Raw genomic sequence first — 115,343 nt, forward strand, 5'->3', positions numbered from 1 at the left:
CATAGGGGTTATCCGGCTCGCGCGCCAGCCACTCCGGAAGGACATCGCGCAGCGCAACGCGCAGCAGCGGCGCATCGGCCCGGTTCGCCCAGCTCGGACACCCCGGCACATCCTGCTCGCGCAGAAACACCCCGACACCCACCACCTCGCGCTCGGGATGCTGCTCGCCGTACAGGCCGATCTTGGACAGGAGATTGTACCAAGCCTTCCCGAGGGCCTGACCCTGGAATTCGACCACATAGACCGGCCCGGCGTGCCCCTCGGGCTCGAAAATTCCGTCCAGACGCCGTTCCAGACCCTTGATGGTCAGCGAGCAGAAACGGTAGTCGCCTTCCAAGCGATGCCCACCGGTGAGCACCCGGAACGCCTCGGGGCCGGCGGATAGAAACAGGTAAACGGGATGGTCGGTTTTCACTGGATCATATTCCTCGATGCATCGATGACGGCCAGCGAAGCAGAGCGTCATCGCCTGGATCACGCAGCCGGAGCGGCGTGACCACAACAGGGGGAATAACCGGGACAGGTCACAATTCACCTGTCGACCAATCCGACTGGCTCACAGCAACCAGGCTATCCCAATCATCCGGCGGATGCCCTCGCTCAAGCATCTTCTCGAATGTGGCGTAAGGATCGGACGTGCTACCTGCCGCCCGCAGTGTCTGCTCATCGTTGACCCAGGCAAATACAATGGTCTTTGCTCTAGAATCGTAGCGGAAGAACAGGCGGAACCGCCGTCCGACCTTCGCGCGTCGCCAATGCCGATAGGCTGGACCAAGGGTGTTGCCTTGGCGGTATTCGTCCCGCGCGGGATCGCTCGGCACGGTCTCCAGCATCAACTGGCTCAACGCACGAAACAGCTTGACATTGGCATTGCGCTCAAAGTCCATCGGATCGTTGCGCTCGGCACGTGCGGCGGCGGCTTGCAGCTTTTGAAGCTGCGCTACGATGCAACCATGGAATAGGAGCACCCATCCGTGGCGCTGGATCAAAGTGCCACGTCTCCCTCAATGTCTTCATCGAAGTCCACGGCGTGACCGGCGCTTGCGAGCATGGCTTGGGCAAGCTCCACGGGTAATGCTCCGACCTGCTTACCGGTGCGGATGTCCGCTTCCAGGAGACTCAGAAACGCTCCGATCGCCGGATCTTGATGCTCGGACTCAGCGCGGGTGACGATGACCTCGCCGCCACGCAGCTCGAAGGCCACCTTGCTACCAGTGGTCACACCCAGCGTCTGCCGGATGGACTTGGGCAGGGTGATCTGGCCCTTGGAGGTCAGGGTGGCAATTTCGTGGATGCCAGTCATGACATTTACCTCTCATCATCATAACAGCAGAAATGTAAGGAAAGCGCCTTACACTGTCAACCGAGACGAAAAGGAGCCCGAAAAGGCGACAAGGCGCCGGGTCGAATGGCACTGACTGAAGGCTCTTCGGCTTCCCGCCCTGTCGATAAGATGCCGAGGATACGTGACGGTTCATCGCTGCTTGGGACGGTGTCCGTGTTCTCGGATCCGCTCTCTGGCCTGTTTGACTCTTGCCATAGGCCAGAGGAAGAAACCGCGACAGACAGCGCTTCAAGGCTCGGGGACTGCTCAGCCGCACGCACCAGCGCCTCGACCTGGGCGAGCGTGCCCGACAGACGCGCCGCCAGACAAGATACCGTCCCTGGTGCCTGTCCTGACTGGGGTGACGACGCTCCGGCTTCGTCACCCGCGAGCAGAAGCTCCGCTTCACGCATCAGCCGCCCGTGCCAACGCCTCAAGAAGCAGAGCTTCATCGCTTGGGTCACGCAGCCGGAGCTGCGTGACCAGAAAACAGAGGTTGCCTGCGGCGCTTAGGAGCCCGCTTGCGGGCGATTCCCCCACTGGCGCCGTCGGCGAGCAGGAGCGCGGCGGTCCCGCCACAGCGTCGTCCCACATCGGTCAGCGACCACGCCGGTCCGCTCACAGAGGCCGCTACCGCGGCAAACCATGTCGCCAGACGTGTGCGGTGAATGGACATCCCTTATTTCATCGTAGGGCTACCTCAGGGGTAGACCACCTTTTCCGACGCGACCACTGGCACATCGGTGACGCTGAATCCACGTCGCGATGAAGCGCTCCGGGACCGGGGAGCTAACGCGCATGGGGCCCGCCCATATCCTCCACGTACCAATCCATCGCCTCCGCGAGCCCATCGCTCAGTCGGTGGCTGGGTGCATACCCGAGTCGCGTGCGCGCCTTCTCGATATTGGCCAGCGAGTGACGCACATCCCCAGGTCGAAAGTCGCGATAGCTAGGCTGGACGTCACGCAGGTGCGGAAAGCGCGGCGCGAGTGCATCGCGGATGGCCTCGAAGAGTGCATTAAGGGTGGTGCGCTCGCCAACGGCGACATTGTAGACCTGATTGATGGCCGTTGGATCAGCGACGGTCGCGGCCAGGAGGTTGGCCTGCACGCTGTTGTCGATGTAGCAGAAGTCACGGCTGGTCTCGCCGTCGCCGTTGATGAACACCTCCGCGCCAGTGAGGAGGGCGGCGGTCCATTTGGGGATGACGGCGGCATAGGCGCCATTGGGATCTTGGCGCGGGCCGAAGACGTTGAAGTAGCGTAGACCGATGCTGCTCAGACCGTAGGTGCGCGCGAAGACGTCGGCGTAGAGCTCGTTGACGTATTTGGTGACGGCATAGGGCGAGAGCGGCTTGCCGATGATGTCTTCCTGCTTGGGCAGGCCGGGGTGATCACCGTAGGTGGAGCTGCTGGCGGCGTAGACGAAGCGCCCGACGCCCTGATCACGCGCCGCGACGAGCATGTTCAGAAAGCCGTCGATATTGACGGCGTTGGTGGTCCGCGGGTCTTCGATGGAGCGCGGCACGGAACCGAGCGCGGCCTGATGCAGCACGATGTCGACGCCGGCGCAGGCGCGTTGGCAGTCACCGGGGGCGCGGATGTCGCCCTCGATGAAGCGAAAGCGCGCCCATTGGGCTGGCGTGACCAGGGCGTTGACCTGGTCGAGGTTGTGTCGGTGACCGGTGGCGAAGTTGTCGAGCCCGACGACGGTTTGGTCGAGTTTCAGCAGGGTTTCAAGCAGGTTGGAGCCGATGAAGCCGGCCACCCCAGTGACGAGCCAGGTTTGGGGCTGCGCGGGGAGGCGGGCGAGGAGGTCATCGTAGGAGGTCGACATGCGTCCATTCTCTTCGGTAAGGGGGGATACCATGGGATTGCGTGCCTGACACAACGGCGGATTACCTCTCGGCTTGGCCGATGTGCAATCAACACTCACGCACACTACCGCCCTACCTTGTCATGCCGGTATCAGCTGCGGAGGGGGCGAATGGTCTGGTCGTCGTTGGTTCATGGATTGAAACTGAGCGGCGGCATCTCACCATGTGTGCGTGGTTGGGTCAACGACGGCAGGGTGGGGTGGTCGGAGGTCGGTGGGTTGTTCCGTGGCCTTGAGCCATGGAAGCGGGTTCGCCACGGATTTTGGACGCTGGTGACGACGCTCCGGCTTCGTCAACAGCGAGAAGAACCCCTGGAATCCCGCGCATGGAAAAACCACTTGACCTGAACACAGTTGCTCTCTCGCGAGTGCAGAGGGGGCTAACCTCTGGTGACGAAGCTCCGGCTTCGTCACCCGCGAGAAGAAGCTCCGCTTCGCGAATCAGCCGTGCGTGCTAACGCCTCATGAAGCAGAGCGTCATCGCTTGGGTCACGCAGCCGGAGCTGCGCGACCAGAAAACAGAGGTTGCCTGCGGCCCGTAGGAGCCCGCTTGCTGGCGATTCCCTTAAAGCAGATCACCGGCGAGACCGACGCACTCTTTGGATTCTGGTGACGAAGCTCCGGCTTCGTCACCCGCGAGAAGAAGCTCCGCTTCGCGAATCAGCCGTGCGTGCTAACGCCTCATGAAGCAGAGCGTCATCGCCTGGGTCACTCAGCCGGAGCAGCGTGACCAGAGCAGCGCGGGACATCCTGCTCGCGCAGTCCATCCCGGCACCTGGCTGGACTCCGCTATGCCGCATGGCGAGCTTTTGCCGTCGGTGCCGGGATCGAATCACCGCTTGATTGGCATGCTTCGATCCAGGCGGATTGGGCATCTTCCAGCTCGCGGACTGCCTTAGCCGCCGTCTCTCCAAATGCCGAGCATCCAGGTAGGTCTGGCGCGATGGCGATAAAACCTTGATCTTCGTCGCTCCAGAACACCTCAATGAGATATTTGGTCATGCGTCTTCCCCATACTTGCGAATCATTGCGGCCAATTGATGCGCTTGATAGGCAGGAATCAGGCCGTTACGACTCTGAAAGTTCAACTGTGCCGGCTCCCCTTTGCGCTTAAAAACCCGATGCGAGCCTTGGCCACCTTCATGGATAAATCCGAGCACGCGGGCCACTCGGCAGGCTTCCTCAAAGCGTACTCCACGCGGATTGGCAAGAATACTTGCAATCAGCTTCTCCAGTTTGCTCATGCAGACGTCACCATTGGTACCACGCTAGTCCTAGACTTAGGGAGAAAAGCAAAGGCCGGGTTCAGGTCTTGATCCGTGACTTTTTTCGCTCCCGGGTTTGTTTCCGGCGTGCGCGGATTTCGGCGAAGAAACAGTCAATCCATCGGCACCGGCGGCCCCTTTAGCCGGACGCGGGACCGATCAGGTCTTCCAAGTTCACGGCATCGAAGATCCCGTCGAGCCAAAGGCGCTCGAAACCTCGGTGAGCGTCCAGTCGCTCACGGTGGTCGCCCCTAACGCTTGCCGGTCGAGCCAGGACCAAGCATCCGCCGTTTTGGGCTCGTTGAGGAACAGCGCGAGCAACATGCTGGTATCGACATATGCCATCAATCCCGAGCCTCGTCACGCAGGCGACAGATGAAGTCGGACGCATTCTCGGGTTGTTCAGGTTGGGAGGTGACCCAGGCTCGGAGCTCGGCCCGAAGCTTTCGAGCCTCCTCGCTTGGCATGGAGGATGTGGGCGACGTCGGATGTTTCGCCTTCAGATACTCGGCGAAGTCGAGCACTTCAGTGGCCTGTCTTTCGGGCAGGTCTTTGACGGTTTCGTAAATTTGTTCAACGATGTTCATGGGGTAGTCCTTCATCGAAAAGGCGAAAAGGGCCAGGGTCAATTCATTGGTCGTGGCAACACTCGGTGCAGGTCTTGACTCTTGCCACACGCCAGGGGAAGAAACCGAGACAGACAGCGCTTCCAGGCTCGGGGACTGCTCAGCCGCGCGCACCACCGCCTCGACCTGGGCGAGCGTGCCCGACAGATGCGCCGCCAGATAAGATACCGTCCTTGGTGCCTGTCCTGACTCTGGTGACGACGCTCCGGCTTCGTTACCCCCGAGCAGACGCTTCGCTTCGCGCATCGGCCGTACGTGCCGACGCCTCATGAAGCAGAGCTTCATCGCCTGGGTCAATGCGCGTCGCCAGCACAGGGGCGACATTGGGTCGGCCGGAATCAGTCGTGACGAATCTGAAAGCCGGTCGGGTCGGGTCGCCCGCAAGCGGGGCTCCTACAGCGCGGGTGCCCGCAGCGCGGAGGAGCCCGCTTGCGGGCGATCCCCCACGCCTGGGCGGGTATCCGCGGCCCGTAGGAGCCCGCTTGCGGGCGATTCCCCCACGCCTGGGCGGGTATCCGCGGCCTGTAGAGCCCGCTTGCGGGCGATTCCCCCACGCCTGGGCGGGTATCCGCGGCCCGTAGGAGCCCGCTTGCGGGCGATCCCCCAGCCGCTCGGGGCCGATTGGGATCCTAACGCCGCCGTCATCCGGCTGCACAGGTGTGGTGAGACCTCGGGATCTGTCCCCGGATGCGCTCTCTCGGGCAGGTTAGAGCAGCTTGACCAAGGCGGCGATGGCGGCGACCTGGGCGAACATCAGCGGCACGAGCCATTTCAGCAGGTCGATCTTGGTTTGGGCGATGTCGCCGCGCAATTGTTCGATTTTCAACGTCAAGTCGGCGCGGACGTGCTCGATATCGGCTTTGAGCTCGGCGCGGATCTGCTCGATCTCTTGTTGTAACCGCAATTCAGTCGCGCGTAACTCGGCGCGAATCTGCTCGATTTCTTGTTGTAACCGCAACTCAGTCGCGCGCAAGTCGGCGCGGATCTGCTCGATTTCTTGTTGTAACCGCAGCTCAGTCGCGCGCAAGTCGGCGCGAATCTGCTCGATCTCTTTCTGCAACCGCAGTTCAGCCTCGCGCACATGGGCTTGCGTGGCCAGATCGGGCAGGTGTGGATAGCGATCTTCCAGACGTTCGAAAGCTTCGGCGATCACGCGTGCGCGACTGCGCTCGTCGGGCGCCGTGCTGAGGGCCTCGTAGAGTGCGACAGCGGATGTCATGGCGATATGTGACCTCTCACGAATGATGGTCTCGACCGCTGCGGACCGAGTGCGTGGTCTGGCCTGGCGTCATCCGGTCGTCGGGCCAAGCGTCGTCTGGTTGCCCGGTCTTCGGGATCGATTGACCCACCGCGGCAGTCTAGCACTGGAGTCGTTGCGGTGCCTGAGCCTCGACCAGCCCGACGCAACGCCCGAACGCCGTGAACGAGGGCATTGTCGGAGCGGGCGTGCCCGCGCTGCCGGTGACTCGGGGGCTGGCATCCTAGCCGAGGCACGCTCCGCCGGTTGGCGGGGCGCGGCGGTCGGTTTGCGATGAGGCAGGTGTTTAGTGTATTAACCGTCAGTTTAATGAGTCGATTCATGTGTTCCGGAACGAGCGTGTCGTTCTGTTGACCGGGCTGACTCTCGGGGCCGAATGGGATGCGCAGGAGGATGAATGGTGAAACAGATTTTGGGCGTACTGGTGTGTCTGATCGCGATCGGCGGTTGTGCGTCGAATCCGAACGTGACGGGGACCTTGCCGGCGACGCCGATGGCGTCGCCGGCCGCGTCGATGGCAACAGGACCGGGTGCGCCCGGTCCCAGTGCCCTGGGGTCCAGCGCCCTGGGGTCCACGGCGGCGGGGTCCATGGCGCCGGGTGCGGTGAGCGCGACGGCGGGCGCGGGGATTCCCGCCGAGATCGGGGTCCCGCCAACCCCCGCGATGGGCGTTGGCAGCTATCGCCTCGGTGCGGGTGATCTCCTGCAGATCGATGTCTTTCGGGTCCCGGATCTCGCGACGAAAGAGCGCATCAACGAGTACGGCTTGGTGGTGATCCCCCTGATCGGCCCGGTGTCGGTGGCGGGATTGACCACCGAGCAGGCCGGCCGCAAGATCGCCGCGGAGCTGGAGAAGGATCATTTGCAGAATCCGCAAGTGAGTGTCCTGGTCCTGGAATATGCCAACCAGAACATCACGGTTGGTGGGGCGGTCAACAAACCAGGCGTGTTCCCGATGGCGGGCCAGATCTCCCTGATCCAGGCGGTTGCGATGGCGGGTGGGCCCAGTGACATTGCGAAGATCAATGAGGTGGTGGTCTTTCGCACGCTGCCCGGACAACCGATGACGGCCTATGTGGTCGACCTGAACCGAGTTCAGCGGGGGCAACTGGACGACCCCCTGCTGGCGGTCAATGATAAGGTCGTGGTGCCTGAGTCCGGGACCAAGGTGGTCTTGAGGAACGTCACAGGTACGATGCGCGGCTTGGTGACCTTGAATCCATTGCTCTATTGATCGATGCCCGTGTGAGCGTTCGCGTGCGATCCACACCGGTGCTGGCGTCATGCCCAACGTGGGCCGCGGGTGCGTTCACGCACGCGAACCTGATTCATTGAATAGCGGTCGCGGAACCCGAGACGACAAGCGTCCGTGAACTGTGATCGGCATGAGTGTCTCAGGAGTCGTGAGGCCTGAGTCACGCTGGGTGGCGGTGGAATCCGTGATGGCTCGGGTATCGGTTCTGGAACCGGGCGAGGGGCTTGCGCCTCATCTGATCCGTGCCCAAACTCCAATGTCATGACAAAAACGATCAGTTGCCACACAACTGGAGGACAACAACCATGAAAGTCAAAGATGTGATGAGCCGGTCGGTCCGTTCGGTGACGCCCGAGACCCAGGTCGTCGAGGTGGCTTCCTTGATGTGTCTCTATCGCTACCACGGACTGCCGGTGGTTGATGCGGACGAGCGCTTGGTCGGGATCATTGCCGAGCGCGATCTGCTGCACACCCTCTTTCCCAAACTGGAGAAACTGGTGGCGGAGGGGCTGCACTCGGTCGATTTGGACCAGGAAATGGCGCGTTACTCCGAAACCCTGCGCATGAAAACGTCCGAATTGATGACACCGAATCCGGTCACGGTCGACCCGGAGATGCACGTGCTGCGGGCCGCGACGGTGATGGTCCGACACAACTTCAGGCGGATCCCGGTTGCCTCGGATGGCCGGCTGCTCGGCATGCTGAGTATCGGAGACGTGCATAAGGCCATTTTCCAGGCGAATGTCACGAGTGGCCTGAAAGGAAGCTGATCGGCCGTACCCCGAATGTCCCTGGACGACCCCGCTCGGTCCCGTTGGTGAGCATGCCGGTTGCGGCCGGGTGGGTCGTCCTAGGGCGGGTGGTCTAAGGTCCATTCCCCGTAACTTGGCCGCTCGCGCCCAGTGTGTCTTGCGCGCGCACCCTGTGGGCCCGCTCACGGGTTTGAATCCGCTGCGATCAGGTGTGCCGCCTGATCCCTTTGCCTGGAGGTCGAGATGTCACCCCGAGTCCTTACCGCTTGCCTCTCGGTCGCCTGCGCGGGCGTCCTCGTCGCGGCCGTGCCGCATGCGGTCGCCGATGAGGAAGCGGCCGAGACGGCCCGGCTCGAATACGAGCAGGTCATGGCGCTGACCCCGAATATCGAGAATGGCCGACAGGTGTATCTCACCTGCGCGGTCTGTCATCACCCGGAGGGTTGGGGCACGCCCGATGGCGCCTACCCGCAGATCGCGGGTCAATGGCGCACGGTGGTCATCAAGCAACTGGCCGATATTCGGGCGCGCAATCGCGACAATCCACTCATGTATCCCTTCTCGGTGCCGCGCATCCTGGGCGGACCGCAGAACATCGCGGATGTCGCGGCCTATGTCGCCTCACTGCCGATGAATCCACAGAACGGGCGCGGTCCTGGTGTCGATCTCGAACTTGGCGGTCAGGTCTATCGCGAGCACTGCGCCCGCTGTCACGGGGACGCGGCGGAGGGCAATGACGAGAAGGCGATGCCGATGATCGCGGGACAGCATTACCATTATCTGATGCGCCAATTCGATGCGATCCGCTCGGGGACGCGACATAACTCGGACCCGAAGATGGTGAAGCAGATTGATGGTTTCACCCCGCGTCATCAAGCGGCCGTGCTCGACTATGTGTCGCGGTTGCGCCCCCCGGCCGAGAAGATCGCGCAGCCGAATTGGATGAACCCGGATTTCCCGGCCTTTGTGCGCGATCCCATGAGCATCCCGCCGATGCCCGCGATGCCACCCTTACCCCCCATCCCGCCGCTCCGGTTCGAGGGCGTGCCCGAGCCGGAGCGCCAGCGTGCCCGGCCCGCGCCGTCCGCGGCAGCGCCGGCGATCGTCGTCTCTCCCGAGCTGGTTCCGGATCCTGAACCGAGTCCAGCCCCCGAACCGCTCCAAGCGGAGTAGGGTTCGGGGTGGGGATGAACCGGGTGACGCGCACGGATGCGCGAGCGCAGTGATTGCGAGAACGCCGGTTGCGGGTGTGCCATCGCACCTGGCCTGATCAGGAGTGCGTTGGCGTCACGGCCTCGGGCTCGGCGGCCCCGCGTTCGCTCAGCTGTCCAACCATCTGATACACCAGGGGCACCAGCAGGAGCGAGACCAGGGTCGAGAAGGACAGCCCGGAGACGATGGTCACGGCCAGCGGTTGCAGCATCTGGGAACCCTCGCCGATCGCGAGTGCCAGCGGCAGCATCCCCACCACGGTGGTGAGGGTGGTCATGAGGATGGGCCGCAGCCGCAGCCGCGCGGCCTCGAGGATGGCCGCATCGAGTGGGTGCCCGGCACGGCGTTCGAGCTCGATGAATTCGACCAGCACGATCGCATTGTTCACCACGATCCCCGCCAGCATGATGAGCCCGAGCCACACCGGCATCGAGACGGGCAGCTCGGTCCACTGCAAGCCGAGCACCACTCCGATCACGGCAAAGGGAACCGAGAAGAGAATGATCAAGGGGTTGCGCACCGATTCGTATTGCACGGCCATGACGACCAGCACCAGGAACAGGGCGAGCCCGAGGAGAATGCGGCTTAGGTCCTGCCCCTGCTTGAGATTCTCCAGACTGCCGGCTTCGTAGAGCCGATAGTCGCCCGGGAGGGGCAGGGTACTGGCCTCGGCCAAGGCCAGTTCGATCGCCTGTGGCAGCGTCAGTCCGTCGCCGACCGAGGCGGTGATCTCGACGATGCGTTGCTGGCGGTCGCGCAGGATGGTCGTGGCCTTGGGCAAAATCTCGATGGTCGCCACATCGCTCAGACGCAAGGGGCGGCGGGGCTCGGTCTTGCTGAAGAGCACGATGGATTCGAGATCACCAGGCGAGGCGATGTCGAGCCGGTCGAGCCGGAGGAGCAGATCGATGGAGCGGTCGCCATCGATCAATTCGGTGACCACGCGCCCCTCCATCGCGAAACGCAGCAGGGCGCCGACGTCCTCGACACTCAGGCCGAAACTCGCGGCCCGCTTCGCGTCGAGGCGGATCGAAATCTCGCGCGTGACATCCTCGCCGGAGTGGCGGACGTTGTTCAGCCCCGTGACGGTTTTCAGACGCTCGGTCACCAGGTCGGCTAAGCGCGCGAGTTCATCGAGATCGGGACCGGCGATGCGCAGCGACACATCGTCGTCACCCCGATTGAAGCGGATGCCGCGGATGCCGCGGGTGAAGAGATTGACGCGCAGCCCCGGGATCTCGAGTGCGCGGATCTCCTCGCGCATGCGCGCGATCCAGGCCTCGCTGCTGAGGCCGCGTTCCGCACGCGGGGTGAGCAAGACCTGCAGACTGCCTCGGTTGGCGCTCTCGAAGCTGGAGCGCCCGAAGACGAACCCTCCGACCGTGGTGAAGATCGCCTGCACCTCCGGTTGGGCCGCGACCAGGGCCTCGATACGGCGGGTCAGGGCGTCCATGTCGTCGAGGGCGATACCCTCATCAGCGGTGAGGTTGATGCGCACATCGCCCTCGTCGAACGCGGGCAGGAATTCCTGCTTGGCGTTGATCAACCAGGGTCCAGCCCAGAGGAGACCGCCGATGAAGGCGGCCAGCACCAGCCAGCGGATGCGCAGCAGCCGCGCGAGGGCCCAGGTGTAGCCCTCTTGCAGCGCCGTCATGGCTCGATCGACCCCGCGCCGCACGCTGCCCTCCTGGGTCGCGGTCACGCGCCCCGCCAACGCCGGAACCAGGGTCAGGGCGACCAGCATCGAGGCGAGGATCGCCGCCGAGATGGTGAAGATGAGTTCCTGGAAGAGCAGCCCCACCAGACCACCGACGAAGAGAAACGGCAGCACGGCGGCGAGGTTGGTCGAGGTCGAGGCGACGATGGCGCCAGTGACCTCGCGGCTGGCCGTATCCGCCGCGACCAGCGCGGATTGGCCGAGGCGCTGGTGGCGGTAGACGTTCTCCAGCATCACGATGGTGCTGTCGACCAGCATGCCGATGCCGAGCGCGAGTCCACCGAGCGTCATGATGTTGAAGGTGAGGCCGTTGGCGGCCATGAGGATGAAGGTGACTAGGACGGCGATCGGGATCGCCGCGCCGATGATCAGGGTGCGCCTGAGACTGCCGAGGAAGAGATAGACCACGGCCATCGCCAACAGGGCGCCACTGACGGCGGCGGTGATGGCATTGGACAGGGAGTGGCGGATATAGCGGGCTTGATCATCGACGCGTTCGAGACGAATGTCGGGCGGGATCTGTCCCGCGTCCTCCAGGCGGCTCAGCTCGTCGGCCACGGCATCGACCACGGCGACCGTGTTGGAGAGCGGCTGCTTTTGGATCGCCAGCTTGATGCCGGGGGTGTCATCGAGACGGATGCGAATGCGGTCCTCGCTGGCGCCGTCGATGACCTGAGCGATCTCGCCGATCCGGAGCAGGGCCATGGGATTGGTGCCGGTATTGGCTTGCAGGGGGAGGTCGATAATCTCCTGGACGTTGCGAAAGCGCCCTTCGGTGCGGCCACTGATCTCGCCATCGGGCATGCGTAGACGTCCGGCCGCGACATCCTGATTGGCGCCGCGCAGGCGGGTCTGCAGATCGAGGATATCGAGCCCCAGTCCGGCGAGACGAAATTGATTGGCGACCACCTGGATCTCGCGTTCGAGTCCGCCGCCGACCTCGACCGCGCCCACGCCCGGGAGGGTGACGAGCAGGCGCCCGAGCCGTTCGTCGACCCAGGTGCGCAGTTCGATGGGGTCGCGCATCGTGGAACTCACCACATACTCCGCGACCGGCAATTGGAAGGGGTCGCGTTTGAAGATGATGGGTGGATCATCGGTCGCGGGCAGGAACCGCTTGGCGCGGTCGAGACGGGAACTGGCATCGCGCAGGGCGAGATCGATGTCCTCGCCATAGCGGAAGGAGAGATCGACCGCGCTGCGTCCCTCGGTGGTGCGGGACTGAATGGCGATCACGCCCTCGGTGATCGCGAGTTGCTCCTCGAGTTCGCGCGTGACCTCGTTCTCCATCACCTCCGCCGGGACGCCGGGGTCGAGCACCCGGACCTGGATGTCCGGATACACGATGTTGGGCAGCAGATCGATGTTGAGACGGCTGAGCGAGACGGCGCCGAGGACCATCACGGCCAGGGTCAGGGCGACCACTCCGATGGGATGGCGCACCGACCAGGTGGAGATGCTCGCGGCCATGGGGATGCGACCCGCGCGACGCTAGTCGGTGACCAGCTCGCGGATCGCCGACTCCACGACCCGGGGCTCGGTCAGTGGATAGGGTGGGATCCGCAGGCGCTGCAAGCGTCCTTGATAGGCGGTGCAGTAGTCGTGATGGAAGGTCAGGAACAGCGGGTGACCCGAGAGCGCGCGGATCCCCTCGATGAAGTCGACGTAATGACGGGTCTGGCCCATGTGATAGGGCGTGGGTTCTTCATTCAGACGGAAGGTCTCGATCTCCTCGTCCCACATCGGATAGAGCCCGGGATTGGCCAAATGCAACACCCGCGAGGCCCCGGCGACCGAGCTGAGACAGGCGGCGATGGCGTCGATCCCCTCGTGCGCAATCGCCGCCGCGGTGTCCGTGCTGAGCGCGAGGGCGGTCTCGAAGGCTTCCACGGCCGCGCTCAGATGGCCCGGTTCGAGGCGCAGACGCTGGGGCACCCAGGTGTAGGCCAGGCTCGCGGCGCGCAGGAAGGCCGCGGTGGCGTCCGGTGCCGGCGCGCGCGCGGTGGCGAGCAGCACTGGATAGGTGCGCATGAAGGTGGCGTGTCGATGGCGATCGCGCGTGCAGTCGGCACGCACGAGTTCGACGGCAGTGTAGAGGTGCTCAAGATTCATTCGGGAACGACCCTGACCGTTTTGCCTTCGCTGAGGCCGAGAAAGCCGCGCGTGACGATGCGTTCGCCCGCCGTGAGTCCGTCAAGGATCTCGATGCGATCGTCCATCTGTAGACCGCTGCGCACGCTGCGCCGAGCGACCGCTCCAGACTCTTCGATCACCCAGACCAGTTCCCCATCACGATCGCGGCGGAGGGCTCGAAACGGGATCATCAGGCGCTCGACGGCGGCGGTCTCGAGCGTCACCCGCACGAATTGTCCGGCGGCGGCCCCCGGTGGCGCCTCTTCCAGTGCCAGCTCGATGAGACCTTGCCGGCTGGTCGCCTCGAGTTGCGGATGAATCCGCAGGACCTGGGCCGGGAAGGTCGCGGTGCCCAAGGCATCGATCCGCACCTGTGCCGGATCGGCACGGCGCACGCCGGGCAGGATGAACTCGGAGACGAAGACCTCGGCGACCAGTGAGTCGGGATCGGCGATGGTGAGGAGATGGGTATTCTTGCCAACGAAATCACCCGGTTCAACCAACCGCTCGGTGACCACGCCGGCGAAGGGGGCGCTGATCCGGGTGAAGGCGAGGCGGGTCTCTAGCAGTCGCACGTCCGCCTCGGCGACCGCGAGCGCGGTGCGTGCCTGCGACAGTTCGGCGTCCGAGGCGGCGCGACGGGCGACCAGATCACTCAGCCGTTGGACATCGAGTTCGGCCTGTGCCCGGGTCGCGCGGGCACGGTCTAGCTCGGCGAGCAGGAGGTCGTCGTCGAGGACGACGAGCAAGGCGTCGGCCGCGACCCGATCGCCCTCGAAGAGATCGAACTGGGTGACCCGTCCTTCCTCCTGGCTGAAGAGCCGCACCAACCGCCGGAACCGCAAGGAGCCGGGGCGTTCATGCCGGGTGATGGTCGAGGCCGGCTCGACCTGGATCGCGGCGACCAGATGCTCGCTCGGCGCGCGTGCGGAACCGGGCGTGCTCGCCTCCTCGCGCGAACAACCACCGAGCAGGCTCAGCACGAGGGCGATGCTGCCCAGCAGGGGCGCGAGCAAGCGCGCGCGGCGCCTTCGGGGCGATCGCGGCTCAACGGGAACAAGCGTGCTGAGGATCACGTGCCGGTGAGATCCTTCAGTGCGCTGAGCGAGGTGGGGGTGGGCACGGGTTCGTGTGCGTCATCATAGTGCTTGATCTGGCGGCGGATGTTGCGCTGGATGATGACCCCGAGCACGCGCCAATCGAGCCCCCGCAGTTCGATCTCGGGATAGATGGCGTTCAGGGCGACGAGACGCTCATCGCCGTTCGCTTCGCGAATGTACTGACGGAACCAGCGCACGCCCTCGACCTCGGCGAAGACGAAACGGCCAGGTTTGCGCTCGTCCGTGGGTTCGATGATGACGATGCATCCATCGGGGAATTCAGGCTCCATCTGATCGCCGAGCACCTGCAAGGCGTAAGGCTCGTGCATGCTGCAGCCCGTGCTGCCGAGAGTGGGATCTGCCATGATGTGTCCTCATGTCTGGCTCAGGTCCGGCGGCGTGCCCCTTGCAAATCCGCGGGCATACTGACGTTAGGTGCGATCCATTCAGTCGCGAAGCATTCAGGTAGGAGCCGAACGAGATGAATAAAAGACTCGCATGAATCGAATCATCGCCACCGAGCCCGTGCATGCCGACCGCCGTGATCGGCTCAATCTGCGTGGGATGCTGCCCTACCTGTGGGAGTTCCGTGGGCGAGCGCTGTTGGCGTTGCTCTGTCTGATCGCCGCGAAGGTCGCGAATGTTGGCGTGCCCGTGGTGCTGAAGGAGATCGTCGATGCCTTCGAGGCCTCGCCGCATCAGGTCCTGGTGCTGCCGCTGTCGCTCTTGTTCGCCTACGGCGTGCTCAAGCTCAGCTCCGCGCTCTTTAACGAATTGCGTGATGTGATCTTCGCGCGGGTGCGCTATCGCGCGATGCGGCGGCTCTCGACCAAGGTGCTCGCGCATCTACACGCCCTGTCGCTGCGCTACCATCTCGGGCGCCAGAGTGGCGCGGTCAGTCGCGATCTCGAGCGTGGCACGCGGTCGGTCTCGACCATTTTGAACTATCTCGCCTTCAGTGTCTTGCCGGTGCTGGTGGAGTTCACCCTGGTCGCGGTGATCCTGCTGCGTGGTTACGCGCCAGCCTTCGCACTCGTGGTGTTCGGCACGGTCGCGGTGTACTTCGCCTTCACCTTCGCGATCACCGAGTGGCGGATGGAATACCGCCACCGCATGAACCGGCTCGACTCGGAGGCCAACAGTCAGGCGTTCGACAGTCTCATCAACTATGAGACGGTGAAATATTTCGGCAACGAGCCGATCGAACTGCAGCGCTATGACGGCACCCTCGCCGAGTGGGAGGAGATGGCGGTGAAGAGTCAGACCTCAATGTCGCTGCTGAATTTCGGTCAGGGCGCGATCATTGCCGTTGGGGTGACGCTGGTGATGGCCTTCGCGGCCAATGGCGTGGTCCAGGGTGAGTTGAGTGTCGGGGATCTGGTGCTGGTCAATGCCTTGATGTTACAGCTCTTCATTCCCTTGGGATTTCTCGGGATCGTGTACCGCCAGATCAAATATGCGCTCGCCGATATGGATCTGGTGTTCAAGTTACTCGAGCGCCAGCCCGAGATTCAGGATGCGCCCACCGCCAAGCCCTTGGTGCTGCGCGCGGGAGCGGTCCGCTTCGAGCATGTGGATTTTCACTACGATAGCGAACGCGCGATTCTGCGTGATGTGGACTTTCAGATCGCCCCGGGTCAGAAGATCGCGGTGGTCGGGCACAGTGGGGCGGGCAAGTCGACCCTGGCGCGGCTGCTGTTTCGCTTCTATGACGTCCGTGCCGGGCGAATTCTGATCGATGGGCAGGATCTGCGCGCGGTCACGCAAACCAGTCTGCGGGCCGCGGTTGGCATCGTGCCGCAGGATACGGTCCTCTTCAATGACACCATCTATTACAACCTCGCCTATGGCCGCCCGGAGGCCACGCGCGCCGAGGTGGAGCGGGCCGCCGAGATGGCGCACATCCGTGAGTTCATCGAGGGCTTGCCGGATGCGTGGGAGACCCGGGTCGGTGAGCGCGGGCTGAAGCTCTCGGGCGGGGAGAAACAGCGGGTGGCGATCGGGCGGGCCATCCTCAAGCGCCCACGCATCCTGGTGTTCGACGAGGCGACCTCGTCGCTCGACAGTCACACCGAACAGGCGATTCAGCAGACCCTCGCCGAGGTGGCCGAGAATCACACCACCCTGGTGATCGCCCATCGGCTCTCGACCGTGGTGGATGCGGATCGCATTCTGGTGATGGAGCAGGGTCGGATCCGCGAGCAGGGCACGCATCGCGAACTGCTCGCGGCGGGTGGGCACTATGCGTCCATGTGGGAGCTGCAACAGCGCGAGGCGCGGACGATGTCCGAGCAGGAAGACACCGCGCCGGCCTTGACGGACGCGGTGTCCTCCGACCCGCTGGCCCCCGGCGCGGCTGGCCGCGAACCGCGGGGTGTGGAGACGGCGTCGAGTGACGGCGGGACGGCGGGAGCACCGCGGTCATGATGGCGACATCCAATACCCTGATGGTGGCGCGGCGCGACCGCACGGCGCGGGGGGATCCGGCGCGTCTGGACGCCATTCTGCGCGCCGCCGGGCTGTCTGGACCCATGCGTGGGGTGGTCTTGAGTCTGGGTCTGGCGATCTATGCGTTGGTGCTCGATGTGCTGACGCCCGAGCAGGATTGGCTGTTGCCGCTCGGGCTGCTGGCCTTGCTTGGGGTGGCGGTGTCGCTCGCCATCACCTGGTCGCGGCTACGTCAGCAATTGTTGCTGCCGTTGGTGCGTCTGGAACATTCACTCTCGCGGGTCTGCCAGGGCGAACCTGGGGCCAGTGATGCGCTGCGCGATGCTGGGGTCCTGGAGGCGATCGCGCGGGATATTCGAAGTCTGAACGAGGAGCTGACCGATCTTTACGAAGAGATGGACAACCGCGTGGCCCGCCAGACCATGCGGCTGGCACAGAAGACCGCCTCCTTGAAGATTCTCTATGACGTGGCGGCGGGAATCCATCAGGCTGAGAGCCTGGAGGAATTGCTGTTGCGTTTCCTCAGAGTCATCAAGGAGATGGTCAACGGTCGGGCGGCGACCGTGCGGTTGGTGATGGCGGATGGCTCACGCCGTCTGGTGGGGGCGATCGGGCTGGATGATGATTTGGTGCGCGAGCAGGACATCGGCCCGGTCGATCTCTGTTTGTGCGGGAGTCTGCTGACCCCGGGTGACATCGTCTGCGGCAATGATGCCAGGTACTGCTCGCGGATCTACGGGCGGCGCATGTTTGCCAGCAGTGAGATGGAGATCGTGACCGTGCCCCTGGAGTATCGCGGGGAGCTGCTGGGGGTCTACACGGTTTTCGTCGAGCGCCCGGGCGTGGGGGCGCGCGAAGACATCCTGGATTTGCTCGCGACCGTGGGACATCATCTGGGGGTGGCGATCGCGAAGCAGCGCTCGGATGCCGAGGCGCGGCGCCTGTCGATCATCGAGGAGCGCAACTCACTGGCGCACGAGCTGCATGATTCGCTCGCGCAGACCCTGGCGAGCCTGCGGTTTCAATCGCGGATGCTGACGGATTCGCTGCGGGGCAGCGCCATCTCGCTGGAGGCGCGCAATGATCTGAGTCGGATCCGCAATGGTCTTGACGAGGCACACACCGAGTTGCGTGAACTCTTGGTGAGTTTTCGCGCCCCGCTCGATCGGCGTGGGCTGGTTCCGGCGCTGGAGAAGCTGACGCATCGCTTTGGTCAGGAGACCGGTGCGCACGTGCTGTTTCAGAACGACTGTCGTCCCTTCGAACTCTCCGCGACCGACGAGTTGCAGATTCTGCGGATCGTGCAGGAGGCGCTGGCCAACATTCGCAAACATTCGCACGCCCATACGGTGCGGGTGCTCCTAACGCGGGATGCCAGCGCCCAGCAGGTGTTGTTGATCGAGGACGATGGCGTCGGGTTTGCCACCCCGGCTCCGGGTGTCAATCCGGGCGAGCACATCGGTCTCAGCATCATGGAGGAGCGGGCGCGGCGGATTGGCGCCGAGTTGCGGATCGAGAGTGACGTGGGGGAAGGGACGCGGGTCGAGATCGTCTTCGATGCCGCGCGACGCGGAACACGGACGCCCCGGGTGACGAGCTGATGCGTGTGCTGCTGATCGACGACCATGCGCTCTTTCGCTTTGGGCTCCAAGAGCTGCTCGAACGGCGTGGGATCAAGGTCGTTGCCGCGCTCGGTGATGCCGAGGCCGGCTTGCAGCGGGTCGCCGAAACCACGCCGGATGTGGTGCTGCTCGACATGCGCATGCCCGGACTGACCGGCTTGGAGACCCTGCGGCGGTTGCGTGCCGCGCATCCCCACATGCCCGTGGCGATGCTGACGACGAGCGCCGAGGAGCGTGATGTGATCGAATCCTTGCAGGGCGGCGCCCAGGGCTATCTGCTCAAGGACATGGAACCCGATGCCCTGATCGCGGCGCTTGAGGAGATCGTGCAGGGTCGCACCGTGGTCGCCCCGGAGCTGGCCATTGTCCTAGCCCGCGCGGTGCAGGGCGAGGTGGCGGGCGCGGCGGCATCCACCCGGATCGCGGACCTCACTCCACGCGAGCACGAGATCCTCTGTCATCTCGCCGAGGGACAGAGCAACAAGGCGATCGCGCGCTGTCTGAACATCTCGGACGGAACCGTGAAGCTGCACGTGAAGGCGATCCTGCGCAAGCTTGAGGTCCATTCACGGGTCGAGGCCGCGGTGATCGCGGTCGAGCGCGGCTGGTGTGAGCGGGGAGGGAGTGGGTAGTGGGTAGTGGGTAGTGATTAGTGATTAGTGATGAGTGGATAGTGGTGAGTGGTGAGTGGATAGTGGTGAGTGGTGAGTGGTGAGAGGCTTGAGTAGATGAAAAACTTTCTTGAACTCATCAAATCCTGTCTGACGGACGTGAGGGAGATCATGCCGTGGGACCTTGAGGAGCGCCGTGAATCGAACCCTGATCTGCTGATTCTCGATGTCCGTGAACCGAACGAGTTCGCGGCCATGCATATCGAGGGGTCGCTGAATGTCCCGCGCGGGATCCTGGAATCGGCCTGTGAGTGGGACTACGAAGAGACCATCCCCGAGTTGGTCCAGGCGCGTGACCGTGAGGTGGTGGTGGTCTGTCGCTCGGGTTATCGCAGCGTGCTGGCGGCTCACGCCATGACGGTCCTCGGCTATCGGAAGGTGGCGTCACTGCAGACCGGACTGCGTGGCTGGAAGGACTACGAACAACCCCTAGTGGATGAGGCGGGCCACGACGTCGACCTCGACGACGCCGATGTCTACTTCACCCCCAGGCTCCGACCCGACCAACGCCGACCGGATTGATGACCACCCAGTTGAGTCCAGAGAATCGCGCTCACCACTAATCCCTATTCACTCACCACTATTCACTAACCACTATTCACTAATCCCTCATCCCTCACCACCGCCAAGCTCTCCATCGGCCAGCGTGCCCGTGGTTTGAAACCAAGCGGCTCACACTGTCCGGCGTTCAGACGATGCCAGCCGGCGTAGGCGATCATGGCGCCGTTGTCGGTGCAGAGTGCGAGACGCGGATAGTAGGTCTCGCCACCGTCGGCGGCGATCGCCTCGTTCATGCGCGCGCGCAGTCGGCGGTTGGCGCTGACGCCGCCGGCGAGGATGAGACGCTGGAAACCAGTCTCTTTCAGTGCGCGTCGGCACTTGATGACGAGGGTGTCGACGACCGCGTCTTCGAAGGCGCGCGCGATGTCGGCACGGGTTTGGTCGCGATCAGCGGGCTGAGCGAGTTGCTCGCGCACGGTATTGAGGGCGAAGGTTTTGAGACCGCTGAAGCTGAAGTCGAGCCCGGGTCGGTCCGTCATGGGGCGTGGAAAATGAAACCGGGTCGGGTCTCCGCGCTCGGCGAGCTGGGCTAAGGCCGGTCCGCCGGGGTAGGGGAGATCGAGGATCTTGGCGGTCTTGTCGAAGGCCTCGCCCGCGGCGTCGTCGAGCGATTCACCCAGGATGCGATAGCGCCCGATGCCGCGGACCTCGACCAGTTGCGTGTGTCCACCCGAGACCAGCAGCGCGACGAAGGGGAAGGCGGGCGCGGGCTCCTCGAGCAGCGGCGCGAGCAGATGTCCCTCCATGTGGTGGACCCCGATGGAGGGAACCCCCCAGGCCCAGGCGAGGCTGCGCCCAAGGGCCGTCCCCACGAGCAGCGCGCCCATGAGTCCGGGACCGGCGGTGAAGGCGACACCATCGATCGCCCCGGGCTCGATGCCGGCCTCTTCCATCACCTGACGGATCAGCGGTAGGGTCTTGCGCACATGATCGCGCGAGGCCAGCTCCGGGACCACGCCACCGTATTGGGCATGAATCGGCACCTGGCTGTAGACCGCCTGGGCCACCAGACCCTGGGTGCAATCGTAGATGGCGATGCCGGTTTCGTCGCACGAGGTCTCGATACCCAGCACCCTGCGGATGGGCCGCGATGGTGGTGGGGCGGGGGTGGTTTGCTCGTTTGGGGGTTCGGGCGTGTTCACCGTTGGGCCTGCAGGGCGTAGGGGGTGGGATCGAGAATCGGCGGGCGTTGCAGCAACAGATCGGCGGCGAGTCGGGCCGAGGCCGGACCCGTCACCAGGCCATTGCGGAAATGTCCGGCATTGATAAAGAGCCCCGTGGCCTCGGGATGGGCGCCGATGTAGGGGATCCCGCTCGGCGAACTCGGGCGCAGCCCGGACCAATGCTCTTCGATCGGGGTCTGCTTCAGCACCGGGAACATCGCGAAGGCGGCACGATAGAGGGCCTCGCGAACCTCCGCGGTGGTGGCCTTGACGAAGCCGCTGTGCTCGATCGTGCTGCCGAAGAGGAGCCGTCCGTCGCGACGCGGGATCAGATAGCGATCCTGATACAGCGTGATGTGGGTGATCTGCCCCGGCTTGCCATGAAAGAGGATCATCTGCCCGCGCACCGGCGTGATCTCGGGTGGCTGACCGAGTTGCGCGAGCAGCCGTGCGGTCCAGGCCCCGGCGCAGATGACCACCGCGCTGGCCGCGACGGTGCCGGAGCGGGTTCGCACCCCGGTGACCCGTCCGCTGGTGATCTCGAGATCCATGACCTCTTCGTGCTCACGCAGCCTGATGCGTGGCTCGACCGAGCGGCGAACCGCCTTGGCGAGGCGCGGGGTGCGGATCTGCGCGATCTCGGGCAACCGCAGGGCGTCGGTCAGTTCGCTGCCGAGTTGCGGTTCGAGTTCATGGAGACGCGCGGCGGCGAGTGTCTCGATCGGTTCGCCGTGGCGCGCGGCCCAGGCGTGCGCGGCGGGCTGCTCCTCGCGATCCAGCACCAGCATGCCGCTCGCGGTGTATTCCGGGTCGAGGCCGGTCTCGTCGATGAGTGCCTCGGCGAGCCGGGGGTAGGCGGTGCGACTCCAGCGCGCGAGCGCGGTGATGGGTTCCGGATCACGCCAGGGGTAGAGTGGCGAGACGATCCCGCCGCCGGCCCAGGATGATTCCTGCCCCGTCGCGCCCATCTCGATCAGAGTGACGGCGGCACCGCTGATGGCCAGCTCGCGAGCGGTCAGGAGACCAATGATGCCGCCGCCGACGACAATGACGTCGCTCGCGCGCCCCGTGTTCGCCATCGTCTCCGTCATGTCGGGGACTCCGTCGCCAGCTCACGCGGCACCGGAAACACCACCTGTTCGCGGATGCCATCCTGTTCGGTGACCTGGGTGACCCCGAGGTGTTTCAGGTGTGCGATCACCTGCTCGACCAGGACCTCGGGCGCGGAGGCTCCGGCGGTGAGACCGATGCGGGGCGAGCCCGCGAGCCAATCATCGCGAATGTCCGCTGGACCATCGATCAGATAGGCGGCGCAGCCCTCTCGTTCGGCCAACTCACGCAGTCGGTTCGAATTCGAGCTGTTCGCCGAGCCGACGACAAGCAGCAGGTCGCAGCGCTCGGCCAGTGCGCGCACGGCATCCTGGCGATTTTGGGTGGCGTAGCAGATGTCGCTCTTTTTGGGTCCCTGGATCGCGGGGAAGCGTGCCTGCAAGGCCGCGACGATGTCGCGGGTTTCGTCCACCGAGAGGGTGGTCTGGGTGACATAGGCAAGGCGGGTGGGATCGGCGATCGCGAGGCTGGCGACATCCGCGACCGTCTCGATCAGATGAATGGCGCCACCCTCTTGCAAACACTGACCCATGGTGCCTTCCACTTCGGGGTGCCCGGCGTGTCCGATCAGGACGACCGTGATGCCGTTCTTGCAATGCCGGGCGACCTCGAGATGGACCTTGGTGACCAATGGGCAGGTGGCATCGAACACCCGCAGGTCGCGCCCCGCGGCCGCGTTGCGGACCGCCTGGGAGACCCCATGCGCGCTAAAGATTAGGTTGGCCCCATCCGGGACCTCGGCGATGTCCTCGATGAAAATGGCCCCCCGGGCCTTGAGTCCATCGACGACAAAGCGGTTGTGCACCACCTCGTGGCGCACATAGACGGGCGCGCCATGGAGTTCGAGCACGCGCTCGACGATTTCGATGGCGCGGTCGACGCCCGCGCAGAAACCACGTGGGTTGGCAAGTTCGATGTTCATGGCAAGAGCTTAGGGGATGAGGTTGATTCGATCCAGTCTCTAGGAACGCGGTGATGACGTATCCAAGCCTGGGATGTGGGGATCGCCGACACCCCTGTCATGGGGTTCCTTTCGCCACTCAGGTGACCGACAGCACCTGCACGCGGATGGTCAAGGAGTGCCCGGCAAAGGGGTGATTGAAGTCGACCTCGACCTGTTCGCCCTCGACCCTCTTGATCACGCCCCCAGTCTCGTATCCGCCGGGGGTCTCGAAGGCAACGACGAGGCCGGGCCTGGGTTCGATTGGTGACGGAAAATCGTCGCGTGCGAGCCAGTGGACATTGCTCTCGTCGTAGGGTGAGAAGAGTTCCGAGCCATGGCCGATGATGTGGGTCTCACTGCCCGGCTCGAGCCCAAGCAGGGTCGCCTCGAAGGCGGGCGTCAGGGTGCCATCGCCGATCCGACAGACCAGTGGTTCCTCACCGAGGGTACTGAGCGCGACGAAGCCGTCCTCGAAGCGCACCTCCAAATGCAGGCTCACCGAGCAACCCGGGGCGATGCCCGCGCCACACTGATCCGCGGGTTGGTGCTCCTCGGGCCGCGCAGCTGGCGCGCGCGCATCCGGTGGCGCACGGGTGGGCGTCGTGCTCATGGGGCGTTGCCGCCCTGTTCGGCGGCGATCCGGCGCAACAGGGGCAGGGCCAGTCCCAGGGCGTCGCCGTGCTGGATGGCGCGGGCGAGACGTGCTGGAGCGCTGCGGCCCATGCAGGCATGCTCGGGGTCACCGGCGAAGGCGACGGCGAGTCCAGCGAAGAGGGCGTCGCGATCGAACCGCGCCTCGGTCAGGGCCTCCTGCAGGTCGATGACCTCGTGGCCCACCTGTTCGGCCAGCGCGCGATGCGTCGACCAGAGTTGCCCCACGGTCCCGCCCGTGCGCAGTCCCGCGATGTTGGTGGTGAGGATGTAGAGGTTCTTTAACACCAACTCGAACAGGAGCGCGGTCTCATCGGGAAGACGGCGTGCCGGGATTGCCAGCGTGGTGAGGGCCGCGATGAGCAGGTCGGCTTGGGGGCCATAGGTCGGTGAGGGAATGATGACTTGATGATCACGTCCGGGTTTTTTTTCAAACCAGACCGAGATGACGGTCGGATCGGGGCAGCCGTCCCAGTCGCGCGGAAGTAATTCGTTCTGCAGCAGACCGAGCCGGCCGCGCCAGGTCGCGGGGATGGCGGCGAGGGTGGTGGCGAGATCCGCCTCGCCCACCGCAATCAGGGCCAACTGTGGCTCGGGCAGTTGCTCCGCGGCGGCGCTCAGCGACGCACCACGCACCACGGGAAAGACCGGGTGTCCCAGTCTGAGCAGGCCGCGGGCGAAAACGCCGCCCATCTCGCCGACACCGACGAGGACAACGGGTGATTTCATCGGTCTATCTCTCCGAAGCAGATTGCAATCCTATTCCTCAAACGTTCCCTCGGGGGGCGGGAATCCCTGTGCTCAGCGGGTCGGAAGCAACAGGAGACGGCCATCCGTCCACGCCCACGAACGCCACCTGGCGGGTCATCTCCTGGCGCGCAACCCGCGTTCAAAGGAGTTCTTGGGTGATGAACAAAAAAATGAGCACCCCGACCACGACCGCGATCGTGGCATAGATCATCAGGATGCAGATCCCCGGCAGGTCGTTGCACACTGAGCTATAACGGCAGAGTTTACATCCCCTCATGTCAATCAGCCTAAGTGTCTGGATGCGTGGCTGGTCGGACGTTCAGTCCAACTCCCTGAATCGTGGGGCGGACGTCAGTCCGACTCGGTGCCGCCGCTGTTGACCACCCTCATTCAATTCAATACTGAGTATCGCACGACCGGCAAACGCGTGACGCATCATGATTTTCGGGTCTTTTGGGGCGTTGAATGGCCCAGTTCCACCCCCTCGACTGCCTAGAACCGGCGGCTCGGTGAGGCTAACTCCACCGCGTCGGGTGCGGTGTGGCCTAGGTCGGGGCGCGGCGCGTGAAGCGGGCCATTTGACTGGCTCCGCCATGGAGGGGGTGCAGCCCGGCGATGTCCGTGCAGGCGACCTCATAGCCATGACGGTGCGCAATGCCCTGGCTCCATTGGCGGAACTTGGCACGCCCCCACTCGAAGCGATGTCCGGGGTGCCGGAAGCGTTCCGGTGGGACACCGAGAATGCCGTTGTAGTCGGCATTGGGGGTGGTGATGATGATATGGGTCGGGCGCAGGTGGTCGAACAGGACCTGTTCGACGCGGGACAATTGGTTGGGCGCGATGTGCTCGATGGTTTCAATCAAGAGGGCACAGTCGACGCCGCGCGGACCGACATCGCGTTCGGTCATGGAGGCGAGGACGAGTTCGATGCGGGTGCCCGTCGCCTCGTCCTGGTGGGCCTGCAGCCGCAGTCGCGCTTGCTCGAGCGCGGCGGGCGCATGGTCGATGCCAATGATCCGCTCCAGTCCCGGTTGGTCGAGCAGGTGTGTCAGCAGATCGCCCTCGCCGCAGCCGAGGTCGATCAGCGTGCGGGGGCGGCAGTCACGCACCGCGCGCAGGACGGCGTCGAGTCGTTGGTCGTGGAGGTGGGAGGGCATGAGTGGCCGATCCGGGGGATTCACCGTATAGAATGACACGGATGCCTGCCATGTCCACCCCTTGCCGCGACGAGACCTGAACCATGCACGAGATCCCCAAGATCGGTTTTATCAGCCTCGGCTGCCCGAAGGCGACCGTGGACTCGGAGCGGATCCTGACCCAACTGCGAGCGGAGGGGTACGCCATCGAGGAGCGCGATGCGGATCTGGTCATCATCAACACCTGCGGCTTCATCGAGGAGGCGGTCGAGGAGTCGCTCGAGGTCATCGGCGAGGCCCTGCGGGAGCACGGCCAGGTGATCGTGACGGGTTGTCTGGGCGCACGGGCCGAGTTGGTCCGCGAGGTTCATCCAGGGGTGTTGGCGGTCACGGGTCCACATGCCCTGGATGAGGTCATGACGGCCGTGCATGCCGCGCTGCCCGCGCCGCATGACCCCTGGACGAGCCTGGTGCCGCCGCAGGGGATCAAACTGACCCCCCGACACTATGCCTATCTGAAGATCTCCGAAGGCTGCAATCACCGCTGTACCTTTTGCATCATCCCGAGTCTGCGTGGTGATTTGGTCAGCCGCCCCCTCGGCGAGGTGCTCGGCGAGGCCGAACGCTTGGTCGCCTCGGGGGTGCGTGAGTTGCTTGTGATCTCGCAAGATACCAGTGCCTATGGCCTGGATCTGCGCTATCGGCTCGATTTCTGGAAGGGACAGCCGCTGAAGACGGATCTCACGAGCCTGGCCCGTGCGCTCGGACAATTCCCGGCGTGGATCCGCTTGCACTATGTCTACCCCTATCCGCAGGTCGATGCGGTGATTCCCTTGATGGCGGACGGACTGATCCTGCCTTATTTGGATCTGCCGTTGCAGCACGGCAGCCCGACCATCCTGAAGGCGATGGGGCGCCCCGCCGCCGCCGAGAAGGTGCTCGAACGACTCGCGCGTTGGCGTGAGCAGTGTCCTGAGTTGGTCATTCGCAGCACCTTCATCGTGGGGTTTCCCGGCGAGCGCGAGGCGGATTTCGACGATTTGCTCGACTTCCTGCGCGCGGCGCAACTCGATCGAGTCGGATGTTTTCCCTATTCAGCGGTGGACGGCGCGGCGGCCAATGCCCTTCCGGATGCGGTCCCCGATGCCCTCAAACAGGAGCGTGTCGCCCGCTTCATGGCCGTGCAGGCCGAGATCAGTCGGGCCAAGCTGCAGGCGCGGATCGGACAGCGCCTGACGGTGCTGGTCGACGCCGTCGAAGAGGACTCCGTGGTCGCCCGCAGTGCGGCCGATGCGCCCGAAATCGACGGTCAGGTGATCATCGAGGGGGCCTGGGAACTGGATCCAGGCGATTTCATCGAGGTCGAGGTCGTGGCTGCGGACGAGCATGATCTGTGGGCGCGTCCCGTCGATCCACTCTGAGCCGATCCGTGCGGTCGGAACCGTGCGTGCGCGAGTCTTGAGGGTGGGGATGTCCGCGGGCGCCGCGGTCGCGATCGGGGTGGTGTGCAGGGAACCGGAGTTGAGGGGCGCGCGCAGGCTCGCGCGCTGCGCGCAAGCGGACCCACTTAGAAGGCTGCGCCGCTCTCCTTACCCATCTTCTTCAGGATGAGTGCGAGCGGGCAGAAGCCGGTGAAGGCCGATTGCAGGAGGTTCAGCCCGACGAAGCCCGTGAACAACAGCCACAGCGGGCTGAACAGATAGGCCAGCAACGCGGACAGCAAGACAAAGGTGCCGGCGACGGCCAAGACGATGCGATCGATGGTCATGTGACGCTCCTGAGGGTCGGAAAACCGAACCAGAATGGGACAAGGACAGTGGAACAGCAGGATATTAAAGAACGCTTATACTTCATTCAACCAGCCGATGCCCATTGATTCGCATCTCCAGCACCGATCCAAGGCTAGATCCGCGTTGCACCAGGTGGCATCGGAGCAAGCGCTAGGCTACTCAACGCACGTGATCACTCGGCTGATTCCCACCAACCACTATCCACTAACCTCGCGCCCGCGATCACAAGACGTCGCGGCTCGGCGCGGGACCGCGAGGAGAGCCGTGCCGTGAACGCCGATGACTTTCCCCGTTTGGTGCGGGCCTTGACGCGGCCGGAGTCCTACCCGCATCCGGCGGATCCGGTCGAACATCTCGAGACCCACATCTCGCATGTCTTCCTCGCGGGGGACCATGCCTACAAGATCAAGAAGCCGCTGGACCTCGGTTTCCTGGATTTCTCCACGCTCGCGCGCCGCCGTCAGTGCTGCGAGGAGGAATTGCGGCTGAATCGCCGTCTCGCGCCCGAACTCTATCTCGATGTGGTCCCCATCACGGGGACGCCGACGGCCCCACGGGTCGGCGCGTCGGGACCGGTGCTTGAGTATGCGGTGCACATGGTGCGCTTCGCGAGCGATGCGTTGCTGACCCACCAACCGCTGAGCGAGGGCCTCATGGATGCCTTGGCCGAGCAACTGGCCGATTTCCACGCGCGCATCCCGATCGCCGTTCCGGCCTCGTCCCATGGCACACCCGCGGCTGTTCTGGAGCCGATGATCGAGAACCTGACCCAGATCCGCGAGCGTCCCATGCTCGCGGATCAGTCCCCTCGGCTCGATGGCTTGGAGGCGTGGACGCGCACGCGGTGGTTGGCCCTGCGTCCGGTCCTCGAACGTCGTCGTCGTCACGGTCATATCCGCGAGTGCCACGGCGATGCGCACCGGGGAAACATCGTCCTGATCGATGGTGCCATTCGGCTGTTTGATGCGCTCGAATTCAGTCCCGCGCTGCGCTGGATCGATACCGCAAGCGAGATCGCTTTTCTGATCATGGACATCGAGCACTCGGGCGCGCTCGCCTTGGCGCGGCGTTTCCTGAACCGCTATCTGGAGCGCAGTGGTGACTATGGGGCGCTTGAGGTACTGGATGTCTACAAGGTCTATCGGGCGCTGGTCCGGGCGAAAGTCAGCGCGATTCGTCTCGGACAGGCCGGTCTGGAAGCGGCTGATGCCCAGGCGAGCCGGCATGATTGCCTGGACTATCTCGCGCTTGCCGAGTCCTATACCGAACACCGGCAGCCGCGTCTGTTATTGGCCTGCGGGCTCTCGGGATCTGGCAAGAGCTATCTGGCGCGACAATTGCGCGAGCGGATGCCATTGATCCATCTGCGCTCGGACATGGAGCGCAAACGGCTGTTCGGCGTGGCGGAGGCGGCGCACAGCAGGGCACCGATTGACGCGGGGGTCTATTTCCCTGCCGCGACCGACTGGACCTATGGACGCCTCCTGCGTCTGGCCGACGCCATTCTCTGCAGCGGCTACGATGTGCTGGTGGATGCGACCTTCATCAAGCGATCGCGCCGCGCGCGGTTTCGGGCCCTGGCGCAACGGCTCGGTGTGCGGGTCGCGATCCTTGTGCTCGATGCGCCGCTGGAGGTGTTGCGCGAGCGCATTCAAGCCCGACTGGCCGCGGGTGAGGACGTTTCCGACGCGACCCTGACGGTGCTGGAGCGCCAGCGGATGGCACGCGAGCCGTTGACGCCGGAGGAACAGCACTGTGCGGTCGACCTCGACACGAGCCGCCCGATACCGCTCGAGACCCTGCTCGCACGGATCGAGTCGGCGTTCGCCGGATGTGCGGCACAGCGCCCGTCCGCGGGTGTGGGTGAAAAAGCGGGTCCCACTCTTGACGGCTGATCCGGAGCGATGTGTTCACACGAGGATCAGGGTGACGCCACCAACCATGAGCAGGCCAGCTGGCAGGTGCGCGGCAAGTCCAGGCTCACGGAACAACAGGGCGCCATAGAGGATGCCAAAGAGCAGACTGGTGCGTTTCACGGCGATCATGTAGGCCGCCTCGACCTCTTGCAGGGCGAGAAAATGGGTGTAGACCATGACCGCCATCAGCGCGGCGACCAGCAACACCGGGGCGGGGCGACTTGCGAGCTTCAGCAGGATGCGCGGGCGGGGCAGGACGATCAGGACGCCAACGGCGAGGCCCAGCAAGGCAAAGTAGAAGGCCCCGAAATACGCCGGTTCCAAATACCGCATCGCCCCCTTACCGAGCGTGGCGGTCACCGCATAGATGGCCGCCACCAGGAGCATCATGCGCGAGCCGGGTGCCGCGAGCATGGCTCGGAAGGGGTGCAGCCAACTGCGGCGATCGTTCAGGCGCACCTGTTGGCAGTTGAGCAGCCAGGCACCGGCGACCACCGCGAGGATACCCACGGCCCCCCGGGCGGTGACCGTCTCGCCCAGGAGCAGCCAAGCGACCAGCATGACCAGAACCGGGGTGAAGGCGAGATAGGGCAGCGTGAGGGAGAGCGGATGATCACGGATCGCCGCCATGTAGAGGAGCATGGCGGCGATCTCCAGTGGGATCAGGGCGGCGATCCAGAGCCAAAATGCGGGGTCGAGCGACTTGATGGGCGGCATGCCGAGTAGCAGGGGCGCCATCAGGAGTCCGACCACACCAAAGCGCACGACCACGAGTTCGCGCGCCGCGAAACCTTGCAGCCAGGCCTTGGTGGCTGCGTCGGCACTGGCGAGGCTGAAGGCGCAGAGCAATGAGAGGCTGACCCAGTCCATACCTGATGTGCTCGGGTGCAAGGTAGCCGATGGCGTGTGGGTAAGGGCTGTGCCCGCCGTGTGCCCGGGTGTGCGCCGACTCTGCCCCGTCACGCGCGCACGGTTCGCCGTGGCGATGGGCTCAGCCGGGGACGAGAGTCCGTGGGGTGGGCGGCAAGACGGCGGTCAGGACGCCGATCCCGGCACCGGGGCGATGTGCCTCTTCGCTCAGATGGCGTCGCCAGGCCCGCGCGCCCGGTTGACCCTGAAACAGACCCAGGAGATGTCGGCTCATGGCACTCAGCGGCACGCCGGCCGCGCGCTGGCGCTCGGCATAGGGCAGGAAGGCCTCGAGGACCGCATGGCGGCTGGGTATGGGGTGGTCATCGCCGAAGATCTCCCGATCGGCGGTGGCGAGCAGCCAGGGATTCTGATAGGCCTCGCGGCCGATCATGGTGCCATCGAGCCGGGTCAGGAAATCCTGGACCGCGTCGAGGGAGGTGATCCCGCCATTGACGATGATGGCGAGGTCGGGGCGCTTCGACTTCAGGCGCTCGACGACCTCGTAGCGTAACGGGGGGATGTCGCGGTTCTCGCGCGGACTGAGGCCCGAGAGCCAGGCCTTGCGGGCATGGATGATGAAGGCGTCGCAACCGGCCTCGGCGAGGGTGGAGACGAAGTCGAGCAGGGCCTCTTCGCTGTCGAGTTCATCGATGCCGATGCGACTCTTGACCGTGACCGGGATGGTGACGGCATCCTTCATGGCCGCGAGACAGTCGGCCACGACCCGCGGTTCGGCCATCAGGCAGGCGCCGAAGCGCCCGTTCTGAACCCGATCCGATGGGCAGCCAACATTGATGTTGATCTCGTCGTAGCCGCGTTCCGCACCCATCCGGGCGCAGATCGCCATCTCCTTGGGGTCGGAGCCACCGAGTTGGAGCGCGATCGGATGTTCGGCGGGATCGAACCCAAGGAAGCGCTCGCGGCCTCCATCACGGCCACCATGAATCAAGGCTCCCGTGGTGATCATCTCGGTGTAGAGCAGGGTGTGCCGGGTGATCAGCCGCAGGAAATAACGACAGTGCCGATCGGTCCAGTCGAGCATGGGGGCAACCGCGAGGCGGCGATCGGGCCCCGCATCCCGCCCGCCGGCACGCGCGCGCGCCGACGGGCAGGATGATTCAGCGGTGTGCGGGTGGGTCATCCCGGCGCATGCGCATCAAGTGGACTCGCCCGGGCGGCGCACCGGCACCTTGAGCGTGACCAACTCCTCGGCGCTGGTGGGATGGATGGCGACCGTCGCATCGAAGTCGGCCTTGGTTGCGCCCATGTTCACCGCGACCGCGAAGCCTTGCAGCATCTCGTCGACCCCATCACCGATGAGATGGATCCCCACGACGCGTTCCTCCGGGCCGGTGCAGATCAATTTCATCGCGGTCTTGGGGCCATGCGCGTTGAGGGCGTAGCGCATCGGCGTGAAACGGGTCTCATAGACGGTCAGGGTGTCGCCGAAACGCTCACGGGCCTCGGGCTCGGTCAAGCCGACCTTGCCGATGGGCGGATGAGCGAAGACCACGGTGGGGATGTTCTCATAGTCCAGCTTGAGATCGGCTTTCCCGCCGAACACACGCTCGCCCAGACGCCGCCCCGCGGCAATGGCGACCGGCGTGAGCGGCTCGCGGCCGGTCACGTCACCGAGGGCATAGACCCCCGGGACATTGGTATTCTGGTAGGCATCGACCGGGATGAGACCGTTCGGTTGGACCGTCACGCCCGCGGCCTCGAGATTGAGATCGCGGGTATTGGGCGCGCGACCGACGGCCCACAGGAGGGTGTCGAAGCCACCGAGACGTTCCCCGTCGCGGGCGACGAGTGCGAGCCCATCGGAGTCTTGCGCCAGGGCGGCGACCTCGAATTCGAGCCGCAGGGTCATCCCATCGGCGGTCATGGTCTCGGCCAGGACCTCGCTGATCATGGGGTCGAAGAGCGCGAGCACGCGGTCCTCGAGCGCGACGATGGTGATCTCGGTTCCGAGGGCGCGCATCACGCCCGCGAGTTCGACTCCAATATAGCCCCCACCGATGATGGCAACGCGCTTGGGTTGCTCCGAGAGGGCAAAAAAACCGTCCGAGGTGATCCCGAGTTCCGCGCCTGGCATCCGGGGCACGATGGGACGTCCGCCGGTGGCGATAACGATGTGATCGGCACTATAGTGTTGGCCCGCGACGGCGATGGTCTTGGCATCGACGAACTGCGCTTGGCCTTGAATTCGAGTGATGCCCTGGTCTTCGACGTAGCCGTCCCAGTAGCTGTTGATGTTGGCCACATACTGGTTGCGTCCAGCGACCAAGGTCGGCCAGTCGATCCCGTCGGTCCGCACGCGCACGCCGTATCCGGCGGCATCGGCGGCCGCGCTCGCGAGGTTGGCGCCATACCACATGACCTTTTTGGGGACACAGCCGGCATTGACACAGGTCCCGCCGAGTTGGCCAGACTCCACCACCGCGACACGGCGCCCGAGCTGCGCGGCCTTTTCGGCAACGGCAAGCCCTCCGCTACCGCCACCAATGGCGATCAGGTCGAACTGCTGGCTCATGATTCCTCGACTCCTCAATCTAGCGAACGGATCGGTTGCGGCGCGGGCGCTCCGGCGAGTGCCGGTTTGCCCGCGTGCGTCAGGCTGTTTAGCGTGCCTTCAGCCAGGCCTCCAGATCATCGGAGCCACCAACCAGCTTGCCGTTGATGAAGACTTGTGGAACGGACGCGGCGTTCGCGACCGCGCGCAGCGTCTGCTCGGTGTAGTCGCGGTTCAGCACCAGTTCCTCGAAGTCCAGACCGGCATTGCGCAGGGCTTCCTTTGCCTTGGCGCAGAAGGGGCAACCATCACGGGTCATCACCGTGATATCCAGCGGCTTGGCGGTTCCGGGTGCCAGATGAGCGAGCATGGTGTCGGCATCGGAGACACCATAGGGGTCGCCCTCGACCTCGGGCTCGATGAACATCTTCTCGACGACCCCATCGCGCACCAGCATGGAATAGCGCCAGGAACGCTTGCCGAAGCCGAGATCATCCTTGTCGACCAGCATTCCCATGCCCGCGGTGAATTCGCCATTGCCATCCGGGATGAAGGTCACATTGTCCGCGTGCTGGGCCTTCTTCCACTCGTTCATGACGAAGGTGTCGTTGACCGACATGCAGATGACGTCGTCGACCCCGTGCGCCTTGAAGGTCGGCACCAGCTGGTTGTAGCGCGGCACATGCGAGGAAGAGCAGGTTGGCGTAAAGGCGCCCGGCAGCGAGAAGACCACCACGGTCTTGCCGCCGAACAGCTCGTCGGTGGTGACATCGACCCATTCGTGGCCACGACGGGTGCGGAAGGTCACCTGCGGAATGCGGCTGCCAGTGCGATCTTCTAACATAGCGTTCATCTCCTGGTTTGGTTTAAGGTTCGGGTTGAGCTCGATACACGACTGCAAGGATCATGGTGGGGTCTGGATCCGATGGCTCCGAGCCCTGATCTCATCTCAGCGCCTACCTTAGCGCGTGCGGGTTGATAACGAAATTGGATTATTCGTATTACATCGATCGGTTGCCCCGATCAATCAGCGTCATCAGCCAGCGGGCGGCAGCGGCCCCCTGGAACGCCGCGGCGATCCGCCATGACAGCGGTCACTGGAGCCTGTCGCAGCGTTTGCACAGGTGTCGTGCGACCGATGCCGTGCACCTAGTTCCGTGCACTTCAAGATCCCGGATGAGGTGAGCACCCATCCTAATCCCTTACAGTCACCAGAGGAATGCGAAATGTATGGTTTCAATGTCCGGCTCTCAACCCGTTTCGACGAAGCAATCGCGCGGGTCACGCTCGCCTTGAAGGACAATGGGTTTGGCGTGCTGAGTGATATCGACGTGCAAGCCACCTTACAGGCCAAGTTAGGCGTTGAGCGCAAGCCCTATCGGATCCTCGGGGCCTGCAACCCTCACTTTGCCCGCCAGGCGATCGACCTCGACCCCGAGGTGGGGCTCTTGCTGCCCTGTAATGTCGTGGTGCGGGAAGAGGATGACGGAACCATCCTCGTCTCCTTCATGGACCCGGTCACCGTCTTGGGTTTGATCGATCACGCCGGAGTGACGCCGCTGGCTACCGAGGTGCGGAGCCTGCTCGAGCAGGTCCGTGACAGCCTGGTGGACTAGCGTGACGGCGACACCAGCGAATCCGGCGGGGCAGAGCGCTGCCCCGGCCGACGACGAGTCCCGGCCCTTGCCTGCTCCGGACCCCGGCGAGGTGCTCGATCTCGCGGTTTTGATTCGTCTGGAGGCGGATCTGGGCCGCGAATCGGTTCGCGAACTCCTGACCTTGTTCGGGAGCGAGGCGGCGCGGCGCTGCACGCGCCTGGAGGCGGCCATCGCGGCCGGCGATCCCTTGGAAGCCGCTAAAGAGGCGCATGCGCTCAAGGGCAGTGCGCTCACCTTTGGGGCCTGTCGACTGAGCGCTTGTGCGCTGTCATTCGAACAGGCGGGGCGGGGCGGGGACCTCAATTTCATCGTCCAATCGATGCCCCAGCTGTTGGGACTCCTACAGGAGACGCAGCGCCAGTTGGGCGCGCACTTCGGGGCTTGACCCCGTGCCTGCAGTCTGGCGTCGCGCTGCCGCCGGATCCTCAAGCCTGATTTTTCAACGCCACAAGAGAGACCGCTACCATGGCCGATCCGAACGACACCATGACGCTACCGACCATCGCTCCCTTCGGGGATCTCGAGAAGAATTGGGGCTGGCTGTTTGCCTTTGCGCTCTTCTCGATCCTGCTCGGAACCTTGGGGCTGGGCATGACCTTTTTGCTGACCGAGCTTGCCATGGTCTTCTTTGCCGCCCTGCTGATCGTGGGCGGCGTGTTTCAATTGCTCGACGCGCTCAAGTGCAGTGGCTGGAAAAGCACCGCCTGGCATGTGTTGATCGCCCTACTCTACGTGGCCGCCGGTGTCTACATGACCCTGCATCCAACCTTGGCCGCGGTCTCCCTGACCTTGCTGCTCGGGATCATGTTCATCACCGTGGGCATCCTGCGCGCCATCATGGCCTTTCAGGTGAAGCCCGCCAAGGGTTGGTACTGGCCGCTGCTCTCTGGGCTCGTCTCCTTGATCCTCGGGGGCCTGATCCTGGCCCAATGGCCCGCGTCAGGCCTCTTTATCATCGGACTCTTCATCGCGATCGAGCTCATCTTCAACGGCTGGTCCTATCTCTTCATCGCGCTCGCCGCGCGCGCCGCCGGCAAGGATCGTCTGCAGGGTGGTCAGGCGGTGGCCTGAGCGATCGAGCCACTAGCCGGGGGGCGTTCTGCACGCGGAGGATTCACGACATTCAGCATCTCATCGCCTGAGAGGCGCTGGTGATTGCTGAATGTTGGGTGGGGGTGGTGGAGCCGAGGTCTACCGAACTTGCCCGCTTTCCGCACTGATTCATAAACGTTATCCATCCACGTGCTGCGCGGAGTTGCCCCCAAACCTGCCCCTCGTTGAGGGTCGATAGCGGCTCGACCCTCGGCGAGAGCAATCGAGTTTTTCCCATGTGAACCGACTCGAAATATCCGACGAACGGTCGTGCACGGCTACGCACGAAGTCCCGACAACCCGAGCCTCTCACTCGATCAGCGCCTTGAGCAAGGCATCCCTGGCGTCGGAGTAAAACACCACGGTGACGCGCGTGGCGATGTCGTCATCCAGCTCGATGAGCTGCTTGCGCGTGGTCACCGGCAGCAGGATGGTCTTTGCCCCCTTGTCCGCCGCAGCCTCGACCACGCTAACCACGTTGTAGACCGGCTCGATGGACCCGCCCAGGTTGAGTCCGCCGACGACGATCAGTCCGCCCTTGAGGCTTTTCTCCAGCAGGGCCGAGCACAGCGCGAGCAAGGCCCCGACGCCTGTGGCAGTTCCGGACTTGCCGGCGTCGAAGGCGCGCATCTGCACCGAAAACTCGTGTGCCCGCGGATCGCGGTCGCCGACTAGGTTTTTGGCCCGCGTATAGAGGTTTTGTTCGGCACAGCGAACGCTCTCTTTGAAGGGCGCGGGCGGCGGTTGGTTGAGGATCTTGACCCCGGACCCCGGCCCCTGGGTGACGTCCAAACGATAGAGCCCGGGATGCTCGTCCAGCCCGCCGGGCGAGAGAACCCAGATCTGTCCGGGCGGCAGCGGGTCGTCGCCGATGCTGTCCTCGTTCTGCAGCTCCGGGGTGGAGACGAACTGCTCTACCCCGTCTAATCCCATCTGGTAGCTGAAGTGCGTGTTGCGGAACTCCGCGGAGCCGATCCGCTTCTGTTGCTCCTTGACGCGGCGGCGGCACTCGAGCGCCAGTCGGGCGGCCCATTCGATGGCGTGATCCGGGATCTCCTGGTACGCCGTCCCGGCGCCTTCCGTGTTGGCGTAGGGGTACATCAGCTTCAGGAGCCCATTCATCGTCTTCTGGACCGCGTTGACATCGCGCCCGGTCAAGGCCCCGCCGAACTGGATGCGCCCCTGGAAGTTCTGCAAGCGCGAGGACGCCCGCAGGTGATTCCAGCAGGAGGAGAGGAAGTCGCTCACCAGGCCGAAATGGTCGGTGAGCTGCTCGCGGTTGACCTTGGGGATGTCCCAGCCCGGCATGTAGGAATGGATGCGGTCCATGAAGGCGGTGTCGTCGCGCATCTCAGGCGGCATGGGGCCGAACAGATGGCCAACGCGCTGCTGGTGGACGACATCCACCTCGAAGTTGCCGACCATGACGACGCTTCCGAAGCCGCGGATACTTTCCTTGCCGCGGCTGAACTCGCCGGACTCCATGTAGCCCTTCATGATGTTGACCCCGTCCTTTTGGTCGAAGCTGATCCCTGAGACCTCATCGAAGCAGACCACGTCGTACTGACACACCAGTCCACGCTGACCGGTGCTGTTGTTGACGAACATGCGCGCCACCGACGCCTTGCCGCCCGAGACCAGGTGCGCGTAAGGCGACACCTGCTGGAACAGATGGCTCTTGCCAGTCCCACGCGGCCCCAACTCCACCGCGTTGTAATTGTTCTCAACGAAGGGAACCATCCGCAGCAGCATGACGTCGCGGGTGCGGGGCGTGAGGCTCTCGGGCTCCAGCCCGACGCTGCGCAAGAGGAACGCCTGCCACTGCTCGAAGCTGAAGGCGGCACGCCCGCGGGCCAGGGTGTCCAGCGCATCGCGTTTGGAGAGCTGGATCTCGCGCAGCGACTCGATGCCGAAGGGCCGACCGTTTTTCTCCTCGGCGATGCTCGGGTCGTAGCTCAGGTCGATCTCGGCATAGAAGCCGCCGGTGAGCATCCGCTCGTGGGTGTGCACCAGGGCATCGTCGATGCGGACATCTTTGATCCGCAGGCTCGGCAGCTCGGCCACGAAGCAATCGTTCTTGGCGTCCAGGCGTGCAGTGATCAGGTCGATCAGCTTGACGCGACCCTGCTCCTTTGCGCGGGCCTTGAACAGCTCCTCCTCGCCTGCACGCACCGTGCGGCTGGCGAGCTGGCGCTGCACGATGTCCAGCCCCTCCTGGATCTCTGCCTCGTCGGTGCTGGAGCAGTAGCGCCCGAGCAGGAACTCGCCCACATAGGTGGGCACCGGATACTGGCCTTTGAACCGGCGCACCAGGTCTTTGCGAACGACAAATCCGTCGAACGCCTGGGCGGCGAGCTGGTCGAGCGCGTCGAGCTGCATGGATCAATCCCCTCCGATGGTCACGGGCTGCTTGGCCACCACCTGCCCGTCGCGCAGGACCACGAGCACGGCCTTCTCCCCTTCGTTCCTGTCGTCCGTGACCAACACGGCTGCGGCGCCATCCACGTCCGGCGGTTGCATCCGTCGCTCCGGGTCGAGCAGGCTCGATGCCGCGTTCGCCGGTTGCGTGCGGATGTCGAGGAGGGTCCCCGCGAATCCGCCCTGTAACTGCACCCGCAACCGCATGCCTTTCCACTCGGCGCTCAGAACCGCGACAGCCGCCTGGGCGGCCGGACCGTCGGCCGTGACGGTCAGTGTCGGGGTCAACGCCTCCTGCAGGCTGAGACCCCCGTGCGCATATTCGATGCCGAGCTTGAACGCCGAGACTCCCGGGGCGTAGACCACCGAGTGGCCGCCGCCCCAGAACCAAGGCAGTTCCGGAAAACCATGCTGAGCGCCAGGCTGGGGCACGGCACAGCGTGACCAGCGCGATTGGGTCAGATGTGCCGGCAGGTCCGCCTTGGGTAATCCCCCCGGTAGTAGGAGCCACCCATGGTCCGTCACCAGGACGGCGCGTTGCCAACCGGCCGCGAGCAGCTCGCGCACCCGCAAGGCCACCGCCCGCAGCTCCTCATCGAGTCGCCAAGCCAGACGCGCTCCCTGGGCATGCCCGTCATGGTCGAAGGTCCCGATCTCGGTCCAGGCGGCGCCGCTCGGATCCCCGGTGGACGCCGTCTCAAGCCAGGACCACCCATGGTTCGCCAACAGGGTGCGAAAGGTCTGAGTCGTCAGATTCTTGCCGGTCTCGGTACGCTGTGGCTCGAACCCCTCCGGCAGACTGTTGCCGATCAAGGTCTCTGCCAGCGGGCGCCACGCGGGCTTGGCCGTCGCGGTCACGGTGGGCAGGGCAGTCCAGCGGGTGACGGTCTCCACGGTGAGTCCGTCCGCCCGGAGTCGCCGGGCCAGATCCAGGCCCAAGTCGCAACGCAGACCATCCACGAACACCATGACCGTCCCCGGGGTCGACTCGAACAAGGGACTTTGGGCTGGGTTGGCCATCGGGTAGCTCAGGCCCCAACCCTGAACCTGCTCCGCGAGGCCGGCCAGCCACGGAAGATACACGGCGCGCAGCGCCGCCGTCACGGCATCCAGATCCGGAGCATCGCGCACCGTCGCATACGCGCGCCAGGCGGCGGCATCCACTGCCCAGCCGCGCTCCTGGTAGGCCGCGGACAACGCCTCCCAATCGTGGCCGCCGACTCCCGCGGAGATCCCCTCCGCCAGGATCTTCAACTGCACGACGGCCCGAGCCAGCGGCGCCTCGCCCAGATCCGCCCACAGGGAATCGGCCCGCGAGGCATGCTGCCCGCACAGTTTTGTGAGCTGCGTGAGCGCCTCCGCCCTCGGACGATCCGAAAGGCCCAAGAGGCCGGCGCGCAACCCGTCTTCCTGTTGACGGTTGGTGGCCGGCATCCGGTCGTTGGCGCCATCGAGCAAGTCCTTCGGATGCGCCAGGTCGAGCGCCTTGCGCACCCCGGCGAAGGCTTTGTGCGCCTGACAGTAGCGCGTCCAGACCTGATCCCAGATCCCGCCGCCAGCCACCAGCCGGTCCACCGCGGCGATGATCCCGTCCTTGTCCGGGTTCAGACCGAAGGTCGGCTTGCACAGGGCCTTGAATCCGGCCCAGCGCTCGGTGGACCAGTCGCCATGGCTGCCGTCGCTGGTCGCCATCCACTCCAGCAGCAGGCCGACCGGATCGCCGGCCGCCAACCCATGCAGATCCGCCGCCTCCAGGCGCCGGCCGGAAAGGCTGGAGACCGGCGCGCGCAGCACCTGCGTCAGTTGGGCGCCCACCGCATCCAGGGTCGCGCGGTCACGGGCCAGATCAAGCCCCAGCCCGCCCTCCTTGGACGACATGAAGGCGGACGGCGTCCAGTCCTTTCCATTCTGCTGACTCCAGAACTGACCTTGGAACTGAAGCGCGAACAGATGCCGCGCGGCCTCCGGGAACCCGGCGGCGCCCCGAAAGGCATACCGCGCCACACCCGGCAGATAGACCAACGGCGCGTGCCCCCAAGTCCCACGCGCAAGCCGGTAACGCAGCCAGGTGGAGGGACCGGTGCGCTCATCGGCGATCTCCGGTGCCAGCACCAGCAATTCCGGCATCGCGTCCTGCAGCAGCGGGATGGCTCGGGACCACAGGCCCTCCCCGTCGGTCCACAGCACCACGGATGGCGCAGCCAGGTCGTGGCGGTTGTAGATCGCCGCCGCGCGGAGGCGGTCGATTAGTTGTTCAAGGATGGTTGTTGTCATGATACGGGTGAGTCGGGGCGTCCCGTCCCGGCAACTCGCGAGGCGGGATGCCCCGCCGCCTGCCGCAGGGCTTTGTAGTTGTAATCGAGATCGATCTGCACCTTGCCGAACAGATCGGAGATGTCGTGCGGTTTCGTTGAGGTGTTGGACAACCCGCGTAACCTGACACGATGAGCCTGCAAATCCATGGCAAAAGTGATACAGGCGTCAATGTCCGCCGGCTCCAGCGACGGGTACTGGCGCAGAATCTGATCCGGGGATTCACCGGCACTCAGCAAACCGATGATGGTCTCGACAGTGATCCGCAGGCCGCGGATCGTCGGGCGCCCGTTGCAGAGATCCGGATGGACGGTAATGCGAGCATCCCTGTCTTTGAACCAAACGCCGTCCTCGTCCGCTGCCTTCATCGTCGAAACCTCCAGATGTGTCAGTTGCGCTCGGCGACTCGAAGTGTATTCGGGTTCGCCCTTCATCCTGGTGTCGGGCGACCTTGGGCGGTCTGTGCGATCATTCTCCTATCCCGCCGTCTGTCCAGCGATCCCGAGGTCGCCGACACGACATGTCGAAGTCACTGCTCGAGATTAACCCTCACCTGCGTTATCCCGCGACACGGCCCGCCGGGTTGCGGGTTTCCGCGTCCAGTTCCTCGGCAGTGGAAGGCATCTACTGGCCATTCTCCAAGGCAGACCCCGCAAGGAAAGTCGATGTCGAGCCAATGAGGTCCTGCAGTCAACGCCGCACTGCGTCAGACCGCCAACCAAGCTAGAGCACCAGATAAGGCGTGTTCGCCTGCTCCCAGCCGCGTATCGCGGCGCCGAAATGGCCGCCGTGAAGCTCTTGATCGTCGAAAGCGCTGCGCAGCATGGCCGCGATGTCGTCTACCCCCTTGCTTGGCTTGAGGCTACCCAGCATCCGCATCAGACCGATACGCAGGATGCTCACCAAGTCGTGACCTTGGCAGACTAACCAAGGATCAGCGACCGGGAGCGTTTCCAACGCCGCACGCAGATCGCCGATGGATGGGACTGCGCCGGTCTCTACCGCTGCATCATGTAGCTCGTTCCGCAAGACCAACCAGGTCTCGCGTTTCAGAAAGCGTTCTGGTCCGAGCTTTTCAAACGGGATCTCCCAGCCCCGGCGCTGCGCCACCCAACGCAGCCGGCCGAACTCCAGTCCACGCTCCAGCAGGGAATCCCGAATCGAGTGACCTTGGCGCTCTTCCATTTCACGGATCTTCGCGGAGGTGCCAAGCTCCGCCAGGACGCGCTCCAAAGCAGGGGAGCGAATCAACGTGCACTCCAAATCGTGGGTGTCCGTAGCGATCAGATTAGGCGATGGGCGGGAGCGCCCCTTCAGACCATCGAAATCATCGTCCACGACACCGAGCGCGCCGCGGAATCGGGACATGTCCAAGCGGGCGATCGCGCCCTCTACGTTCGGCTTGCCATTGCCGATGACGAGTTCACACTGACCGGGCGCAACCCTAGGACTCCAGAACTTATGGTCGTCCTCGCCCTCGACGATCAAAAAGCTGCCGCCATGGAGTTGGCGCGTCATGATCACCTCTGTGGCGACGATACCGGCATCCTTGTGGCCGAGCAGCGTCATACCAGCTCCGCGTCTAATCCGATCATGAGGTCTGATCGATCACCCACGATAAAGGGCGAATGGGTCGCCATGAGCACATCGAACTGAGCGGTCTCGACAATCTCAAGTAGATCCGGGAGGAACCGTTTCTGCCATGCAACATGCAATGAGAGCTCGGGTTCATCGATCAAGACCAAGGTATTCTGCCGCACCCGAAACAGAAGGTCATAATGGAGCACCAACTCGTGTTGTTCACCGGACGACAATGCGTCCAACTCCAAGGCTCGGCCCTGCTCGCCCTCGGCGATTAATCCCAGATCACGGTCGATGCGGATCTGCTTGTGGTGAAACTTGTGATTGACATTATCAAGCAGCAGGCGTGCACGCTGCGCGAGATCGTCTAGCTCGGATAGCTTGTCCTCCGTGTCTTGAACATAGAGAGCCATGACACTTTCCTGAGCTGGCTCAAGGCTCTCCAACTTCGCGGTATCGAACGGGTGGCTATCCAGCTTGTCCAGCAATCCGATTCCTTTGAGCTCCTTCCGTCGCTCGTCAAGCTTCTCCATGCGCTGTTTCAAATCGTCGGCAGGCAGCCTCATGTAGCCGCTGCTAAGGAGGCGCTGCGGAAACGATTGGTCGAGCGTTTGGGAGCGTTGGCCGTAACGTGCCATGGTGTCATTAATGCGTGACCTCAGATCCCGTGCGTAATCCATAACGGTGGATGAGGTTCGAGGTCGAGACGGATAAAGTCGAGGATGTTCCGGGCCGACACGAAGCAGCCGCTGAGCGGCGATGAAATGCACCTTAACCTTGTCGTGTATTTCTTTCAGCCAGTCCGGGTCGGTCGATCGCCCTGTCAGCAGGAGGTTTGCGGAAACCTCGTCGCCGTATCGCACAACTACCTCTTCCGGCGAGAGTAAATCGTCACTTTCTCTTTCATCCAGCCACAGATCGTCGCTTTGCCGATGAACCCAAGGGATACGGCTTCCAATCGCGTCCGCAATGACAACAACATCCTGGTTGGTCAGGACCTCATGCCGATCGACTTCCTTGTCACGTTCAAACAACTTCAGTTGCAGCGTCCGAAAAGGCTCTTGACGCGCCTTTCTAGAAGACTTCCTCGTCTTGCCAGCTGGTTTCGGCGGTCCGAGGGTCAACTCTATTCTTCTATGGTCTGTTAATTCCAGGATAAAACGGCCAAAAGGCACGCGCTGGAACAGACTGTACCTTCCATCCAAGAGCGCATTCACCATTTTGAGAAGCATGGTCTTCCCCACACCATTGGGGCCATGCAAAATGGTGACACGGTCGTCCAGTTTTAGATCCACCCTGTGGTTGAATGCCTCGAAGAGGCTGTCGACCTGGATCCTCTTGACGCGCAGTAGTGGCTCGGTTTCGTTCATTGTGAACCCTCTTGGCGAACAGTCGCTCGGGCGGCCCGTTTGCGGGCCAGGGTCAGGTGGACATTGTTCCAGCGTTTACCGGTGAATTCGGGGCCGCCGGGGCAGGCGAGCGGAGGCTCTTCGGCGTGCCAGAACCAGGGGTAGTCGGACTTGTCGCGGTGGGGCTCGGTGCCGCGGTCTTTATCCCATTTGATGTTGGGCTTGGCGCGCAGGATGCCGGCGCCCTTCTTGCCGACGTCGCGGGCCTGCATGAAGGGGCGGATGTTGAGGCGTACGCCGTCGTTGATGTCCGGCTGCCAGCCCAGGGGCTGCTCGGTGAGCGGCTTCCAGCGGATGAAGAGGTCATAGGGCGGCTCGCCCTCCAGGATCGCGACCAACTCGGTCTCCAGTGCGCGGGCGGCGCCCAGGCGCTCGGCGGCGCCGGGCTTGTCGGCCTTGGCGTCCGCGTCTTGCTGACGGATCCAGTCGCCCAGGTAGCTGTAGGTGAGCTTTTCCAGATTGGCCCGGTCCAGCCGGTGGTAGTTCACCAGGGCGTGAAAGCCGTCCTTGCGACCGTCCCAGAGTTGCCACACGAAGGGGCGGTTGTGGAAGAGCTTGCAGTGCTGCTCGAAGAAGGCGTCCTGCAGCCAGTCTTCCAGGTTGGTTTGCTTCGCGCCGGTCGCGGCCAGAAGGTCCCGCTCGGTGCCGGAGGTCCAGTGCGCGCCGAAGGCCGCGGCGAGCAGGGTGCGCAGGCGCACGGCGGCGGGCGCTTCCCTGTTGATGGGCGGCAGACACACGATGCCGTCTGCGTCCGCATGAGACTCAAGCCCGTCGGGATCCAGGGCCGGGCAGTCCGGAAACTCGGAGCCGGTCTGGCGCGGCCAGCGGTAGCCGAGAAGGCGCGCGACGGCGACTTGAAGCGGCGCGTCGGAGCCCTTGGGGTGGCCGTTGAAGAGCCATTGGGTCGGGTTGTCGGAGTAGGGTTTGGGGAGGCCGTTGGGGTATTGTTCGGAGGCGACTTGCTGCCAGTGCGCTAAGTCGAATGGCACTTTTTCTAGCGTTGCGTTTGGAACAACGACGCCAGCATCGAGTTCTCGAACGGCTTTCGCGAATTCTGAACTATTGCAGTAAACCCAAAGTGCTGGAATTATTTCAGGGTCTTTCGGCAATAGGACGGCGAGCATTTTCTCAAACTTCTCTCCGGTATATAGAGTCGGTTTCAATGCATTCATCAAGCCAACAGCCACTCCGGTTCGACCCCAAGCTTGTTGTCCGCTTTGATCTTGGTTATGGATCTGCACGCGCTCGGCTTCACTCATGCCCCGAATGCGCCCATCTTTGCTATCCCAAGCAAGGATGTGTTCGCGACCGGACCAAATCTGCGGAGAAGAAACAGTTGCTTGCTGGAATGCCCAAGAATTAGATGGAAATATGATTTCCCAGAAAAGTCTTCCATAATGGGGATAGTCTCCTGTTCCTAATCCAAGGAAAGAGGAGCAGTAAGCTGAAAGACGCTCGCAATCTGGGTGGTTCGCAAGAGATATTCTTGCGTCGGGATTCTGCAATTGTAGTCGCTGAGGAACAATCCGCAATGAAGATAATTCTAATGCCTTGCGTTTAGCGCTGGCATCAAGCTCCGAAGATGCGTCAAGACCGGCGATTCCGTCATCGGCATTAGGTGACCGCCTGGATAATCCAATGAGCGTGACATTGACTATCTCGCCAGAGATTGATTCGAAAGCCCTGGCACCCAGACGGGCAACAATATTCCATCGTTGATGCAAAAGTAGATTACGCCGTAGCTCGCGATAGCTTGCCATATACATCCAGTTGCTCGGAGTTACCAAGACCGCTGAACCATTACCGAGGCAAAACCGCGTACAACGCTCAATGAAACAAGCCGCAACGTCGGTCTTTGCCGCAGGATGCATTTGACTACAATATTCTCGGAGCAGTGGATCTTGTTTGCCACGTCCCAAATAGGGTACGTTAGTCAGAACAATCGTATACAACCCCACCAACAGATCTGCCGCCTTCGTCAATCCCTGCGCCACTACCCCAAGCTCATGTCTATCGTTATCTATACCGCAATCAAACGTAAACACCCGCTCTAAAATAGGTATTAGAGCTATGAAATCGGCCTCAATGAGGTCGCCATCTGCTTTTCTGGGATCAATGAGGCTGCCTAGAACTGGCGCATTCTTGAATAGCCCGTACAATCGGGCCATCCCGCGCTGTAACCGTTCGTCCTCCCCCGCCAACGCAATCCAAGTTTCCTTCGGCGTATTAGGAGTAAGTCCCGAGCAGGCCAGATGCAGGACCGGCAACGCCTGATACCCACCTAGCCGCCAGGCGGTCAATGCCACATTGAACGCGGCGATCTGAGTGCAACGCTCATCAATCTCCAACCCATGCAGGTTGTCCCGCAGCACGGCGGCGACGGCCGCGGCGGCACTCAAGCCCTCCTCCTCCATCCGCAGCCGGGCGAGGATGGGCAGAGCAAAGACCAGGAAGTGCCCGCTGCCCATGCAGGGGTCCAGAAAGCGGATCTCGGCGGCACGCTTGGGCCAGCCCTTGAAGGTGCCGCCGGCGGGGGTCCAGTGGGGGTTGGTCGGTTCGGGTGGGTCGTCAGCGAGGTTGCCCCCACCTCGGCTCTCCCCCGAAGGGTGTGCGGGGGTGAGGTCGGACCGGACGAAGCGGAGATAGGTCCAGTCGATGCCGGGCAGCCCGTCGCGTGGGGGTAGCGCAGCGGCCTGGCGCGCTTCGGGCTCGCCCGGACACTGGGCCAGGGACCACCGGGCAGGGTCTGCGGCGAGTCGGCGTCCCGCCCACCAAGCCCCCAGCGAGTTGTGGAGCAGGAACTCCACCATGTAGTCCTCGGTGAAGAGCTGAGTGACGGCGGGCAGCTCGCGGGCGCCGATCTTGACCCCGGACTTGTTGACCTCGTCCTTCCGCTTGGCCTGCCAGAACTGGTAGGTCCAACCCAGGGCGTCGTCGGTGCGGAAGATCTCGGCGGGTAGCTCGTCGAGCAGGCGGCGCAGTTGGACCACGTGGTTGGGCGCCAGGCGCAGATCGAGCACCGGATCGTCCAGTCGGAAGATGCCGGGCAGGATCTCTGCGGCGAAGCGGCAGGCCAAATCGAAGCCGTCGGGGGCGCCCCCGTCGGGAAAGAGTTCCGGGGCCAGCTCGTCGCACTCCTCCAGGGTCACGGGGACGTTGCCGTGCTCGGCGCTGGTGTGCAGCACGTGGTTCTCGGCCAGAAAACGGGTGAAGAGCAGCCGGTGCCAGTGCACGTAGGCGGTGGCCTCGGCGAGCTGGTCGATGGCCTGGGTACCGCCCGGATCCAGCCGATCCCCCAGCGCACGGCCGCGGGCGCGCAGGCGGTTGCGGAGGCGGCGCTGGTCTTCGTCCAGATGGGCGCGCGGCCGCTCTTCATGGACAGCCAGATTGTCCAAGGCGGCACGGGCTGCGACCTCTGCCGCCTCGCGGGCCTTGAGGGTGATCTTCTCCAAGGTCGAGCGCTGGTCCTTGCTCAGGGTGCCGGGCATGTCTAGTTTCCTTGCGATGCGTTAGGTGCCTTACGGCTATTCGATGTGGTGCGCTCGCCTTATACGGACTTTTGCGGAGTCATGGATTGACGTCACACCTTGGCGAGCTGGCGCCGCGCATCCTTGAGCAGGAGCAGCCATTGCTGTTCGTGCAGCGGTGACTGCATGAAACCGAACCGTGCATAGAAGCGGGCTGCCGAGTCGTCGATCGGGTGCGTCAGCAGGGCACGAATGCCGACCTGCTCGGCGATGGTCAGGGTGCGGCGGATCGCATCGCGCAGCATCCCGGAGCCGATGCCCCGCCCCTGGTCCTCGCGGGACACGGCCAGCCGGGCCAGGATAACGACGGGGATCGGGTGCTGGCCCATTCCCTGACGGATCCGCTGCGGGGCGTCGAGGCGGTCGACCTGGCCGACGGTCAGGCTGTAGTAGCCGATGACGCGATCCGTATCCGCGACGACGAAGGTGTTGGCCGAGCCGCTCGCCCGGGCTTGGCGGGCGTGACGCGCGAGCCAGATGTCGAGCGCCGGTTTGCCGCAGTCGAAGGTGTCGGTCCGATGGAACGTCTCCAGCGGCTGCGGCGCATCCAGGCTCACTGCGTCTCCCAGGGGTCGGCACGGGAGAAGAGGTCACGTAGGCCCGGGTTGTCCTGCGCGGGTCGGTCCAGCAGGTCCAGAAGTGCCTGATACTCGACGCCGGAGACCAGAAACAGGCGCTGGTCGAGCAGGGTTTGTTCCGCCGCCTGGCAGGCGCTGTCCAAGATGAAGTCGGTGAGGGATTTGTGGGCCACCTCGGCGGCACGGCGCAGCACCCGCTCTTGCTCGGGAGTGGCACGCAGGCCCAAGCGCGCGGAACGCGCAGCGCGGGCAGGGCGTTCCGGTGGCGGCGTACCGCTGTACTTAACGGTGGATGACATACTTGATCTGCTGAGGTCGAGGTCGGTGGCTTCTATGTTAGTACGTTGGACGCACGTGGTCCAAGTGACGCTTGGACCGAAACGAGACATCCGGGCTTCTTGTCAGAGAATCACAGGCCCTTGCTCCAGTGCGGACGCGATCTCGGCGCGGGCTGCGGCCAGCCAATCCTCCAGCTCGGCCTCGTCATGGATGGTTGCGCCCGGCAGAAACACCCGCTGCGCTTTGGGCTCGGCCTCTTTAATCGCGGCGGCTAGCGCCTGGTCGAAACGGGTCGGCAATGCGTCGGTGAGGGTCTGCCAGGCGGACAGGTCGCGGGCCTTGAGCGCAGCAAGCAGGTCCTCGTCGGAGTCGGTACCCGGCATGGGGAGCGGGTAGATGCCCGCGGCCTGGAGCAGCGCCGCCTGTTTCGCTGACGACAGGGCGCTCCAGGTGGGATGGGCGTTGAGCTTGGCCTGCTCCGCGGCGAGTGTGGCGGCGTACCGGCCCTGGGCCTGGGCGAGGGCGCCGCGCAGAGCCGTCCCGACGGCCTTGAGGACCGTACTGGTGGGGTCCGGATCGTCCAGCAGCGAGCGGTTGGCGCGGATCGCCTCCAGGGTGGACGCCTCGGCGTCCATGCCCGCGATGCCGGCCGCCTGGTCGAGCAACTGCTCGGCAAGGCTGAAGGCCGGGGCACGCTGTGCGATCTTGTCGGCGGTCGCCTTCCAGTCGGCGATGCGCTGGGTCAAGACGTCGGCCTTCTCATGCAATCCGAAGAGGAGGTCGTTCCCGCTGAGCCCTTGCAGTGCGGTGACCTCCGGGGCTTGGGGCGCGGCGGGTGCAGGCGGGTTACCCCCGGCGCTTCGGGCCAGGTCTCCGAGCAGGTTGACGAAGCCGGGGGCCGCACTGGCCTCGTCGCCCGGCTGGAACTTGTGCCCCGCGGCCTGGAACAGCTTTTTGATCTTGAGCTTCTGGATGGCGGTGAGGACCGGATGCTCGACCCGGAAGTCCGCTTGGCCGATCTTGTTCTGATCGAGATCGGCGATCTTGACCGGTTGACCTTGGATGCGGGCGCCCAGATGGCCGCTGACCATGAGCACGGCCATGCCTGCCTGGATCGCGTCCTTGGGCCAACCGAAGCTGCCGCCGCCGAAGTGAGCGACGATCTCGGAGCCCTTCTTGCCGGCACCCACATAGCTCAGGATGGCGGCGGTGACCGGGTGTTTGTGGGGGTCGCCCGCGTGATTGACCGCACCGAGTGCGCCCGCGCTGCCGTCCTTGGCCTTCTTCCAGACGGTCGGCCAGTTGGCGGAGTCCGCGACATGAAACTGAGGATAGAGCCGGTCAAGCACGTCCCGTGCGGCGTCTTCGGTGGCGTCCTTCATTGCCACCACGGGTCGCTCCTGACCGCCGGAGAGGAAGAGTCGCGCGCCGCCGACGATCTCGCTCACCAGCGACTCGACCTTGGCCTCTTCCCGCGCCTGGCGGGTGACCATGGCCCGACGCGCCTCCTTGCCCTCCTCCCCGCTGGGCTGGCCCTTGAAGTTGAGCGTCTCCTCGGTGGCCAGCGCGCTGGCCAGGGCGTTCTTCAGGGCGTCCGCTTTGATCTTGGGGATCAGGACGTGGATGGTGGCGTCGGCGACGCTGCGCTGCTGGATGTCCTGGATGACGGCTGTCTCGGATTCCTGAAAGCCGTCGCGTACCCACACTGTCAGGTCGTCGGTGACCGGCGGCGGGCTCATGCCGTGGTGCGGTGTGACCTTGCGCTTCACCTTCGCGGCACCGTGCAGCACGTTGACGCCGGCCAGCGCCGCCTGGACAGCCTTCGAAAGCAATTGACCGCGCTGGGCCGCGAGCTGTGGTTCGTTGTTCAGGAGCGCCGTGCGCCGACGGCGGAACTCGGACTCCCAGGCGGCGCCTTCGGTGGTCTGAAGATAGTACTCGCCCTCGATTTCCATCAGGACGCCGTCGCTGACGAGGTCCTGGACCAGCGCGGGAACCGTCGCGCGCAGCGTGGTGGCGGAGTCGCCCAGGTCATCGGTGAGCAGGTCGGCCAGGTGCTCGGGGGTGGCCCGCACGCCGCTGTCCGCCCCCTCGCGGGGCAGCTTGTTGATGAGGAACACCAGGGCACAGATGCGGCTGCGCAGGGTGCCGTCCGGGCGGGTCTTCTGCTCCTCGATGATCTCCTGGAAGCGCTTTTGCAGCTCGCCGGAGATCACCAGTTCACTGGCCTGCTGGTCGTAGATGAAATCCGCGGGGATGATGGCGCCGACCGGCCGCTCGGCCACCAGGCGGCACGCCTCGTGGGTGACGCGCAGTTGGGTGCGCATCTGGGCGGCACTGCCGCTCGGGTCGCAACTGTGCAGGACCTGTTCCCAGAAACGGCGGCGCACCGGCAGGAGGGGATAGTCCGGGACATAGCTCGCGTCGTCCTCGGCGCGGGCGGCGAGGCGCGTGGACTTGAGCTGGCGGGTAATCTCGCCCGAACGCTTGGAGACCAAGTCGCTGATCTCGGCCTTGGCCTGCTGCTTCTTCTGCAGGACCACGGTGCGGACCACCTTCTCGACGTCGTTGTCCTTCAGGTGAACCTTGGTGGTGAAGCGCCCCATCAGGCGTTGCAGGGCCGGTGTGTCGGTCAGCGCGCTCTGGCCGGTACCGACCACCAGCACCCGGCCGTCCAGCTCCTTGGACAGTGCTTCCACCACCTCTTGGACGTCGTGGGCGACATCCGGGCTGTTGTTGATGAACTGCTGGACCTCGTCCAGGACGATCACGGTGCAGGGCAGTTGGCCGTTGCGCATCAGGGCGCGGCGCACGACGAGGAGCATCTCGTCGATGCTGATCTCGTCGAGCTTGGCGGGATACTGAGAGCGCAGCGCCTCGCTGACGTTCTTGATGTCGCCCAGGTGGGGGTGGTGGGCGAGGTATGCCTCGTGCAGTGCGCGGGAGGTATACAGCCGGCCTAACTCCTGCGCCGGGTCCTTCCCCGCCTGGCGGATGCGCTCCTGGATGTCCGCCAACGTCCCCTCGTCGCGCAGGTCCATCAGCAGGCGGGCCACCGACAGGTTCTCGGGCAGACCAACCGACAGCAGTGCAATGCCGGCGAGGCGCAGTCGTACACTGCCGACCCCGGCCTTCATGGTACCGCCTGCGCTGTGCAGCCCGGCCCCCTGCTTGCCGCGCGTGCTCAGCTCTTTGAGCAGATCGACGATGTCTTGCGGCAGGGTTGCCAGGGTGCGCGCCGTGACGCCGCCGGGCAGCGCGAAATCTGTCCAGAGGTAGCGCAGCACCTTCACGAGGTGCGATTTCCCGCTGCCGTAGAAGCCGCTCACCCAGGCCGCCTTCTGCTCTTTGCCGAGACTGTCGAGATAACCCTGAAGGATCTTGGCGAGACCCGTTTGGTATTCACCCTGGCAGACGAAGGTGTCCAACTCGTAGCGCAGGGTATCGGGATCTTCGACATTGTTGCTGGAGACGCCCTCGTTGGCGATCTGCCAGGTCAGGGGGTCTTTCAGGAACAGCTCTCGGTTTTGCATGGTCAGTCGTCCGTGAGGATCGGGGTGGCGAGGTAATTCCAGCCGGTGCGGGCACCGAGGAAGCGGTAGGTGTTGCCCTCGCGCTCGCCCGGGAAGAAGAGCACGACGATGCCCGGCAAATGGCTGTCCAGGGACTCGAGGACGGCAGAGACGTGGACGAAGTCGTAGAGCTCCATCAGCCCGGAGACGGCGAAGACAGTGTGGACCGCAGCCGCGGTCGGTACCGATGCCAGTTCTCGCCTTAGTCGCTCGACGAGATAGTCGACGAAACCGGGGTCGGCGTAGTTTTCGACGATGTCGGGGACGGCGAGGCAGTCGGTGCGCTCATCGGGATCGAAGGTGTCCATCCAGTCGGCGAACGCGCCGCCGAGATCGATTCGCCGCCAGTCGAGACCCTCATCGCGCGTGGCGATCTCGAACTCCGGGATGCGATTCACCAGGCGCCGCTCGTCCTCGGGCGGATAGACGACGAACCAGACGCGCTGGCTCAAGGGGAGATTGCCGCGCGGAGTGAGCGAGACGTGGCGGCGGTAGCTCGCCAGCAGCTGGTCAATGCGTGCCATTCAACAACGCCTCCTCGTCAGGGAGCAGCAGGCCCGAGAAGTCGATCTCCGTGACCCCGCCACCGTGGCGCAGGCGCAACCAGCCGTTGCGCGAGCCAACGGCGAGGTGCGACAGGACGGTGGACGGGTCGGCCCCCACCAAGTGGGTGAACACCGAGGAAACCAGCAGATCCCCGCGCAGGCCAAGCAGGTAGCCGGCAAACATCGCGTAAGTGCAGGCGGCCGGGGTCACGACGGGCAGGGTCCGGGTCCGCTTTGCAGTGCCCTTCAGGTGGCCGGTTGCGGCCCAGGTGACCCCGAGCCGGGTGGCGAGGCTGGCCAGCATGACCGGGCTGAAGCGCTCGGGGTAAACCTCTTCTAGGTACGCCATCATCTGCGCGCGGGTGAGGACCTCGCCGGGTTTGAGGGTCTCGACCAAGTCGAAGCTGGACCTTAATTGGGGATCGCGGCAGAAGGCGCAGGTGAGTGCGAGGAGCGGCAGCGACGCGGGGTCTTCCGCGGCGAAGCGACGCAGCAAACGGAACAGGGCGAGGGCCGGGTCGAGTCCGTACAGCTCGTAAATGTGCTTTTCGCTCTTTCGGCGACTGGAGAAGGTTGGCTTACCCAGGACATTCTCGGCCAGAATGGCGGCGCGGTAGTCCGCGCGACCGGCCGTGACGGGAACGGCGGTAAACAGCAAACCCAGATCGGGCAGCATCAGGGACCGTGACATGTGGCCCCCCGAGCGGCGCAGGGAGAACCCGAAAGCGGTCGCGTACGGCGGGATCACCAAGGGGCCGGAATCCGTTGATGCAGTCATCCGGCAGTCGCGACAGAATGGCCGAGGTAGTTCGTGATCGTATATTGATATGGTGGAGCCGAGGGGGATCGAACCCCTGACCTCCGCATTGCGAACGCGGCGCTCTCCCAGCTGAGCTACGGCCCCAAGTCGATCGGCTGCGGGATTGTATCGTCGTGCTGTTGCCCAGACCATCGATGATCAATCCCGAACAGGGCGGCATTGTGCACCTGGTCGACCGATCGATACAAGACCCCAGTCGCTCGATCGTGAGGCCGCACGGAGGATCCATGCTCGACTCACTCCCCTTACTCTTTCCATCCGAGTTCCCGGCGATTGCGCGGCGCGAACTCAAAACGTTGCAGATCAACCTCGGTTATCGCTGCAACCTCAGTTGTCAGCATTGTCATGTCGATGCGGGTCCGAAGCGTTCCGAGTCGATGACATCCGAGACGGTCGATGCCGTGCTTGCCTTCCTTGATCGCTGTCCGCTCGGGACGCTCGATCTGACCGGTGGGGCCCCGGAGCTGAATCCGCACTTTCGCCGGCTGGTGCGCGAGGGGCGGCGGCGGGGCATGACGGTGATCGATCGTTGCAATTTGACCATCCTGCAGGAGCCGGGTCATGAGGACCTAGCTGGCTTCCTGGCTGAGCACGGGGTTCGGGTGATCGCCTCCTTGCCCTGCTATCTCGCTGAGAATGTCGAGGCGCAGCGTGGCAAAGGGGTCTTCGCTGCCAGTCTTGAGGGACTGCGGACCCTGAACCGACACGGCTATGCCGAGGAAGGGAGTGGCCTGGTGTTGGATCTGGTCTACAACCCGCAGGGCGCGACCTTGCCGCCACCTCAGTGCAGTCTGGAGGCTGAGTACAAGCAGGCCCTGAGCGAGCGCTACGGCATTCGCTTCGATCATCTGCTCACGATCACGAACATGCCGATCAAGCGATTTGGCAGTCTGCTGCAATCCACCGGCCAGTTCGACGGCTATCTCGCGTTGTTGAAAGGCGCCTACCGCGAGGACAACCTCGATGCCCTCATGTGCCGGGATCTGATCAGCGTCGACTGGCAAGGGTTTCTCTACGATTGCGACTTCAACCAGATGCTCGGACTCGGGATGGAGCAGGAACGCCAGCGGTTGCACATCGCGGACTTCGATCCGGTGCGGCTCGCCGGTCAGCCGATCCGTACGGGGCAACACTGTTTCGGCTGTGCGGCCGGGCAGGGCAGCAGTTGCGGGGGGGCGCTCGCATGAGCTGGGCGTCTGGCTCCTGCCCTGCGTGTGGGCAGCCTGTCCCGGAAGCAGGGATGGGAAACCGGAGGTTGCGGTGTGAACACTGATTCGTGCGCAGGGGATGGAGTCGGCGGTCGCGGTGTCGACGGGGCTGGTCGCGTCCTGAATCAGCATGCGCTTCCCTGAGGCACGGATCCTGGTCTTCGCCAAGGCGCCGGTTCCGGGCCGGGTGAAGACCCGACTGACTCCGGTGCTCACGCCCGCTCGGGCCGCGGCGCTTGCGCATGATCTGCTCGTCGAATGCGTCGAGCGCCTGACGCGCACCGCACTCGCCCCGCTCGAACTCTGGTGCGCGCCCGATTCCAGCCATCCTTGTTTCCAGGCGCTGGCCGCGGCGCATGGCCTGAGCCTGCATCGACAACAGGGCCGTGATCTCGGGGAGCGGCTGGCGTGGGCTACCGCGGAGGCCTTGCGTCGGTCCGAGGCGGTGCTCCTCGTCGGGACCGATAGCCCCGAGTTGGACGCCGAGTATTGCGCGCGTGCGCTCGCTGGACTGGAGCAGGCGCCGAGTGTGATCGGACCGGCCGAGGATGGCGGTTATGTGCTGCTGGGTCTGAAGACGATGGTTCCCGAGATCTTTCGCGACATGCCCTGGGGGAGCGCGACGGTCGGGGCCTTGACCCGGTCGCGACTGCACGGACTGGGCCATGACTGCATTCAGCTGCCCATGCTCTGGGATCTTGACCGGCCCGCCGATCTCGAACGCTACCAGCGGCTGCGGGCCACGCGGGCATCCGCGCACGGGGCCTGAGCGCGGCCACCTCGGCGCGCTGCGGGTGAGCGGATGGGACTCAGCCGCGGCGCGGTTGCTGGTGCTCTGGTCGGGCTGAAGCCCGACCAGAGCACGTCAGGTCACACGCGCTGCAGGATGAGTTCGAGCACCGCCTTGCTGCCAAAATAGGCGAGGATCAGGACGGCGAAACCGCCTAGGGTCCAGACGATCGCGGTGCGCCCCCGCCAACCTCTGCGAAATCGTCCGAGCAGCAGCCCACCGAACATCAGCCAGGCGAGGAGAGAGAGCACGGTCTTATGCACCAAGTGCTGTGCCAGCATGTTTTCGAGAAAGGCGAAACCACTGAGGAGCGCCAACGTGAGCAGCACGAACCCGGCCGTGATCATCTCGAAGAGCAGGCTTTCCATGGTCTGCAAGGGCGGGAGTGTCCGCACGAAGCCACCGGGGTGACGGCTACGCAACTGGTGGTCCTGGATCGCCAACAAGATCGCCTGGACCGCGGCGAGGGTGAGCAGACTGTAGGCCAGCATCGAGAGCAGGACATGGATCTTGAGGGGCCAGTCCGCGTTGGGGCGCATGAAGTCGACGTTACCGAGGGCCGCCTCGAAGATCAGGCTGAGGGCCGCCGCGGGCAGGAGGACAAGCCCCAGATTCTCGACCGGCTTCGTCAGACTCGAGACGAACAGCAGAGTGATCACGGTCCAGGTGGTGAGGGCGAGGGCGTTATAGAATCCGAGATTCAGGCCGGCGTGGCTGAAAATGCTGTTCCATAACAGCCAACTGTGCAGGAGGAGGCCGCCCAGGATCAGGCCCAGCGTCAACTGCCGCGGTGGCATCCAACCGGGGCTCGTGCGAAACAGGCGCATGCCGATGAGCACGGCGGCAGCCGAGTAGCAGAGGATGGCGGCGACGGCGGTCAGGGTATGGGTCATAGATCGAAACCGATAGTCCTTGAGAGGGGATCGCAGAGGGTGACGTGGGCACGAGGGGCGCGGCGATCTTGGTGCATCGCCTCATCGTATCGTCCGTCATGACTCGGCATTATACTCAGAACTGTCGCACCAGGCCGGGCCGGGCCGGTTTTTGAATGGTTTTTATCGAGGCGCCATCCGGCGCGTTCGAAGAGCCGGATGTCTCCCCGCGCGGCATCCGCATCGGGATTGAGGTGAATCAGGCATGTTCGAGAATCTCCAGGACCGCTTCGGCGATGTCCTGAACAATCTACGCGGTCAAGGGCGCCTGACCGAGGACAACATCAAGGAGACGCTCCGGCAGGTGCGCATGGCGCTCCTGGAGGCGGATGTCAGCCTCCCGGTGGTGCGTCAGTTCGTTGAGGAGGTGCGGGAGAAGGCGCTGGGCGAGACCGTGACGCGCAGCCTGACCCCGGGGCAGGTCTTGATCAAGATCGTCAATGACGAGCTGGTCAAGCTGATGGGCGAGGTCAACGCGCAACTCGACCTCACGGCGCAGCCGCCCGCGGTGGTGCTGATGGCGGGGCTACAGGGCTCGGGCAAGACCACCAGTGTCGCGAAGTTGGCGCGCTGGCTCCAGGAGAAGCAGGGAAAGACGGTCATGGTCGTCAGTTGCGACGTCTACCGCCCCGCCGCGATCGCGCAATTGAAGACGGTCGCGGGTGAGGTTGGCGCCGAGTTCTTCCCCAGCACCCCGGATCAGCAACCGGTCGAGATCGCCACGCGCGCGCTCGAGGCGGCGCGCAAGCACTTCAAGGATGTGCTGATCGTGGATACGGCGGGTCGACTGCATGTCGATGCGGCCATGATGGCGGAGATCCAGGCCATTCATGCGGCCCTGAAGCCGGTCGAGACGCTCTTCGTGGTCGATGCCATGACAGGGCAGGATGCGGCCAATACGGCCAAGGCCTTCAACGAGGCGCTGCCGCTCACGGGCGTTGTCCTGACCAAGACCGACGGCGATGCCCGCGGCGGTGCCGCCCTTTCGATCCGCCAGATCACGGGCCGGCCGATCAAGTTTCTCGGAACCGGTGAGAAAACCACGGCGCTCGAACCCTTCTACCCCGACCGGGTCGCCTCGCGCATCCTCGGCATGGGCGACGTGGTCTCGCTGGTTGAGGAGGTCCAACACAAGGTCGACAAGGATCAGGCGGATCGGCTTGCGAAGAAGCTCAAGAAAGGTAAGGAGTTCGACCTGATCGACTTCAAGGCTCAGCTCGATCAGATGGTCAGCATGGGGGGCATGATGGGGCTGCTTGAGAAGCTCCCGGGGATGAATCAATTACCCGAGCATGTCAAGAATCAATCGGGTGATCGGGAAATCACCAAACTGATCGCCATCATCAACTCGATGACGCCGCACGAACGGCGTTTCCCGGCGGTCATCAAGGGCTCGCGAAAGCGCCGTATCGCCCTGGGCTCGGGGACTCAGGTCCAGGATGTCAATCGGCTGCTGAAGCAATTCGCGCAGATGCAGAAGATGTTTAAGAAGGTCAAGAGCGGCGGCATGGCGAAAATGATGCGGTCCATGCAAGGCCGGATGCCGGGAGGCTTCCCGCCGGGGGGTGGTTTCCCTCCAGGTGGCATGCCACCGGGCGGATTTCCGATGTGAATCGGATGACCTTCGGGGGGATGGCGCTCCCTAGGGGATTCGAACCCCTGTTACCGGCGTGAGAGGCCAGCGTCCTAACCACTAGACGAAGGGAGCAGGTATGGCGTCGTGGAAACGCGTATTATACGCCGATCACGTGACTCCACAAGCCGTCACCGTGGTGCGCCTCATCGTGCATCGCGGTGCGTGTCGAGTCCCATCGGACCACGCGTCGTCCACGTCGTTCAGGAATTCCAACACCACATCGTGATGCAGGAACCTTCATCCCCCCCATCGTCCGCCAGCCATCCCGCTCGCAAGCCTGCCAGCGGGTCCGGCTGTGAACCGACGAGCGCCTCGAACCCAGGCGCGCCGCAACCCCTGATCGTGCCCCGGCCGGAGCACAGTATCTCCCGCGCGAACATTAGCGAGAACGCGCTCAAGGTGCTGTATCGGCTGCGCCAGGAGAGCTTCCAGGCACACCTAGTCGGGGGCGGTGTGCGCGACCTCCTGCTCGGCCATGAGCCGAAGGATTTCGATGTCGCGACCGATGCGACTCCGGAGCAGGTGCGCCAGGTGTTTCGCAATTGTCGTCTGATCGGCCGGCGCTTTCGCTTGGCGCATGTCCATTTTGGGCGAGAGATCATTGAGGTCGCGACCTTCCGTGGGAATGCCGTCCCGGATGGGGAGGAGACGGAACAACAGGACGAAACCGGCCGAATCCTGCGCGACAACACCTACGGGAGCATCGCCGAGGATGCGTTGCGCCGGGATTTCACGGTCAATGCGCTCTATTACAACATCGCCGATTTCTCATTGCTCGACTACGCTGATGGATTATCCGATCTGCGGCACGGGCGCTTACGGTTGATCGGCGATCCCGAGCAACGCTATCGGGAGGACCCGGTGCGCATGCTCCGGGCCGTGCGGTTTGCCTGTAAACTGGGCTTCACGCTCGACGAGGGGACCGAGGCGCCCTTGTTCAAGCTCGGTCACTTGTTGGAGGATATCGCCCCAGCGCGCCTGTTCGACGAGTCGATCAAGCTGTTCCATTCCGGATACGGATTGGCCGCGTTCGAGAAACTGCGCCAATATGGGCTCTTCGCGCAACTGTTTCCCGCCACCGAGGCCTGTCTGGCCCATGAGCAGGACGGGTTTCCGATCACCTTCGTCAGTCGCGGTTTGGCCAATACCGACCGACGGCTGGCGGAAGGACAGTCGGTCACGCCGGCGTTCCTCTTCGCGGTGCTCATGTGGGAGCCCGTGCGGCGTCGCTTCGAGCAGTTGCTCGCGGATGGGGAGATCGCGAGCGAGGCCATGTTCAAGGCCGCGAGCGAGGTGTCGCGGCGTCAGCAGTCGTTGGTGTCGATCCCCAAACGCTTTTCACTGCCGATGCGCGAGATCTGGTCCTTGCAACCGCGGTTCGAGCAGCGGGATGGCAAACGACCGCAACGCTTGCTCACGCATCCGCGTTTTCGCGCCGCCTACGACTTTTTGGTGTTGCGGGCGCAGGCGGGCGAGGCGGATCTTGAGCTGGCCGATTGGTGGACGCGTTTTCAAGAGGCGAGCGCGGATGAGCGCGCCAGCATGCTGGAACGTGGGGCCATGAAGCGTCGCCGGCGGCGGCCGCGGCGGCGCAAGTCGTCCCAAGCGACGGACGCGCCGTCGCATGCCGACACCCTAGATGCGGCCAACTGAGTCCGCGCGATGAGGCCTCCCATGAGCAGGGGTTCGGACCGGGGCGGTCTCGCCCCGGTTTGGTCACGCCTAGCGCGCACGCCTTCTCTGTTGATCTCTCGGAGACCGCCATGTCTGCCGCGCCGATTTCGCTGACGACGCTCACCACCATGAAGGAGCAGCGCGAGCCGATCGCTGCCTTGACCTGCTACGATGCCAGCTTCGCGCGTCTGCTCGCCGCGGCGGGCGTGGATGTCGTGCTGGTTGGCGATTCGTTGGGGATGGTCTTGCAAGGCCATGCCACCACGGTGCCGGTCACGCTCGATCACATGGTCTATCACAGCGCGTGCGTCGCACGTGGGCGCGGGCGCGCCCTGCTGGTGGCGGACCTGCCGTTCCTCGCCGCCGCGACCCCGGAGCGCGCGCTCCAGGCCGCCGGTCGGCTGATGCAGGAGGGCGGGGCGGCGGTGGTGAAAATCGAAGGTGGGGCGCCCGTGCTCGAGACGGTGCGTCTCCTGAGCGATCAGGGCGTTCCCGTGTGTGCGCATCTGGGGCTCCAGCCCCAATCGGTGCATCGCCTCGGTGGCTATCGCTTCCAGGGGCGCGACGAGGCCTCGGCGGATGCGATTCGAGGGGATGCGCTGGCGCTGGAGCAGGCCGGGGCGAGCCTCCTGGTCTTGGAGTGCGTGCCGCGGACCCTGGCCGCTGAGGTGCGCGCCCGGCTGCGCATCCCGGTCATCGGGATCGGCGCGGGCGCGGACTGTGATGGCCAGGTTTTGGTGCTGCACGATATGCTCGGGATCAACCTGGGGCATGTACCTCGTTTTAGTCGTGATTTCATGACGGGCGGTGACTCGGTGATCGCGGCGGTGCGGCGCTATGTGCAGGCGGTCAAATCCGGCACCTTCCCCGGCCCCGCGGAGACACTCTACTAATGCGCGGTTGGGCCAGCGTGCGCCTTCGCCGACACGCGGGCGCGGTTGCGAGGACACGGCGATGGAGATGATCGAGTTGGTGGAGCGGCTGCGCGCGCGCATCGGCGCATGGCGTGCGGCGGGCGCGCGGGTCGCCTTCGTACCCACCATGGGGAACCTGCATGACGGGCATCTGGCCCTGGTGGAGGCGGCGCGCGCTCAGGCCGAGCGGGTGGTGGTGAGCGTCTTCGTCAACCCCCTGCAGTTCGGTCCCAAGGAGGATCTCGCGGCCTATCCACGCACCCTGGAACGGGATTGTGAACGGCTCGCTGAGGGCGGCTGTGACCTGGTGTTCGTGCCGGCCGTCGCGAGTGTCTATCCGCGGGGGAGTGCCGCGCAGACGATCGTCGAGGTCCCCGGGCTGTCCGATGTCCTCTGTGGCGCGAGCCGGCCCGGTCATTTTCGGGGCGTTGCGACCGTGGTCTGTAAGCTGTTCAACATGGTTCAGCCCGATCTGGCCTGTTTTGGCGAAAAGGACTTCCAGCAACTGCTGGTCATTCGCCGCATGGTCGAGGATCTGGCCATGCCGGTCCAAATCCTCGCGGTGCCCACGGTGCGCGAAGCAGACGGGTTGGCGATGAGTTCGCGCAACGGCTATCTGACGGCGAGCGAGCGGGCGCTCGCCCCGACGCTCTACCGGGTCCTGTGCGCCGCCCGCGACGCCTTGCAGACGGGGCTCCCGGTTGCCAGGGTCGAGCAGCAGGCGTGCGCCGACTTGCGCGCGGCCGGCTTGCTGCCAGACTATGTCGCGGTGCGGGCGGCCGCGGATCTGCGCACGGTGACCGCGACGGATGCTGAACTGGTCATCCTGGCCGCCGCCCGACTCGGTCATGCGCGGCTGATCGATAATCTGCGGCTGCGGCGCGATCCGCCCGGAGGCGCGGCGTGAGCGGAATGCTGCACCGCAGCAAGAGCTGCGTTAAACTAGTGCCCATGCGCGTCCGTCCGATGTGGGCACCAGCCGTTCGGAGAGGCGTCACCGTGACAACGCGGCCATGGCCGACGTGTCACCCACAACCGATCCGCATCGCCCCTTGACCGGCGCGATGCGTCATGTCAAACCATCGCGAGATCCTCTTCGCAGCGCTGCGAAGACGTGGCCGAGGCGGCCTTTCGGAGGAACACACACCATGCATCTGACCTTGCTGAAGTGCAAATTGCACCGAGCTCGGGTGACCCACGCCGAGGTCGACTACGAGGGCTCCTGTGCCATCGATGAGGATCTCTTACGGCTGGCTGGGATCCGGGAGTACGAGCAGATTCAGATCTATAACGTCTCCAACGGGGAACGCTTCACGACCTATGCGATTCGCGCCGAACCCGGGTCGCGCATCATCTCGGTCAACGGCGCCGCGGCGCATAAGGCCGCGCCGGGCGATCGGGTGATCATCTGCGCCTACGCCACCATGACCGAGGGCGAGGCCGATGTCCATCAGCCGGCCCTGGTCTATCTCAACGAACACAATTGTGTTATGCGCACGGGCCATTTCATCCCCGCGCAGGTCGCCTGAATCCGTGGGCGCGCGCGCTCGCCCGAGATCGGCCGCGCCCGGGATCCTAAACGGGCGCTAGGCGGGCACCCTGTCCGCTGGCGCCGCGCTCTGGGCGATGCTCATGCGCTCGGTGATGGCCTCCAGGTACAGGGCGATATAGCGTCGCGCGCTCGCCTCCCAACTGAAATCTTGCGTCATTCCGGTGATGGCCAGTTGTCGCCAGGCCGCGGGATCCTCGCGGTAGAGCCGGTGTGCCTCGATCACAGCCGCATAGAGGGCGTCCGCGGAGGGTTCGTCGAATAGAAAGCCGGTCGCGCTGCCATCCGCCAGGGTGTGCGGATTCGCCGATACGATGGTGTCGTGCAAGCCACCGGTGCGATGCGCGATCGGGGGGGTGCCATAGCGCAGGCTGTAGATCTGGTTCAGCCCGCAGGGCTCGAAGCGCGATGGCATCAAGAAGCCGTCCGCGCCGGCCTCGATCCGGTGCGCGCGGTCCTCGTCATAGTCGAGCTCGAGACCGATTTGGCGTGGATAGGCCGCGGCGATCTCACGCAGCGCCTCCTCGATGGCATGCTCGCCCGTCGCCTGCACGACGAGCTGTACACGCGTATCCTCCAGCAGGCGGGGGAGGATCGCAATGATCAGATCAACGCCCTTCTGCTCCACCAGCCGTCCAACGTAGCCCAGCACGAAGGCATCCTCGTTGCGAGGCAGCCCGAGTTCACGCTGAATGTCGAGTTTGTTCTCTGCCTTGAGTTCGAAGGTCTCGCGGTCATAGGATTGCAGGATCAAGGGATCCTGGGCCGGGTTCCACGCGCGGTAGTCGATGCCGTTGAGGATGCCGCTGAAACGGTTGCCAATCTGTCGCAACAGCCCGTCGAGTCCGCAACCGAAACGTGCGGTACGCACTTCGTCGGCATAGGTGGGACTAACGGTGTTGACGCGATCGGAGAAGATGATCCCGCCCTTGATGAAGGACATGCGCTGGTGGAACTCCAGTCCGCTGAGGTTCCACAGGGCGCTTGGGAGCCCGAGCCGGTCGAAGGTCGCGCGATCGAACAGTCCCTGGTAGGCCAGGTTGTGAATGGTGAAAATGCTCGCCGGGCGGTGCGGGTGATCGCGGATCAGCACGGGCGCCAGGCCGGTCTGCCAGTCGTTGCCGTGGAGGAGGTCGGGCGTCCATCCTAAGGCCGGCAGCCCCTGAGCCATCAGGGCGATGACCCGGCAGAAGAGCAGGAACCGTTCGGCGTTATCGCCCCAGTCACGACCACTGAGATCGGTATAGGGGTTGCCTTCGCGCCCGAAATGCGTGGGTGCGTCGACGAGGTAGATGGGCAGGTCATGATCGGGATGGCGACCCTCGAGGAGACGGACCATCCCCCGTGTTCCCGGGACCTTGAGCTCGCAGCGGAGCTTGGCGGCACGCGTGCGCCGCAGCGCCTGCGGATAGGCCGGCAAGACGAGGCGGGCGTCCTGGCCCAGCTCCCGTAAGGCCGCGGGCAGGCTGGCCGCCACATCGGCGAGGCCGCCCGTCTTGATCAAGGGGTGCGCCTCGCTGCTGGCGATCAGGAGGCGCAGCGGTCGTGCCGGCGCGGTCAGGTCAGGGAACGGAAGAGACGATGGCTCCATGGAGGCTTCCTACACAGACGTGCGAATCAGTTGTCGGCGGCGTGAGTCCGTGACGGCAACAGTATGATGCCGCTCACGTTATCACATTTGTTCGGAATCGAGGCAGCAAGCCCATGTCGGATCCCTGCACCATCTTGATCTTCGGCGCCACGGGCAATTTAGTTCAGCTCAAATTGCTCCCGGCACTCTATCGGCTCGATGCGGCGGAGCGTCTGCACGCACGGACCCGTCTCATCGGCTTCGGGCGCCGCGCCTGGTCGGATGCGCAGTGGCGTGACCAGATCCGCGCCCAGTTGAGCGAGCGCCTCGGGGCGGGGCTCGATCCCCAGGTGCTCGCGCGGTTGTTGGACCGGGCACACTTCGTCGAGGGTGATGTGGAGGAGGAGGGTGGTTATGCGCGGCTCGCCGAGCGACTGCAAGGCGACGAGGGCATGCCGGCGAACCTCATGACCTATCTGGCGGTTGCGCCCAAGCACTATGGGGGCATCGTCGATCGGCTGGCGGCGCAGGGACTGAATGGGGAGAACGGAAGCTGGTCGCGCCTGGTGGTGGAGAAACCCTTCGGTTTCGATCTCGAAAGCGCGGCGATGCTCGAGCGACGCATCCATCAGTGTTTCGACGAGTCGCAGATCTATCGGATCGACCATTATCTCGGCAAGAGCACCGTCCAGAACATCCTGGTCTTTCGCTTCGCTAATCTTTTGCTCGAGCCCCTTTGGAATCGCAATTACATCGACCATGTTCAGATCTCGCATGCCGAGTCATCGGGTATCGCGGAGCGCGCGGGGTTTTACGATGGGGTCGGTGCCCTACGCGATATGATCCAGAGCCATCTGTTGCAGATGCTGACCCTGGTGGCGATGGAACCACCGCCCTGTCTCGACGCCGAGGCCTTGCGGGATGAAAAGGTCAAGGTGCTGCGCTCGATCCGGCCGATTCCCCATGCGGCGGTGCATGCGCATGCCTTTCGGGCGCAGTACGGCCCTGGCACCGCTGGTTCCGAGCGCGTGCCGGGATATCGTGACGAGCCGGGGGTCGGGCGCCACAGCACCACCGAAACCTATGCCGCCGTGAAGCTCTATCTGGATAATTGGCGTTGGCGTAACGTTCCCTTCTATTTGCGCACGGGCAAGCGCCTGGCGGGTCACCACTCGCTGATCGCGATTCGCTTCAAACATCCGCCTCAGCAGTTGTTCCGCGATACCCCGATCGAGCGACTGAAACCCAACTGGTTGTTGCTGAATATTCAGCCCAACGAGTGCATTCGCTTGGAGATCCAGGTCAAGCAGCCGGGGTTGGAAATGCGCACCCAGACCGAACGTCTGGACGCCAGCCGCTGCACCATCCCCGCCGAGCAGATCAGTGCCTACGAGGCGCTGCTGCTTGACGTGATCACGGGCGACCATACCCACTTCTTGCGCTTCGACGAGGTCGACTGGGCCTGGCGCGTGGTGGACCCCATCCTGAAGCGATGGGCCAGCGAGCGTGATTTTATCCACACCTATCCGGCGGGCTCCGCGGGTCCACCGGAAGCGAATCGTCTCTTCGATCGCGACGATCAGGTGTGGCGTGAAGGGCTCGACGACTGACCCGCGCGTGGCGCGCGAGACGAGTGTGCAGAGGCCCACGACCCGAAAGTAGGAGATGTCAAGATGTCGCTCATCCATCAGACCTTGGCCTGGCAGGCGCTGGAACAGCATCAGCAGGATCTGCGCGGGGTCGCCATGCGGGACCTCTTTGCCGCGGATCCGCACCGTGTCGAACGCATGCAGCTCTCGGCCGCCGGACTCCATCTGGATTTTTCGAAGAATCTCCTGACTGCGCGGACGCTCGAACTCCTCTCCGAGCTGGCCGAGACGGTCGATCTGAAGACCTGGATTGCGCGCATGTTCAACGGCGAGCCGATCAATCTCACCGAGCAGCGCGCGGTGTTGCACGTGGCCCTGCGCAATCGTTCCAACCGCCCGATCCAGGTCGGGGGGCGCGATGTGATGCCCGCGGTCAATCGCGAACTCGATCGGATCGATGCCTTCGTCGGACTGGTGCGTTCGGGCGAGTGGAAGGGATTTCTGGGTCAGTCGATCCGCGACGTCGTCAATATCGGCATCGGGGGCTCGAACCTCGGACCCAAGATGGTGTGCACCGCGCTCGGTGCCTATCGGGGCAATGAGCTGCGCGTGCATTTCGTGTCGAATGTCGATGGGACGCATCTGCTCGAGACGATCCGGGATCTCGATCCGGCACGCACCCTTTTCATCGTCGCCTCCAAGACCTTCACCACCCAGGAGACGATGCTGAATGCCTCCAGCGCGCGTGAGTGGTTCTTGGCCGCGGCCCATGACCCCGCGGCGATCGCCAAGCACTTCGTGGCGGTGTCCACCAATGCCGAGCAGGTCGCCGCGTTTGGAATCGACACCCGCAACATGTTTGGCTTCTGGGATTGGGTGGGTGGACGCTATTCGCTCTGGTCGGCGATCGGGTTGCCGATCGCGTTGGCGATCGGCTACGAGCACTTCGAGCAATTGCTCGAGGGTGCCTTCGCGATGGACGAGCATTTTCGCACCGCGCCGCTCACGGCGAACATGCCGGTCCTGCTCGCCCTGATCGGACTCTGGTATGCCAACTTTTGGGGCGCCCGCACTCATGTGGTGCTGCCCTATGACCAGTATCTGCGACTGCTGCCGGCCTATCTGCAGCAAGGTGACATGGAGAGCAATGGAAAACAGGTGACCCGTGACGGGGTTCCCGTGCCGTACAGCACGGGTCCGGTGGTCTGGGGCGAACCGGGCACGGACGGCCAGCACGCCTTTTATCAGTTGATCCATCAGGGGACCCAGATGATCCCGGCCGATTTCATCGGCGCGATCAGGAGCCATAATGAACTCGGTGAGCATCATCCGATGTTGATGGCAAACTTCTTCGCGCAAACCGAAGCCCTGATGCGTGGGCGTTCGAGCGAGGAGGCGTTCGAGGCGATGACGCGGGCCGGGATGGCGCCCGAGCGCGCGCGTCTGCTCGCGCCGCACCGCGCCTTCCCAGGGAATCGACCGACCAACAGTCTTCTGATGGAGCGCCTGACACCCGCCACCTTGGGCGCCTTGCTCGCCCTCTATGAACACCGAATCTTCGTCCAGGGCGTGATCTGGGGTATCAACTCCTTTGACCAGTGGGGCGTCGAACTCGGTAAGCAACTTGCGGGGGTGATCCTTGAGGAGTTGCGTGATGGGCGACTGAGCGCCGAGCATGACGGCTCCACGCAGGCGCTGCTGCAACGCTTCCTCGCTGGACGCGCGTCCTGACAGCGGGATCGCGCCGCGGCGCTCTTCGGCCGTTGGTCCTGAACCCGCCTCTGCTTTTGCTGTCTTTTAGTCGGTCAACCCGAGGATCTGTCGCCCGACGCGTGAAATGTTCTATTCTGGTGCATCGCATGGGCCATCGTGTGGCCGCCCCGTCCCAGCCGCGTGCGGTTGACGTGGCGCAAAGCCCCAAATGCGGGTGTGGCCTCGGATTGCCGCCGCTGGTCCGGGAATTGCAGAAACGATCGCCAGGGTGGACGACCTTTGCCTTCGACATCTTGTCTTTCACGGGGGGCGCCCCGAGCACTAGTTATAGTGGACGAGCCATCGTGGCACGGAGCGGCAAAGCGCGATCGTCACTGGGGTCGGGCAAGCATCAACAGCTTCCGAAATGAGGTAATTGCGTATGTCGATCTTCGAGCGCTACCAGGCGCGGTATGAAGCATCCCGCGAAGAGGTGCTGAGCCTGGATGAGTATCTACAGTTGTGCAAAGACGATCCGAGCGCCTACGCGGGAGCGGCGGAGCGCTTGCTGATGGCGATCGGCGAACCCGAGTTGGTCAACACGCGCGACGACCCTCGGCTCAGCCGCATCTTCCAGAACAAGATGATTCGTCGTTACCCGGCCTTCTCCGAATTCTTCGGTATGGAAGAGTCGATCGAGCACCTGGTGTCCTATCTCAAGCATGCCGCGCAGGGGCTCGAGGAGAAAAAGCAAATTCTCTATCTGCTCGGTCCCGTCGGTGGGGGGAAATCCTCGCTCGCCGAGAAACTCAAGGAATTGATGGAAGAGAAGCCCTTCTACGCGATTCACGGTTCCCCCGTGTTCGAATCGCCCCTGGGTCTCTTCTCGCCCGAGGAGGACGGACCCATTCTCGAGGAAGACTACGGGATTCCCACCCGATATCTGCGTTCCATCATGTCCCCGTGGGCGGTGAAGCGCCTGCAGGAATTCCGCGGTGACATCACCCAGTTCAAGGTCGTGAAGCTCTATCCGTCGGTCCTCGAACAGATCGCGATTGCCAAGACCGAACCGGGCGACGAGAACAATCAGGACATCTCCTCCCTCGTCGGCAAGGTGGACATTCGCCAACTCGAACGCTTTGCCCAACACGACGCCGACGCCTACAGCTACTCGGGGGCGCTCTGTCGTGCCAATCAGGGGCTGATGGAGTTTGTCGAGATGTTCAAGGCACCCATTAAGGTCTTGCATCCGCTGCTCACGGCGACCCAGGAAGGGAATTACAACGGCACCGAAGGGCTGTCGGCACTCCCTTTCCAAGGCATCATCCTCGCGCATTCCAATGAATCGGAGTGGCAGAGTTTCCGCAACAATAAGAATAACGAGGCCTTCCTCGACCGGGTGTTCATCGTCAAGGTACCCTATTGTTTGCGTGTGGCCGAGGAGACCCGCATCTACGATAAGCTCCTGCGCAACAGTTCCCTGGCCGAGGCTCCCTGCGCGCCTGGAACGCTTGAGATGATGGCGCAATTCTCCGTGCTGACCCGCTTGAAAGAGCCTGAGAACTCGAGCATCTTCTCAAAAATGCGGGTTTACAACGGGGAGAACCTCAAGGATACCGATCCTAAGGCGAAGTCGGTGCAGGAATATCGTGACTATGCCGGGGTCGATGAGGGCATGTCGGGGATCTCCACGCGGTTTGCCTTCAAGATCCTCTCGCAAGTGTTCAACTTCGATCACAGCGAGGTGGCCGCCAACCCCGTCCATCTTCTCTATGTGCTCGAGCGCCAGGTCACCCGTGAACAACTGCCACCCGAAACCCAAGAGCGCTATCTCGGCTTTCTGAAGCAGTATCTGGCGCCGCGTTACGCCGAGTTCATTGGCAAGGAACTGCAGACCGCCTATCTGGAATCGTACGCCGAGTACGGTCAGAATATCTTCGATCGCTACGTGACCTACGCGGACTACTGGATTCAGGATCAGGAGTATCGTGATCCGGATACCGGTGAGATGATGAATCGCAGCGCCCTGAACGAGGAACTCGAAAAGATCGAGAAGCCGGCGGGGATTTCCAATCCCAAGGATTTCCGCAACGAGATCGTGAATTTCGTGCTCCGCGCGCGGGCCAACAACGCGGGTGCCAATCCGAAGTGGACCAGCTATGAAAAGCTGCGGGTTGTCATCGAGAAGAAGATGTTCTCCAACACCGAGGATCTGCTCCCGGTGATCTCCTTCAATGCGAAGGCATCGGTGGACGAGCAAAAGAAACACGATCAGTTCGTCGATCGGATGACGGAGAAGGGCTATACGCCAAAGCAGGTGCGGCTATTGTCGGAATGGTATCTGCGTGTGCGCAAGTCTCAGTAACCTGGTCGCTGCGATGCGGATCCACCCGGCGTCGTATCGGGATGAGGCGCACGCTCGCGTGGCGTGTCGCTGGTTCACCCAAACCGAGTAGGCTAATGTCCTGATGTCACATTTCATCGACCGCCGTCTCAACGGCAAGAACAAGAGCGCGGTCAACCGGCAGCGCTTCCTGAAGCGCTACAAGTCACAACTGAAGCGATCGGTTGCCGAGGCGGTCAACAAACGCAGTATCACCGACATGGCCTCGGGTGAACGGGTCGGCATCCCCACCCGGGATATCTCCGAGCCCGTGTTCCATCATGGGCGCGGCGGGCGCCGGGACATGGTTCACCCGGGCAATCAAGAGTTCGTGACCGGTGACCGGATCCGGCGTCCCGAAGGCGGGAGTGGCGGCGGGAGCGGGCAAGGCCAGGCGAGCAAGGACGGACGCGGCGAAGACGATTTCATGTTCGAGCTCTCGCGCGAGGAGTTCATGGATCTCCTCTTCGATGACCTGGAACTGCCCAACCTGGTGCGCAACCAACTGATCGGCACGACCGAATTTAAGTCCGTGCGGGCCGGTTACTCCACGGATGGTGCCCCGTCGAACATCGATGTCGTACGCTCGCTGAAGGGCGCCATTGCCCGGCGGACCGCGATCGGTGCGCCGTTGCGGGCACGGGTGCGCGAACTCGAGGCCGAACTCGAGCAACTACTGGCCGCCGAAGTCGGCGAGGTCGATGTGCGGGTGCGTGAACTGCGCGAGGAGATCGATCGCTTGCGCACCCGGATCGCGGCGCTCCCCTTCATCGATACCTTCGATCTGCGCTACCAAAGCTTCACCAAACTGCCGCAACCCCAGAGCAAGGCCGTGATGCTCTGTATCATGGATGTGTCGGGATCGATGGATCAGGTCCGCAAGAATCTGGCCAAGCGCTTTTTCATCCTCCTATACCTCTTTCTACAACGCAATTACGACAAGATCGACGTGGTCTTCATTCGCCACCATACGATTGCCCAAGAGGTTGACGAGCAGGATTTCTTCTACTCCCGCGAGACCGGCGGGACCGTGGTCTCGAGCGCGCTGAGCCTAGCCTATGACATCTTGCGTGAGCGTTATGATCCGACGGTTTGGAACATCTATGCGGCGCAGGCCTCGGATGGTGACAACTGGGATTCGGACTCCCTGGTCTGCCGCGATGTGATGGTCGAGAAACTGATGCCGCTGATGCGTTATTTCGCCTATGTCGAGATCACGCCGCGCCAGCATCAGAGTCTCTGGTATGCCTACCAGGAGGTGGCTGGCGCGCACCGTCATTTTGCGATGCAGGAGATCGGCGGACCCGAGGATATCTTTCCGGTCTTCCGTGAACTGTTCAAGAGGCAGGAGGCATGAAGAAAAGCGTGATTTCTGAGTCCTCGGAGTGGTCGTTTCCGCTGCTCGAGCGCTTCGATCGTGAGATCGCGAACTTTGCGCATAATGTGTATGGACTGGACACCTACGCCAATCAGATCGAGGTGATCAGCTCCGAGCAGATGATCGATGCCTATTCCTCGGTCGGTCTGCCGATCAACTATCAGCATTGGTCCTTCGGGAAGCAATTCGTTGCCACCGAGCAAACCTATCGGCGCGGTCAGATGGGATTGGCCTACGAGATCGTGATCAACTCCGATCCCTGTATCGCCTATCTCATGGAGGAGAACACGCTGCCGATGCAGGCCTTGGTCATCGCCCACGCCAGTTACGGACACAACAGTTTTTTTAAAGGAAATTATCTGTTCCGTACCTGGACGAGCGCGGATGCCATCATCGACTATCTGGTTTTCGCCCGCCGCTACATCGCCGAATGCGAGGAGCGTTATGGCGAGAGCGAGGTCGAGCTTTTGCTCGACTCCTGTCACGCCCTGATGAACTACGGCGTCGATCGCTACAAACGCCCGGCACCCCTGACGCTCGCCGAAGAGAAGCGGCGGCAAAAGGAACGCGAGGCCTATTTGCAGTCCCTCGTCAATGACCTCTGGCGGACCCTGCCCGCGGTGGATAGCGTCGATGCCGTTGCGACGGAGGCGCGTTGGCCGGAGGAGCCGCAAGAAAACCTGCTGTACTTCATCGAGAAGAACGCCCCCTTACTCGAGCCCTGGCAACGCGAGGTGGTGCGGATCGTCCGACGACTCGGACAGTATTTTTATCCGCAGCGCCAGACACAGGTCATGAATGAGGGGTGGGCGACCTTTTGGCATTACACTCTCATGAACGACCTCTATGAGGCCGGCCTGGTCACGGATGGCTTCATGATGGAGTTCCTGCAGTCGCACACCAGCGTCGTGCTTCAACCCACCTTCGACCGTCCCTACTACAATGGCATCAACCCCTATGCCTTGGGGTTTGCCATGATGCGTGATATTCGGCGCATCTGCGAGGAACCCACCGAGGAGGATCGGGCCTGGTTCCCGGACATCGCGGGTGGCGACTGGCTGAAAGTGCTCGACTTCGCGATGCGGAATTTCAAGGATGAGAGCTTCATCGCACAATATCTCTCGCCCAATCTGATGCGTGAATTTCGCCTCTTCGCCATCCGTGATGATGATCAGGATGAGCATCTCGAGGTCACGGCGATCCATGAGGAGCAAGGCTATCGGGCCTTGCGGCAATCCCTGGCCGAACAATACAACCTCGGTTCGCGTGAGCCGAACATCCAGGTCTTCAGCGTCGATCGGCGCGGTGACCGCTCCATGACCCTGCGCCACTATCAGCACAATCGCCGACCGCTCGGCGAGTCGGTCGACGAAATGCTGCGGCATCTGCGGCGGCTCTGGGGCTTCGGGGTGCGCCTCGAATCCGTCGACGAACAGGGTCGAGTCAGTCTGCTTGGTGAGTTGTAGACCGCGTGCCGCCGTGACCAGGACGCTTGACCGCCCAGGTAACCGTTGGGCTTGGTGGCCCGGTATGGTCATTCTCACCGCGCTCGCGTTGCCCCTGGGGGTGAGGGCGGAGGCTCCAGTCTCGCCACAGGCGACGATCGCGGCACTGGAGCGCGCGGACCAGCCGCTGCTGGAGGGGACTGCGCTCCTATCGAGCCGTCTCCTGAGCGAACTCTATGCCGCGCGTGATGATCAGCTGCTTTGGGGTGCCGCGACGCGGCGCGCGGCCCTACTCGAATTGGCCGAACGCAGCGTCGAGTCCGGATTCGATCCGAATGATTTTCGGGCGGACACCCTTCGTATCCTGGCGGACTCCGATCACTGGGCGACTCTCGCGCCCTCGGAGCGCGTCCGGGCCGATCTCGTGCTCAGTGATGCACTGTTACGCTACGTGCACCATCACCGTTATGGCAAGGTCGACCCGGTTCGGCTCGATCGGGCGTGGCATGATCGGCCACGGCCGGACAGCGAGGTGTTACGGGCCGATCTGGATGCCGCACTGGATGCCCGGGATCTCACCCGGGTGTTCGAGGGCCGGTTTCCCGCGCCCTTTTGGTACGAGGATCTCAAGTCCGCGCTGCGCACTGAACGCGTCCGGGAGACGATGCGAGAGCGCCCCCCAGTCCCCGCCGGACCCCATCTCGCGCGTGGGGACCAGGGACCGCGGGTGGCGATGGTGCGCGAACGCCTGGCCCTGCTCGCCGGTCAATCAGCCGAGGCGGCTCCGGCGGGTGAGGTCTTCGATGACGCATTACATGCCGCGGTCATCGCCTTCCAGCAAGGCTCGGGTCTGGTCGCCGATGGGGTTGTGGGACCGGCGACGCTTGCGGTGCTGAACAAGAGCACGGATCCGGACCGCATGGATCGGATCCGGATCAACCTCGAGCGGATGCGGTGGCTCTATCAGGGACTCCCGCCGGACTACGTTTTTGTCGATGTCGCGGGATTGATGGTGCATCTGGCCCGCTCCGACGAATTCGTCTGGTCGACGCGCGCCATCATCGGAACGGTCGAGACGCAGACTCCGATGTTCCGCGACAACATGGACCATCTGGTCTTCAACCCCACCTGGATCGTGCCACAGTCGATTCAGCGCTCGAAGACGCGGGTTGCCAGCGATTTCCAAGTGGTTGACCGACGGACGGGTCAGCCCGCCGCCGGGGGGGATCATCGGGATGTCAACCGCTATCGGCTGGTACAGCGACCCGGCCCCAACAATGCGCTCGGCCGAGTCAAATTCATGTTTCCCAATCGACATGCCATCTATCTCCATGATACCCCGTCGCGTGCGCTCTTCGCGCGCCAGCGTCGCACCCTGAGCAACGGCTGTGTGCGTGTCGAGAATCCGCTGGAGTTCGCCGAACGCATCCTCGACCGGCCGGCGTGGGATCTGGCTGGGATCAAGCAGGTGATCGAGCGGGGGCGCACGCGTTATGTGGAGTTGTCCGAGTCACTCCCGGTCCTGCTTTATTACCTGACCGCCTTCGCCGATGCGCAGGGGATTGTCCAGTTCCGTCAGGATCACTATGAGCGCGACGCGCGCTTGCGGGCGGCTTTCTTCGCCCCGGTGGGCCCGGCGCGGATCGCCTTTCCCGCACCGCGCGAACCCGCCGAGCCGGCTGCACCCGCTGACACCGGCGCCTCAACCCAGGCGACGGGTGTGCGCAGCGCGACGGATGGCGCGGTGCAAGCGGTCCTGGATCCGCGGGAATGAGCACGGTCAGCGGCACTCCAGGCCATCCCGGGCGCCGTGATCAGGTGGCGGCGAGACGTTTTCCCCACGCCTGGGCCGAGGCCAGGATCTGCTCGGCATCGAGGCGTGTCGGCTGTCCGTCGCGCAGGACCTGTTGACCGCGAATCCAGACCTGTCGCACCTGATGCTGGTCGGCGGCGTAGACGAGCTGAGAGACTGGGTTGTAGAGCGGCTGGGTGTGTGAGTCGCGCAGGTCCAAAGCGACCAGATCGGCGGATTTACCTGGTTCCAGCGAGCCGATTTCGCTGTCCAAACCCAAGGCGCGCGCGCCATTGATCGTCGCCATCCGCAGAACCTCGCTCGCGGGCAAGGCGGCGGCGGAACCGGCGACCCCTTTGCCGAGCAGGGCGGCGGTCCGCATCTCGCCGATGAGATTGAGGTCGTTGTTGCTGGCCGCTCCATCGGTGCCGATGGCGACCTGCACGCCGGCGTCGCTCAGCGCCGCGACTGGGCAGAAGCCGCTGGCGAGCTTGAGGTTCGATTCAGGGCAGTGCACGACATGAGCGCCCGTGGCCGCGAGCAGACGGATCTCCTCGTCTTCCAGCTGGGTCATATGCACCGCGACCAGCCCTGGGCCGATCAGGCCCAGTTGGTCGAGACGCGCGATGGGCCGTTCGCCGTATTGCTGCAAGGACTGGCGGATCTCGTCCCGGCTCTCGTGCAGATGGATGTGGATCGGCACCTCGAGTTCGTCGGCCAGCGCGCGGATACGCTGGAACGGAGCGTCCGAGACGGCATAGGGTGAATGCGGAGCGAAGGCGACCCGAATCAAGGGATGATCGCGGTAGTGTGCATGCATGGCGAGTCCCTTCGCGATGTAGGCATCGGCATCCGCGGCATAGTTGGTCGGGAAATCGACGAGGATCATGCCGATGACGGCCCGCATGCCCGCCTCGGCCGTGACCTGCGCGGTCACCTCCGGAAAAAAATACATATCGTTGTAGCAGGTGATCCCCCCGCGCAGCATCTCAAGAACCGCGAGACGCGTCCCGTCGCCCACGAAACCCGTCTCGACCCAGCGTTGTTCGGCGGGCCAAATGTGATCGTGCAGCCAGGTCATCAGGGGGAGATCGTCGGCGAGTCCGCGCATCAGGGTCATGGCGGCGTGCGTGTGCGCGTTGATCAGGCCGGGAATCAGCAGATGCCCCGGTAACTCGATCACGCGTTCGGCCGTGATGCTGAGCCGTGCCTCGGCGGAGGGCAGAATGGCGCTGATCCGGCCCGCGGTGATGGCGATCGCATGCCCATCAAGCTGACGGTTCTGGGGATCGACGGGGAGCATCCAGTCGGCGTGGATGAGGAGCTCGGCATGCATGAGATGGCCCTTTCAGTGGACATGGGGGATCGGCGACAATCATGAAAACATGCCACACGGAGCACTCAATGGAAACCACGACTCTCAGCGGACCCACGCCCGATGATGCCGCCCGCTGGCATCAGGGGGCACTTTATCTGGCCGAACAGCGTCTGTTGCCGGAGCGCGCGGAATACCTCCGTCTCGAGACCGCGGGCGAGGTCGCGGAGGCGATCCGAGCGATGGTCGTGCGCGGCGCGCCGGCGATTGGCGTGGCCGCGGCCTATGGCGTGGTGCTGGCTGGGCGCGACGCCTATGCCACGGCCGGGAGCTCCTGGAAGGCCGCGATCGAAAGCGATCTGGCTCGCTTGGCCGCGTCGCGTCCAACCGCCGTTAATCTCTTCTGGGCGATCCGGCGCATGCGCGACTGTATCGCGGACCTGGGCACGGGCGATCCTTACGCTGATCTGCTGACGGCGGCACGGGCCCTGCACGAGGCGGATCGTGCCGCCAACCGGCGACTGGGAGACCTCGGGGCTGAACTCATCGAGGGCCCGACCGATCTCATCACCCACTGTAATGCGGGGGCCATTGCGACCGGCGGGTACGGGACCGCGCTGGGTGTGATTCGCAGCGCCTTCGCCGCGGGCAAGGTGCGTCGCGTTTTCGCCGACGAGACACGGCCGTGGATGCAGGGTGCCCGCTTGACCGCCTGGGAACTGATGCATGACGGGATTCCAGTGGTCCTCCAAGCCGACAGCGCCGCGGCGAGTCTGATGGCGGGCGGGACCGTGGGTTGGGTCATTGTCGGATCGGATCGGATCGCGGCGAATGGCGATGTCGCCAACAAGATCGGGACTTATCCCTTGGCGATCGCGGCGAAATATCATGGGGTCAAGGTGATGGTGGCCGCCCCGACCTCGACGATCGATCTGGAGACGGCCAGTGGGCAGGACATCCCCATCGAGGAGCGTGACCCCGCGGAACTGTTAGGTTGCGGAGACCAGCAACTCGCTCCAGCCGGATGTCTTGCGCGCAACCCAGTGTTCGATGTGACGCCCGCCGCCTTGGTGGATGCCATCGTGACCGAGCGAGGCGTCGTCATGCAGCCGAACGCGGAGAAGATCCGTGCGCTCATGGCCGATGGGGTAGCCTGAGGCAGGCGCGCTCGCCGCGCGGCGCGGCTGGCGCCCCGACCCCCATGCACCACACCGGCCTGGGCGGTTTAGCTCGCGGCTGGGCCGTCGCGGTGCGGGGCGTGACGGGTCGCGAGCAGGCGGGTCAGGATGCCCTCATAGATGCTCGACAGATCATCGAGTTCGCGCACGCCGACGGACTCATTGACCTGGTGGATGGTCGCGTTGACGGGGCCGAGCTCGATGACCTGAGCCCCGGTCGGCGCGATAAAGCGTCCGTCGGAGGTCCCGCCGCTGGTCGAGAGTGTCGGATCGATTCCGGTGACCGCCGCGATCGTGGCGCGGCTGGCGGCAACCAGTTCCCCAACGGGCGTGATGAAGGGATGGCCGGAGAGGCGCCAGTCGAGTTCGTAGTCGAAGTCGCCGCGATCGAGGATCGCGCGCACCCGCTCCTGGATCGCCTCGGGACTGGACTCAGTGGAGAAGCGCAGGTTGAACTGGGCGGTGAGATGTCCAGGGATGACGTTCTCCGCGCCCGTGCCCATCTTCAGGTTGGCGATCTGGAAGCTGGTGGGCGGGAAGAACGCGTTGCCTTGGTCCCAGACCTCGGCGCAGAGTGCGGCAAGCGCCTCGGCACAGGCATGAAAGGGATTCTTGGCGTGTTGTGGGTAGGCGACGTGGCCTTGTTTCCCATGAACCTGTAAGACGCCGTTCAGGCTGCCGCGGCGCCCGTTTTTGATGGTGTCGCCCAGTTGCGCGCGCGACGAGGGTTCGCCGACCAAGGCATAGTCGATCCGCTCCGCGCGTGCCTGCAGCTGCTCGACGACGCGACGGGTGCCGTCGATCGAGGGACCCTCCTCGTCGCTGGTGAGCAGAAAGGCGATGGAACCCTGATGCGTGGGGTGTGCGCGCACGAAGCGTTCGACCGCCGTGACCATCGCCGCGAGCGAGCCCTTCATGTCGCAGGCGCCCCGCCCATGCAGACGGCCATCGCGAATCGTCGGCGTGAAGGGAGGGGAGTCCCAGTCGTCGACAGGGCCGCTCGGCACCACATCGGTGTGACCGGCGAAGCAGAAGAGCGGGTGCGCGGTGCCGCGCCGCGCCCACAGATTTCTGACCGCGCCGAATGGCATGGACTCGATCTTGAAGCCGAGCGGTGCGAGTCGTTCCGCGAGCAGCGTTTGGCATCCCGCATCATCGGGCGTCACCGAAGGGCGTGCGACCAGTTCCTGCGCGAGGGCGAGCGTTGGGGACAGCGACATCAGCCGAGCAGCCTTTGGTAGTCGGTTTCGGAAAAGCCCAGGTGCCGGATCTGACCGGTGTCGAGCAGGGGGCGGCGGATCAGCGACGGGTGCTCGGCCATGAGCTCGATCGCGCGCTCCTCATCGAGGTTCGCGCGCCGGCTCTCCGGCAGCCGTCTCCAGGTCGTGCCGCGGCGGTTCAGCAGGGACTCCCAGCCGAGTTCCACGGCCCAGGTCCGCACCTGCGACAGCTCGAGGCCATCGCGTTTGAAGTCGTGGAACTGGTATGCGATCCCTCGTTCCTCGAGCCAGGCGCGTGCCCGCTTGACGGTGTCGCAGTTGCGAATGCCGTAGAGCCTGATCATGGCATCAGATATCGCGGAGCAGTTCGTTGATGCCGACCTTGGAGCGGGTCTTCTCGTCGACTTGTTTGATGATCACCGCGCAGTAAAGACTGTGGGTGCCATCCTTGGATGGCAAGGCGCCGGGGACGACCACGGCTCCCGGCGGAACCCGGCCATAGATGATCTCGCCGGTCTCGCGGTTGAGGATCTTGGTGCTCTGGCCGATGTAGACGCCCATCGAGAGCACGGCGCCCGCGCCCACGATCACGCCCTCGACGACCTCCGAGCGCGCCCCAATGAAGCAATTGTCCTCGATGATCGTCGGCGCGGCTTGGACCGGCTCGAGCACCCCGCCGATGCCCACGCCGCCCGAGAGATGCACGTTCTTGCCGATCTGCGCGCAGGATCCCACCGTGGCCCAGGTGTCGACCATGGTTCCCGAGTCGACATAGGCGCCGATATTCACGTAGGAGGGCATGAGCACGCAGCTTGGTGCGATATAGGCGCCCTTGCGCGCGGTCGCGGGGGGGACGACACGTACGCCGCCGTCACGAAATTCGCGTGAATTGGTGTCGGCGAACTTCGAGGGCACCTTGTCGTAATAGTTGGTGAAGCCGCCCTTGATGAACCAGTTGTCCTCAATACGAAAAGACAAGAGCACGGCCTTCTTCAGCCATTCGTGGACGATCCATTCGCCGTCACGTTTTTCGGCGACGCGCAGTTCACCCCGATCGAGTCGCTCGAGACTGTCTTGCACGGCGTCGCGCACGCGTGTCTCGACGGTGCGGGGCGTGATCTCCGCGCGTCGTTCAAAGGCTTCTTCGATGATGGATTGTTGATCGCTCATAACGCCTTCCTGATCTTCATGATGATGATGAGTACCTGGGCTTTCGCGCCGTCATGGCGCGCCGGGTCGGTCTGGATGCCGGGCGCGCTCGGGAAGCCGATCCGCTGACCCCCCGTCTCAGCCGGAAACACAGCGGCGGATTCGCCATGCGGCGTCCACACACTCATCGAGTGGTGGCACCAGGGCGAGGCGGACGCGATCAGCGCCGGGATCCAGCCCATCGACGACCCGCGAGAGAAAGCGTCCGGGCAGGACGGTCACATGTTCCTGTGCGAACAGGCGCGCCGCGAAATCCGTATCCGGGATCGGGGTCCGCGGCCACAGATAGAAGCCGGCGCGCGGTGCCGCGACCGGCAGCACGTCGGCGAGGATTTCGAGCACGGCGCTGAATGTGTCGCGGTAACGCTGGCGATTTGCTCGCACATGCTCCTCGTCGCTCCAAGCGGCGATGCTGGCATGCTGGTGTGGCAAGGGCATGGCACAGCCATGATAGGTCCGATAGGCAAGGAACCGCTCCATCAGTGCGGCGTCTCCAGCCACGAATCCCGAGCGTAGGCCCGGTGCATTCGAGCGCTTCGAGAGACTGTGGAACGCCAAGCAGCGACTAAAGGCGGTGTTGCCGATGACGGCGCAGGCCTGCAGCAACCCGAGCGGTGGATCAGCCTCATCGAGATAGAGTTCGGAATAGCATTCATCGGACGCGATCACGAAATCATACCGATGAGCGAGCTCAATTAATGTGGCGTAAGTCTCCTGGTCGATCAAGGCCCCGGTCGGATTGCCCGGAGAACAGACATAGAGGAGCTGGCAGTCCTGCCAGGTTGTCGCCGCGACAGCGTTGAAGTCAGGGATGAAACCCTGCTCGGCCGTGCAGTTCAGATAACGCGGCTGTGCCCCGGCGAGCAGGGCGGCGCCCTCATAGATCTGATAGAAGGGGTTGGGCATCAGGACCAGGGCCGGCCGCGAGCGATCGATCACGGCTTGCGCGATGGCGAACAGGGCCTCGCGGGTGCCATTGACCGGCAGGATTTGCGTCTCGGGGTCGATCCCGGGGTGGCCGAGCTGGAAGCGGGTCGTGAGCCAGCGCGCGATCGTCTCGCGCAATGTGCCCAAGCCACGGGTGCTCGGATAGACGGCGAGTTGATGCAGATGCGCGATCAGGGCGTCGGTGATGAGGGCAGGGGTCGGATGCTTGGGTTCGCCGATCGAGAGCGCGATGGGGGTGCGATCCGCCGGTGGTTTCAAGTCCTTCTTCAAGGCCGCGAGGCGCTCGAATGGGTAGGGTTGCAAGCGCCCGATGTCCGGGTTCATCACGTCGTCCTAAGCAGTGGCGGTTGGCGGGCCGCGTTGGCGAATGCGACACCGGGCGCCGCGTTGGGCGCACCCCGTCGCGGCACGTCGGTCAGCGCGAATGCCCCCTCGTCGCGGTCCGCGCTCACGATTAGCTCTGATGGCGTGCGTTCGCCGTGGGATCAGGACCACCGCTGAACCCGTGCCCGAATGCACGCCCGAACCCTGCCAACATGCGCGCTATAGTAGCGAGAAAGGTGCGTGCTGTCTTCCTGCCGAGGAGTGTTCCATGTTGCGGATCCATGCTATCCATCATGTCAGCGTCCTGGTTGCCAACACCAGCCAATCGCTCGCGTTCTATCATGGGATTCTGGGGCTGGACGTGATGCCCGAGCGTCCTGAACTCGCGTTTCCGGGTGCTTGGCTGCGGATCGGGACTCAACAGCTTCATCTGCTCGAATTGCCTAATCCAGACCCGGTGGCGGGACGCCCGGAACACGGCGGCCGGGACCGGCATCTCGCGCTCCAGATCGAGGATCTCGGGGACTTGGCGCAGCGCCTCGAGGCGGCTGGAATCCACTACAGCCTGAGCCACTCTGGGCGCCGCGCCCTGTTCTGTCGTGATCCCGATGGCCACGCACTCGAATTCATCGAATCCCGACCCGTGGGCTGAGTGGCGCGCGCAGGGCGAGTAACGTCGTCGGACGGGCGCGTCCCAGCGCCAGGCTCGAGCATCGTCGGCATGGCCGATCGCGGCGCGCCAATGCCAATCGGGTCGTCGGGCAAGGCGCTCTAGTAGCCCCGAAAATACCAGTGGTTGTCCCAGCCGGGTGGCGCGAAGTCGCGATCGTCTTCCGGTGTGGGTGTGGCTGTGGAGGAGGGGGGGAGCGCGGACCCAGGGGCCCACGTCAGCCCCGGCCAGGGGGAGGGCGGGCCGCCTCTGAAGGGCAGCGGTTCCGGACCCAGATGGCGAAAGACGGTGCGTTCCTGCTCCATGCGCTCGAGGCGGGCGGCGCGCCGACGGCGCACCTCCTCCTCCCAGGCATCCTGCTGTGCTGCCGCATGGGGGCGAGTGGCCCGGCGTCGCTCCTCGTAGGCGTGGCGTGCCGTGTCGCGGCGTTGTTCCCAGGCCTGGCGTTGAGCACGCACCTCCTCGAGCCAGAGTGGCATGGACTCTGAGGAAGCCTCGGGCATGAGGGGAGCCGTGGCGGAAACCGGGGGCGCGTTCATGGCCTGGATCCTGGTCTCCTGAGCCTGTCCTGACCAGGCCAACAAGCCGCCCAGGACGACCAGCAGGGCGCGCATTCCAGCCCGGTGGCGTGGCGCGTGGCGGCGCGCCTGATCAGCTCGATCCATGGTTTTCAAGCCGGTCATGGATCTCGCGTCGCAGACAGGATAAGGCCGTTTCACAGGTGATGGGCGTGTCGTCGTCATTCGTGATGAAGAAGACATCATCGACCTCGGCGCCGACGGTGGCGATCTTCGCGTTCTGCAGACGGATCCCACAATCCTGGAAGACCGCGCCGACATCGGCCAGCAGGCCGGGGCGGTCGAGCGTGGTGAGTCGCATGATGGTGCGACGGTTGGGCTCGTCCGCGGAAAAGGTGACGCGCGTCTCGGTTGGGAAGTAGCGATAGCGCCGGGGCATGGACCGGGCGACTTGGATTTCTCCGCGGGCATCCTCGGCAAGATCGGCGGCGAGGGCAGCGCGCAGTTCGTCCATGCGGATCGGATCATGGACGGGATTGCCGTCCTGATCGAGCACCTGGTAGGTGTTGACCGCCATGCCATCGATGGTCGTGATCACGCGTGCGTCCAAGACGCTCAAACCAACCTGATCGAGCAGGGCGGTGATGCGTCCAAAGAGGTTCGCGCGATCACGCGTGTAGATGAAGATCTCGGTGCCGCCGCGCGCCGTCACCGGGCGGATCACCACGAGTGGCAGTTGGGTGAGGTCTCCGGCGAGGATCTGGCGCGCTTGCCAGGCGATCTCATCGGGTGAGTTGTGCAGAAAGAGATCGGTGCTGAAGCGGCTCCAGAGACGGTCGCAGGCCTCGGGGTCGCCGCCGTAACGTGCCACGAGACGGCGTGCTTCGCCCTGTTTCTGGCGGATCAGATCGTCCTGTGCCTGCGGGTTTTCGAGGCCCCGCAGCAGGGCGCGTCGCGTTCCGTGATACAGGTCTCGTAGCAACCCATCCTTCCAACTGTTCCAGCGCTCTGGGTTGGTCGCGCGCGCATCGGCAACGGTCAGAAGGTAGAGATAATCGAGTCGGGTCGGGTCACCCACGATGGCGGCGAAGGATTGGATGACCTCGGGGTCACTGATGTCCTTGCGCTGAGCGGTCATGGACATCAGGAGATGCTTTTCGACCAGCCACGCCACCAACCGGCTATCGAACTCAGGCAGGCCATGCAGCTCGCAAAACTCCGCCGCATCTTGCGCGCCAAGCAGCGAATGGTCGCCGCCGCGTCCCTTGGCGATATCGTGGAAGAGTCCGGCGAGATACAGCAATTCGAGTTTGGGAATGCGGCGTGCGACGGCGCTGCAGAGCGGAAACTCGTCGTCGTACCGCGGGATGGTGAAACGACGCAGATTGCGCAGGAGCATCAGGGTATGCTCGTCGACCGTGTAGACATGCAGGAGGTCGTACTGCATCCGTCCGACGATGTTGGCGAAGGCCGGGATGTACGCGGCGAGGACTCCGTAGCGGCTCATCCGGCGCGCGGCCTGCGTGAGGCCGCTTGGATGTCGCAGGATTTCCATGAAGAGACTGCGCGCGCGCAGATCGGCGCGAAAGGTGTCATCGATACGGTGGCAGTTTTCCCGAATCAAGCGGATGGTGCTGGCGCGGACCCCTTCGAGTTCAGGGTGCACTTGCAGAATGTGGAAGACCTCTAGGAGGGCGATCGGCGCGCGGCGGAAGACGTTCGCTGAGGTGACCTCGAGATAGCCGCTGCGCGACTGAAAGCGTTTGTTGATCGGCACCGGCGGCCCGATCTCGTCGTGGAGGATGATGGCCTCACGAAAGAGCTGCAGCAGCATCTCGTTGAGCCGATTGAGCTCCTGCACCGTGCGATAGTACTGCTGCATCATCTGCTCGACGGCGAGATTGTAGGGTCCGTCCTGAAAGCCGAACTGTTGTGCGAGCGTGCGCTGATACTCGAACAGCAGTCGATCCTCGCGGCGCCCCGCGACGCGATGCAGGAGAAAGCGGATGCGCCACAACAGCGCCTGCCCCTCGATCAGCGCGTGATACTCCGCCTCGGTCAAAAACCCGTGACCGACCAGGTCATGTAAGGTCTCGGCATCGAAGTGGCGTTTCGCGACCCAGCCGATCATCTGGATGTCACGCAGACCGCCAGGATTTTCCTTGATGTTCGGCTCGAGGTTGTAGGCGGTGCCGCCGTATTTCTGCCACCGTGCCTTCTGCTCGGCGGTCTTGGCGGCGAAAAAAGCTTCGCTGTTCCAGACCTGCGCGGGCGCGGTCGCGAGACGCATGCGCTGACACAACTCGGGGTTGCCGCTGACCAGTCGCGCCTCGAGCAGGTTGGTCATCACCGTGACGTCACGCACGGCCTCGCGTGCGCACTCATCGGGGGTGCGGACACTGTGGCCAACCTCGAGGCCGAGATCCCACAAGCAAACGACGAGCGTTTCGAGCGTGCTTGCGAGCTCCGTCAGGGCGTCCGGGTCGACGATGACCAGGATGTCGACATCGGATGCCGGGAGCAGTTCCTGCCGGCCATAGCCGCCGACCGCGACCAGCGCCGCGTTTGGACTGTCACCGAGATGATGCACCCAGACTTCGCGCAACACCTCGTCGATGAGGCGACTTCGCGCCAACACCAGACTTTCGATGGAGGCGCCCTGATCGAAGTCCGTGAACAACTGTTCACGCCCCTGTTGAAGACGATGTTTCCAGCGTTGGACTGGCGCGAACAAGGTGTCCTGCATGGTGACGAGTGCTTGAGTCGGCACGTTGGGGAGGTCGGTCAGGTCCGGGGACGCGACGACGACCGGGCGGGAAGGGGGCATGGACAGCTCGGTCGCTCCATTCAGGGGTCGCGTTCTTCCTCGCGCAGGGTGAGGATCTCGTGGCCCTCCTCGGTGACGAGAATCGTGTGCTCCCATTGCGCCGAAAGGCTCCGGTCCTTGGTGATGACGGTCCAACCATCCGGCAGGAGCTTGATGAACCGCTTCCCCGCGTTGACCATCGGTTCGATGGTGAAACACATGCCGGCTTGCAAGACGAGACCCTCACCGGGTTTGCCATAGTGCAACACCTGTGGCTCTTCGTGGAAGGCGCTGCCAATTCCATGTCCACAGTATTCCCGCACCACCGAGAAGCCATGGCTTTCGACGAACTGCTGGATCGCATGGCCGATGTCGCCAAGCGTCGCGCCCGGTCGGACCTGGGCGATGCCCAGGCGCATGGCTTGCTGGGTCACCGTCACCAGTCGGCGAGCGAGGATGCTGGGTTCGCCGACGTAAAACATCTTGCTGGTGTCGCCGTGGTAACCATCCTTGATGACCGTGATGTCAACATTGAGGATATCGCCTTTCTTGAGCCGTTTCCCACCCGGGATGCCATGGCAAACCTGGTGATTGACTGAAGTACAGATCGACCGTGGGAAACCACGGTAGTTCAGCGGCGCGGGGATGGCTCCCTGCTGCTCGACGATATAGTCATGGCAGATCCGGTCCAGTTCATCGGTGGTGATTCCGGGTTGGACATGAGGTGCGATCATCTCGAGCACGTCAGCCGCGAGCCGACCGGCCACACGCATCTTTTCGATCCCCTCGGGTGTCTTGATCGGAACACTCATCGCCTTGTTCGCTGCGTCAACATCAGGTCCGGATCTCATCGAAGGAAGGTTTGCGAATTGCTCAATATGAGGTCGTCATGGTATAAAACCGGGCGCGCTGCAGCAAATCGGCTGTATGTCCTCACATGGGCATAGGGCCACGCCCGGTGGTACCGGCACTCGAGTCGACTGCGACTCACTCGTCCACATCGGTTCATCCGTTCGACGAATCAATCCCGGTGAGCGGTTTCAAGGCGAGACCATGGGTTTCCCGTGCTCCAAGCAGCAGCGTGAGAAACAGGCCGGACCCACCTGAAGGGTGTGATCCGGATTCGTCCGCACACGTATCGACACAAACGGTTGGGTGCCTCGCGCAAGTCGTGGGGTCACTGTTTGGGATGCGTGGAGGCTCAACCCAAACATCATAGGAATGAAGACTTTGAGCGACGTATCCATGCGCCAGATGCTGGAGGCCGGTGTTCACTTCGGACATCAGACCCGCTACTGGAACCCCAAAATGGGGGCCTTTATCTTTGGCCACCGCAATAAGATTCACATCGTCAACCTCGAGAAGACGCTGCCGCTCTACCAGGAGGCGGTGAACTTTATGGGGTCGCTGGCCGCCAATGGGGGGCGGATTCTCTTCGTCGGCACCAAGCGCGCGGCGCGCGAGGCCATCCAGGAGGAGGCGCGACGCTGTGGCATGCCCTTCGTCAATCACCGCTGGCTCGGCGGGATGCTGACGAATTTCAAGACCATTCGTCACTCGATCAAGCGTCTGAAGGAGCTCGAGGCGATGTTCGAGGAAGGGACGATCGAGCGCTTCAATAAGAAGGAGGCCCTGGGGCTTGCGCGGGAGCGCGCGAAGCTCGAGCAGAGTCTCGGTGGGATCAAGAACATGGATGGACTGCCCGATGCGATGTTCGTGATCGATGTCGGTCACGAAAAAATTGCCGTGACCGAGGCGAACAAGCTCGGCATCCCGGTCGTCGGCGTGGTGGATACCAACAACGATCCGAGCAAGGTCGACTATGTGATCCCCGGCAACGACGATGCCATCCGCGCCGTGCGTCTCTATATCACCGGCGCGGCGGATGCCATCCTGGATGGGCGTCATACCGCGGCGGCCATGGTTGGGCGTGATGCGGGCGCGATCGGCGAGCCCGCGATGGCGACATCCGCGGATTCGGCGCCGGCAGAGGCCTGAGCGGCCAGCGCGCGCTCGAGCACTGCTCGGGCGCGCCGATGATTTCTTGTGGTTGCATCCGCGACGCCGTGGCTGTGACTGCGATTCAGATGACTGACGAACGTGGTCCCGTCCGGGGCAGAGGTAGGAACGATGGCGATTAGCGCGGCATTGGTGAAGGATCTGCGTGAGCGGACCGGAGCAGGCATGATGGAGTGCAAGAAGGCACTCGTCGAGGCCGGCGGAGACATCGAGGCGGCAATCGAGGCGATGCGCAAGGCCGGGCAGGCGAAAGCGGCCAAGAAGTCCGGTCGCACGGCGGCCGAGGGTGTCGTCATGATCGAGGTGACGCCCGACGGTCAGCATGGGGTGATGGTGGAGATCAACTGCGAGACCGATTTCGTCGCGAAGGACGGGAACTTCACCGACTTTGCGCACGCCGTGGCGGCAACCGCGCTGGCGAGCGGGATCACTGACGTCGACAGTCTGCGGTCGGCCCCCCTGGTTAACGACCCCGGAACGACGGTTGATCAGGCGCGCGAAGCGTTGATCACCAAGATCGGCGAGAACGTTCAGGTCCGTCGCTTGGTGCGATTCGACGATGGCGAGGGGCAGTTATACCATTATCGTCACGGGGTGCGGATCGGCGTGCTGGTCGCGATGAGTGGTGGGGACGAGACCCTCGGGCGGGATCTCGCCATGCATGTCGCGGCCACGCATCCGCTCTGTGTCGAGGCCGCCGAGGTTCCCGCGGAGGTGCTTGCCAAGGAGCGTGAGATCTTCAAGGCGCAGGCGCTGGAGAGCGGTAAGCCCGAGGCCATCGTTGACAAGATCATCGAAGGGCGGGTGCGCAAATATCTCGAGGAGGTGACGCTGTTGGGCCAGGCCTTCGTCAAGGACCCCGACACCTCGGTTGAGAAACTGCTCAAGCAAGCGGGCGCGCGGGTGCATCGGTTCGCGCGGATCGAGGTTGGCGAGGGGATCGAGAAGAAAACGGAGAACTTCGCCGAAGAGGTGATGGCGCAGGCGCGCGGGAGTTGACGGGCGGCGTCCTGGTCCGACTTGCAGAGGGGCTTCAGTCCCTCTCGATCCAACCCCGTAGATCCACCCGGCCACGATGAGGGTTCCGCCATGACAGCTCCTGCCTACCGGCGCATTCTGCTCAAACTCAGCGGTGAGGCCTTGGTCGGCGACGCGGGGCTGGGGATCGACCCGGACATCCTGGATCGGTTCGCTGCTGAGGTGCGTGATCTGGCCGGCAGTGGGGTCGAGGTGGCGCTCGTCATCGGTGGCGGCAATATCTTCCGTGGGGCCGCGCTGGCCGCACGCGGGCTGGACCGGGTCACCGGCGATCAGATGGGCATGCTGGCGACGGTGATGAACGCGCTGGCCATGCAGGACGCTCTGGAGCGCCATGGCGTCGCGGTGCGTGTAATGTCGGCCCTAAAAATCAATCAGGTGTGTGAAGACTATATTCGCCGCCGGGCGATTCGGCATTTGGAGCAAGGACGGGTTGTGATCTTCGCGGCCGGGACGGGCAACCCCTTTTTCACGACCGACTCGGCGGCCAGCCTGCGCGCGATCGAGATTGGCGCGGACCTCATGATCAAGGCGACCAAGGTCGCTGGCATCTACTCCGCCGACCCGCTCGTCGATCCCGACGCGACCTTCTACCCGCGCATCAGTTATGATCGCGCCTTGCGTGAGGGGCTGCAGGTCATGGATACCACGGCAATCGTGTTGTGCCGTGATCATCGCATGCCCCTGCGTGTCATGAATATCAACGAACCCGGCGCCCTCTCCCGGTTGATCCGAGGCGAGGAGGTGGGCTCCTTGGTTGTAAGCGAGACCTGACATGATCGACGATATCAAGAAGGACGCGGCCGAGCGCATGGGCAAGAGTGTCGAGGCCCTGACCCATGAGTTGGCGAAGATTCGCACTGGGCGCGCGCACCCCTCACTGCTCGACCATGTGATGGTGTCCTACTATGGCTCGGATGTGCCGATCCGTCAGGTGGCTAATGTCAGCGCGGAGGATGCGCGGACCCTGGCGGTCACCCCATGGGAGCGCAACATGGTCCAGGCGGTCGAAAAGGCGATCATGCAGTGCGATCTCGGGTTGAATCCCAATACCGCCGGGACCGTCATTCGAGTCCCCATGCCGCCCTTAACCGAGGAGCGCCGCCGCGACCTGATCAAGGTCGCGCGGCACGAGGCGGAGCAGGCGCGGGTCGCCGTGCGCAACATCCGTCGCGATGCCAACCATGAACTGAAGGAAGCCGTGAAGGAGAAGATGATCTCCGAGGATGACGAGCGCCGTGGTCAAGAGCTGATTCAAAAGCTCACCGACCAGTCCATCAAGGATGTGGACGCGGTCCTAGCGGAGAAGGAAGCGGACTTGATGTCCATTTGATCTGCCTGAGCGATCCCGACAAGGACCCTTGTGAATAGTGCTCACCCTGCTGTCGTGATAGCCGATCCCACACCACTCGTCCCGTGTCATGTGGCCGTGATCATGGACGGGAATGGTCGCTGGGCGAAGCAGCGTGGACGACCGCGCACAGCGGGACATCGCGAGGGCGTGAAGAGTGTGCGCGCGGTCGTCGAGGCGAGCGCGAAACGTGGTGTGCGCACCCTCACGCTGTTCGCCTTCAGTAGTGAGAATTGGCAGCGGCCGCGCTCCGAGGTGAATATTCTCATGGAGCTCTTCATGAGCGCGCTGCGCGGCGAGGTCCGGCGTTTAAACGAAAATGACGTGCGGTTGCGGGTGATCGGTGACCGCAGTGCCTTTCCGGAGCGGCTGCAACAGCGCATCCACGAGGCCGAGGAACTCACTGGTGAGAATACCCGGCTGAACCTTCAGGTGGCGGCCAATTACGGTGGTCGCTGGGATCTGACGCATGCCGCGCGACGCCTGGCCGAGGATGTGCAACGTGGGGTCCTGGATCCTGGCGCGATCGATGAGCAGATGCTCACATCCCACTTATCCTTCCCCGATCTTCCCGATCCGGATCTGCTGATTCGCACCGGCGGAGAACAGCGCTTGAGCAATTTCGTGCTCTGGCAGTCGGCCTACTCCGAACTCTACTTTACGGATGTCTTGTGGCCGGACTTCGACGCCGCGGCCTACCACCAGGCGCTCGATGATTTCGCGCGGCGTCAGCGGCGGTATGGCAAGCTGGGCGAGCAGGTGGAGACCACGAGTCATGCCAGCGCCCGTGGTCGGGTCTGATGGTCGTGACGGTCTCGAATACGCTGACGCGCCGCGCCATGACCGCCTTGGTCCTGGTGCCCCTGGTGGTTGCGGCGGTGCTGTGGCTGCCCACGCCCTGGTTCGCCCTGGTTCTGGCCGCGGTGCTCCTGGTCGCGGCCCGGGAGTGGTGCACCCTGATGGGGCTCGATGGCCCAGTGGAGCAGGGTGTCTATCTGGCTGCGATCTTGGCGGTGATGGCCCTACTGTGGCGCTGGCCCGCAGCCTTGCCCTGGCTGTTTGGCATCAGCGCGCTCTGGTGGGGGAGCCAGGCGGTGCTCTTGCCGCGGGTGCGCGAGGTTCCCCGGGTGTCCGGGGCGCAATGGTCCTTGATTGTGATTGGCGTGCTGGTGTTGGTTGGTCCCTGGGCGGCCCTGGTCTATCTGCATCGCTTCTCGGAAGTCGGTCCCCTGCTGGTGCTGTTTCTCTTTCTGCTCATGTGGACCGCGGATTCCATGGCCTTCTTTGTCGGACGCGCCTGGGGTGGCGGGCGCGCGAAGCTGGCCCCCAACCTGAGTCCTGGTAAGACCCGCGTGGGGGTCTACGGGGCCATGATCGGCGCGCTGGTCTGCGCCCTCCTGTTCGCCTGGGTGCTATCCTTCGGTCCGCTCGAAACCCTGCTGATCGTCCTGGTCTGCGCCGTCTCGGTTCTGATCTCGGTGGTGGGCGATCTCTATGAGAGCCTGCTGAAGCGTCGTCGCGGCCTGAAAGATTCGAGCCAGTTGTTACCAGGACACGGGGGGATGTTGGATCGGATCGATAGTCTGACCGCGGCGGCCCCTGTCTTTGCATTGGGCATCACCTTGATTGGAGTCTCGGCGTGATCGGTGTCACCGTTCTTGGCTCGACCGGTTCGGTCGGTGTCAGTACCCTGGATGTTCTCTCCCGGCACTCCGAGCAGTTTCGGGTGGTGGCCCTGAGCGCTCATCGCGACAGCGCCCGGATGGCCGAGCAGTGCCGGCGGTATCGGCCTTTGGTCGCGGTCATGGTCGACGAGGAGGCCGCGCGTGATCTGCGTGAGCGGCTCGCGGATCGACCAGAGGGTCCGCGAATCCTGGCCGGACGCGCGGCGCTCGAGACGGTGGCGACCTTGCCGGAGACGCACTATGTGATGGCGGCCATCGTTGGGGCCGCTGGTTTGCCGCCGACCCTCGCCGCGGCGCGCGCGGGCAAGCGCGTCCTGCTCGCCAACAAGGAGTCATTGGTCGTTGCCGGCGCCTTGCTGATGCGCGCGATCGCGGAGAGTGGCGCCGAACTGCTTCCGATCGACAGCGAACACAATGCAATCTTCCAGTGCCTGCCGCCGAACTTCGGCGAGGGCCTTCCCGCCGTGGGAGTCGAACGGATCCTCCTGACCGCCTCGGGAGGGCCGTTACGCGAATGGCCGATCGACCAACTGGACCAAGTCACACCGGAGCAGGCCTGCGCGCACCCCACCTGGGCCATGGGCCGGAAGATCTCGGTCGACTCGGCCACCATGATGAATAAAGGCCTGGAAGTGATCGAGGCCTGTTGGCTGTTTGGTACGAGTACGGAACGGGTGCAGGTGGTGGTGCATCCGCAAAGCGTGATCCATTCGTTGGTGCAGTACCAGGATGGCTCGGTGCTGGCGCAGCTCGGGAATCCGGACATGCGCACGCCGATCGCGCACGCGTTGGGCTGGCCGCTGCGCCTCGATGCCGGAGTGGCGCCATTGGATCTCTTCAAGGTCGGGCACCTGGATTTCGAGGAGCCGGACTTGGCGCGCTTCCCTTGTCTCGGGCTTGCCTTCGAGGCGGCGCGTCTCGGTGGGACGGCACCGGTCATCCTCAATGCGGCCAACGAGATCGCAGTGGCGGCCTTTCTCGAACGGCGGATTGATCTACCCGGAATCGCCGCCGTCGTCGCCGAGACGCTCGAGGCGATGCCACGAGAGGACGTAAGCGGCCAGGACCTCGCGTTTCTGCTTGATGTCGATCAACGCGCCCGCGTGGCCGCCGAGCAACAGGTTCGAACCCGGGCGGCGCGTCGCTAATCGAAGTACCTGGCCGAAGTACGCTGGCCGAGGTGCGCTGGGGGCTGCGGTTGCTGGGTCACCAGCTGAGCCGCTCCTACTCATCCTGGCATGGTGCGCGCGGTTGGGGCGCCGTTGATGCCGCGCCTAAGTGATCGCATCTCACCCGTATATCAGCCTTTTTCGGTTCCGTCTGAAACCTTATGGATCTCCTGTTCACGATCGGCTCTTTCATCGTCGCACTGGCCATCCTGATCGCCGTGCACGAGTTCGGCCACTTCTGGGTCGCCCGCCGCCTGGGCGTGAAGGTGCTGCGCTTCTCGATCGGCTTTGGCCGGCCGTTGGTGCGCGTCCAACGCCATCCGGACGCCACGGAATATGTGCTCGCCATGATTCCCCTCGGGGGGTATGTGAAGATGCTCGATGAGCGCGAGGAGGAGGTGGACCCCGCGCAAGCCCATCTGGCGTTCAATCGGCAGGTCCTGTGGAAGCGCTCGGCGATCGTCGTGGCGGGTCCGCTGTTCAATTTTCTGTTCGCGATTCTCGCCTACTGGGGCATCTTTATGTCCGGCGACACCGGCTTGCGGCCGGTGATCGGCGAGGTCGAACCGCAATCGATCGCTGATCAGGCTGGTTTTCGCGCAGGCGATGAACTCCTGATGATCGGTGATCGTGAGGCTGGGAGCTGGGAGACATCCCTGTTCGCCTTCATCGGCAAAGCGCTCGATGGTCAGGATCTGGTGGTGCGCGTGCGCGAGCCCTCGGGTCAGGAATTGGATCGATGGATTCCGTCCGATGCGGTGCGGCGGCTCGCCGATGAACCCGATCTGCTCGGCCGTCTCGGGCTGACGCCGATGCGTCCGGCCCTCCCGGCCGTGATCGGTGAATTAGTCCCTGGGGAGGCCGCTGTCACGGCTGGTCTGCGGCTCGGCGATCGCATCCTGGCGGTGGATGGCTCGCCGATCGCCAATTGGACGGAGTGGGTGACCCTGGTGCGTGAGCACCCCGAGGTTCCGCTTGATCTCGAGGTGGAACGGACCGACGGCTCTCTCGTGCGCCTCGATCTCACCCCGCGCGCGACCGAGGCCGAGGGGGAGCGAATCGGGCGGATCGGCGCTGGGGTCGCGGTTCCCGATGGCTTCATGGATGATTATCGGGTCGAGATCCGCTATGGACCCATCGAGTCACTCGATCGTGCCGTGGGCAAGACGATCGAGATGAGCGCCATGACACTGCGGGTGATTGGCCGGATGCTGATCGGACAGGCTTCGGTGGAGAATCTCAGCGGCCCCATCACGATCGCCGAAACGGCGGGACGCACGGCCAGCTACGGCATTGAGACCTTCGTGAAATTTCTCGCGGTCGTTAGCATCAGTCTCGGTATCCTCAATCTGTTACCGATCCCGATCCTCGATGGTGGGCACCTGATGTATTATTTCATCGAGTGGATCAAAGGCAGCCCAGTCTCGGAGGCGGCGCAGCTGCAAGGGCAAAAGATCGGACTGGTTCTGCTCGCTGGTCTCATGACGCTCGCATTCTACCTCGACCTGTCCCGGCTATTGGGATAGCCAAGTAGAATCCCTTATACTACGGCACTTAGGCCGCCGCGCATCCGGCCGGATGCCGGCTCGATCATGGGGTATCTGTCTTGCGCGCGATAACTCTGGCACTTCGACGTGGCGCTCGCCGACGGATCATCGTTCTGGCGGCGTTGTGGGCGTTGACCACTCCTCTCGCCGCCGAGGTGTTTCAGATCGCCGACATTCGCGTCGAGGGTCTGCAGCGGATCGCGCCCGGAACCGTTTTCAATTATCTCCCGGTGCAGGTGGGCGATACCGTTGGTGATGGCGTCACCGGCGGCATCATCCGCTCGCTCTATCAGACCGGATTTTTCGATGATGTGCGCGTCGAGCGCGAGGGCAATGTCCTGGTGTTGTGGGTGCGAGAGCGCCCGGCGATCGCATCCATCGACATCACCGGGAACCGCGACATCGACACCAAGGCCCTCACCGCGGCCTTGGCCGACATTGGATTGCGGGAGGGGCGAGTCTTCGATCGCTCGGTCCTCGATCGCATCGAGCAAGAACTTGAGCGTCAGTATTTCGCTCGGGGAAAATATGGGGTCCTGATCCAGTCGACCGTCTCGCCACTCGAGCGGAATCGCGTCGCCGTCCGGATCGATATCACGGAAGGTCTCACCGCACGCATCAAGCAGATCACGCTGATCGGCAATGATGCCTTCTCGGAAAAGGAACTGCTCAACCTGTTCGAACTGGGCTCCTCGAACTGGGCCTCCTTCTACACCAAGAACGACCAATACTCGAAGCAGAAGCTGGCTGGGGACCTTGAGTCGTTGCGATCCTTCTACCTCGATCGTGGCTTCGTGCAATTCGATATCACCTCGACGCAAGTCTCCATCAGCGCGGATAAAAAGGATATCTACATCACCGTCGTGATCGACGAGGGTGAGCCATTCCGGATCAGTGAGATCAATCTGGCTGGCGAACAGACGGTCCCGGCCGAGGAACTCTTTCCACTGATTCAGCTTAAGCGCGGCGATTACTTCTCCCGGCGCGCCACGACCGAGAGCGCGGAGCGGATCTCCAACCTCCTCGGCGATCGCGGTTATGCCTTCGCCAATGTCAACACGATCCCCGAGGTCGATACCGAGGGACGCGAGGTCGCGGTGACCTTCTTCATCGACCCCGGCCAACGTGTCTATGTCCGACGGGTCAACATGAAGGGCAACACGCGCACGCGCGACGAAGTGTTGCGACGCGAGATGCGCCAGTTGGAATCAGCCTGGTTCTCGGCCGAATTGGTGCGCCAGTCCCGCGAACGGCTCCAGCGCCTCGGCTACTTCGAGGATGTCTCGATCGAGACCCCGGCGGTGCCGGGTTCGACCGATCAAGTCGATGTCAATGTCACGGTGACCGAGCGGCCCGCTGGAAATATTGCGGCCGGTGTGGGGTATTCGCAGTCGCAAGGCATCATCCTCAATGCCAGTGTCACGCAGAACAACTTCCTCGGCACGGGCAAACGAGTGGCGCTTGGGCTCAACACAAGCCAAGCGACTCAATTCTATCAAATCGCCTACACCAACCCCTTCTACACGGTCGACGGCATCAGCCGTGGTTTCAATATTTCCTACCGTGAGACGAACTTCGATGAATTGATCGGGGCGGATTACAGTACCGATATCGGGATTCTTGGGATGAATTTCGGTCTGCCGATCTCCGACATCAGTCGCGCGGGATTAGGGATTCGTTATCAATACACGAATTTTAAGGCGGGGTCGTTTTCGGAACTCGCACAAGAATTCGTCGCCGAGAACGGCAACGTCTTCAACGACGTCATCCTATCCGCGAATTACACCCGCGACAGCCGTGATACCGCGATTTTCCCCACCCGCGGGGGACTGAGGATCCTGCGGGCGGATCTCGCGATTCCTGGTAGCGATCTTGAATACTATAAGCTGAACTATCAGGAACAGTACTATGTTCCGCTGACCTCGCGCTTTGTTTTGGGTTTAACGGGTGATGTGGCCTACGGGGGCGGCTACGGGGATACCAGTGCCCTGCCATTCTTCGAGAACTACTATGCCGGCGGCCCGCGCTCGGTGCGTGGCTTCATTGCGAATTCACTCGGCCCGCGCGAGGTGGACGATGACGACCCAGTCGGCGGTAACCTCAAGGTGGTGGGGAGCGTTGAACTCTATGCCCCGGCCCCGGGCTGGCCTGAGCTGAGCAAGACCCTAAGGCTTGGAGCATTCGTCGATTTTGGGAATGTCTGGGAGACGAACTCGAACAGGCTGATCGAGCCTACTGGCTTCAATCTAAACGACCTCCGCTTCTCCGCGGGGCTGTCCGCCACCTGGCTGTCGCCGATCGGCGCACTGTCGATCAGTTTCGCTTACCCACTCAACGAGGAAGAGGGTGACGAGACGCAGGTCTTCCAATTTGGACTTGGACAGACATTCTGATGGAGTGATTGAGTGATTGTGTTGAATGCGTTACGGCCGGCCTTCATTGGCTTGTCGCTTGTGCTCGGTGTTGCGCACGGTAGCGACTTTCGGGTTGCTGTGGTGGATCCGAATCGAATCGTGGAACAGTCGCCCCAATATGAGTCGGCGGGCGCGGCTTTGCAGCGCGAGGTCGAGGAGCGTGAGCGGATCCTGCGTGAGCAACAGGATCAGATCTCCGCACTGCAAGGCCGTCTCGAACGCGAAGGCGCCTTGATGAGTGAGCAGGAGATTCAGCTCCTGCAGAACGACATCCGCAGCCGGACCCGGAAGATCAAGTATGCGCGCGATGAATTCCAAGAGGATTTCGCGCTGCGTCAAAATGAGTTACGAACGAAACTCGCCCTGCAGGTCCGTGAGGTGATCGTGGATGTGGCCAAGGCCGAGAAAATCGATTTGGTGATCAGCGAAGGGCTGGTCTATTTCAGTCCCCGAATCGACATTTCGGCCCAGGTGATCGAACGACTCAAACAGGAATTCGAAAGTAAATGATCGGGGGTGATGCCGCTTGGCTGTCACACTGGGTGAGTTAGCGACCCGACTCGGTGTCGCGTTGAAGGGTCCCGCCGATGCCCTGGTTGATCATCTCGCGCCGGTGACCTCCGCGGGTCCTGGCAGTCTGACCTTTTTGGGCGATCGCCGCTTGCGTCGCCATCTCGTTGAGACACAAGCTGGTTGCGTCATCCTCACGGCGGCGGATGCCGAGCACTGTCCCGTCCCCGCACTTCTGAGCAACAACCCCTATTTGATCTTTGCCCGAGCCGCGCGGATCCTCCATCCCTCGCCCTCGGTGGTTGGGGGAGTTCATCCCAGCGCGGTGGTGGATCCTGCCGCTCGGGTCGATCCGACGGCCTGGATCGGTCCCTGCTCGGTGGTGGAGACAGGGGCCCTCATTGGCCCGCGGGTGTTTGTGGGGCCGGGATGCGTGATCGGTACCGATGTCGAGATCGGAGCGGACAGTCGACTCGTCGCTCGGGTCACCCTGTGCGTGGGAACCCGCGTGGGGGAGCGGGCCCTGATCCACCCTGGTGCCGTGATCGGGCGCGAAGGCTTTGGGTTTGCTCGCGACGGAGAACAGTGGGTGCGGATGCCGCAGGTGGGGCGCGCCATTCTGGGTCATGATGTTGAGATCGGCGCGAACACGACCGTTGATCGTGGCGCGATTGGGGATACCTTGATCGGCAATGGGGTGAAGCTCGACAGCCAGATCCAGATCGGTCACAACGTCGAGGTTGGCGATCATACGGCGATGGCGGCCAATACGGGGATTTCGGGATCGACGCGCATCGGGCGCAATTGCACCATTGCCGGCGCTGTCGGGATGGCTGGCCATCTGGAGATTGCCGATGGCGTTCATTTTACGGGCATGGCGATGGTGACCCGCTCGGTCTCCGCGCCTGGTGTCTACAGTAGCGGGATTCCGGCCATGCCGAGCGCGGACTGGCGGCGGAACGTCGCCCGGTTTCGACACTTGGATGAATTGGTCCGGCGGATCAAGCAACTCGAGACACAAATCGATACCATGAAACAATCAAATGGGCGAGAGGTGACCTAGCATGGAAGGATCGCATGCACTTCCGGCGAATCCTGATCTGGTGGCCCCTCACTCGGAGGCCGTTTCGAGCACGATGGATATCCATAAGGTGCTTAGCCTCTTGCCACACCGGTATCCGTTTCTCCTGGTGGACAAGGTCACCGACTATAAGGTCGATGACTACCTGATCGCACTGAAGAACGTCTCCTTCAACGAGCCTTATTTTACTGGACACTTTCCCGTCCGGCCGGTGATGCCCGGTGTTCTCATCGTCGAGGCGCTGGCCCAGGCAACCGGTTTGCTGGCGATGGTCTCGCGACCGGATGAGGTTGGCAACAAGCTGTACTATTTCGTTGGGATCGATAAGGCGCGGTTCAAACGTCCGGTCGAACCCGGTGATCAACTGATTCTCGATGTCAAACTCCGCCACGTGCGGCGTGGAATCTGGAAATTCGAGGGCGAGGCCCGCGTTGATGGTTTCCTGGTTGCGAGTGCTGATATCATGTGTACGGCGCGAGAGTTCACCGCTTGATCCACCCGACAGCCTTGGTCGATGCCGGTGCGGTCCTCGGTGAGGAGGTCGAGGTCGGCCCCTATGCCATCATTGGGGCGGATGTCGAAATCGGTGCGCGCACACGAATCGGTTCGCATGCGGTCATTAAGGGTCCGACGCGGCTCGGCAGCGATAACCGCGTCTTTCAGTTCGCGAGCATCGGTGAGGATCCCCAAGACAGAAAGTACGGCGGTGAGGTCACCCGGTTGGACATCGGTGATCGCAATCAGATTCGTGAATTCGTGACCCTGCATCGCGGGACCCTGCAGGATCAGGGCGTGACACGAATCGGCGATGACAATCTCTTCATGGCCTATGTTCACGTGGCGCATGACTGTCGAATCGGCAACCATGTCATCATGTCGAACGCGGCCTCGCTTGGGGGGCATGTGCGGATCCAGGATCATGCGATTTTGGGCGGCTTTACGATCGTTCACCAATTCTGTCGGATTGGATGCCATGCCTTCACCGCGATGGGGTCGGTGTTGAGCAAGGATGTCCCCCCATATGTGATGGTGGGCGGTCACCCGGCCGAGCCGCGGGGGATCAATGCCGAGGGTCTGCGGCGGAGCGGCTTTTCGAGTGAGACCATCCAGGCGATCAAACGCGCCTATCGCAGTCTCTATCTGGGCAACCGATCGCTGGCCGAGGCACTGGATGAATTGACGCGAATGGCTGAACAAACCCATGAGATCGAACGCCTCGTCGAGTTCATCCACTCCAGCCAGCGCAGCATCGTCCGCTGATGTTGACAGTCGGCATTGTTGCGAATGAGGCGTCTGGCGACATCCTTGGCGCTGCCCTGGTGCGCGAGATTCGCCGACGTGTCCCCGAGGTCGAATTCGTCGGTGTGGCGGGTCCGCGGATGCAGCAAGAGGGTTGCCGCAGTCTGGTCGATATGGAGCGACTCTCGGTCATGGGCTTGGCCGAGGTGTTGGCTCAGCTGCCGTCGCTGATCCTCATTCGGCGCCGGTTGGTGCGGCATTTTCTCCATAACCGTCCCGACGTCTTCATCGGCGTCGATGCCCCCGATTTCAATCTCGGATTGGAGCGACGGCTCCGCGATGCGGGGATCCTGACGGTTCACCTGGTGAGTCCAACCGTCTGGGCCTGGCGTCCGGGGCGGGTGAAAACCATCCGCCGAGCGGTCGATCTGATGCTGAGCGTGTTTCCCTTCGAGGAGACCTTCCTGCGCCAGCATGGGGTCCCCGCGCGCTATGTCGGGCACCCGTTGGCAGACGAGATCCCGCTCGAGATCGATCGGCTCGGGGCACGTCGTGCGCTGGGGTTGTCGCAGGGGACGATCGTCGCGATTTTACCGGGCAGCCGCATCGGTGAAGTCGATCGGCTCGCGGAGCCGTTCTTGATCACGGCGGCGCGGCTGGTGGCAGCGCGGCCCGAGGTCCAGTTTGTTGTCCCCCTGGTCAATGCGCGCGTACGCGAGCGCTTTTGTCGCACCTTGGCGTCTGTTGCCCCGAATCTGCCGATCACACTGGTCGATGGCCGCAGTCGCGATGTGATGGCGGCGGCGGATCTCGTCTTGGCCGCCTCCGGGACGGCGACCCTGGAAACCCTGCTCTCGAAGCGACCGATGGTCGTCGCTTACCGGGTCCACCCCCTCAGCTACTTCGTGGTCAAGCAATTGGGCCTCGTCAAGGTTCCCTATGTGGCGATGGCGAACATCCTGGCGGAGCAGGAACTGGCGCGCGAGTTCATTCAAGATCGCTGTCGACCGGAGTTGCTTTTGCCCGCCTTGATCGCGTTGCTCGACGCCCCCGACTGGGTGACCGAGATCCAGCAACAGTATCGGCGGATCCACTTGCAACTGCGTCAAGATGCCGCGGCGAAGGCGGCCGCGGCCGTGCTGGACCTCATCAAGTCTTGAGATGAGGAGCGGGCGATCCCTCCCGTGGTCTCCAGGATCCCCGTGTGGATTGGCGCCTAGGGCGGGGGCGGTGGGCGGCATCAGGAACCCAGGCGTGTCCTCCCGATACCGACTGCCGGGGTTTGGTGCCGGTCCCTTGTGCGACACATCCGACGAATAGCATGAGCACCAGTGTTTTGATCGCGGGTGTCGACGAGGCCGGTCGGGGTCCTCTTGCCGGACCGGTTTGCGCGGCTGCTGTCATTCTGGATCCAGACTCACCGATCATCGGCCTGGCAGACTCGAAACGGCTCAATGCACGCCGTCGTGACGCACTCGATGCTGTGATCCGCGAACAGGCTCTGGCCTGGTCCATTGCCTGGGCGAGCGCCGAGGAGATTGATCGCATCAATATCCTGCGGGCGTCTCTCCTGGCGATGCAACGGGCTGTTTCCGCATTGAACATTGCCCCGGTGCGCGTGCTGGTCGATGGCCAACAGTGTCCGGATCTGCCCTGCGCGACCGAGGCCGTCGTGGGTGGAGATGGCTGCATCCCCGCGATCAGCGCGGCCTCGATTCTGGCCAAGGTCGCCCGTGATCGCTGCATGGGGGAACTCGATGTGCATTACCCTCACTATGGCTTTGCGCGTCACAAAGGCTATCCAACGCGCGCGCATCTCGCGGCGCTGCAACACCACGGACCTTGCGCGGAACATCGGCGCAGTTTCGCCCCTGTTCGGCGCCTCCTGCAGTCGTCATCTTGAGGCCGGGCGCGGCACCGGTGTGGTTTGGGAGCGATGGGTGAGACGAGGTCTCCGGGCGCGAGCACGTGGGTTGCGCCTGCTCAGCGCTTTTGTGCTGCTGTCGTGTCTCGGGTTGGCGACCCTGTGCGCCGCAATGGACGGACAGGATCGCCTTGTCCAACGCGGCGATACCCTTTGGATGCTGGGTGGTCGGTTGGCGGGTGAGATCGGCGTGACCCGCGAGCAGGCGATGTTGGCGCTCCTGGAACGCAATCCCGATGCGGTCTCCACGCCCTGCAACGTCAATGGAACCTTGCGGGTCGGGGCGCGTCTGCAGTGGCCTCTGCAGCCCTGGGCATCACTGCCCGATGAGACCGCGGCGCGGCGCATCATTGCACAGCACGCGCGGGACTGGGATGCCCAGCGCCAGCTCGGTCAACCTCTGACCTGTCCTCCCGTGCTTGAGGAGACCGCGCGCCCGCCAGCGACAAGCCCGCCGGTGTCCGCGGAACCGCAATCCCTGCAAGACGGCCTCCCGGCGGAGGAGCCGGCCACGCTGCGTCAGGCAGCGGACCCCGGTCTTCCAGACGGGCCACCCGCGCCGCCCATCCTTCCCGTTCTCGACCACCACGAAGGGATCGATGGCCCGCTCCCAAGCGGCCCCAGTGCACCCCTCTGGCTGCTGGCGCTGCTCGTGCTCGCACTGGTCGCGGCCGCGCACCTGGGCCGTGTGCGCCATCGGCCCGCGGTGGTTCTGCCGCTGAGCGGCGCCGCGCCACCGGTTTCCCGTCACCGGGCGGTCATGCAAGCCTTTCGCTCCGGCCAACTCGCGCTCTTGCTTGCGGCAGCGCTTGCTGGTTTCCTCGGTGCGCTGGTCACCGTGATCTTTCGTGAAGGCATCCTGCTCCTGGAGTGGTTGTTGGTGGGGCAGAGCGGGAGTTTGGTCGCGATGGCACACGCCCTGACGCCCTGGCAGCGCCTGCTCATCCCCGCCCTGGGCGGCCTGCTCGCGGGGCTGATCCTCACGCGGATCGGCGCGCGCTTGCGTGGCCGCACGACGACCGACTACATGGAGTCGGTGACGCAAGGTGACGGCTGGATCAGCGTTCGCCACAGTCTCGTGAAGTCCGCCTCGTCGCTCGTCACGGTGGCGTCGGGCGGGTCGATCGGCCGCGAGGGCGCCATGGTGCAACTGGCGGCGATGATGGCCTCGGTAATCGGACGTCTTGCGCGCTTCCCGCGCGAGCGGCTGCGTCTGTTGGTCGCCGCGGGCGCGGCTGCCGGACTGGCGGCGGCCTACAATGCCCCGATCGCGGCGACCATCTTCGTGGCTGAAATCGTGCTCGGCTCCATCGCGATCGAGTTCATCGGACCCTTGATCGTTGCCGCTGTGATTGCGAATGTGACCGTGCATGACCTCATGGGTTACGCTCCCGTGTATGACATCCCCGCCTTCCACCTCGTCAGCGATGGGGAGTTGTTGCTCTATCTGCTGCTCGGGTTGATCGCTGGCCACGTCGCGCCCGTGTTCCTGAATCTGCTGGCGCGCTCACATCGACTCTTTGCCCGCCTGCCGGTCCCCTTGGCGGGCCGCATGATGCTCGGCGGGCTGATCGTGGGTCTGATCTCGGTCTATGAACCCGCCGTTTGGGGCAATGGCTACAGTGTGGTGAGCACGGTGCTCAATGAGCCTTGGGTCTGGCAGGCACTCTTGACTGTCTTGGTGTTGAAGATCATCTCAACCGCCGCGACCCACGGCTCGGGCGCGATCGGTGGGGCCTTCACCCCGACCTTGTTCGTTGGGGCCTTGCTCGGGGCGCTGTTTGGCACGCTCGTTCAGGTGCTGATCCCAGACGGGACCGGACCGGCGAGCGCCTACGCCGTCGTGGGCATGGGGGCGATGCTGGCGGGGACCACCCATGCCCCCTTGATGGCGATCCTCATGGTCTTCGAGATGACGATGGACTATGCCATCGTGCTCCCGCTGATGCTGGCCGTCGTCACCGCCCATTATACGGCGCGCCGCTATGCGGACATCGCGCCCATGTACGCCGATTCGCTCCTGCCGCGTGAGCATGATCCAGCAGACTCCAGCGTGCCGCGTGACCCAAGTGGAGCGATTGGTGAAGCTCGGCGCCCTGTTGGCCAGCAGCCATCGTCGTCACCCGTGCATCATCCAGGGTGAGATCGGCCCGGACAGGACGCGCGGGCACGGCGCTTGACGGGCCGCGACCCCTGCGCCTAGCCTTATGGGCTTGAACCTGAATCGGGTGCGAGGAAAAGACCTTGGGACGACAATTGGTCACGGTGTTGCGTGCGGGCGGCGCCTGCGCTGACTGCCCGCGGGTCGCGCGAGCATGAGTGTCATCGCGGTGGCCGGCAACAAGGGCGGCACCGGTAAGACCACCTTGTCGTTGAATCTGGCGGCCGGACTCGCGCGGTTGGGCAGCGTGGTCATCATTGATGCCGATCCCCAGCAGTCCGCCTATCAATGGCGTTTGATCGGTGAAGAGAACAGCACCCTGCCTGCCGTGATCGCGGCCGCCTTCGCGCTTGAGAAGACGATTCAAGCCCTGCGCGAGGTCCACACGCATCTGGTGATCGATTGCCCACCCTCGATCAAGGCGCCCCAGACCGAGCAGGCGTTGCGCTGGGCTGATCAGGTGCTGATCCCGCTGCAACCCTCACCCATGGACCTCTGGGCGACCAGTCATCTCGCGCGGGTCGTCGACAGCATGCGTGCCGAGAACCCTGGTCTGCGCGCCCACCTGGTGATGAACCAGATGGAACCGCGCACCACCTTGTCCCGGATCATGCCCGAAGCGATCGCTGAGTTGGATCTGCCGGTGGCACGCACGGCCCTGCAGCGTCGCTCCATTCATCGGCTCTGTGTGCTCGAAGGGCGGACCGTCTTCCAGGCCGGCCGGCGGGGAGCGGCCGCGGTTGCCGAGATCAATGACCTCATTACCGAGATCCTCGAATCATGACCACGCGTGAAAACCAAACGGAACGACGACTCAAAGACAGCATCCGCAAGGCGAAGGGGAGTGCGTCCGTGAGCGCCAGCGCGGCCACCGCGACGACGCAGACGCCAGCAGCGGCGCCGACCGCTCAGGTGGAAAGGGTTGCGCCGGCCCCCTCCACAGCTGGGCAGATCCCGACACGTCGTCCCTCACCGCTGCCGTCGCGCCGCGTGTGGCCTGACTGAGTTCGGTCGCGCGCGTGCGCGCGGCACGCCACAGCACGCACGGTCGGTCAGGTTGCAGCGAGGCCGCTACCGGGGCTGTGTGCGTTCGACGCCGGGTTGGCGGTCATGCGCGTGCCGCTTGTTGGTTTGAGCGAACGTCATTCAGCCGACGTCGAGCAGTCCTTTCAGCGTATGCAGATGCGTCAGGCCGCGTGCCTTGCGGTTGACCGAGGTGTCTTCATGTTCGCCATCCCAGACGAGCTGGTCCTGGGGCACCTCGCCGAGAAAGCGACTGGGTTCACTGCTGGCCCATGCACCATGGCGTTTGCGACGACGCGCGAGGGTGAAGGTGAGGGTTTCACGCGCGCGTGTGATGCCAACATAGGCAAGGCGGCGCTCCTCCTCGATCGTGTCCTCCTCGATGCTGGTGCGATGCGGTAGCAACTCCTCCTCCATCCCGACCAGGAAGACGTGGGGGAACTCGAGACCCTTCGCGGCATGGAGCGTCATCAGACTGACCCGGTCGCCGCCCTCCGCTTCGTCCTGCCGATCGAGCACATCCATCAAGGTCAGGTGGCTCGCCATCTCGGCGAGGGTGCGCTCCTGGAGTTCACCTGTGTTGAGCGCGGTGAGCCAGCCGAGGAGATCGATCACATTGGCATAGCGGCGGTCAGCGACGGCTTGACTCGAGGCGTTCTCGCGCAGCCAGTGGGCGTAGTCGATCCGCTCGACGAGCGCCTGCATGGCGCCAACCGGGTCGCGCTCACCGCGGCGTGCATGCTCCTCGATCAGCGTGGCGAAGGCGCGCAGCGGCGCGCGGCGCCGCTCACTGAGTTGTTCGGACGACGCCAGCGCGTCGCAGGCCGCCAGCAAATGGAGGTCGTGCTCCTGGGCATGGAGCGCCAGGCGCTCGACCGTGGTCGGACCAATCTCACGGCGTGGCGTGTTGACGATGCGCAAAAAAGCGGCGTCATCCTCTGGGTTGGCCAGCAGCCGAAGATAGGCCATGAGATCCTTGATCTCAGCGCGTGCAAAGAAGGAGGTGCCACCGCTGAGAACATAGGGAACATTGTGTTGGCGCAGCGCCTGCTCGAGCGGGCGGGCCTGATGATTGCCGCGATAGAGGACGGCCAAATCCGAGAAGGCGGCCCCGCGGGCAAATCGCAGATGGAGGATCTCGGCCACGACCCGCTCGGCCTCGTCGGTCTCGTCCGCGCAGCGCAGCACCCGTGGTGATTCCCCTGGGCCATGTTCGCTCCAGAGACGCTTCGCAAAGACGTGTGGGTTATGGGCGATCAGTGCATTGGCCAGGGTCAGGATGCGCGCGCTCGAACGATAGTTCTGCTCCAGCATGATGACCTTCAGGGTCGGATAGTCCTGCTCGAGCCGGGCGAGATTCTCGGGGCGGGCACCACGCCAGGCATAGATGGACTGATCATCGTCGCCGACGACGGTGAAGGCACCGCGTGCTCCCGTGAGCTGACGCACCAGGTCGTATTGCGCCCCGTTCGTATCCTGGTACTCGTCGACCAAGAGATAGCGCACCCGCGCCTGCCAGCGTTCGCGGTGATCGGCATGAACACGCAGCAGGCGTGCCGGGCGGAGGATCAGATCGTCGAAATCGACCGCGTTGTAGGCACGCAGCGTGCGTTCGTAGTCGCCATAGAGGGCGGCGCAGCGCGCCTCGAAGTTGTCCTCGGCACGCTCCTGTGCCTGCACCGGGTCGATGAGATCGTTCTTCCAACGAGAGATGCGTTGCTGCAACGCCGCGGGACTGAAGGCCTCACTGTTGCGCACCCCGCGCAGATGTTCCTTCAGAAGTGCTTCAACGTCTTGGGCGTCGAGCAGCGAGAAACGTGGACGCAACCCGGCTGGCTCCGGATGCTGACGCAGCATCTCGAGACCAAAGCGATGGAAGGTCGAAATGGCCAAACCGCGGGTCCGGGTGCCCTTGAGTTCATTCACCACCCGCTCGTGCATCTCGCGCGCGGCCTTGTTCGTGAAGGTGAGTGCACGAAGATGGTGTGGCGCGATGCCTTGCTCGATCAGGTATGCGATCTTGCGCGTGATGACGCGGGTCTTGCCGGAGCCGGCGCCGGCGAGGACTAACAGGGGACCGTCCTGATACTGGACGGCCTCGTATTGGCGGCTGTTCAGTCGGTTCATCGCCCCGTCCCGAGCGAGCCTGATCCAGAGATCCGGGCGGGCGGGCGTCGGGGTTTGGGCGGCGTGAGTCGCGCCTGGCGGTGGCGGGGTGACGAACTGGGTCGCATGCGGGTTCCTGTTGCCGGGAGTGGGTCGGACTGGGATGGCGGCGGGTGGCGCGCGTTTGAATGCCACGGCACAGGATACCCTGTACCCGTGTCGGACAACCATGGATGCTTGCAATGGCGCGCGCCACCCGGATTCCCGCGTACGATTCCCGTGGGGCTGCGCGGCCGCTCGGACCTCGCCGCGGTGGCGATGGCGTCTTCAGATCAGGGTCTGCCGTCGGACGGTTCAGCCTGGGTGTGTTCGCGTGAGCGCTGGAGTGAGACAAGGGCCGATGTTCGTACTACCATGATCGGGTCATGCTGGATGGATGCGAGCTGGGCCCCGAGTCGCGCCGCCGGTCGGTATGACCTGGGCCTGGATGTGCGATATCGGTGCGAGGGCTTGACACCGTCTCGGACACGGAACGCGACGACTCTTGTGGTCCGAACCCAGGCACATCGCTGCCGTGCGCGCACTCCGCGGACCGACGCCACCGCGAGACGATCGACCATCACAACGAACGACTGACTAACCCGAGCGAGAGAGGCACATGATGAGACGGGCTTTACTGATCACCGTACTGGCGCTGTGGTGCCTCGGGATGGCTCAGGCACAAGAGCAGCCCGGTTCCGTGGGTGGCGGTTTTTTGGATGCTCCAACGGTCATGCCCTCACCCATCACGGGTGATGCCGTGGAACCCGATATCACCATTATTGAGTCCGGTGACCAGGTGATCTACGAATACCGCGTGCGCGGACAGCTCTACATGGTCCGGGTCCAACCCCAGTTTGGGCCGCCCTACTACCTCTTTGACACGACCGGTGATGGGGTTCTGGATGCGCAGGATACGGCGCCGACCAACATCACGATCCCGCAATGGGTGCTCTTTCAATGGAACTGATGGCCGTGGACGCTCGTTGCTGGGTGTCCGGGCGCGCGGTGTTCAGGCCGTCCTGACGTGAGTGGATCGGACGGCACGGCAGTCCAAACCAGGCTACTGCGCTTTGCCGATCGGGTCGAGGCGCTCATTCGCCTCATCGGTGAGTGGAGCGCCTGGCTTGCGTTGCTCATGGTGTTGACGACCTTTGCCATCGTAGTGATGCGCTACGTCTTGGATCAAGGCTCGATTGCCTTGCAGGAATCCGTGACCTACATGCAGGCCTCCCTCTTCATGCTCGGCATCGCACATGCCCTGGGGCGTGATGCGCACGTGCGGGTGGATATCCTCTATGAGGGCTGGTCGCGCCGCGCGCGTGCGCGACTGAATCTGCTTGGCACCCTGTTGCTGCTGATGCCGGTCTGTGTGGCGATCATCTGGTTTGGTTGGTTTTATGTCGCCGAGTCCTGGCGCGTGCAGGAGTCGTCGCGCGAGGCGGGCGGGTTGCCTTGGGTCTATCTGCTCAAGACGTTGATCCTGATCATGCCGCTGTTGCTGTTGTTGCAAGGGCTCGTGATCGCTGTGCGCAACGCACTCTTTCTGCTCGGGGTGGAGGCGGCGCTGCCCGCGCCCCCAGGCGAGCGGGATGATGATGCTGGGCGCGTGTCATCCGGGGACTCCGGCCTTGTCTGAATGGATGCCCTTGCTCTTGTTCCTCGCGGTGATCCTGACCCTCATGTTGGGGTATCCGGTCGCCCTGTCGCTGGGTGGGACGGCCTTGGCGTTCGCGCTGATCGGCGGGCTGTTCGGAGTGTTCGAGCCCGTTTTCCTCGAGGCCTTGCCCAACCGCATCTTCGGGATCATGACGAACGAGACCCTGATCGCGGTCCCGCTATTCGTCTTCATGGGCGTCATGCTCGAGCGCTCGCGGGTGGCCGAGAGTCTGCTCGAGACCATGGCCATGTTGTTCGGTCCGCTGCGTGGTGGGCTGGGACTCTCGGTGACGCTGGTCGGCATGCTCTTGGCCGCGAGTACGGGGATCGTCGGCGCGACGGTGGTCACCATGGGCCTGCTGTCGCTGCCGGTCATGATGCGTCGGAACTATTCCCCGAGCCTGGCCGCGGGGACCATCTGCGCGTCTGGCACCCTTGGCCAAATCATTCCGCCTTCGATCGTCCTGGTCCTGCTCGGCGATGTGATCTCCTCGGCTTATCAGCAAGCCCAACTGGATCAAGGGGTCTGGTCACCCGACACCGTCTCGGTCGGTGATCTCTTCGTCGGCGCGCTCATCCCGGGCTTGATGTTGGTGGCCTTCTACATGCTCTACATCATCGGGGTGGCGGTGCTGCGTCCCGCCGCGGCTCCAGCGATCCCGCGCGAGGAGCGGGCGCTCAGCGGTGTGGCATTGTTGGTGCGTGTGCTCGCCGTGCTCGTACCGCCTTTGGTGCTGGTGGTCGCCGTATTGGGTTCGATCTTGGCCGGGATGGCGACACCGACCGAGGCGGCCGCGGTCGGCGCCTTGGGCGCGATGGTGCTGGCCGCGACACGGGGTCGCCTGAATCTGGGGATCTTGAATCAGGTGGTGCAGCAAACCGCACTCATGACCAGCATGGTCTTTCTGATCTTCATCGGAGCGACCATCTTTTCGCTCGTGTTCCGTGGCTTCGGGGGCGACGATGTGGTCAGTGCGTTTCTGACGGAGCTTCCAGGCGGGGTGGTCGGGGCCGTTGCCTTGGTCATGCTCGTCCTGTTTCTACTCGGATTCATCCTTGACTTCATCGAGATCACCTTCGTTGTGGTCCCGATCGTGGGTCCGATTCTGCTCGCCATGGGGTTAGATCCAATCTGGCTTGGTGTCATGATCGCGATCAATCTGCAAACCTCGTTTCTCACGCCACCATTTGGGTTCTCGCTCTTCTATCTACGCGGTGTGGCCCCGCCCGAGATCAAGACCAGTGCGATCTACCGTGGCGTGATCCCCTTCATCCTGATCCAGTTATGCGTGCTGGTGATCCTGGCGGTTTGGCCGGCCTTGGTGACCTGGTTGCCCCGAACCCTCTATGGAAGTTGAGCTCAATCGCTCTGGTGCTGGCGCGGTGCCTCCATCCGCCGGTCGTAGCGGGGGGAACCGGCCGGTGGGTTGCGCGGATGGGGTCGGGAGGGGGGCCGCGAGAGTCCGCTGAACAGCTGGGGCTGTTTGTCTTTGAACATCACCCCCACGCCACGCACCTGATGGTGGACGACCAAGGCAGGAATCCGCCATTCCTGTCCAAGGCAATCGAACTCGAGTTCGATCAGAGTCCCCGTTGGCAAGGTGAGATTTCGAACCTCCAGGAAGAGTCCCTGATCGGAGAGATTACAGCCGCGTGCCGTGATGAACCGGCGTTTTCGGTAGCGGATCTGCACCGCTAGATCGATGGGCTCACGGGCGCCGTAGCGTCGTTCGACAGTCATGGATTGTTTCCAGTGTAGCGATTTGGTGGGAATCTTAGAGTGCGGGTTTGACCATTGCATGCCGGTTCGGTGACGGATCGGTGAAGATCGCGGACCTTCCAGGCGATGAAACCATGCCGCGACCTGACCGTCCGGTGTCACCTGGCCTGATCTCGGTCTGGTTGGCGTGACTCACGAACGTCACCCGCTCAACCGAGGTCCCCAGCTCGCTGGCGTCGAGTCACGGACGGAGATGGGCGTTCGTGCGGGTGTCGGCGAACCGGATGCGGTCGCCATAAAAAACCCCGGAGACCCATGGTTGTGGTTCCGGGGTAATCGCTCTCCCAGCGCTCATGTGCCAGGAGCAGGGTGCCTTCAGGGGGGGAGGCAACCCCGTTTGCGCTCGTCAGTTCGGACTCATGAGGGACGCGGAAGTTCCCTGTGCTCGGTTCGGGATCGGGCCGTCCGCAGGCACGCGGAGGGCATGCATCAGTGGGCTTCATCCCAATTCTCGCCGACTCCGATCTCGACGATCAGGGGCACGGCGAGTTGCGCCGCCGACTCCATCGCGTCCCGGATCCGTGCTGCGGCGAGCTCGACGGACTCGGCCGCCACCTCGAAGACCAGTTCGTCGTGCACCTGCATCAGCATCCGGACCGGCGGTTGTTCGGTTTGGATCCACTGATCGACGCTGATCATGGCGCGTTTGATGATATCCGCCGCGGTGCCTTGCATCGGGGCGTTGATCGCGGTGCGCTCGGCGGCGGCGCGTCTGCTTTGGTTGCTGTGCCCGATCTCGCTGAGATAGAGACGGCGCCCGAACAGGGTCTCCACGTAACGATCCTGGCGTGCTTGGACGCGGGTGCGTTCCATGAAATCCTTGACGCCGGGATAGCGTTCGAAATAGCGATCGACATAGGCCTGGGCGGCGCCGCGATCGATGCCAAGCTGACGCGCGAGCCCGAAGGCGGACATGCCGTAGATGAGGCCGAAATTGATCGCCTTGGCCGAGCGTCGTTGGTCGCTGGAGACCGCCTCGGGAGGGAGTCCGAGAATCTCAGCGGCGGTCGCGCGATGGATGTCGAGACCACTGGCGAAGGCCGCGAGCAGCCGTTCGTCGCCTGAGAGGTGCGCCATGATGCGCAGTTCGATCTGTGAATAATCCGCGGCCATGAGCCGATGTCCGGGAGCGGCAACGAAGGCACGACGAATCCGGCGACCCTCCTCGGTGCGAATTGGGATGTTCTGCAAGTTTGGATCACTCGAGGACAACCGACCGGTGGCCGCGACGGCTTGATGGTAGGAGGTATGGACCCGCTCCGTGTCTGGATTCACCATCTGGCGCAGTTTGTCGGTATAGGTCGATTTGAGTTTCGAGAGGCTGCGGTGTTGGAGGATGAGATCGGGGAGGGCGTGCCCTTCTCCGGCGAGTTGTTCCAGCACGGCCTCGGACGTGGACGGGGCGCCGGTGGGCGTCCGGGCGATGACTGGAAGACCGAGTTCCTCGAAGAAGATCGCGCCGATCTGCTTGGGTGAGCCCAGGTTGAAGCGGCGCCCAGCCGTTTCATAGGCCTGGATCTCGAGGTCGTGGATGCGCTGAGCCAGTTCGCTGCTCTGTGCCGCGAGGAGGTCGGGGTCGATGCGCACCCCATGCCGCTCCATGCGGGAGAGGATCGGAATCAGCGGCACTTCGATCTCCTGATAGAGGCGGGCCATGCTCGGGATCGCCTCCAGGCGCGGCCAGAGCGTCTGGTGGAGCCGCAATGTGATATCCGCGTCCTCGGCGGCATAGTGCCCGGCTTCTTCGATGCGGATCGCATCGAAGGTGATCTGCTTGGCGCCCTTGCCCGCGATGTCCTCGAAGTGGACGGTGTCATAGTCCAGATATTTTTTCGCCAGGGAGTCCATGTCATGGCGCGTCGCCGTACTCTCGAGCACATAGCTCTCAAGCATGGTGTCGTGCGCGATTCCGCGCAGCGTGATCCCATAACGGGCAAGGACCGTCATGTCGTATTTGAGGTTCTGCCCGACCTTATGACGGCTCGGATCCTCTAGGATCGGCTGGAGTCGTGCAAGGACGGCTTGGCGGTCGAGTTGCGCCGGGGCCCCCGGATAGACATGGGCTAGTGGGAGATAGGCAGCCACCCCAGGTTCAACCGCAAGGGAGAGGCCCACGAGCTCGGCGCGCATGGCGTCGATGCTGGTCGTTTCGGTGTCGAAGGCAAACAGCGGCGCGGCGGTGATGCGTGCGATCCAGGTCTCGACGTCGTCTGCGCTGAACAACACCTCGTATGGCTGTGATGGGGTCTCGGTGACCACTCCCGCGGGGGCCGGGGGAGCGGATGCATCCGCCGGTACAGGCTTGAGTGTTGCGAGCAGACGGCGCGACTCGAGGCGTTCGTACCAACCGCGCAGGGTCTCGAGATCCGGGGGCGAGGGTCTGAGGTCGGTGGGATCAAGCTCGAGTACGAGATCACGTTTGATCGTGGCGAGGGTGCGGGCGAGTGGCAATTGATCGAGGGCGGCGCGCAGATGTTCGCCGACCTTCCCCTTGACCCGCTCGGCGTTCGCGATCACGCCATCCAGATCACCATAGTCCTGGATCCATTTCGCGGCCGTTTTCGGACCACATTTGGGAACGCCCGGAATATTGTCGACGCTGTCTCCCACCAGACTCAGATAGTCGACCACGCGCTCCGGCGGGACGCCGAACCGCTCCCGCACCCCCGCGGGATCGAGCGCGACGTCGGTCATGGTGTTGACGAGGGTGATGTGCTCGTTGACCACTTGTGCCAAGTCCTTGTCGCCGGTCGAGACCAGGGTCTGAATCCCCTGCGCGGCGGCGCGGCTCGCGAGCGTCCCAATGACGTCGTCGGCCTCCACCTCGGGGATGATCAGGAGGGGCAGCCCCATGGCGCGGATGACCTCCTGCAGGGGTTGGATTTGCTCGCGCAGATCATCCGGCATCGGGGGACGATTGGCTTTGTATTCGGGATAGAGATCCTCGCGAAAGGTTTTTCCCGGCGCATCGAAGACCACGCCGACGAACTCTGGTTGATGGGCGTCGAGCAGTTTGCGCAGCATGCTGAGGACACCGACGACGGCGCCCGTGGCTTCGCCTTTGGAGTTGGTCAGCTTGGGCAAGGCATGATAGGCGCGGAACAGATAGCCGGAGGCGTCGACCAAGACAAAAGGGTAGCGCGTTGCCATGATGGTCTCGTCACGGGTTCTCGATGAGGGACATGGATGAACGGTAGCACATCGCGCCGGGGTGCCGTCCGGACTCGGCGCTTCCGGCCCGCGGCAGCGAGGGTCCACCCGATCGCGACATCATGTCTGGGATCCTGGAGGTTCACTCCCGCTGGCATGGCGCGCGCAGAGGGCATCGAAGATCGCCTCCAATCCCGGATGGGTGCCACGTAGCGCGTCGACCACCTGCTGTGACCAGAGGACATAGTCCGCTTTGCGCTGGGGCGACCAATGCGCGGGCGGTGAATCCAGGAGATCGCGTAGATTGGAGATCTTATCCGCCAGTTTGACCAATTTCGCCTCGGGTGAGGCCTGTCTGGCACCTGTGATCTGCCGCGCCTTGCGCACGGCGCGCGGTTGACTCTTATCGTCCGTGACCTCCATGACGATGGCGCTGATCCGGTCACCGAAGTGGTGCGCGAGTTCATCGGCGGTCGTTTCCGTGTCCTCGATGGTGTCATGGAGGATGGCGGCACAGAGCACCGTCGGGTCGAGGATCCCGGCTTCGTTCGCCAGCAGATCGGCGAGGGCAATCGGATGGTTGATGTAGGGAGAGGCCTCGGCATCCTTGCGGCGCTGGTTGCGATGCTTTGAGGCGGCGAAAGCCGTCGCCTTGATCAGACGGCGTAGGTCGGCGGTGCTCGGGTTCATCGGGGTTCCTCCACGGCGCGCGCTGGGCCGCCCCTGGATCAAGCCAGCTCAGTAGATCCCGTCCTCCGCGCTCCACATCTCGGGGGCGAAGCGCACCACGCGATTGCGCCCATCGCTCTTGGCGCGATAGAGCGCTACATCGGCATACTTCAGGGTTTGCCAGAACGTTTCGCTGTCCTCTGGGAACATGGCGACGCCGACCGAGATGGTCTTCTGCAAGTTGCCTCCTCCCGGGATGCTGAATTTGAACTCCGCGATGCTCTCCCGGATTTTTTCAGCGACCGTCATGGCGCCTTCTTCGCTGGATTCCTGAAGAATGATCAAAAATTCCTCGCCGCCGAAACGGATGAGCAAATCCGATGCCCTCAGGCTCTGTTTCAGGAGTTCGGCAAGGGCCTTCAGAACCGTGTCGCCGACATCATGGCCATAAGTGTCATTGACCATCTTGAAGTAATCCAGATCCAGCATGAGCAATGCCAGCTTGGTATTGCGTCGCCGTGCGGTCGCGATCAGGCTGTCGACATATTCCTCAAGGAAACGACGATTGTGCAGGCCGGTCATGGCATCGCGCAGCGCTGACTCTCGCAGCGTTTCGGTGAGGCGCTTGGCTTCGAGCACCGGTGCCATCTCACGGACATAGACTTGAATATAGGGCACCTGCTCGAGGAGTTTGGGTGCCTCCTCGGCGGTCGTGATCAATTGGACCACGCTGCCCACCATTCCCGATTGAATGATGGGGATGCAGTAATGACGGTCAGGGTGAGCGCGCGCGCGGTCATGCTCATCCGTGGCACCTGGACCCGCTGTCTCCTCGTTGCGTGCGGGGTGGGAGTCCGTGCCGGGACGAAACGCGTAGCAGATTCCGGGTTGTCGGAGGCCGTCGACCGGGTGGCCGGAGCGTTTCGCCCGACAGGTCTCGCTGCGCACCAGGATCTGCGGGTCGCACCATCGACAATCAGCACCGATCTTGCCGTCCACGGCGATCGCGGCTAAACGCTTCGGTCCATCGGTTTCGTAGACCGAGGAGTGACGGACCGCGAAACGCGTTTCGAGCAGGCGTCCGAAGCGGTCGTAAATCTCGGTCTTGGTTTCATCCTCCTCAATGGTGCTCTTGAAACGGGCGGCATCGGCCAGCCCATCCACCATCTCAAGAGTCGCTTGGAGTTGGTTGTTGTCGCGATGTGGTGGTCGCCCTGTCAACTCGGTCACGCGTGCGCCGATGCGTGAGAGGCCTTCATCGAGGAAGCTGAGTAGACGGTTGGTGTGTGAGGCGATCGCACCGATATCATCGTTCGTGCGCTGCTCGACGCGCCCCTTGAAATCCCCTTGCAAGGCCCGCTTGACCAGCCCGTCCAACGCCGCGGCGGTATGACCGACTGGGAGGATGAGCCGACGCGCACCGAGGATTGCGATCAGCGTGATGATGCCAATGGTGGCGATGGACAAGATGATCGCAGTCAAGGCACGCCGCCGCAGTTCGGCGAGTGAGAGTTCGATCGTGACAGCGCCGAGGACGGATCCTTCCAACACTTGATGACACTGCAGACAGTTTGGTTGGCCGCGGGCGGTTGCGATATAGGGAAGGGTGCCGCGAAAGCGCGGTTCGCCGTTCCACTCGGAGAACTCGTAGCGCGCCACGCCGTCCACGAGCACCGCTGCCTCGATCGCATCCGCGGCGGATTCACGCGAGAGACCCTCACCGAATTGTTGATTGACCAGTGCCGAGCGCACCACGCGGGCATCACGTAGATTATGGATCTCGACGAGGCGGTTTAAGAATTGCTCCCGCTTGTCGATGACACCGTTGATCATGGCCTCGGTGAGATGGACACGCACGATTTCGGCGGCGGTCTGCACATGTGCGGTTGAGGACGCGAGCGAGAAGGCGCGGAAGGCGTAGAGGCTGATCACGAGTAAGGTCAGCAGGATGCCAAGCGCGACAGCGATCAGTAGGAGCGTGATTTTGCGGTTGAGTGTCATGTCGCTCGGAACAGTATTCTTGTTTCAAAAACCTGGCAAGTCGCTGCGGTTCGATCAACACAGTCGGGGGTGGGGGCTGTGGATGATCGATTGCGGTGCGTTGGGCGTTGGGTTGCCCTGATCCGGTGCGTGGTGGGGGCTGGTGACGCGATCGGCAAGAATCAGTACGTCTGCGCGTGGTGCGGACTCATGCGCCTGGTGTCGATCAACCGGGGGAGTGGAGTGTTTTTTGCTTGGGACTCCATTTAACCTCATCTCACCTGTCGAGAGACTCCGGATGCTGAGACAAGTTCTATCCAGCGGTGGTGGATTGACATCGATCCAGGCATCGGCGCGCACCATGCCCTACCATGAATTCTATCGCGACGACTTTCGTCCACGTGATCACTACCTCCCGATGTGGGAACACATCCAGACAACGGGGCAGCAGATCCTCGGGCACAAGGCGCGTGACGCTCATTTAACCCTGCACACCGAGGGCGTGACCTTCACCGTCTATTCCGAGAACGACGAGGGGATCGAACGCGTCTGGCCATTCGACATTCTGCCGCGCATCATCACCGCCGCGGAGTGGACGCCGATCGAGGCGGGGCTGAAGCAGCGGATTCGCGCGCTTAACCTCTTTCTCAAGGATCTCTACCACGGACAACGCATCCTCAAGGACGGGGTCGTGCCCCCCGAGTTGATCTATCGTGGCAAGGACTTTCGGCGCGAGATCATGGACATCACGCCGCCGCACGACATCTACACCCATATCAGCGGTGTGGACCTGATCCGTGACGAAGCAGGTCGGTATCTCGTGCTCGAGGACAATCTACGCACACCCTCGGGCGTGTCCTACATGATCGAGAACCGCATCGTCGAGCGGCGGATCCTCCCTGAGTTCTTCGCACGCTACCGAGTTCGCCGGGTCGAGCACTACCCCGCGCTTCTGTTACAGGCCTTGCGTCATCTCTCCCCGCGAGGCGCCGAGCAGGCCAACATCGTGGTGCTGACCCCGGGAATCTACAATTCCGCTTATTTCGAGCACACCTTCCTCGCCAAGGAGATGGGTGTCGAGTTGGCCGAGGGTCGTGATCTGGTCTGCCGCAATGACAAGGTCTACCTCAAGACCACCAAGGGGTTACGCCAGGTCGATGTCATCTATCGGCGCGTTGACGATGATTATCTCGATCCACTGGTCTTTCGCTCCGATTCCGAACTGGGCGTCGCGGGCATCATCAACGCCTGGCGCGCGGGTCATGTGGCGCTGGCCAATGCTCCTGGGAGCGGCATCGCGGATGACAAAGCCGTCTTTGCCTATGTGCCCGACATCATTCGGTACTATCTTGGTGAAACACCCATCTTGGCGAGTGTGCCCACCTATCAGATGACCGATCATCAGGACCGGCAATACGTGCTCGACAACATGGAGCAGATGGTCATCAAGGCGGTGGCCGAGTCCGGGGGCTACGGTATGTTGATGGGGCCGAGCTCGACGACCGCGCAACGGGCCGAGTTTGCCCGCAAGATCGAGGCGAATCCGCGCAATTATATCGCCCAAC

Annotated in this window: 99 protein-coding genes and 2 tRNA genes (1 of these 101 running past the window's edge); 48 read left to right on the forward strand and 53 right to left on the reverse strand. The window is 63.7% G+C overall.

Annotation, left to right across the window (positions count from 1 at the left end; genetic code table 11):
- The 9 genes from CKO25_RS06420 to CKO25_RS06460 form a co-directional block, all read right to left on the reverse strand.
- Positions 1 to 415, reverse strand: a 415-nt coding sequence (locus tag CKO25_RS06420) for a DUF2887 domain-containing protein (RefSeq protein WP_200387303.1), incomplete at its 3' end; no start/stop codon positions are given.
- A gap of 109 nt (positions 416 to 524) precedes the next feature.
- Positions 525 to 989 carry a type II toxin-antitoxin system YhaV family toxin gene (locus CKO25_RS06425; RefSeq protein WP_207162070.1) on the reverse strand — a complete coding sequence of 155 codons (465 nt, stop codon included), beginning with the start codon at positions 987 to 989 and terminating at the stop codon, positions 525 to 527.
- Positions 986 to 1,303 carry a type II toxin-antitoxin system PrlF family antitoxin gene (locus tag CKO25_RS06430; RefSeq protein WP_200387108.1) on the reverse strand — a complete coding sequence of 106 codons (318 nt, stop codon included), beginning with the start codon at positions 1,301 to 1,303 and terminating at the stop codon, positions 986 to 988. Before CKO25_RS06430 ends, CKO25_RS06425 begins: the two co-directional genes overlap by 4 nt.
- Before the next feature lie 810 nt (positions 1,304 to 2,113).
- On the reverse strand, positions 2,114 to 3,160 hold the full coding sequence (locus CKO25_RS06435; RefSeq protein ID WP_200387109.1) for an SDR family oxidoreductase: 1,047 nt from the start codon (positions 3,158 to 3,160) through the stop codon (positions 2,114 to 2,116).
- An 828-nt stretch (positions 3,161 to 3,988) separates the two neighbouring features.
- Complete coding sequence (locus CKO25_RS06440; RefSeq protein ID WP_200387110.1) at positions 3,989 to 4,201, reverse strand: type II toxin-antitoxin system HicB family antitoxin; 213 nt, start codon at positions 4,199 to 4,201, stop codon at positions 3,989 to 3,991.
- On the reverse strand, positions 4,198 to 4,443 hold the full coding sequence (locus CKO25_RS06445) for a type II toxin-antitoxin system HicA family toxin (protein ID WP_200387111.1): 246 nt from the start codon (positions 4,441 to 4,443) through the stop codon (positions 4,198 to 4,200). Before CKO25_RS06445 ends, CKO25_RS06440 begins: the two co-directional genes overlap by 4 nt.
- Before the next feature lie 195 nt (positions 4,444 to 4,638).
- A complete protein-coding gene (locus CKO25_RS06450; protein ID WP_200387112.1) occupies positions 4,639 to 4,809 on the reverse strand; it encodes a PIN domain-containing protein in 171 nt (56 codons plus the stop codon).
- A complete protein-coding gene (locus CKO25_RS21065; protein ID WP_242467461.1) occupies positions 4,809 to 5,387 on the reverse strand; it encodes a DUF2281 domain-containing protein in 579 nt (192 codons plus the stop codon). The genes CKO25_RS06450 and CKO25_RS21065 overlap by 1 nt, the downstream gene beginning before the upstream one ends.
- A 409-nt stretch (positions 5,388 to 5,796) precedes the next feature.
- A complete protein-coding gene (locus CKO25_RS06460) occupies positions 5,797 to 6,309 on the reverse strand; it encodes a DUF1640 domain-containing protein (RefSeq protein ID WP_200387113.1) in 513 nt (170 codons plus the stop codon).
- A 436-nt stretch (positions 6,310 to 6,745) separates the two neighbouring features.
- On the opposite strand from CKO25_RS06460, the gene CKO25_RS06465 reads away from it, so the two are divergent.
- The 3 genes from CKO25_RS06465 (at position 6,746) to CKO25_RS06475 (ending at position 9,528) form a co-directional block, all read left to right on the forward strand.
- Entirely contained in the window at positions 6,746 to 7,582 is an 837-nt protein-coding gene (locus CKO25_RS06465; RefSeq protein ID WP_200387114.1) for a polysaccharide biosynthesis/export family protein, read from the forward strand.
- A gap of 326 nt (positions 7,583 to 7,908) precedes the next feature.
- Positions 7,909 to 8,373 carry a CBS domain-containing protein gene (locus CKO25_RS06470; protein WP_200387115.1) on the forward strand — a complete coding sequence of 155 codons (465 nt, stop codon included), beginning with the start codon at positions 7,909 to 7,911 and terminating at the stop codon, positions 8,371 to 8,373.
- Between the two features lie 225 nt (positions 8,374 to 8,598).
- Positions 8,599 to 9,528 (forward strand): c-type cytochrome, encoded by a 930-nt coding sequence (locus tag CKO25_RS06475; RefSeq protein ID WP_200387116.1) that lies wholly within the window; start codon positions 8,599 to 8,601, stop codon positions 9,526 to 9,528.
- Positions 9,529 to 9,625: 97 nt separating this feature from the next.
- Here the strand turns inward: CKO25_RS06475 and CKO25_RS06480 are convergent, their stop codons facing one another.
- The 4 genes from CKO25_RS06480 to CKO25_RS06495 are packed head-to-tail and all read right to left on the reverse strand — an operon-like array spanning position 9,626 to position 14,882.
- The gene (locus CKO25_RS06480; RefSeq protein ID WP_200387117.1) at positions 9,626 to 12,754 is read right to left on the reverse strand and encodes an efflux RND transporter permease subunit; all 3,129 of its coding nucleotides are present in this window, start codon (positions 12,752 to 12,754) and stop codon (positions 9,626 to 9,628) included.
- 21 nt (positions 12,755 to 12,775) lie between these two features.
- Positions 12,776 to 13,396 carry a hypothetical protein gene (locus CKO25_RS06485; RefSeq protein ID WP_200387118.1) on the reverse strand — a complete coding sequence of 207 codons (621 nt, stop codon included), beginning with the start codon at positions 13,394 to 13,396 and terminating at the stop codon, positions 12,776 to 12,778.
- Positions 13,393 to 14,433, reverse strand: coding sequence for an efflux RND transporter periplasmic adaptor subunit (locus CKO25_RS06490; protein WP_207162072.1), 1,041 nt, complete (start codon positions 14,431 to 14,433; stop codon positions 13,393 to 13,395). The genes CKO25_RS06485 and CKO25_RS06490 overlap by 4 nt, the downstream gene beginning before the upstream one ends.
- Before the next feature lie 56 nt (positions 14,434 to 14,489).
- A complete protein-coding gene (locus CKO25_RS06495; RefSeq protein WP_200387120.1) occupies positions 14,490 to 14,882 on the reverse strand; it encodes a S24 family peptidase in 393 nt (130 codons plus the stop codon).
- 133 nt (positions 14,883 to 15,015) lie between these two features.
- On the opposite strand from CKO25_RS06495, the gene CKO25_RS06500 reads away from it, so the two are divergent.
- From CKO25_RS06500 to CKO25_RS06515, 4 genes are all read left to right on the forward strand, one after another.
- Positions 15,016 to 16,944, forward strand: coding sequence for an ABCB family ABC transporter ATP-binding protein/permease (locus tag CKO25_RS06500; RefSeq protein WP_200387121.1), 1,929 nt, complete (start codon positions 15,016 to 15,018; stop codon positions 16,942 to 16,944).
- Positions 16,941 to 18,566: a sensor histidine kinase gene (locus tag CKO25_RS06505; RefSeq protein WP_371829703.1), complete on the forward strand. Its 1,626-nt coding sequence runs from the start codon at positions 16,941 to 16,943 to the stop codon at positions 18,564 to 18,566. Before CKO25_RS06500 ends, CKO25_RS06505 begins: the two co-directional genes overlap by 4 nt.
- Complete coding sequence (locus tag CKO25_RS06510; RefSeq protein ID WP_200387122.1) at positions 18,566 to 19,219, forward strand: response regulator; 654 nt, start codon at positions 18,566 to 18,568, stop codon at positions 19,217 to 19,219. Before CKO25_RS06505 ends, CKO25_RS06510 begins: the two co-directional genes overlap by 1 nt.
- Before the next feature lie 96 nt (positions 19,220 to 19,315).
- A complete protein-coding gene (locus CKO25_RS06515; protein WP_200387123.1) occupies positions 19,316 to 19,780 on the forward strand; it encodes a rhodanese-like domain-containing protein in 465 nt (154 codons plus the stop codon).
- Positions 19,781 to 19,845: 65 nt separating this feature from the next.
- Here the strand turns inward: CKO25_RS06515 and tsaD are convergent, their stop codons facing one another.
- The 7 genes from tsaD to CKO25_RS06550 all read right to left on the reverse strand — a co-directional run bounded on the left by tsaD (position 19,846) and on the right by CKO25_RS06550 (position 25,593).
- Positions 19,846 to 20,901 carry a tRNA (adenosine(37)-N6)-threonylcarbamoyltransferase complex transferase subunit TsaD gene (tsaD, locus tag CKO25_RS06520; protein ID WP_200387307.1) on the reverse strand — a complete coding sequence of 352 codons (1,056 nt, stop codon included), beginning with the start codon at positions 20,899 to 20,901 and terminating at the stop codon, positions 19,846 to 19,848.
- A gap of 56 nt (positions 20,902 to 20,957) precedes the next feature.
- Positions 20,958 to 22,073 (reverse strand): glycine oxidase ThiO, encoded by a 1,116-nt coding sequence (gene thiO / locus CKO25_RS06525; protein WP_242467462.1) that lies wholly within the window; start codon positions 22,071 to 22,073, stop codon positions 20,958 to 20,960.
- Complete coding sequence (gene ispH, locus CKO25_RS06530) at positions 22,070 to 23,014, reverse strand: 4-hydroxy-3-methylbut-2-enyl diphosphate reductase (RefSeq protein WP_200387124.1); 945 nt, start codon at positions 23,012 to 23,014, stop codon at positions 22,070 to 22,072. The genes thiO and ispH overlap by 4 nt, the downstream gene beginning before the upstream one ends.
- Positions 23,015 to 23,132: 118 nt before the next feature.
- Positions 23,133 to 23,645 (reverse strand): FKBP-type peptidyl-prolyl cis-trans isomerase, encoded by a 513-nt coding sequence (locus CKO25_RS06535; RefSeq protein ID WP_242467463.1) that lies wholly within the window; start codon positions 23,643 to 23,645, stop codon positions 23,133 to 23,135.
- Positions 23,642 to 24,415: a ketopantoate reductase family protein gene (locus CKO25_RS06540; protein WP_200387125.1), complete on the reverse strand. Its 774-nt coding sequence runs from the start codon at positions 24,413 to 24,415 to the stop codon at positions 23,642 to 23,644. Before CKO25_RS06540 ends, CKO25_RS06535 begins: the two co-directional genes overlap by 4 nt.
- A gap of 160 nt (positions 24,416 to 24,575) precedes the next feature.
- A complete protein-coding gene (locus CKO25_RS06545) occupies positions 24,576 to 24,713 on the reverse strand; it encodes a hypothetical protein (protein ID WP_200387126.1) in 138 nt (45 codons plus the stop codon).
- Between the two features lie 268 nt (positions 24,714 to 24,981).
- Complete coding sequence (locus CKO25_RS06550) at positions 24,982 to 25,593, reverse strand: methyltransferase domain-containing protein (protein WP_200387127.1); 612 nt, start codon at positions 25,591 to 25,593, stop codon at positions 24,982 to 24,984.
- A gap of 83 nt (positions 25,594 to 25,676) precedes the next feature.
- Here CKO25_RS06550 and rimO point away from each other — a divergent pair, with 83 nt between their 5' ends.
- The gene (gene rimO, locus CKO25_RS06555; protein ID WP_200387128.1) at positions 25,677 to 26,993 is read left to right on the forward strand and encodes a 30S ribosomal protein S12 methylthiotransferase RimO; all 1,317 of its coding nucleotides are present in this window, start codon (positions 25,677 to 25,679) and stop codon (positions 26,991 to 26,993) included.
- A 146-nt stretch (positions 26,994 to 27,139) separates the two neighbouring features.
- On the opposite strand, the gene CKO25_RS06560 is transcribed toward rimO, so the two are convergent.
- Positions 27,140 to 27,340, reverse strand: coding sequence for a YgaP family membrane protein (locus CKO25_RS06560; protein ID WP_200387129.1), 201 nt, complete (start codon positions 27,338 to 27,340; stop codon positions 27,140 to 27,142).
- A 291-nt stretch (positions 27,341 to 27,631) separates the two neighbouring features.
- On the opposite strand from CKO25_RS06560, the gene CKO25_RS06565 reads away from it, so the two are divergent.
- Positions 27,632 to 29,257: an AAA family ATPase gene (locus CKO25_RS06565; RefSeq protein WP_200387130.1), complete on the forward strand. Its 1,626-nt coding sequence runs from the start codon at positions 27,632 to 27,634 to the stop codon at positions 29,255 to 29,257.
- Between the two features lie 15 nt (positions 29,258 to 29,272).
- Here CKO25_RS06565 and CKO25_RS06570 read toward each other — a convergent pair whose 3' ends face one another.
- The 4 genes from CKO25_RS06570 to CKO25_RS06585 form a co-directional block, all read right to left on the reverse strand.
- On the reverse strand, positions 29,273 to 30,148 hold the full coding sequence (locus CKO25_RS06570) for a DMT family transporter (RefSeq protein WP_200387131.1): 876 nt from the start codon (positions 30,146 to 30,148) through the stop codon (positions 29,273 to 29,275).
- A gap of 121 nt (positions 30,149 to 30,269) precedes the next feature.
- Positions 30,270 to 31,331 carry a tRNA dihydrouridine(20/20a) synthase DusA gene (dusA, locus tag CKO25_RS06575; RefSeq protein WP_200387132.1) on the reverse strand — a complete coding sequence of 354 codons (1,062 nt, stop codon included), beginning with the start codon at positions 31,329 to 31,331 and terminating at the stop codon, positions 30,270 to 30,272.
- Between the two features lie 15 nt (positions 31,332 to 31,346).
- On the reverse strand, positions 31,347 to 32,723 hold the full coding sequence (gene gorA, locus CKO25_RS06580) for a glutathione-disulfide reductase (RefSeq protein WP_200387133.1): 1,377 nt from the start codon (positions 32,721 to 32,723) through the stop codon (positions 31,347 to 31,349).
- 88 nt (positions 32,724 to 32,811) lie between these two features.
- On the reverse strand, positions 32,812 to 33,546 hold the full coding sequence (locus CKO25_RS06585; RefSeq protein WP_200387134.1) for a glutathione peroxidase: 735 nt from the start codon (positions 33,544 to 33,546) through the stop codon (positions 32,812 to 32,814).
- Positions 33,547 to 33,928: 382 nt separating this feature from the next.
- Here CKO25_RS06585 and CKO25_RS06590 point away from each other — a divergent pair, with 382 nt between their 5' ends.
- The 3 genes from CKO25_RS06590 to CKO25_RS06600 all read left to right on the forward strand — a co-directional run bounded on the left by CKO25_RS06590 (position 33,929) and on the right by CKO25_RS06600 (position 35,431).
- Positions 33,929 to 34,318: a DUF302 domain-containing protein gene (locus CKO25_RS06590; RefSeq protein ID WP_200387310.1), complete on the forward strand. Its 390-nt coding sequence runs from the start codon at positions 33,929 to 33,931 to the stop codon at positions 34,316 to 34,318.
- Between the two features lies 1 nt (position 34,319).
- Positions 34,320 to 34,745 carry an Hpt domain-containing protein gene (locus CKO25_RS21785; protein ID WP_200387135.1) on the forward strand — a complete coding sequence of 142 codons (426 nt, stop codon included), beginning with the start codon at positions 34,320 to 34,322 and terminating at the stop codon, positions 34,743 to 34,745.
- An 80-nt stretch (positions 34,746 to 34,825) separates the two neighbouring features.
- The gene (locus tag CKO25_RS06600) at positions 34,826 to 35,431 is read left to right on the forward strand and encodes an HdeD family acid-resistance protein (RefSeq protein ID WP_200387136.1); all 606 of its coding nucleotides are present in this window, start codon (positions 34,826 to 34,828) and stop codon (positions 35,429 to 35,431) included.
- A 330-nt stretch (positions 35,432 to 35,761) separates the two neighbouring features.
- Here CKO25_RS06600 and brxL read toward each other — a convergent pair whose 3' ends face one another.
- From brxL to CKO25_RS06660, 12 genes are all read right to left on the reverse strand, one after another.
- On the reverse strand, positions 35,762 to 37,831 hold the full coding sequence (brxL, locus tag CKO25_RS06605; RefSeq protein ID WP_200387137.1) for a BREX system Lon protease-like protein BrxL: 2,070 nt from the start codon (positions 37,829 to 37,831) through the stop codon (positions 35,762 to 35,764).
- 3 nt (positions 37,832 to 37,834) lie between these two features.
- Positions 37,835 to 40,144 (reverse strand): BREX-1 system phosphatase PglZ type B, encoded by a 2,310-nt coding sequence (pglZ, locus tag CKO25_RS06610; RefSeq protein ID WP_200387138.1) that lies wholly within the window; start codon positions 40,142 to 40,144, stop codon positions 37,835 to 37,837.
- Entirely contained in the window at positions 40,141 to 40,551 is a 411-nt protein-coding gene (locus CKO25_RS06615; protein WP_200387139.1) for a DUF433 domain-containing protein, read from the reverse strand. The genes pglZ and CKO25_RS06615 overlap by 4 nt, the downstream gene beginning before the upstream one ends.
- A 355-nt stretch (positions 40,552 to 40,906) precedes the next feature.
- Positions 40,907 to 41,752 carry a DUF4435 domain-containing protein gene (locus CKO25_RS06620; RefSeq protein WP_200387140.1) on the reverse strand — a complete coding sequence of 282 codons (846 nt, stop codon included), beginning with the start codon at positions 41,750 to 41,752 and terminating at the stop codon, positions 40,907 to 40,909.
- Positions 41,749 to 43,134: an AAA family ATPase gene (locus tag CKO25_RS06625; RefSeq protein ID WP_200387141.1), complete on the reverse strand. Its 1,386-nt coding sequence runs from the start codon at positions 43,132 to 43,134 to the stop codon at positions 41,749 to 41,751. Before CKO25_RS06625 ends, CKO25_RS06620 begins: the two co-directional genes overlap by 4 nt.
- A complete protein-coding gene (locus CKO25_RS06630) occupies positions 43,131 to 46,661 on the reverse strand; it encodes an Eco57I restriction-modification methylase domain-containing protein (RefSeq protein WP_200387142.1) in 3,531 nt (1,176 codons plus the stop codon). The genes CKO25_RS06625 and CKO25_RS06630 overlap by 4 nt, the downstream gene beginning before the upstream one ends.
- Before the next feature lie 92 nt (positions 46,662 to 46,753).
- A complete protein-coding gene (locus CKO25_RS06635) occupies positions 46,754 to 47,257 on the reverse strand; it encodes a GNAT family N-acetyltransferase (protein ID WP_200387143.1) in 504 nt (167 codons plus the stop codon).
- A complete protein-coding gene (locus CKO25_RS06640) occupies positions 47,254 to 47,577 on the reverse strand; it encodes a type II toxin-antitoxin system TacA family antitoxin (RefSeq protein ID WP_200387144.1) in 324 nt (107 codons plus the stop codon). The genes CKO25_RS06635 and CKO25_RS06640 overlap by 4 nt, the downstream gene beginning before the upstream one ends.
- A 102-nt stretch (positions 47,578 to 47,679) precedes the next feature.
- Complete coding sequence (gene brxC, locus CKO25_RS06645) at positions 47,680 to 51,090, reverse strand: BREX system P-loop protein BrxC (protein ID WP_200387145.1); 3,411 nt, start codon at positions 51,088 to 51,090, stop codon at positions 47,680 to 47,682.
- 2 nt (positions 51,091 to 51,092) lie between these two features.
- Complete coding sequence (locus tag CKO25_RS06650; protein ID WP_200387146.1) at positions 51,093 to 51,653, reverse strand: hypothetical protein; 561 nt, start codon at positions 51,651 to 51,653, stop codon at positions 51,093 to 51,095.
- Positions 51,640 to 52,365, reverse strand: a complete 726-nt coding sequence (locus CKO25_RS06655; protein WP_200387147.1) for a hypothetical protein — start codon at positions 52,363 to 52,365, stop codon at positions 51,640 to 51,642. The genes CKO25_RS06650 and CKO25_RS06655 overlap by 14 nt, the downstream gene beginning before the upstream one ends.
- 137 nt (positions 52,366 to 52,502) lie before the next feature.
- Positions 52,503 to 52,578, reverse strand: a tRNA-Ala gene (locus CKO25_RS06660).
- A gap of 143 nt (positions 52,579 to 52,721) precedes the next feature.
- Here CKO25_RS06660 and arsS point away from each other — a divergent pair.
- Complete coding sequence (gene arsS / locus CKO25_RS06665) at positions 52,722 to 53,681, forward strand: arsenosugar biosynthesis radical SAM (seleno)protein ArsS (protein ID WP_200387148.1); 960 nt, start codon at positions 52,722 to 52,724, stop codon at positions 53,679 to 53,681.
- A gap of 151 nt (positions 53,682 to 53,832) precedes the next feature.
- The gene (locus tag CKO25_RS06670; RefSeq protein ID WP_200387149.1) at positions 53,833 to 54,471 is read left to right on the forward strand and encodes a TIGR04282 family arsenosugar biosynthesis glycosyltransferase; all 639 of its coding nucleotides are present in this window, start codon (positions 53,833 to 53,835) and stop codon (positions 54,469 to 54,471) included.
- A 101-nt stretch (positions 54,472 to 54,572) separates the two neighbouring features.
- On the opposite strand, the gene CKO25_RS06675 is transcribed toward CKO25_RS06670, so the two are convergent.
- The gene (locus CKO25_RS06675; protein ID WP_200387150.1) at positions 54,573 to 55,385 is read right to left on the reverse strand and encodes a cytochrome C assembly family protein; all 813 of its coding nucleotides are present in this window, start codon (positions 55,383 to 55,385) and stop codon (positions 54,573 to 54,575) included.
- A 244-nt stretch (positions 55,386 to 55,629) separates the two neighbouring features.
- Here CKO25_RS06675 and ffh point away from each other — a divergent pair, with 244 nt between their 5' ends.
- Positions 55,630 to 57,036 (forward strand): signal recognition particle protein, encoded by a 1,407-nt coding sequence (ffh, locus tag CKO25_RS06680; protein WP_200387151.1) that lies wholly within the window; start codon positions 55,630 to 55,632, stop codon positions 57,034 to 57,036.
- A 21-nt stretch (positions 57,037 to 57,057) separates the two neighbouring features.
- Here ffh and CKO25_RS06685 read toward each other — a convergent pair.
- A tRNA-Glu gene (locus CKO25_RS06685) sits at positions 57,058 to 57,132 on the reverse strand.
- Positions 57,133 to 57,402: 270 nt separating this feature from the next.
- Between CKO25_RS06685 and pcnB the strand changes: the two genes are divergently transcribed.
- The 4 genes from pcnB to panD all read left to right on the forward strand — a co-directional run bounded on the left by pcnB (position 57,403) and on the right by panD (position 61,177).
- Positions 57,403 to 58,713, forward strand: coding sequence for a polynucleotide adenylyltransferase PcnB (gene pcnB, locus CKO25_RS06690; RefSeq protein WP_338115078.1), 1,311 nt, complete (start codon positions 57,403 to 57,405; stop codon positions 58,711 to 58,713).
- A 110-nt stretch (positions 58,714 to 58,823) separates the two neighbouring features.
- Complete coding sequence (panB, locus tag CKO25_RS06695) at positions 58,824 to 59,627, forward strand: 3-methyl-2-oxobutanoate hydroxymethyltransferase (protein ID WP_200387152.1); 804 nt, start codon at positions 58,824 to 58,826, stop codon at positions 59,625 to 59,627.
- A 61-nt stretch (positions 59,628 to 59,688) separates the two neighbouring features.
- Positions 59,689 to 60,555: a pantoate--beta-alanine ligase gene (panC, locus tag CKO25_RS06700; RefSeq protein WP_200387153.1), complete on the forward strand. Its 867-nt coding sequence runs from the start codon at positions 59,689 to 59,691 to the stop codon at positions 60,553 to 60,555.
- A gap of 241 nt (positions 60,556 to 60,796) precedes the next feature.
- Entirely contained in the window at positions 60,797 to 61,177 is a 381-nt protein-coding gene (panD, locus tag CKO25_RS06705; RefSeq protein WP_200387154.1) for an aspartate 1-decarboxylase, read from the forward strand.
- Between the two features lie 57 nt (positions 61,178 to 61,234).
- On the opposite strand, the gene glgA is transcribed toward panD, so the two are convergent.
- Complete coding sequence (gene glgA, locus CKO25_RS06710; protein WP_200387155.1) at positions 61,235 to 62,788, reverse strand: glycogen synthase GlgA; 1,554 nt, start codon at positions 62,786 to 62,788, stop codon at positions 61,235 to 61,237.
- Between the two features lie 113 nt (positions 62,789 to 62,901).
- On the opposite strand from glgA, the gene zwf reads away from it, so the two are divergent.
- From zwf to CKO25_RS06740, 6 genes are all read left to right on the forward strand, one after another.
- Positions 62,902 to 64,377, forward strand: coding sequence for a glucose-6-phosphate dehydrogenase (gene zwf / locus CKO25_RS06715; protein ID WP_200387156.1), 1,476 nt, complete (start codon positions 62,902 to 62,904; stop codon positions 64,375 to 64,377).
- A 63-nt stretch (positions 64,378 to 64,440) separates the two neighbouring features.
- A complete protein-coding gene (gene pgi, locus CKO25_RS06720; protein ID WP_200387157.1) occupies positions 64,441 to 66,087 on the forward strand; it encodes a glucose-6-phosphate isomerase in 1,647 nt (548 codons plus the stop codon).
- A 403-nt stretch (positions 66,088 to 66,490) separates the two neighbouring features.
- Positions 66,491 to 68,413, forward strand: coding sequence for a PrkA family serine protein kinase (locus tag CKO25_RS06725; protein WP_200387158.1), 1,923 nt, complete (start codon positions 66,491 to 66,493; stop codon positions 68,411 to 68,413).
- A 103-nt stretch (positions 68,414 to 68,516) separates the two neighbouring features.
- Positions 68,517 to 69,788 (forward strand): YeaH/YhbH family protein, encoded by a 1,272-nt coding sequence (locus CKO25_RS06730; protein ID WP_200387159.1) that lies wholly within the window; start codon positions 68,517 to 68,519, stop codon positions 69,786 to 69,788.
- Positions 69,785 to 71,275: a SpoVR family protein gene (locus CKO25_RS06735; RefSeq protein ID WP_200387160.1), complete on the forward strand. Its 1,491-nt coding sequence runs from the start codon at positions 69,785 to 69,787 to the stop codon at positions 71,273 to 71,275. Before CKO25_RS06730 ends, CKO25_RS06735 begins: the two co-directional genes overlap by 4 nt.
- A 64-nt stretch (positions 71,276 to 71,339) precedes the next feature.
- On the forward strand, positions 71,340 to 73,028 hold the full coding sequence (locus tag CKO25_RS06740) for a L,D-transpeptidase family protein (RefSeq protein ID WP_200387161.1): 1,689 nt from the start codon (positions 71,340 to 71,342) through the stop codon (positions 73,026 to 73,028).
- Positions 73,029 to 73,068: 40 nt separating this feature from the next.
- On the opposite strand, the gene CKO25_RS06745 is transcribed toward CKO25_RS06740, so the two are convergent.
- Positions 73,069 to 74,382, reverse strand: a complete 1,314-nt coding sequence (locus CKO25_RS06745) for a TRZ/ATZ family hydrolase (RefSeq protein WP_200387162.1) — start codon at positions 74,380 to 74,382, stop codon at positions 73,069 to 73,071.
- Positions 74,383 to 74,450: 68 nt separating this feature from the next.
- On the opposite strand from CKO25_RS06745, the gene mtnA reads away from it, so the two are divergent.
- Positions 74,451 to 75,518, forward strand: a complete 1,068-nt coding sequence (mtnA, locus tag CKO25_RS06750; protein WP_200387163.1) for an S-methyl-5-thioribose-1-phosphate isomerase — start codon at positions 74,451 to 74,453, stop codon at positions 75,516 to 75,518.
- A gap of 68 nt (positions 75,519 to 75,586) precedes the next feature.
- On the opposite strand, the gene dapE is transcribed toward mtnA, so the two are convergent.
- The 4 genes from dapE to dapC form a co-directional block, all read right to left on the reverse strand.
- On the reverse strand, positions 75,587 to 76,753 hold the full coding sequence (gene dapE / locus CKO25_RS06755; RefSeq protein ID WP_200387312.1) for a succinyl-diaminopimelate desuccinylase: 1,167 nt from the start codon (positions 76,751 to 76,753) through the stop codon (positions 75,587 to 75,589).
- A 5-nt stretch (positions 76,754 to 76,758) separates the two neighbouring features.
- On the reverse strand, positions 76,759 to 77,103 hold the full coding sequence (locus CKO25_RS06760) for an ArsC family reductase (protein ID WP_200387164.1): 345 nt from the start codon (positions 77,101 to 77,103) through the stop codon (positions 76,759 to 76,761).
- A gap of 4 nt (positions 77,104 to 77,107) precedes the next feature.
- On the reverse strand, positions 77,108 to 77,929 hold the full coding sequence (dapD, locus tag CKO25_RS06765) for a 2,3,4,5-tetrahydropyridine-2,6-dicarboxylate N-succinyltransferase (RefSeq protein WP_200387165.1): 822 nt from the start codon (positions 77,927 to 77,929) through the stop codon (positions 77,108 to 77,110).
- A 117-nt stretch (positions 77,930 to 78,046) separates the two neighbouring features.
- Positions 78,047 to 79,240, reverse strand: a complete 1,194-nt coding sequence (dapC, locus tag CKO25_RS06770) for a succinyldiaminopimelate transaminase (RefSeq protein WP_200387166.1) — start codon at positions 79,238 to 79,240, stop codon at positions 78,047 to 78,049.
- Between the two features lie 268 nt (positions 79,241 to 79,508).
- On the opposite strand from dapC, the gene CKO25_RS06775 reads away from it, so the two are divergent.
- Positions 79,509 to 79,892 (forward strand): VOC family protein, encoded by a 384-nt coding sequence (locus CKO25_RS06775; protein ID WP_200387167.1) that lies wholly within the window; start codon positions 79,509 to 79,511, stop codon positions 79,890 to 79,892.
- A gap of 119 nt (positions 79,893 to 80,011) precedes the next feature.
- On the opposite strand, the gene CKO25_RS06780 is transcribed toward CKO25_RS06775, so the two are convergent.
- From CKO25_RS06780 to map, 3 genes are all read right to left on the reverse strand, one after another.
- Entirely contained in the window at positions 80,012 to 80,593 is a 582-nt protein-coding gene (locus CKO25_RS06780) for a hypothetical protein (protein WP_200387168.1), read from the reverse strand.
- Entirely contained in the window at positions 80,562 to 83,174 is a 2,613-nt protein-coding gene (gene glnD, locus CKO25_RS06785) for a [protein-PII] uridylyltransferase (protein WP_200387313.1), read from the reverse strand. Before glnD ends, CKO25_RS06780 begins: the two co-directional genes overlap by 32 nt.
- Before the next feature lie 101 nt (positions 83,175 to 83,275).
- Complete coding sequence (gene map / locus CKO25_RS06790) at positions 83,276 to 84,046, reverse strand: type I methionyl aminopeptidase (RefSeq protein ID WP_200387169.1); 771 nt, start codon at positions 84,044 to 84,046, stop codon at positions 83,276 to 83,278.
- Between the two features lie 433 nt (positions 84,047 to 84,479).
- On the opposite strand from map, the gene rpsB reads away from it, so the two are divergent.
- From rpsB to parA, 17 genes are all read left to right on the forward strand, one after another.
- On the forward strand, positions 84,480 to 85,232 hold the full coding sequence (gene rpsB / locus CKO25_RS06795; RefSeq protein ID WP_200387314.1) for a 30S ribosomal protein S2: 753 nt from the start codon (positions 84,480 to 84,482) through the stop codon (positions 85,230 to 85,232).
- A 132-nt stretch (positions 85,233 to 85,364) separates the two neighbouring features.
- Positions 85,365 to 86,252, forward strand: coding sequence for a translation elongation factor Ts (gene tsf, locus CKO25_RS06800; protein ID WP_200387170.1), 888 nt, complete (start codon positions 85,365 to 85,367; stop codon positions 86,250 to 86,252).
- 90 nt (positions 86,253 to 86,342) lie between these two features.
- The gene (gene pyrH, locus CKO25_RS06805) at positions 86,343 to 87,065 is read left to right on the forward strand and encodes a UMP kinase (RefSeq protein ID WP_200387171.1); all 723 of its coding nucleotides are present in this window, start codon (positions 86,343 to 86,345) and stop codon (positions 87,063 to 87,065) included.
- Position 87,066: 1 nt separating this feature from the next.
- A complete protein-coding gene (gene frr / locus CKO25_RS06810) occupies positions 87,067 to 87,624 on the forward strand; it encodes a ribosome recycling factor (protein WP_200387172.1) in 558 nt (185 codons plus the stop codon).
- A 57-nt stretch (positions 87,625 to 87,681) separates the two neighbouring features.
- Positions 87,682 to 88,443, forward strand: coding sequence for an undecaprenyl pyrophosphate synthase (gene uppS / locus CKO25_RS06815; RefSeq protein ID WP_338115085.1), 762 nt, complete (start codon positions 87,682 to 87,684; stop codon positions 88,441 to 88,443).
- A complete protein-coding gene (locus CKO25_RS06820; RefSeq protein WP_200387174.1) occupies positions 88,443 to 89,285 on the forward strand; it encodes a phosphatidate cytidylyltransferase in 843 nt (280 codons plus the stop codon). The genes uppS and CKO25_RS06820 overlap by 1 nt, the downstream gene beginning before the upstream one ends.
- Positions 89,282 to 90,475, forward strand: coding sequence for a 1-deoxy-D-xylulose-5-phosphate reductoisomerase (ispC, locus tag CKO25_RS06825; protein WP_200387175.1), 1,194 nt, complete (start codon positions 89,282 to 89,284; stop codon positions 90,473 to 90,475). Before CKO25_RS06820 ends, ispC begins: the two co-directional genes overlap by 4 nt.
- Positions 90,476 to 90,657: 182 nt before the next feature.
- Positions 90,658 to 92,022, forward strand: a complete 1,365-nt coding sequence (gene rseP / locus CKO25_RS06830; protein WP_200387176.1) for an RIP metalloprotease RseP — start codon at positions 90,658 to 90,660, stop codon at positions 92,020 to 92,022.
- Positions 92,023 to 92,102: 80 nt separating this feature from the next.
- The gene (gene bamA / locus CKO25_RS06835) at positions 92,103 to 94,436 is read left to right on the forward strand and encodes an outer membrane protein assembly factor BamA (RefSeq protein ID WP_200387177.1); all 2,334 of its coding nucleotides are present in this window, start codon (positions 92,103 to 92,105) and stop codon (positions 94,434 to 94,436) included.
- Between the two features lie 45 nt (positions 94,437 to 94,481).
- Positions 94,482 to 94,967 (forward strand): OmpH/Skp family outer membrane protein, encoded by a 486-nt coding sequence (locus tag CKO25_RS06840; RefSeq protein WP_371829707.1) that lies wholly within the window; start codon positions 94,482 to 94,484, stop codon positions 94,965 to 94,967.
- 16 nt (positions 94,968 to 94,983) lie between these two features.
- Entirely contained in the window at positions 94,984 to 96,030 is a 1,047-nt protein-coding gene (lpxD, locus tag CKO25_RS06845) for a UDP-3-O-(3-hydroxymyristoyl)glucosamine N-acyltransferase (protein ID WP_200387178.1), read from the forward strand.
- A gap of 1 nt (position 96,031) precedes the next feature.
- Complete coding sequence (gene fabZ, locus CKO25_RS06850; RefSeq protein ID WP_200387179.1) at positions 96,032 to 96,541, forward strand: 3-hydroxyacyl-ACP dehydratase FabZ; 510 nt, start codon at positions 96,032 to 96,034, stop codon at positions 96,539 to 96,541.
- Positions 96,538 to 97,308 (forward strand): acyl-ACP--UDP-N-acetylglucosamine O-acyltransferase, encoded by a 771-nt coding sequence (lpxA, locus tag CKO25_RS06855; RefSeq protein ID WP_200387180.1) that lies wholly within the window; start codon positions 96,538 to 96,540, stop codon positions 97,306 to 97,308. The genes fabZ and lpxA overlap by 4 nt, the downstream gene beginning before the upstream one ends.
- The gene (lpxB, locus tag CKO25_RS06860) at positions 97,308 to 98,447 is read left to right on the forward strand and encodes a lipid-A-disaccharide synthase (RefSeq protein WP_200387181.1); all 1,140 of its coding nucleotides are present in this window, start codon (positions 97,308 to 97,310) and stop codon (positions 98,445 to 98,447) included. The genes lpxA and lpxB overlap by 1 nt, the downstream gene beginning before the upstream one ends.
- Positions 98,448 to 98,608: 161 nt before the next feature.
- Positions 98,609 to 99,190: a ribonuclease HII gene (gene rnhB, locus CKO25_RS06865; protein ID WP_200387182.1), complete on the forward strand. Its 582-nt coding sequence runs from the start codon at positions 98,609 to 98,611 to the stop codon at positions 99,188 to 99,190.
- A 37-nt stretch (positions 99,191 to 99,227) separates the two neighbouring features.
- Positions 99,228 to 101,354, forward strand: a complete 2,127-nt coding sequence (locus tag CKO25_RS06870) for a ClcB-like voltage-gated chloride channel protein (RefSeq protein ID WP_338115079.1) — start codon at positions 99,228 to 99,230, stop codon at positions 101,352 to 101,354.
- Between the two features lie 172 nt (positions 101,355 to 101,526).
- Positions 101,527 to 102,156: a ParA family partition ATPase gene (gene parA / locus CKO25_RS06875; protein ID WP_200387183.1), complete on the forward strand. Its 630-nt coding sequence runs from the start codon at positions 101,527 to 101,529 to the stop codon at positions 102,154 to 102,156.
- A 362-nt stretch (positions 102,157 to 102,518) separates the two neighbouring features.
- On the opposite strand, the gene CKO25_RS06880 is transcribed toward parA, so the two are convergent.
- A complete protein-coding gene (locus CKO25_RS06880) occupies positions 102,519 to 104,522 on the reverse strand; it encodes a UvrD-helicase domain-containing protein (protein WP_200387184.1) in 2,004 nt (667 codons plus the stop codon).
- Between the two features lie 637 nt (positions 104,523 to 105,159).
- Here CKO25_RS06880 and CKO25_RS06885 point away from each other — a divergent pair.
- Genes CKO25_RS06885 through CKO25_RS06895 form a run of 3 tightly spaced genes read left to right on the forward strand, consistent with a single transcriptional unit; the run spans position 105,160 to position 107,557 of the window.
- Entirely contained in the window at positions 105,160 to 105,510 is a 351-nt protein-coding gene (locus tag CKO25_RS06885; RefSeq protein WP_338115080.1) for a DUF2782 domain-containing protein, read from the forward strand.
- A 57-nt stretch (positions 105,511 to 105,567) separates the two neighbouring features.
- Positions 105,568 to 106,179 (forward strand): TRAP transporter small permease subunit, encoded by a 612-nt coding sequence (locus CKO25_RS06890; RefSeq protein WP_338115081.1) that lies wholly within the window; start codon positions 105,568 to 105,570, stop codon positions 106,177 to 106,179.
- Positions 106,133 to 107,557, forward strand: a complete 1,425-nt coding sequence (locus tag CKO25_RS06895; protein WP_371829704.1) for a TRAP transporter large permease — start codon at positions 106,133 to 106,135, stop codon at positions 107,555 to 107,557. Before CKO25_RS06890 ends, CKO25_RS06895 begins: the two co-directional genes overlap by 47 nt.
- 2 nt (positions 107,558 to 107,559) lie before the next feature.
- Here CKO25_RS06895 and CKO25_RS06900 read toward each other — a convergent pair whose 3' ends face one another.
- From CKO25_RS06900 to CKO25_RS06915, 4 genes are all read right to left on the reverse strand, one after another.
- Positions 107,560 to 107,940: a PilZ domain-containing protein gene (locus CKO25_RS06900; RefSeq protein ID WP_200387185.1), complete on the reverse strand. Its 381-nt coding sequence runs from the start codon at positions 107,938 to 107,940 to the stop codon at positions 107,560 to 107,562.
- 468 nt (positions 107,941 to 108,408) lie between these two features.
- Positions 108,409 to 111,129 carry a DNA polymerase I gene (gene polA / locus CKO25_RS06905; RefSeq protein WP_200387186.1) on the reverse strand — a complete coding sequence of 907 codons (2,721 nt, stop codon included), beginning with the start codon at positions 111,127 to 111,129 and terminating at the stop codon, positions 108,409 to 108,411.
- 120 nt (positions 111,130 to 111,249) lie between these two features.
- On the reverse strand, positions 111,250 to 111,819 hold the full coding sequence (locus CKO25_RS06910) for an HD domain-containing protein (protein ID WP_200387187.1): 570 nt from the start codon (positions 111,817 to 111,819) through the stop codon (positions 111,250 to 111,252).
- 48 nt (positions 111,820 to 111,867) lie between these two features.
- Entirely contained in the window at positions 111,868 to 113,799 is a 1,932-nt protein-coding gene (locus tag CKO25_RS06915) for a GGDEF domain-containing protein (protein ID WP_200387188.1), read from the reverse strand.
- A gap of 277 nt (positions 113,800 to 114,076) precedes the next feature.
- On the opposite strand from CKO25_RS06915, the gene CKO25_RS06920 reads away from it, so the two are divergent.
- Positions 114,077 to 115,343, forward strand: the 5' portion of a protein-coding gene (locus CKO25_RS06920) for a circularly permuted type 2 ATP-grasp protein (protein WP_200387189.1). Its footprint extends 206 nt past the window's final position; only the first 1,267 of its 1,473 coding nucleotides appear in the window; it begins with the start codon at positions 114,077 to 114,079; the stop codon falls past the right edge of the window.

Source organism: Thiocapsa imhoffii (genome assembly GCF_016583985.1).
In the GTDB taxonomy this organism is placed as follows: Bacteria; Pseudomonadota; Gammaproteobacteria; order Chromatiales; family Chromatiaceae; genus Thiocapsa; species Thiocapsa imhoffii.

Bases quoted from the DNA above. Each gene is read 5' to 3' on its own strand.
- CKO25_RS06430 (WP_200387108.1), bottom strand. From the start codon at position 1,303: ATGACTGGCATCCACGAAATTGCCACCCTGACCTCCAAGGGCCAGATC.
- CKO25_RS06435 (WP_200387109.1), bottom strand. From the start codon at position 3,160: ATGTCGACCTCCTACGATGACCTCCTCGCCCGCCTCCCCGCGCAGCCC.
- CKO25_RS06440 (WP_200387110.1), bottom strand. From the start codon at position 4,201: ATGACCAAATATCTCATTGAGGTGTTCTGGAGCGACGAAGATCAAGGT.
- CKO25_RS06445 (WP_200387111.1), bottom strand. From the start codon at position 4,443: ATGAGCAAACTGGAGAAGCTGATTGCAAGTATTCTTGCCAATCCGCGT.
- CKO25_RS06450 (WP_200387112.1), bottom strand. From the start codon at position 4,809: ATGGCATATGTCGATACCAGCATGTTGCTCGCGCTGTTCCTCAACGAG.
- CKO25_RS06460 (WP_200387113.1), bottom strand. From the start codon at position 6,309: ATGACATCCGCTGTCGCACTCTACGAGGCCCTCAGCACGGCGCCCGAC.
- CKO25_RS06465 (WP_200387114.1), top strand. From the start codon at position 6,746: ATGGTGAAACAGATTTTGGGCGTACTGGTGTGTCTGATCGCGATCGGC.
- CKO25_RS06470 (WP_200387115.1), top strand. From the start codon at position 7,909: ATGAAAGTCAAAGATGTGATGAGCCGGTCGGTCCGTTCGGTGACGCCC.
- CKO25_RS06475 (WP_200387116.1), top strand. From the start codon at position 8,599: ATGTCACCCCGAGTCCTTACCGCTTGCCTCTCGGTCGCCTGCGCGGGC.
- CKO25_RS06480 (WP_200387117.1), bottom strand. From the start codon at position 12,754: ATGGCCGCGAGCATCTCCACCTGGTCGGTGCGCCATCCCATCGGAGTG.
- CKO25_RS06485 (WP_200387118.1), bottom strand. From the start codon at position 13,396: ATGAATCTTGAGCACCTCTACACTGCCGTCGAACTCGTGCGTGCCGAC.
- CKO25_RS06495 (WP_200387120.1), bottom strand. From the start codon at position 14,882: ATGGCAGATCCCACTCTCGGCAGCACGGGCTGCAGCATGCACGAGCCT.
- CKO25_RS06500 (WP_200387121.1), top strand. From the start codon at position 15,016: ATGAATCGAATCATCGCCACCGAGCCCGTGCATGCCGACCGCCGTGAT.
- CKO25_RS06505 (WP_371829703.1), top strand. From the start codon at position 16,941: ATGATGGCGACATCCAATACCCTGATGGTGGCGCGGCGCGACCGCACG.
- CKO25_RS06510 (WP_200387122.1), top strand. From the start codon at position 18,566: ATGCGTGTGCTGCTGATCGACGACCATGCGCTCTTTCGCTTTGGGCTC.
- CKO25_RS06515 (WP_200387123.1), top strand. From the start codon at position 19,316: ATGAAAAACTTTCTTGAACTCATCAAATCCTGTCTGACGGACGTGAGG.
- thiO (WP_242467462.1), bottom strand. From the start codon at position 22,073: ATGACGGAGACGATGGCGAACACGGGGCGCGCGAGCGACGTCATTGTC.
- ispH (WP_200387124.1), bottom strand. From the start codon at position 23,014: ATGAACATCGAACTTGCCAACCCACGTGGTTTCTGCGCGGGCGTCGAC.
- CKO25_RS06535 (WP_242467463.1), bottom strand. From the start codon at position 23,645: ATGAGCACGACGCCCACCCGTGCGCCACCGGATGCGCGCGCGCCAGCT.
- CKO25_RS06540 (WP_200387125.1), bottom strand. From the start codon at position 24,415: ATGAAATCACCCGTTGTCCTCGTCGGTGTCGGCGAGATGGGCGGCGTT.
- CKO25_RS06545 (WP_200387126.1), bottom strand. From the start codon at position 24,713: ATGAGGGGATGTAAACTCTGCCGTTATAGCTCAGTGTGCAACGACCTG.
- CKO25_RS06550 (WP_200387127.1), bottom strand. From the start codon at position 25,593: ATGCCCTCCCACCTCCACGACCAACGACTCGACGCCGTCCTGCGCGCG.
- rimO (WP_200387128.1), top strand. From the start codon at position 25,677: ATGCACGAGATCCCCAAGATCGGTTTTATCAGCCTCGGCTGCCCGAAG.
- CKO25_RS06560 (WP_200387129.1), bottom strand. From the start codon at position 27,340: ATGACCATCGATCGCATCGTCTTGGCCGTCGCCGGCACCTTTGTCTTG.
- CKO25_RS06570 (WP_200387131.1), bottom strand. From the start codon at position 30,148: ATGGACTGGGTCAGCCTCTCATTGCTCTGCGCCTTCAGCCTCGCCAGT.
- dusA (WP_200387132.1), bottom strand. From the start codon at position 31,331: ATGACCCACCCGCACACCGCTGAATCATCCTGCCCGTCGGCGCGCGCG.
- gorA (WP_200387133.1), bottom strand. From the start codon at position 32,723: ATGAGCCAGCAGTTCGACCTGATCGCCATTGGTGGCGGTAGCGGAGGG.
- CKO25_RS06585 (WP_200387134.1), bottom strand. From the start codon at position 33,546: ATGTTAGAAGATCGCACTGGCAGCCGCATTCCGCAGGTGACCTTCCGC.
- CKO25_RS06590 (WP_200387310.1), top strand. From the start codon at position 33,929: ATGTATGGTTTCAATGTCCGGCTCTCAACCCGTTTCGACGAAGCAATC.
- CKO25_RS06600 (WP_200387136.1), top strand. From the start codon at position 34,826: ATGGCCGATCCGAACGACACCATGACGCTACCGACCATCGCTCCCTTC.
- brxL (WP_200387137.1), bottom strand. From the start codon at position 37,831: ATGCAGCTCGACGCGCTCGACCAGCTCGCCGCCCAGGCGTTCGACGGA.
- pglZ (WP_200387138.1), bottom strand. From the start codon at position 40,144: ATGACAACAACCATCCTTGAACAACTAATCGACCGCCTCCGCGCGGCG.
- CKO25_RS06615 (WP_200387139.1), bottom strand. From the start codon at position 40,551: ATGAAGGCAGCGGACGAGGACGGCGTTTGGTTCAAAGACAGGGATGCT.
- CKO25_RS06620 (WP_200387140.1), bottom strand. From the start codon at position 41,752: ATGACGCTGCTCGGCCACAAGGATGCCGGTATCGTCGCCACAGAGGTG.
- CKO25_RS06625 (WP_200387141.1), bottom strand. From the start codon at position 43,134: ATGAACGAAACCGAGCCACTACTGCGCGTCAAGAGGATCCAGGTCGAC.
- CKO25_RS06630 (WP_200387142.1), bottom strand. From the start codon at position 46,661: ATGCCCGGCACCCTGAGCAAGGACCAGCGCTCGACCTTGGAGAAGATC.
- CKO25_RS06640 (WP_200387144.1), bottom strand. From the start codon at position 47,577: ATGTCATCCACCGTTAAGTACAGCGGTACGCCGCCACCGGAACGCCCT.
- brxC (WP_200387145.1), bottom strand. From the start codon at position 51,090: ATGCAAAACCGAGAGCTGTTCCTGAAAGACCCCCTGACCTGGCAGATC.
- CKO25_RS06650 (WP_200387146.1), bottom strand. From the start codon at position 51,653: ATGGCACGCATTGACCAGCTGCTGGCGAGCTACCGCCGCCACGTCTCG.
- CKO25_RS06655 (WP_200387147.1), bottom strand. From the start codon at position 52,365: ATGTCACGGTCCCTGATGCTGCCCGATCTGGGTTTGCTGTTTACCGCC.
- arsS (WP_200387148.1), top strand. From the start codon at position 52,722: ATGCTCGACTCACTCCCCTTACTCTTTCCATCCGAGTTCCCGGCGATT.
- CKO25_RS06670 (WP_200387149.1), top strand. From the start codon at position 53,833: ATGCGCTTCCCTGAGGCACGGATCCTGGTCTTCGCCAAGGCGCCGGTT.
- CKO25_RS06675 (WP_200387150.1), bottom strand. From the start codon at position 55,385: ATGACCCATACCCTGACCGCCGTCGCCGCCATCCTCTGCTACTCGGCT.
- ffh (WP_200387151.1), top strand. From the start codon at position 55,630: ATGTTCGAGAATCTCCAGGACCGCTTCGGCGATGTCCTGAACAATCTA.
- panB (WP_200387152.1), top strand. From the start codon at position 58,824: ATGTCTGCCGCGCCGATTTCGCTGACGACGCTCACCACCATGAAGGAG.
- panC (WP_200387153.1), top strand. From the start codon at position 59,689: ATGGAGATGATCGAGTTGGTGGAGCGGCTGCGCGCGCGCATCGGCGCA.
- panD (WP_200387154.1), top strand. From the start codon at position 60,797: ATGCATCTGACCTTGCTGAAGTGCAAATTGCACCGAGCTCGGGTGACC.
- glgA (WP_200387155.1), bottom strand. From the start codon at position 62,788: ATGGAGCCATCGTCTCTTCCGTTCCCTGACCTGACCGCGCCGGCACGA.
- zwf (WP_200387156.1), top strand. From the start codon at position 62,902: ATGTCGGATCCCTGCACCATCTTGATCTTCGGCGCCACGGGCAATTTA.
- pgi (WP_200387157.1), top strand. From the start codon at position 64,441: ATGTCGCTCATCCATCAGACCTTGGCCTGGCAGGCGCTGGAACAGCAT.
- CKO25_RS06725 (WP_200387158.1), top strand. From the start codon at position 66,491: ATGTCGATCTTCGAGCGCTACCAGGCGCGGTATGAAGCATCCCGCGAA.
- CKO25_RS06730 (WP_200387159.1), top strand. From the start codon at position 68,517: ATGTCACATTTCATCGACCGCCGTCTCAACGGCAAGAACAAGAGCGCG.
- CKO25_RS06735 (WP_200387160.1), top strand. From the start codon at position 69,785: ATGAAGAAAAGCGTGATTTCTGAGTCCTCGGAGTGGTCGTTTCCGCTG.
- CKO25_RS06740 (WP_200387161.1), top strand. From the start codon at position 71,340: ATGGTCATTCTCACCGCGCTCGCGTTGCCCCTGGGGGTGAGGGCGGAG.
- CKO25_RS06745 (WP_200387162.1), bottom strand. From the start codon at position 74,382: ATGCATGCCGAGCTCCTCATCCACGCCGACTGGATGCTCCCCGTCGAT.
- mtnA (WP_200387163.1), top strand. From the start codon at position 74,451: ATGGAAACCACGACTCTCAGCGGACCCACGCCCGATGATGCCGCCCGC.
- CKO25_RS06760 (WP_200387164.1), bottom strand. From the start codon at position 77,103: ATGATCAGGCTCTACGGCATTCGCAACTGCGACACCGTCAAGCGGGCA.
- dapD (WP_200387165.1), bottom strand. From the start codon at position 77,929: ATGAGCGATCAACAATCCATCATCGAAGAAGCCTTTGAACGACGCGCG.
- dapC (WP_200387166.1), bottom strand. From the start codon at position 79,240: ATGAACCCGGACATCGGGCGCTTGCAACCCTACCCATTCGAGCGCCTC.
- CKO25_RS06775 (WP_200387167.1), top strand. From the start codon at position 79,509: ATGTTGCGGATCCATGCTATCCATCATGTCAGCGTCCTGGTTGCCAAC.
- CKO25_RS06780 (WP_200387168.1), bottom strand. From the start codon at position 80,593: ATGACCGGCTTGAAAACCATGGATCGAGCTGATCAGGCGCGCCGCCAC.
- glnD (WP_200387313.1), bottom strand. From the start codon at position 83,174: ATGCAGGACACCTTGTTCGCGCCAGTCCAACGCTGGAAACATCGTCTT.
- map (WP_200387169.1), bottom strand. From the start codon at position 84,046: ATGAGTGTTCCGATCAAGACACCCGAGGGGATCGAAAAGATGCGTGTG.
- rpsB (WP_200387314.1), top strand. From the start codon at position 84,480: ATGCGCCAGATGCTGGAGGCCGGTGTTCACTTCGGACATCAGACCCGC.
- tsf (WP_200387170.1), top strand. From the start codon at position 85,365: ATGGCGATTAGCGCGGCATTGGTGAAGGATCTGCGTGAGCGGACCGGA.
- pyrH (WP_200387171.1), top strand. From the start codon at position 86,343: ATGACAGCTCCTGCCTACCGGCGCATTCTGCTCAAACTCAGCGGTGAG.
- frr (WP_200387172.1), top strand. From the start codon at position 87,067: ATGATCGACGATATCAAGAAGGACGCGGCCGAGCGCATGGGCAAGAGT.
- CKO25_RS06820 (WP_200387174.1), top strand. From the start codon at position 88,443: ATGGTCGTGACGGTCTCGAATACGCTGACGCGCCGCGCCATGACCGCC.
- rseP (WP_200387176.1), top strand. From the start codon at position 90,658: ATGGATCTCCTGTTCACGATCGGCTCTTTCATCGTCGCACTGGCCATC.
- fabZ (WP_200387179.1), top strand. From the start codon at position 96,032: ATGGAAGGATCGCATGCACTTCCGGCGAATCCTGATCTGGTGGCCCCT.
- lpxB (WP_200387181.1), top strand. From the start codon at position 97,308: ATGTTGACAGTCGGCATTGTTGCGAATGAGGCGTCTGGCGACATCCTT.
- rnhB (WP_200387182.1), top strand. From the start codon at position 98,609: ATGAGCACCAGTGTTTTGATCGCGGGTGTCGACGAGGCCGGTCGGGGT.
- parA (WP_200387183.1), top strand. From the start codon at position 101,527: ATGAGTGTCATCGCGGTGGCCGGCAACAAGGGCGGCACCGGTAAGACC.
- CKO25_RS06880 (WP_200387184.1), bottom strand. From the start codon at position 104,522: ATGAACCGACTGAACAGCCGCCAATACGAGGCCGTCCAGTATCAGGAC.
- CKO25_RS06885 (WP_338115080.1), top strand. From the start codon at position 105,160: ATGATGAGACGGGCTTTACTGATCACCGTACTGGCGCTGTGGTGCCTC.
- CKO25_RS06895 (WP_371829704.1), top strand. From the start codon at position 106,133: ATGATGATGCTGGGCGCGTGTCATCCGGGGACTCCGGCCTTGTCTGAA.
- CKO25_RS06900 (WP_200387185.1), bottom strand. From the start codon at position 107,940: ATGACTGTCGAACGACGCTACGGCGCCCGTGAGCCCATCGATCTAGCG.
- polA (WP_200387186.1), bottom strand. From the start codon at position 111,129: ATGGCAACGCGCTACCCTTTTGTCTTGGTCGACGCCTCCGGCTATCTG.
- CKO25_RS06910 (WP_200387187.1), bottom strand. From the start codon at position 111,819: ATGAACCCGAGCACCGCCGACCTACGCCGTCTGATCAAGGCGACGGCT.
- CKO25_RS06915 (WP_200387188.1), bottom strand. From the start codon at position 113,799: ATGACACTCAACCGCAAAATCACGCTCCTACTGATCGCTGTCGCGCTT.